Origin of the sequence: Succinispira mobilis DSM 6222 (genome assembly GCF_000384135.1) — a bacterium.
Taxonomy (GTDB): Bacteria; Bacillota; Negativicutes; order Acidaminococcales; family Succinispiraceae; genus Succinispira; species Succinispira mobilis.
On the sequence record NZ_KB913028.1, the window covers coordinates 115,343 to 230,685 of the forward strand.

Below are 115,343 nucleotides of genomic sequence, written 5' to 3' on the forward strand. Positions count from 1 at the left end.
TTTTACTTTTAGGAGTTCCCAAATCCCTTCAAATAGTAGCCGCTCCTAAAGTCCAATTACAAGTTCAAGAAGATAATATTGTGCTAAAATTACCAGAAAATAAACTTGCGACTCACCCGCAATTTTTAGCTCGTGAACTACGCAAATTTGCCTATCAAACCTTTCAACAACTTTTAGATGAATTTGAACCACTGCTTAGGGAGCATCAACTTCCTTATCCTAATTTAAAAATTCGCAAAATGCGAGCTCGTTGGGGTTCTTGTCATCTATTTAGCCAAACGATAACACTCAATACTAGTTTAATTCATGCTCCCAGTGAATGTATCCGCTATGTGCTTTGCCACGAATTTGCGCACTTAAAACATTTTCATCATCGCCAACCTTTTTATAATTTTTTAAGCCAACTTTATCCAAATTGGCGCGAACAACGTAATATTTTAAATCGCCACTACAAATTTATCTTAAACTAGCTCCACCGCTCAGCATCGGACTACACAAGAAATACTCGCCAGCTGTAGTTATAGTTTTTGCGCAATTCTGCGCTAAGGAATAGCCCCTACTTGTTATGCTAAATGTTGTATTGGCCTAACAAGTAGGGGCTATTCCTTAGCGATATAAAAATTGCTCTTTCTTTTTTGCTATTTTTCAAGCTAGATATAAGGAAATTTAAAGCGAAAATGGCGTCGCCCTAATTTTTTAGGCGGCGCCACTTAACTTATTGTTCAATTTTAGAAGAAAAATCTTAGATAAGAGTAAACCATTTTTACATCTTGATCTGTACCTGCTTGTTTGTCTTTACCATCAGCGTAAGCTACATGTAATTGAATATTTTTTTGCACAGCATAATCAGTACCAATTTCAAATGCTTTAATGCCTACATTATCATACATTGGTAAATCTAAAGTAGTAGATAATGTTGTTCCAGCTGGTAAACTATAGTAGCGCGCATAAGCACCCCAACTACCTTTTTTGCTTAAATCCATGCCTTTATAATCTACATTAGCAATCCAACCTGTTTTACCAGTGTTTTGCAAATCTTTTTCAGTTTTCAAATATTCTGCCCACATACCTACATTTTTATCAAAGGTATAATTTGCAGCTAACTCATATACTTGGTTATCATATACATTAGCACCTACTTGATTTACGCCCAAAGTCGCACTTTTAGAATCTAAATCAAAATAAGCAGCTTTTAAAGCTAATTTATCAGTAGCTTGGTAGCCAAATTCCACACCCATAGTTGTTACATCACGACCAGTTGTAAAGTCCGTATAGCCAGCTTCACCACTGCTCATCCGTCCATATACTAGTGTTGTTTTTAATACATTGCCAAAGCTAGCAGTAATACCATCCATATCATCATCGTAGAAAATACCATTTACTGGAGTATAGCAGAAACGACCAACATTAACAGCCACATCGTCAATATTACCAGCTACATAGGCCCGTTCTACAGTTGTATTGCTTTCGGTACCTCCACGACCATTCGTCGTCAAATCTTGCGTGTTTTGCAACATTGCTACCGCTTTAAAATTTTCATTTACTTGGCCGTTAAAATAAAGTCTACTCCGCATTTGAGTTGCGTCAGTTTTTGTAGTTACACCATTAACTTTGGTTTTAGTATTTTTATAGCTAAGACGCATATCACCATTAAGCGTTACATTGTCCGCATTTTTTTCTAATTTAGCCACACGCACACCTAAATTGTTCAATTCTGCAGAAAATTCTGCGGCTAATTTTGCCAACATTGCTTGTTGAGCAGCATCAGCCTTATCAGCTTTCACCATAGCCTTCGCTACCATTTGTGCCATTTCATAACGGGTAATACTTTTACCGCCCCGGAAAGTATCATCACCATAACCATCAATTACCCCTGCTTGAGCAAGTTTGCTTACAGATGCATAGGCCCAATGATTAGCTGGTACATCAGAAAATGGATTAGCAGCAAACGCTGTACCTGCAATCCCTAAAGATAAAGCCATTGCCAAAACTAAAGATTTTTTCATGTAAATAACCTCCACAAATATCTTATTCATCTTTTCCCGAGCTTGTAATCAGGGCTATTTACAATTATAAGTTTCCACGTTTCCTTATATTCGTCAAATTCGCAAACACTAGAGTTACAGACACCACAGAAAAGATGTTGTTATCTTAACATATTTGTAAGCGTTAGGCAATATTAATCGTTTCAAAAATACATTTGTTCCTGTTTTGCATAAAAAAATACTGTATTTAGAAAACTTCTAAATACAGTATTTATAAATTTCAATTCAAATTAGAAGAAGAATTGTACATTTGAGTAAATCATTTTGGAATCAGTATTATTAACATCTTTTATGTTAGTTTTGCCATCAGCATACGCTAAGTGCATAGTAATGTTTTTTGCTAACGCGTAGTCAGTACCGATTTCAAAGCCTTTAATACCACTCATTGTATTACCATTTGGATAATCAAAAGTAGTAGCTAGCATTGTACCTGCTGGTAAATCATAGTAAGTTACATAAGCGCCCCAGCTACCTTTTTGCGCTGCATTTACACCTTTATAGCTTAAGCTAGTTGCCCAGCCATCTTTACCAGTGTTCGCAAAATCTTCTTTAGAATTAATATACTCTGCCCACATACTTACATTTTTGTCGAAAGCATAGCTAGCTGAAAATTCCGCTACTTTGTTATCATTGATTGCTAAACCATTATTATAACCAAGCGCTTCATTCTTTTTAGCATCTATACTAAAATAAGCCGCTTTAACTCCTAATTTATCAGTTACATCATAAGCCATTTCTACGCCAGCTGTATTTACTGCTGCAGCATCCATGTTTTGATAACCTTCACCAGAAGTCATCCGACCATAGGTTAAAGTAGTTTTTAGTTTGTTACCAAAGCTAACAGCTACCCCATCCATATCATCATCGAAGAAAATACCATTTACTGGTAAATAATCAAAACGACCTGCTTTAACTTCTACGCCATTAATATCGCCAGTTACATAAGCACGTGCAAATTCGGTGTTACTTTCATCGCCACCACGACCATTAGTTTTTAGGTTTTGTGTGTTTTCTAACATCGCTGTCGCTGTAAAGCTGTCATTGATTTCGCCATTAACAAACAAACGACTTCTTAATTCTGCATTATGGCTTCTTTCTTTGTTAGCGCCAGTTTTATGTTCGTAGTTCATATAACGGAAACGCATTTCACCGCCGATAGTTACGTTATCAGCATTTTTTTCTAATTTAGTTACGCGTACGCCTAGATTGTCTAATTCAGCAGAAAATTCCGCTGCTAATTTTTCAATCATAGCTTTTTGGCTAGCATCAGCTTTATCAGTTTTAGCCATTGCTTTCGCTACCATTTGCGCCATTTCATAACGAGTAATACTTTTACCACCACGGAAAGTATCGTCACCATAACCATCTACAATACCTGCTTGTGCAAGTTTACTTACAGATGCATAGGCCCAGTGGTTAGCTGGTACATCAGAAAATGGATTAGCAGCAAACGCTGTGCCTGCAATCCCTAAAGATAAAGCCATTGCTAATACTAAAGATTTTTTCATGTACAATAACCCCCAAATAATGTTTTTTAGTCAGGCTTAGTTATTGCTTGTTTAATTATGCTCTTAGTTGCCTCTTAGAGTGTCCTTGTTTCCTCCAAAAATAAAACCATAATTGCAAAATCAACAAACTTTAATTAACCTAGACAAGCGTTATTGTAACACATTTCGCAATATCAATCAAGTTATTTTACACTAACTATTTTCTCAAACCAGTGTTTTTCACAATTTCTTCTGCCAAATGCGGTTTATTCATTGTGTAAATATGGATACCTTGTATTTTCTGAGCACACAAGTCGCTAATTTGCTGTTGAGCATATTCTAAGCCTGCCTGTTCTAAATCTTGCGGTTTATCAGCATATTTATCCAAAAGCACTTGTAATTTCGCAGGGATAGTCGCCCCACATAAACTAGTAATTCTTTGGATTTGCGGCAAAGAAAATACCGGCATAATTCCAGCGCTTAAAGCTACATTAATATTTGCTTGTTGCAATTTATCCATGAACGCATACAACAACTGATTTTCAAAAAATATTTGACTAATCAGCAACTCTGCCCCCGCTGCTACTTTTTCTTTTAAGTATAGTATATCTTGCTCTAGACTACTACATTCAATATGCCCTTCAGGATAAGCCGCCGCCGCGATAAAAAATTGTTGCCGCTTTTTAATTTGGGCAATAAGCTGTTTAGCATATACCGGTGTCGTCAAAGGGGGCGCTTCCGCTGGCAGATCACCCCGCATTGCCAAAATATTTTTCACCCCTCGACTTTGCAAATCATCTAAAATCGCTTCAATTTCTTGGGTAGTATTACTAATGCAGGTTAAATGTGCTAGGGTTTCAATTGCATATGTTTTTTTAATATACTCTGCTATCTCCAAAGTGTTCCGCTGAGTAGAACCTCCGGCACCATAGGTGATACTAATAAAATCTGGCTTTAACAAACTTAGCTGTTTTGTAGTAGTAACAATACTCTCAAAACTCGAGGTTTGTTTTGGGGGAAAAATCTCAAAAGATACTACTGGCTGTCGTTTTTTAAAAAAATCACCTATATACATAAAATCCTCACTTTCTGTGCTAAACTTAACTGTTCCTAATGACTAAAAACGTTCTTGATAAATTGCATATTGATTTTTCGCCAAAGATTTGGCTTTATACATCGCCCGATCCGCTTTTTCATATAAGCTTAGATAATCTTGTCCATGCTCGGGATATAAACTAATTCCCAAACTGCCCGAAACTTCAATTACTTCATTTTGATAACTAAATTTCTTATGGCAAATCCGTAAAATACTCTGCAAATTTTCCACCAATAGTGTCTGGTCAGAAAAATCTTTAATAAATATTAGAAATTCATCGCCGCCAAAGCGACCTAAAATATGCTTTTCACCAAAAAGATCGTGTAATTCTCTAGAAATATCTACTAATAATCTATCTCCGACTAAATGACCCAAACAATCATTTACGCGCTTAAAATTATCTAAATCCAAGAGGACTAACGCACCATTTTGTAAAAATTTATCATTATCTAAATAATCTTCAATTAATAACCGCGTAACAACTTTATTATATAACCCTGTTAACTGGTCTTTCTGAGCTTTATCAATAATTTCTAGCTCTTCCATTTTTTTATCATGAATATTTTTTATACAAGCAATAATCATTAAATGCTTAGTCGCAGTATCTAATACCGGGATAAGGTTACAAGCTAACCATTCGTAATCAGGTTTTCTTATTTTCGAACGATATTCCACATACATATCCGTATTCCCAGCTGCATAAGCTTTAATAATATTCTCTGGCAACATCACTGCTAAATAAGCTTGTCGATCTTCGGGATGCACATATTTATCGGCTATAATTCTAATGTTATCACTATGTTTAGTGCCCATCATTAGCTCAGATTCGCGTTGCCAATATTCATGTCCAGAAATCAACAAATCCGCGGTAACATCAGCTTCAAAAATCCGCCCATTTACACTCTCTAGAGCAAAGCGATATTTTGCTTCATTTTTACGGGCTTGAATAGTCACACTGGCTATTTCTTTAATCAAACGATTAAAAGCCCGTGCAACCAAGCCAATCTCATTATAACGCCGATAATCAATATGGGCTGAATAATCTCCGGCTTGCACTTTATTAATGGCCTTTAAAAAATCATCGCGAATAATATTTAGGCGTTGCCAATAAAAATAATAACTCCCAGTTATCAACGCAAATAATATTAAAATTGACCAAAATAAAAATTGCCGCACTTTATTGATCGGGGCATTGACTTCCGCCTTATCTAGCGATGTCAATACCAACCAACGTGACTGGGGAATTTTTTTGTAATAAGCAAGGTGCGCAATCTTACCAATATTGTAGTTTATAAAGCCATTTTGTTCTTCATTAAGCGCAACTTCATTCCAAATATCGGTAAAAGAATTGGTGTGCATAGCCTCTTGCACGTTATTTTGACTGTTACTGCGCATAGCTACCACACTGCCTTGAGAATCAATTAAATCAATTCGGCCGGTATTAAAAAACTTCCCCCTAGAAATATAAGCTTCTAACATATCCGTATCTAAAACTTGCACAATATAATAAGCTAATTGGCGCGCCTGATAAACGGGATAAGTATATGTAAAAGAATTTAGCTCAGCTTGGCTTTGCGCTACATCACTTACAAAAACACCGATCTGCACATCGCTTTTCAAATCTTGAAAATCATCTAGCCTTTTGCCTACCAAATCCAGCTTATCTGAGAGAATAATTTGTCCATTTAAATCCACAATTTTAATTGTCCCTAAATATTTTTTCTCTCGTAGCTTCTCGCTTAATCTTGTAGCTTGCCCTGGAGCAACCTGCTTATTTTTAAAATTAAGAACATAAGCCTCGACTTCTTCATTGGCAGCAATCGCTAAAGCGTCTATTCGTCGCTTTTCAAAAAAATCGCCGATACTAGAAACTTCGCGCGTAGACATATTAACAATATATTCATTTATTAATTTATTTTGACTATCCGTGAAAATATGCGAAAAAATTATAGCTAAACAGGCTAAGGGAAGAATAGAAAACACAATTAACACGATCATTATATGTTTTTTCAAAGACATTTGTTTATCTCCTTACTTACAATACAAAATAATACCAATTACCTATATATTATAAGGCAACAAGATAAGAATTGTCTATAAAATATTTGTTGATAATAAGTCTTATTTTGCAATTATTTTTTGCTACCACAATAACCTTTGGCAAGTTCCACGGCCTTAATTGCATCAGCGGCATACATTTGCGCTTCAATACTGTTTGCATATTCTTCAGTAACCACGGCCCCGCCAACCATTACCGCACCACTAAAGCTAATGCGCCGCAATGCCTTGATTGTAGCTTGCATGGCTGGTAAAGTTGTGGTCATCAACGCACATAACCCGACGATATCAGGCTTTTCTCGTTCTACGCAAGCAATAACTTCCTCCGGAGAAACATCTTTGCCTAAATCTAGCACTTTAAACCCATTATTACTCAATAGCGCCGCCACAATATTTTTGCCTAAATCATGAATATCGCCCTGAACAGTCGCCAGTAGTACCGTTCCTTGGCTAGGTAAATCTTCTTGTTTAAGATTAGCCTGTAACACATTAAATGCGGCCCGCATGCTTTCTGCTGACAATAGCACCTGAGGTAAAAAGGCTTTTCCCGTAGAAAATTTCTCGCCGATTAGTTGCATCCCCAAACTTAAACTTTCATTAGCTATTTTCAACAGCGGTTGCCCTTGTTCAATTGCTTGCTTGGTTAGCTGCACCGCCCGCTCTTTTTCACCCGTCATAATTGCTTGCGTTAAAACTTGTAAAATATTCTCAGCTGTAACTACCTCGGTTTTAACTACGGGTTGTTCTTGGGCATTAGCCACCATTTGGCTATACTCAAGCCCCTGCTGATCTTTGCCTAACAGTACGGCCAAAGCTGCCGTAGCCTCGGTAATTTGCGGTAAAAGTGGATTAATGATCGGTGAAGTCAACCCCTGTAGTACCGCTAAATTATAAAATGCCAAATTTAAACATTCGCGTTTCGGCAAACCAAAAGAAATATTGCTTAAACCCATTGTGGTTGGATAGCCGAACTTTTGCTTATATAACTGCAAGGTCTCTAGTACTGCTTGAGCAGCTTGGGCATCCGTCGCTACCGTTAACACCAAAGCATCCAGCATTAAGTCCCGCTCGGTTAAACCAGCTTGCTTAGCTTCTCGAACTAACCGCTCAATAATTTCTATACGCTCTGCGGCTGTCTGCGGCAGCTGATTTTCAGTGAGTGGCAATAAAATCACCGCGGCCCCATATTTTTTAGCCAAAGCAAAAATTTTACCTTTTAATTGCTCATTATCACTTACAGAATTTATCAACGCCCGCCCTGGATAATAACGTAACCCTGCTTCAATAACTTCAGGATCGGTACTGTCAATTGCCAGCGGCACGTCTACCAACATCGCTAATTGAGTTACGACCTCACGCATCACCAGTTTCTGATCAATCCCTGGCACACCCATATTTACATCAAGCACGCCTGCACCTGCTGCTACTTGATTTAAAGCTTCACGCTTAACCATACTAAAATCGCCTTGCTTAATTTCCGCGGCCATTAATTTGCGCCCTGTGGGATTAATCCGCTCGCCGATTAGCACTACTGATTCTTGCTGACCAATATTAACAAATTTACTGCGTGAAGCCAAACACATACTCGTAGATTTAATTTCTCTTGTAGGCGCTGTACAAGTTGTCAAAGCTAACTTCATTTGCCGAATATGCTCAGGTGTTGTCCCACAGCAACCACCAATATAAGTAGCCCCGGCTTGCACTAGGCGCTCTACATAAGCCGCCATCTCTGTTGGACTTAGGGGAAATACGGTTTTGCCCTCAACTAGTTTGGGCATTCCCGCATTGGCTTGAACACTAATCGGCAAGCTAGTATGTTGACCTAATTGTTCAATTAAAGGTAGTAATTGGGCTGGCCCTAAAGAGCAATTCACACCTAAAACACTCGCGCCCAGTGGCTCCAAAATTTTGGCCATAGTCACAATATCCGTACCAGTTACGGTGCGTCCATCTTCTTCAAAAGTCATCTGACAAATTACCGGTAAGTCACAAACACTTTTAGCGGCCAATAAGCCCGCCCGCATTTCTTGAATATCAATAATTGTCTCTAATAAAATATAATCCACACCCGCTGCTGCTAAAGCCTTAATCTGGCGAGCATAAGCTTCGACCACTACATCAAAATCTATTTCCCCTAAAGGATGTATTAACTGACCTACTGAACCAATCGAGCCAGCAACCTGTGCTTTGCCAGCGGCTTCAGCTTTGGCTATTTTTACCGCTTGTAAGTTAATTTCTTCCGTCTGTGCTTCTAAACCATATTCTTGCAATTTAAGTGGATTTGCCCCAAAAGTATTCGTTTCAATAATATCGGCACCCGCTTCAATATAAGCTCGATGAATACTAGCTACCACTTCTGGATTAGTTATACACGCATACTCTGGACAAGGCTTGTCGGCCACACCTGCCTGTTGTAACATTGTGCCCATCGCACCATCAAACATTTTTAACTGCATATTTTTTACTCCTTTTAACTTTTCTTAAGTTTTTTCAATAATTTCTTATAAATCTTCCTAATTCTTGAATATATTACTAACAAAGTCCCTATAAATAGTACTGGATATCGTAGTAGAAATCTGCACAGATTATTGGTCCTGCCATATTTTCTGTCCATTTTAGCACCTACCAAGCCTCGAAAAAATATCTTAGCCCAAGTATCAGCATAATAATTTGTCTTATGCGCACGCAACTCCAACCTAGCGTCTGTTCATCCGCTATTTTTTTCTTAAATTCAGCCTAACTAAGTTTGCGATAGGCACAATTTTGCTGTACGCAAGTTTTACACCCCGCTAAACTAGCTTTACCAGCTGTAAAAATCGGGATAACCGCTGTAATGCTTTTTTTCGGTTGCAAAAAACAACTTTCGGTTAAATTCAAGCCAATTTCACTTAAATCAATTAGTTGTGCCAAGTCTCGTTGCGCAGTCAGTTGCCAATCACCATAACCTGGACTAAATCTTTTGCCCAAATATCGCCCTTGCTTAAAGTAAGCCGTTTTTTCTAACAACCGTCCCGCATAATCTGCAACCTGCTCAATCAAAGCCGTGGCCGCGGCATTGGCGCATAAGCCCCTTGCATAATTATCTTGTTTAAATAGGCTTTCAATGTATTCATCGACTTTCCCACCTACAGTAGCTGCTAAAACCACTAGACTTTGGGCATCTTGCAGGTGACGCTTTAGCCCAGCACTATTAGGCTGATAGCACTTTGGAGCTATAATCATTCCACTAGTTGAGCAATATTCATAAATTTGATAAGTTGCTTGCGGTTTGGCCAAAATCAATAATTCTTGGCAAACTTGTGTCCACAACGAACTTTGCCAGTCGGCAGCCTGTTGTAAACCCGCATAGCGTTGTGCTTCACTTAAATCAATGTTTCTAATTTGCGGATAAATAACTGGCATCGCTACCCCTCCTATTTTTTATTAAATCTATTCATAACTAGATCTATATCTTCTTTTAAAAACAACTCTAACGCCTCCGCTGTAACTGTAATTGCAGTTTGAATTAATTGTTGTTCTTCTTTGTTAAAAGGCTCTAATACGTAATTCACTACTTTTTTGCGATCTTTATCAGGATGGCCAATGCCAATCCGAAAGCGCGCAAAATCCTCACTGCCTAAGTTTTGAATCAAAGAGCGAATTCCATTATGCCCCCCCGCTGAACCTTTACTTCTAATCCGAATTTTTCCACAAGGCAAATCTAAATCATCTTGAATTACCGCAATCTCATTTGGGCTAATATTATAAAATTTCGCAATTTCTCGCACCGCATTCCCACTTAAATTCATATAGGTAGTTGGCTTTACCAGCAACACTTTTTGCGGCAGAAAACAGGTGGCAATTTCGGCTTGCCATTTATTTTGCCAACTGGTTACCTGCCAGCGTTTTGCCAACTCATCAACCACCATAAAGCCGATATTATGGCGCGTTTTTTCATATTCTTTCCCGATATTTCCTAAACCAACAATTACTTTCATCTTTATCTCCCTAACCATTTATATATAGTCTTTCACTAACACAAATTTATACCCCTGGGCCTTAAGCTCACGAATAATTATTTGTACCGCTAAAATTGTATTAGCGCGTGGTAATTTATTATAAGGACTATCACCATCATGCAATAAAATGATGCTACCATTTTGCACTTGCTTTAAAGTCCGTGCCGCAATTATCTCCGGCGCAGGATTTAACCAGTCCTTACTAGCCACATCCCAATTAACAATTTGCAACTTATTTGCTGCAAAAATTGACAGAACTAAGGGATCTTTAAACCCATGCGGCGGTCTAATTAGCTTAACTTCACGCCCTGCTAAAGTCTCTAAAACTTTTTTTCCCTGTTGTACTTGATAAGTAGCCTGCTGCCTATCTAGTTTTAATAAATCTATATGGTCATAGGTGTGGACGCCCAGATCATGCCCCCCAGCCAGAACTTGCTGTACTAATTTGGGATGTTGCAAAGCGTTTTTCCCGACCATAAAAAAGGTAGCTGGCACTTGTTCTTTATTTAATACTGCCAACAACTGTTCAGTATAAGGCGGATAAGGTCCATCATCAAAGGTCAAAGCCACAATTTTATCTGAACTACCTAAACGACTCACTACAGGCCCATAAAAACTATTTCGCGGCAAAACCGCCGCCAAAATACTAGCCAAGAGCAATATTAACCAGAGCCCCAAAAGTGTTTTTGTATATTTATACTGTTTGTGAAATAAAGCATAAGCAGTGTAAATTATTATCCCAACTAAATTAATTGCGAGCCAAACTTTCAAACTAATTTCCATTTTTTCCCCTTTCCTGTAAAGGTTAGTATTCCTATTATACTAAAAGCACTGCTTTGTGTAAATCTAGTTTTCTGCTTTATCTCGCAATATTACCAAATGACTTTGTAATATCTGGTGCAATAAGTGTAACAACCCCGCAAACTGTTAGACGTATTTCTCTAAGTCTTAAAAATTCCAATTCTTTCGCTAATTGCTTACTATACCCTTACTTATTTCAAAAGTTAAAACTAGCTTAAGAACTTTTACCTTTATAATCTACCCCAAGCTTATTCTTTATTAGGCACACCACAACCTTTGAGCTAAAACCCCGCTCTATGTTTTCATGTTGTTAGAAAAAACAGTTTTTATTTTTAGCCGCGATGTACAATAGCCAAAAAACCTAGGCGCAACTGTGAGTATTGCTCCTAGGTTTTTCAGATAAAAAGGTCGCCACAATAACTTCTTATTGTGGCGACCTCTTGTAGATAGTTTATAGAATTATTTTTCGCTACTATATTTAATAGTATTAAGCCTTGCCAAAGCACGGTGTAAAGCAGCTTCTGCCCGTTGCACATCAACTTCTTTTTTCTGTGCCAAACGTTTTTCTGCCCGCTCTTTTGCCGCCATCGCCCGATCATAATCTATTTCTTCAGGTACCTCTGCCGCTGGAGTAAGGATCGTGATTTTATTATGTTTTACCTCAATAAAACCAGCTGCAATACTTATAAAGCGAGAAGTACCATCTAGCATATTTAATTTTGCCGGCCATTCTTTTAATGTAGCAATTAAAGGTGCATGATTGTATAAAATACCAATATCACCATCAACCGCACGCACTACTAATGAGCTGATATCATCAGAATACACTATTCTATCAGGAGTTACAATTTCCAGACGGAGCTTTTTACTCATCTACTAGCCCTCCTTCATGGTCTTTGCCTTTTCCACCGCTTCATCTATGGTACCAACCATATAGAATGCACCTTCTGGTAATTCATCATGTTTCCCACTCAAAATTTCCGCGAAACCACGAATAGTTTCTTTCAATGATACAAATTTTCCTGACAAACCAGTAAATTGTTCTGCAACAAAGAATGGTTGACTAAGGAATCTTTGGATTTTTCTTGCGCGTGATACAGTCAATTTATCATCTTCTGATAACTCTTCCATACCTAAAATCGCAATTATATCTTGAAGTTCTTTATATCTTTGAAGTATTTTTTGTACGCCACGCGCTACTTCATAATGTTCTTGCCCAATAACTAGTGGATCCATAATCCGGCTAGTAGAATCTAGTGGATCTACCGCTGGATAAATACCCAACTCAGCGATTTGACGAGATAATACAGTAGTCGCATCCAAATGCGCAAAAGTCGCAGCTGGAGCTGGGTCAGTCAAGTCATCCGCTGGTACATATACCGCTTGTACAGAAGTAATAGAACCAGTTTTAGTTGAAGTGATCCGTTCTTGTAAAGCACCTACGTCAGTACCCAAAGTTGGTTGGTAACCTACGGCAGATGGCATACGACCAAGTAATGCTGATACTTCAGAACCCGCTTGGATAAAACGGAAAATGTTGTCGATAAACAACAATACGTCTTGGCCTTCACGGTCACGGAAATATTCAGCCATAGTCAAACCAGTTAAACCTACGCGCATTCTCGCACCAGGTGGCTCATTCATTTGTCCGTATACAAGCGCTGTTTTGCTGATAACGCCAGACTCCTTCATTTCGCACCACAAGTCATTACCTTCACGAGTACGCTCACCAACACCTGCAAACACAGAGAAACCACCATGTGCAGTTGCGATGTTATTAATTAATTCCATGATAATAACGGTTTTACCTACACCAGCACCACCAAATAGACCGATTTTACCCCCTAATGCATAAGGTGCAATCAAATCTACCACTTTGATACCAGTTTCTAAAATACGTGTGGTAGTTGCTTGTTGATCAAAAGCAGGTGCTGGACGATGTATTGGCCAATACTCATCTGCTACAACCTTTGTATCATCATTATCAACAGTTTCCCCTAACACGTTAAAAATACGTCCTAAAACGCCTTTACCTACCGGAACTTGAATTGGCAAGCCAGAATCAACCGCTTGCATCCCCCGTACTAATCCGTCTGTAGAAGACATTGCTACCGCACGCACTGTATTGTCACCAATATGTTGCATAACTTCAGCAGTTACATTAACTTTAATGTCACCATTTTGTCCTTCTATTTTTACCGCATTATATATCGCAGGTAATTGTTCCGGAGGAAATTCAATATCAACAACTGGACCGATAACTTGTACTATTTTACCAGTATTCACTCTTTCCCCTCCTTGTTATTTTAAAGCTTCCGCCCCGCCAACAATTTCACTGATTTCTCTAGTAATACCAGCTTGACGAAGTTTATTATAGTTAAGAGTAAGTTTTGCAATTAAATCACGTGCATTGTCTGTCGCTGAACCCATTGCGGCCATACGTGCGCCCAACTCACTTGCTGCTGATTGCATTAATGCTGCATAGACAGTTATTTCTAAATATCTTGGCACTAAAGCTTCTAAGGCAACTTCTGGAGATGGTTCAAAGATATATTCGCGAATATCGCTATTATCTTCTGCAGTTTGCATTACTGCCGCTTTCGGTGTTTCTACAGGCAATACTTTAATTGAAGTTGGTTCATGGTGTAATGGCGAATAAAACTTCGTATAAATTACATGTATTTCGTCATACTCACCACTCACAAACTTTTGAGTCATCTCGTTAGCAATAGTAACCGCATGTTGGTATGTCGGTCTTTCCGAAAAACCAGTATACTGATTATCAATTGTATAATTACGACGACGGAAATAATCAAAAGCTTTACGCCCAAGCGTAACGATAGCGATATCTTCTTGTGGTGCAGTACCTACACGTTGTACTGCCGCTTTAATTAAGTTAGAGTTATAGGAACCTGCTAAACCTTTATCCGCGCTAACAATAAAATACGCGATTTTTTTAACTTCACGCTCTTCCAATAAAGGATGTGATAAATCTTTAGTATTCGCAACTACATTAGATAAAACTTCTTTTATTTTTGTAGCATAAGGTTTACTAGCATTAGCTTTTTCTTGAGCTCTTCTTAATCTTGCCGCCGCAACCATTTTCATGGCTTTAGTAATTTGTTGAATGTTTTTTACACTTTTTATACGACGACGTATCTCTCTTGAACTAGCCATGGCTCATCACCTCACTTCGCCGTGATTGCCATTTTTATCGCTTCCAAAGATATCTTTGAATTCATTAATCGCTTTTTTAAGGGCTGCTTCTGTATCTTTATCCATAGCTTTTTTCTCACGAATGGTTTTGCCAATTTCTGGATAACTTACTTTCATAAATTTCAAGAAATCTTGCTCAAATTTAGTGATATCTTTAATTTCAACATCATCTAAATAACCATTAACTGCTGTAAATAAAGCCATTACTTGCTCTTCAATACACATTGGTACATATTGACCTTGTTTTAACATCTCAGTCATACGCGCACCACGGTCTAATTGAGCTTTAGTTGCTTTATCTAAATCAGAACCAAATTGTGCGAAAGCTGCAAGCTCACGATATTGTGCTAAATCCAAACGCAAAGGACCAGCAACTTGTTTCATTGCTTTTACTTGCGCCGAACCACCAACCCGTGATACTGACAAACCTACGTTGATCGCTGGACGAATCCCTGAGTAGAATAATTCACTTTCAAGGAAAATTTGTCCGTCTGTAATAGAAATTACATTTGTTGGAATATAAGCAGAAACGTCCCCAGCTAGAGTTTCAATAATTGGCAATGCCGTAATTGAACCACCACCACACTCTTTAGTGATTCGAGCTGCACGCTCTAACAATCTTGAATGTAGATAGAAAACATCCCCTGGATAAGCTTCTCGACCTGGTGGACGACGAAGCAACAAACTCATAGAACGGTAAGCTACCGCATGTTTTGTTAAATCATCATATACACAAAGTACGTCACGGCCTTCATACATAAAGTGCTCAGCCATAGCTACACCTGCATAAGGAGCAAGGTATTGTAGTGGTGCACTATCAGAAGCACTAGCAACTACAACAATGGTATATTCCATTGCGCCATGCTCTTCTAAAGTACGCACAACCCGTGCTACAGTAGAAGCTTTTTGACCAATAGCAACATATACGCAAATAACTCCCAAACCTTTTTGGTTGATAATTGTGTCAATCGCTACGGCAGTTTTCCCAGTACCACGGTCACCGATAATAAGTTCCCGTTGTCCACGACCAATAGGAACCATTGCATCAATAGCTTTGATACCTGTTTGAAGTGGTACATTTACAGATAAACGATCTGCAATCCCTGGTGCTGGATATTCAACTTTACGAGTAAGTTTTGTATTTATTGGACCTTTACCATCAATCGGTTGTCCTAGCGCATTAACTACCCGACCAACCATTTCTTCGCCAACTGGCACTTCCATGATTTTACCGGTACGTTTTACTTGGTCGCCTTCTTTGATATCTTTTTCCCCACCAAGAAGTACAACCCCCACGCTATCTGTCTCTAAGTTTAGAACCATTCCATATACATTGTTTGGTAACTCAAGCAATTCGCCCGCCATCGCATGCTCTAGTCCGTGAACTCGAGCAATACCGTCGCCGACTTCGATAACCGTGCCAACGTCATCTATATTAACATCAACTTGGTAACGTTCAATCTGTTGCTTGATGATAGCCGTAATTTCTTCTGGCCTCATTTTCATACTTAGTTCGTCACCCCAATCTCTCTCATATCAATGCTCTTTAAACTTTTCTCCATATTCTTTAATTGGCGAGCAATACTACCATCAATAAGCTTATCGCCCATTTGAATAATGATCCCGCCCATTATTTCTGGATTAACATGTTTTATAAGTATGATATTTTTATTTAAAATTTTACCGACTTTTTCAGTAACTTCTGCGTATTCCGTCTCACTCAAGTTTCTTGCTGTTGTAACTTTAATTTCCACAATATTGTTCTTTTCATTCATCAAATTTGTATAAGCCCGATGAATATTATTAAACAAAGAAATGCGGTTTTTTCCCACCAAAACCAAGAGAAAACTCAATAGAATTGGATCAACTTCTGTTGCCAAAACTTGTTTGAGGATTTCCATTTTTGGTTCTTTAGGGATTAATAAATTCGTAACAACTGAATTTAATTCAGGATTCACTTGTAGTAAGTCCTGAGTTGCATCTAGTTGTTTTTGAATTTCGTCCAACATATTTTTTTCTTGAGCAATTTCAAAAATAGCTAAAGCATATTTCGCAGCTAATTGTTCTGCTACGCTTAACATGGTAAACCACCCTGCTTATCATCTAATTTTGATAAAACATCAGCGATAATTTGCTTGTCTTTTTGTTCATCTATGCTTTTGCCAACTATTTGAGTAGCAACAAGCATTGATAAACTAGCAACTTCATTACGTAATTCCATCATAGCTTTTTGTTGTTCACGAGCTATTTGATCTCTAGCTGCTGCGATTAGACGTTCTTGCTCGGCGCGAGCTTGTGTTATAATTTCTTCACGAGTTTCAGTAGCTAATTTATTAGCTTTATCTAGAATTACTTGTGCTTCATGTTTAACTTCAGCCAGTTGTTTTTCATACGTAGCCTTAAGTTCTTCACTAGCAATTTTATTTTTCTCCGCATTTTCTAAGTCAGAAATAACGCGTTGACGACGTGCTTCCATTAAATCCAATAATGGTTTATATGCAAACTTTTTCAGAATAACTAACAAAACGAAAAAGTTTAAAACTTGTGCAATTAGTGTCATATTAAGATCGAACACTGAGGGTACCTCCCCTTTCTAGCTTTAATTAAAGGGATTGACAATGATCATCAATCCCTTTAACTTTTGCAAAATTACTTAATGAATGGGTTAGCCATAACAAGTACAATTGCTATAACTGATGCGATAATTGGAATAGACTCAACAAGACCGATAGCAATAAGCATGTTGATTTGAAGATTGCTTACTTGCTCTGGTTGTCTAGACATTGATTCTAAAGCTTTAACTGCAACAGCAGCATCCCCTTTAGTTGCGCCCATTACAGCAGCAACCATGATAACAGCAGCAGCTAATACTGAAGAAGCAATAATAATAGCGTTTTCCACAGAAATAGTCCCCTTTCAAATTTGTTTTTCTTTTTTATATTTTGATCAAACAGTTGTTGTTTGAAGCAAAAACTAAATTAATGATGTTCTCTAAACGCCGAAGCAAAATGCGACATTGTTAAAATCGAGAAAATAATGGCTTGTAAGAAACCTACAGCTAAACTAAATAGTATCCAAATATTAGGCACAAGCCAAGGTGCCAACATATTCAACACTATCAACAGAATTTCTCCTGCTAGAATGTTACCAAAGAGACGGAAACCCATAGTAATCGGTTTTGCCGATTCATCAATCAAAGTGATTGGCAAAAACAACGGGTGCGGACTAATAAAATGTTTTAAATATCCTAAACCATGTTGCATACAACCAACTATTTGTACCGATAAAATAACCATAATTGCTAAACCTAAAGTCGTGTTAATATCATTGGTTGGTGATGTAAAGTGGAATGGAAATACCTGTGGCAACAGACCTATTTCATTACCTATGAAAATATACATAAATAAAGTAATAACGAAAGGTGCCATATACTTTCTGCCCTTATCTCCTAAGTTCGCTTGCATCAAACTATTTAGCATATCAATCAAAGTTTCTACAACATTTTGAGCGCCACTTGGCAAATATTGCAACTTTCTCGTTGCCAAATACATAACTAAAATCACAATCGCCATAGTAAACCAAGACATGTATAAAGTCTGCATATTTACCACATGCCCAAATATTTCCTTAGGATAATAATGAATCATATTCTTTCCCTCCTTTCTCTAAGTTATAACTAATCTAGCTTGTTTTTAGCACGCAAGCTGCCTGCTATGCCTTCTATTAGCAAAATTACATGGCCAATTAATATTCCTAGCAAAATTGCCCAAGGCATAAAATTTATCTTAATTGCTACTAAAGTAGCTATTAATGCAAACAAAAAGCGACGTAACATCCCTTTTCGCATCAACACCAGACTTTTTTGAGGTTGCGCTCTTAGTGCCCCTAACATACTAACGTATAATAAACTAAAATCCACTACTCCAGCAATAAAAGCCACCATAGCCAACTTTATACTACTTAACCAGTCTAGTTTTAGTAAACAGAGCCCTGCTAATAATACACAGGCAAAAAAATTTCCCAAAACTATTCGCTTATAATTCAGTGGTAAAGACTTTTGGTTTTGCATTTACTTATCCTCTTTACCCTTTATTTTTAAAAAATCGTTTTTCAAGGTTCTAATAACACTCCACACCGCAGTTCCCATGCCTAAAACGATGCCGATAATTCGTCCCCAAGGAAAATTTAACAAATAATCATCCAATAATTTGCCGATGTAGTAGCCCAAAGTTAAGTTGGCAATAAGAATACTGCTTACAGTGCTTACAAAAACTACAGCTCGAATCAGTTGCTCCCTTTTACTGTGCATCTTCTTCCCACCTAACAGCCCATCCTTATGCTCACTTTGTATTCTATTCGACATAAATTGCAAAAGTCCTGCTTTTTATTGTTAATTATTTTACATCTTACAAGTATATTCTTGGCATTTTTCTGTTGTTAAACCATACTTATTCAGAATACAATTAACAATTCTTTGGCAAGCTAAACCATCACCATAAGGATTACAAGCTGTAGACATAACTCTATAACAACCTTCATCAGACAATAACAAGCTTGTTTTCTGATAAACTTCTTGCTGTTCTGTCCCGATCAATAGTACAGTCCCGGCTTGTATCGCCTCAGGTCGTTCAGTAGTATCGCGCAACACCAAAACTGGTTTTCCTAGAGCTGGCGCTTCCTCTTGAATACCACCTGAATCTGTCAAAATCAAGTATGAATGTGCCATCAACTGAGCAAAATCTTCATATTCTAGCGGATCACACATAATAATTCTAGCTTCGCCGGCCAACTCTTCTGCGGCTACACTGCGAACTTTAGGATTAAAATGTACCGGGAACACTGCGACCACATCGGGATTTTCTTGTACAATCTGTTTAATCGCCTTGTAAACATTACGCATTGGTTCGCCAAGATTTTCTCGGCGATGAGTTGTTACCAAGATAATTTTCTTATTCGGATATTTATCTAAAATAGTTGCTTGCAAATGCGAAGAAATTCGACCCTTGCTCGTAACTTGTTTTAAAGCATCAATTACTGTATTGCCTGTTACCACTATGTTTTCCAATTTCACATTTTCCCTCAGCAAATTAGCCTTAGCTTCAGCGGTTGGGGCAAAATGCAACTCCGCAATACTCCCAGTCAATTTACGGTTCATCTCTTCTGGATAAGGTGAATAAATATCGCCAGTACGTAACCCAGCCTCTACATGCCCTACAGCTATTTGTTGATAGTAGGCGGCCAAAGCACCCGCAAAAGTTGTAGTTGTATCACCATGCACTAAAACCATATCTGGTTTAGTCTGTTCTAACACTGCTCCTAAGCCAACTAAAGCCCTAGTTGTTATATCATACAAGGTTTGTCCTTGACTCATAATATCCAGATCATAATCAGGTACTACCCCAAACAGCTCTAAAACTTGATCGAGCATTTGACGATGCTGCGCAGTAACTGCTACCACTACCTCAATTTGTTCTGGATGTTTTTGCAACTCTAAAACTAACGGCGCCATTTTTATCGCCTCTGGTCGAGTGCCAAACACAGTCATTACCTTGATTTTTCCCATCCTAATTTTCTCCCCCATCGTTTAGCTATTTTTGATAGCAAAAAACGAGTGAGAAGCATTAGGATACAATTATCCTAGCTCTACTCACTCGTCATCTATCAGTGCGTGTTTTAATGCGTCTTTGCGCTCTCTGTATCATTTAATATACCAATTTTTTTGGCACCAATGAATACCACCGCAATAATAACACCGATAATGACCATCGCCACAGAAAAACTCGCTTCTGTAAGCAATATGGCACTAATTCCCAGTACTGCACTAATGCAATACATTAATAATACTGCTTGTTTTTGTGTAAAACCCATCGCTAATAAACGATGGTGAAAATGCCCTTTATCAGGTTGGAAAATCGGTTTTCCATTGCTATATCGTCGCATAATCGCAAAAGCCGTATCCATGATTGGCAGACCTAAAGCAATTGCTGGGACCACTAAGGCAATCGTCGTTGCAGTTTTCACCGCACCCAAAATTGAAATACTCGCTAAAATATAACCGAGAAACATACTCCCAGTATCACCCATAAAAATTACAGCGGGATTAAAGTTATACTTAATAAATCCTAGCGCTGAACCAGCTACGGCCGCTGTTAAAACTGCGGCTGGATAAAAGCCTTGCTTTAAAGCCACTAAAATTACCGTAACGGAAGCAATAATGGAAACCCCAGCAGCTAATCCGTCTAGCCCATCTATTAGATTAACTACATTTGTCAAACTAACTACCCATATAATTGTAAATGGTATTGCAAAATACTCTAAGTAAACATAATCACCTATTGGATTTGCAATCCAACCAATTTTTACATCAAACAAAACTAACACGGCGGCTGCGGCAATCTGCCCCGCCAACTTTACTTTTGCATCTAATTGATAGATATCATCCGCTATACCTAAAGCCACAATCATCGTTGCGCCTATTAGCATACCAATAATTTCTTTTGTCAGGTGCATACTAGCTACTACTGCTATAATAAAACCAATATATATTGCCAAACCACCCATACGCGGTATGGGGTTCTTGTGAACTTTACGCACATCTGGCTTATCTAAAGCCCCTAACTTTATTGCTAATTTCCTTACATAAGGAACTAAAAACCAACTTGCAATCAAACCTATAAAGAACGCCACTGCATATGCTTGCATGACAATCTGCACCTCTTTTGTTTTTTCTTAACTGTTCTTCCAGTAGTATATAGTGTATAACATATCTATAATTTTTGTCAATAATGAAACACTGTTAAAGACAACTATTCTTAGGAAAATACGCAAAAAAACAAAAAGATTATACTTAAAGGCAATTACCTCTAAATATAATCTTTTTTATTTTTTATTTTTCCCAGCGAACAATTTTCACCTTGGCCGCACATAGCATTTCTTCCGCCAATTTATCTGGATAGTTGTTGGCAATAATCACTTTTTCAATACCTGCATTAATAATCATTTTCGTACAAACCACACAAGGTTGATGGGTACAATACAAAGTCCCACCCGCAATTTTTGTGCCATGCACTGCAGCTTGAATAATCGCATTTTGCTCAGCATGTAAGCCACGGCATAATTCGTGTCGTTCTCCCGAGGGAACGCCTAATTGCGCTCTTATACAACCAACCTGAGCACAATGCTCTAGCCCCTTCGGAACTCCATTATAGCCAGTGGCCAAAATATTATTGTCTTTAACAATTAAAGCCCCTACCTGCCGACGGATACAAGTCGAACGAGTAGCTACAACTTGAGCAATTTGCATAAAATAACTATCCCAATCGGGACGCGTATTATTTTGTTCCAAAAATCCGATCTCCTGCATCACCCAAGCCTGGTACTATATAACCATGATCATCGAGATAATCATCTACAGCTGCCGTATAGATATCTACATCAGGATGACGTTCTTGCATTACCGCTACGCCCTCAGGGGCAGCTACCAAACACATCAATTTGATATTTTTCGCACCTTTGCGCTTTAAAATGTCTACTGCCGCTACAGAAGAATAGCCTGTTGCCAACATCGGATCCACCAAAATAAATTCTCTTTCTGTCGCATCAGCTGGCAATTTACAATAATATTCTACCGGTTTTAAAGTTTCTGGATCGCGATATAAACCAATATGACCTACTTTCGCATTAGGAATTAAGTTTAAAACCCCACCTAACATGCCTAAGCCAGCTCTTAGAATTGGCACTACCCCAACTTTGCGACCCACTAAAATTTTACCAGTACATTCTGCTACTGGAGTTTTAACCTTGAAATCTTCTAAGGGCAGATTACGAGTAATTTCGTAAGCCATCAAAGTAGCAATTTCTTCGAGCATTTCCCGAAAATCTTTCGTGCCCGTTTTTTCATCACGAATTAAAGTTAACTTATGTTGGATTAATGGATGGTCGACAATATGTACTCCCATTTAGCAATCCCTCCTCTTATTTTTCTTCAGTTAAACCCACATACATAGGATATTTCGCACACAAAGCCGCAACTCTAGCAATCGCTTCTTGCTTAGCCGCCGCATCTTCCGGGTTTTTTAGCACCAAGCCAATAATTTTAGCAATTTCTTGCATATCAACTTCCACTAGGCCACGCGTAGTTACCGCTGGCGTACCAATTCTTACCCCGCTAGTTACAAAAGGACTTGCTGGGTCAAAAGGAATTGTGTTTTTATTGGTAGTTACGCCAACTTCATCTAATAAATGTTCCGCTACTTTACCAGTGAGATTTTGCCCGCGCACATCTACTAATAACAAGTGGTTATCTGTTCCACCCGAAACCAAAGTAAACCCTTCAGCGATTAAAGCTTGCGCTAAAGCTTGGGCATTTTTTATAATTTGTTGTTGATATTGCTTAAACTCTGGTTGCAAAGCTTCTTTAAAAGCTACTGCCTTAGCCGCAATGGCATGCATCAATGGCCCGCCTTGAATACCAGGGAAAATCGCCTTATCTATTTTTTGCGCATACTCTTGCTTACACAAAATCATCCCGCCGCGTGGACCGCGCAAAGTTTTATGCGTAGTGGTCGTAACAATATCAGCATATTCAACTGGATTAGGATGCAAACCTGCCGCAACTAAACCAGCAATATGCGCCATATCTACCATAAACATCGCGCCAACTTCTTTAGCAATTGCTGCTATTTGTGCAAAATCAATGATGCGCGCATAAGCACTAGCGCCAGCTACAATCATCTTCGGTTTATTAGCAATTGCCAACTCCCGCAACTCTGCATAATTTATTCTATGCGTAGTTTCATCTACACCATAAGGCACAATATTAAAATAACTACCCGAGATATTTACTGGACTACCATGGGTTAAGTGACCACCATGAGCCAAATTCATCCCTAAAATTGTATCTCCAGGTTTTAAAAAAGCAAAATACACCGCGGTATTAGCTTGTGCACCCGAATGAGGTTGCACATTAGCGTGTTCGGCACCAAATAATTCTTTGGCTCTAGCAATAGCTAAACTCTCCACCACATCTACATGCTCACAACCACCATAGTATCTTTTACCTGGATAACCCTCGGCATATTTATTAGTAAGCACACTGCCTAAAGCTTCGAGGACTGGCACACTTACAAAGTTTTCCGAAGCAATTAGCTCAATTTTATCTCTTTGTCTGCCTAATTCAGCTTGTATTGCTTGAGCAATTTCAGGATCAAATTTTTTTAATGTCATGTGTCTTCCCTCCATAAATTATCGCTTAAATTATTGTGGTGAATATACTGCTCTTGGCCCGCCGATCAATTTCGGACGCGTATAAGCACACGTTAACTGCGCTTGACCAATTTTAGTAATTTCTAATCGGATTGGCACTGCAACTTTTTGCAAATGCATCCCAATTAAAGTCTGCCCAATATCAATCCCCGCCTGTGCCTGAATACTTTCTACCAGCACTGGCTGTTTATAAAGTTGCATTGCACAAGCCGCCATGCTTCCACCAGCTGTTGCTATTGGATAAGCACTAACCTGTTCTAGATTATACCGCATTTGACAGTTCTTTTCTACAACTAAAGCTCTATTTAAATGTTCACAACATTGAATAGCCAAAAAAATATTGCGCTCTTGAACGCTAGTAAGTAGCGAACTTAAAATAACCTGCGCAACTTGGATTGTTCCACCCTGTCCAATATGCTGCCCGAGTACTTCACTAGTACTACAGCCAACAACCAAAATACTCTCTTGAGGCATACACACCTTAGCAAAAAACTCTTTAAGCAATTGTTCCGTTTGTAGTTTTAATTGCTCTAATAAATCCCGGCTAGCCAATTTTATCACAACCTGCTTCTAAAGCCATTATTTTTTCAATTCTTTGACTATGTCTACCTTGTTGAAATTCGCCAGTCAACCAAGTTTGGACAATCAAACCAGCATGCCCAACACCAGTAACCCGTTCCCCAAGCACTAAAATATTAGCATCATTATGTTCGCGACTCATTAAAGCCGAAAATACATCGGTACATAAAGCAGCTCGAATTCCATCAATTTTATTGGCGGCAATACTCATGCCAATCCCTGTGCCACAAATTAAAATTCCCCGTTCCGCTACCCCACTAGTAACCGCCGTAGCTACTTGCTGCGCAATATCAGGATAATCTACCGAAACTATGGTATGCGTGCCACAATCCAGCACTTCCACACCTGCTGCTACTAAAACTTCCTTCATAGCTGTTTTTAAATTCAAACCGCCATGGTCAGAACCTATAGCTATTTTCATTACTATCATCTCCAAGCTTGTGTTTTTTACCGTCTATATTTTAACACATAATTTTTCTTAGTTCGAGTTCTACTTATATTTTCTTAATAATATTGAAAGCCGCCGACTTACGCATCCGATTCATAATCGCCAAACCAAGTCCTGTTACTGGCACCCCTTGCGCATAAATTTCACTCACTTGCGCGCGATCAAATTGGCGTAACACTGCATACAACTTTGCCGCTAATTTTTCAGTCTCGCTAAGTTTACCCCAGACCTGCACCTGACAGGCTACTGCCCCTAGTTTTTCAGCTACTTCGGCACTTAACAATAAGCCAACTTCTGGTTTATGCGCTAAATTTGCGCGGATAAATTCAATAATTTCCGCATTTGTCAATTCTTCCCAAATAGACATTTTAGCTTGTGGTGCATAATGCTTGTATTTCATCCCAGGGGATTTAGGCGTAGCTACTGGCACAAAAGTTTGAATGCTAGCATCTACCGCCACCGCTCCCACAATTTCTTCGAGCATTGCCAGAGTTATCCCCCCTGGGCGCAATAACTTAGGCTGTGCGGTCGTGCAATCTACCACCGTAGACTCTAAACCAATGGCGCTACTATCGGCCATAATAATAGCCGCAATTTTGTTTTGTAAATCTTCTAGCACATCCGTCCCACAAGTTGGACTAGGGCGCCCCGAAGTATTCGCCGATGGTGCCGCAATCGGCACTCCAGCCAGTTCGATTAACTGCTGGGCCAGCTTTAAACTAGGCATCCGAATCGCCACACTATCTAGCCCTGCGGTAACATTATCGGGCAAACCTGCCGCCTTAGGTAAAACCAAAGTCAAGGGACCAGGACAAAAATTATCAATCAAAGCTTGAGCCTTGGGATTAATTTCCCTAGCAAAACTTGCATAATCAGCGACTTGGGCGATATGAATAATTAATGGATTGTCCGCAGGCCGACCTTTAGCCGCAAATATTTTTTGAACTGCCGTAGCATCTAAAGCATTCGCACCTAAACCATAAACTGTTTCCGTCGGAAAAGCTACTAACTCCCCCTGTCTAATCAACTGCGCGGCGCATGCTAAATCCGCACTACTATTTGTTAAAATTTGCGTTTTAATAAAAATCATCTACCTTTGTATAAACAACATTCTTTCAATTCCCGCATAATCGGCGCGAATTTCAAATTTATGATAACCAGCCGCTTTAAACAAATCCACAATTGCGGCCGCTTGACCTTGCCCATACTCCAAAGCTATCCAGCCCTGAGGCGCCAAATATCTGGCCGCTTCCTGCGCTAATCTAGCATACAGCGCTAGTCCCTCTTGCGGAGCAAACAAAGCCTGCTCTGGCTCTTGTAGAACTTCCCGACTTAAACTAGCTTTATCTTTTAGGGCAATATACGGCGGATTCGCCACAATTATTTGATAGTCTGCTTGCGGAATAGACTGAAATAAATCCGACTCAATAAAGTTCATGCGCTCGTTTAATTGATAAGTAGTCGCATTTTCCTTAGCTACCTGTAAAGCGGCCACCGAAATATCCGAACTGGTAATTTGCCAAGTGGGGCGATACATGGCCAAAGCGATGCCAATTGCACCACTACCCGTGCATAAATCTAAAACCTGCACTGCGTCAGGGGTCGCCAGCGGTAACTGTAACACGCCTTCAACCAGCAGCTCCGTCTCCGGACGCGGGATTAAAACTGCCTCATTAACTTTTAGTTCAAAATGCATAAACTGTTTTGTCCCTAAAATATAGGCCACCGGGCAACCTTTTGCTCTTTTGACAACCATTTCCCGATACTGACTCAGCTCTGCTTTGGTCAAAGGCTGTTCATAGCGCACATAGAGTTGAATGCGTTCATAGCCCAACACCTTCGCTAGCAAAATTTCGGCATCTAAGCGTGCACTAGGAATATTTTTTTGTTGAAAAAATTCTTCCGTCCACTTTAAAATTTTAATTATCGTCCAAATTTCTTTTTCACTATTCATTTTATTGCATTTGTTGTAATCTTTCACTTTGGTCAACAGTAATCAAAGCATCGATTAACTCCTGTAAATCTCCATTTACCACCGCTTCTAACTTATGTAAAGTTAGGCCAATACGATGATCCGTTACTCGTCCTTGCGGGTAATTATAAGTACGAATTCGTTCACTTCTATCGCCAGTACCTACTTGACTTTTCCGATCTTGAGCGGTGTTTTTGCGTTGCTCTTCTTCTGCTAGTTCTAAAAGTTTCGCCCGCAACATCACCATACATTTTTCCCGATTTTGTAGTTGTGATTTTTCATCTTGGCATTGTACTACTACGCCAGTTGGAATATGCGTAATCCGCACCGCCGACTCGGTTTTATTAACGTGCTGCCCGCCAGCGCCTGAGGCACAATATGTATCAATCCGTAAATCATTAGGATTAATATATACATCTACTTCTTCGGCTTCTGGGAGTACGGCCACCGTTACCGTCGAGGTGTGAATGCGTCCGCTAGACTCCGTCTCAGGTACCCGTTGTACACGGTGTACGCCACTTTCATATTTAAATACACTGTATGCGCCAAAACCTTTAATCATAAAAACTACTTCTTTAAAACCGCCTAAGCCAGTAGGATTAGAATCTAACATTTCTACTTTCCAACCTCGATCTTCGGCAAAGCGCGTATACATTCTAAATAGTACCCCGGCAAATAAAGCAGCCTCATCGCCACCTGCACCACCACGAATTTCGACAATAATATTTTTATCATCATTAGGGTCTTTAGGGAGCAATAAAATTTTCAACTTATGCTCTAATGGTTCTACCTGCGGTTGCAATTCTTCTAATTCCGCTTTAATCATCTCTAACATTTCATGATCATTAGTTGCCGCTTGCATTTCTTTAGCATCATCAATATGATGGCGTACTTGCTTATATTCACGAAAAACTTCTACTATTTCACTTAACTTAGCATGGGTCCGCGTTAACTTTTGCCACTCGGTTTGATTAGCAATAATACTCGGATCACTGATTTTACTTTCTAAATCTAAAAATTTATCTTCAATAGCCTGTAATTTTCCTAACATCTCTTACTTCCCCTCTATAATTTCAATTTCTTGTTCTTGTTCAACACTTACTGCTGCTGGCAACACTGCTTGCAAAGCTTTAATCGCAACTTCAATTTGTTCGCCATCTGGTTCTCTAGTCGTAAGTTTTTGCAATAGCAGACCTGGCACAATCAACACACTTACCAAGCTACTTTGAGCATTACGCCCCGCATAACGAATTATTTCATAACTAATCCCTGCGATAAGCGGCATTAATAAAATTCTCGAACCAATCCGTTGCCAAATATCTGGCCAACCCATAAAACTAAATACTACCATGCTCACTAACATCACGATTAATAAAAAACTCGTTCCACAACGCGGATGCAAAGTACTAAAGGGACGCACATATTCAACCTCCAAAGGCACGCCCGCCTCATAAGCATGAATAGTTTTGTGCTCCGCGCCGTGATATTCAAATACTCGCTGAATATCACGCACTCGCGAGATTACCGCTACATAAATTACAAAAAATGTCAGTCGAATCAAACCTTCCAATAAATTTAATAACATTAAATTCTCGGTATAACTCTTTAAAAATTTTGCAATAAAAGTTGGCAACACAATAAATAGCCCAATCGCCAATAAAATCGACGTAAACATTGTTACTAGCATTTCACGATCACTCAGTTCTTCCTCTTCTTCACCTGCTAATTGTGCAGAGTTAGACAAAGCCTTCATCCCATAAACTAGTGCCTCACCCAAAGCCACCATACCCCTTAATAGTGGTTGTTTTAATATGGGGTATTTATCTGTCAAACTATTTAAAGGTTGTTGTTCAATAGCGATTTCCCCATTGGGTTGCCGTACAGCCATGGCCATATTACCAAAGCCACGCATCATTACCCCTTCAATTACTGCCTGTCCACCTACAACTGGTTTATCTTGCACGCTATTTCACCTCCAAGGTTTCCCTTTTTCTTCCTTATATATACAAACAAAGCAGAGCCCATATTAAGCTCTGCTGTCTGTTTTGCTATTAATCATTCGGTTTTATTATTTACCATAACGCTTGTTGAATTGTTCTATACGACCACGCGCTGCTGCAGTACGTTGTTGACCAGTATAAAATGGATGGCATGCAGAGCATACATCTACCTTCAATTCCTTTTGCACCGAACCACTTTCGAAAGTATTACCGCATGCGCAAGAAACTTTACAAGCTTCATACTTTGGATGAATTTTTTCTTTCATTGACTTTTTGCACCTCACTTTACATATAGACTAAAATATTATGCCTAGTAAGATGTGTTCATCTATTCTAGGTATTAATCATGTGTCTGAAAAACCATGTTAATTATAGCATAGGAAAATTCGCTACGCAAGTGTATACAGCTTTTTATTGTATATTAAATTTGACAATATTGCAAGGTTTTTTACATAAAGCTCCAACCCAGCAAAAAAATTGTCACTACCAGCGTCTGCATCACAAATACCGGGCGCAAGGCCTTGAAAAAATCCGCCTTAAAATAATCTAAAGTCACAATAAAACATAAATGCGTCGGGGTAATCATTTGCCCAGCAACACCCAGCACTAAGGCTAGACTTGCCAATTTAATATCTTGTGGGGCAATCGCCGCCACCAGTGGCATTACCATCGCCACATGCCCTTGAGAAATCCCCGTTAATACTCCAATCAAGAGCGAAATAATTCCCACCACCATCGCAATCGGCAACGGCGAATTACTTAACACCCGTACAACTTCTTCAAGAGTTTTAGTATAAGTTAAAATTTGAATAAAAAAGATAATACTCATCACATTTAAAATTAATTTTTTGTCAAACGCTTCTGTTAACACCTGAAAAACATTTACCGGCCGCCCGACAAAACGCAATACCAAAAACATGCCTAAGGTTATCACACCCATAGCGATTGCAGGATTAACATAAAAAAACACAATCAAAATAAAATTTAAGACTACCGGCGCTAACGCCAAGCTCACTTCTTTTACATCTTGCTTATTTTCTTGGGGCGTTAAAACCTCTGCCTGCACAGTTGGGATGGACTTTTGGCGTGGAATACAACAAACCCAACCTACGGCAATTGCCGCTAAAGAAACCCAGTACATACTGCCAATTAATTTACTTAAGGGAATCATGCTAATGGCACTAGCCAAAATCAAGCCCGGATTAATCGGATTAATATATTCTACCACATGCCGAAACCAAAAATTTATTACCGTTTTTCCTTGAGCATCTAAGGCAATTTTATTGCCCACATTTTCCACCATCGGCGCCGAAAAACGTGCCCCACCCAAAGATGGTAACAAGCCTAAAAAAGCGGGCATTAATACCAAAGTTAACCGCTCACTTTTAAACCAATGTTGCAAAGCACTCATTAACCCATCTAAGGTGCCACTCAACCTTAACTGTAGTTCTAGACACATGACAAAATACAAAGCAAAAATCAATTCGTAAGTGCGGGGCATAGTCGCAACCGTACTTAGCGATTTAGTCAAAATTTCAACTTGACCACCAGTAAGTAGCCAGACACTTAGGCCACCCGCTAACATCGCCAGCCCAATTGGTTGGCGTTTGCGCAAAACAAACAAAATTAAAAACATCGCCACAAAAATATTAAAAAAAACGTTAATTGTCCTTCACCCCTTGTAATCTCTCTCGTAACATTTAATTATAAACATTATTTTTATAATTACAAGGGAAAAAACAGCTTTTTTAGCAACTGTACAATTGACGCACACAAGCGTCTGCCAAAGCCCCCAGACTAGAAACTTCTCGGTTTTTATCTAAATTACTGGCTGCATAAGCTAACGGTAATTCCGTACAGGCTGTCATAATTAACAAATCCTGCTTCTGCCAAAGTTCTTGCACTAGGTTCTCCATGCGCTCAGCCGCTTGACGAAATTCATTTGCTTTAATTAAGTGAATACAGCTTTGCGCCTGCTCTGCCTGTACGGCATTCGGCAAAAACAATTTAAGATTATGTTTATCGGCATATTTTTGATATAAACCGCTTTGCAAAGTTCCCAAAGTTGATAACATCCATGCGCCTGCCGGACTAGCCTTTTTAGTAGCTAATACCGTTTCTTCTACAATATGAACTAGTTTTTTCGACAAGGGCTGCTGAAAACGATCAATAAAATAATGTGCACTATTGCATGGCACTGCCAATATGTCAGCCCCCAACGAAACCAATAGTTCTAAGTCCGCTCTAATTTGCGCTTGTGGACAAACACCTTTACCCAAAATAGCGGTACTACGGTCGGGAATTTGCGTATCTCCAACCATATATACTACTGGGTGTTCACTGTCATTACTCGCTGGCGCCTTAACCGCTAGCAAGCGTAAAAATTCTGCTGCTGCCGCTGGCCCCATTCCCCCTAACACCCCTAATTTATTCCCATTTAAATGATAGCCCATATTTACAATACTCCTTTTATCCTCTGCGTATACATTATAATGAATAAAGCCACAAGCGAGTTTTTAGTAATTAACTAAAAACTGCTTGTGGCTGAACTTGAAAACTATGTAATTGTAGTCTACTAGACCTTAACTTATCCTCAAAAAACAACTATTTAATTTTAGACAAACCCAGATCTAACGCTGGCAACTAGCTAGCTTTCAAATTTAATTTCTGTCAACTACTAACTAAGTAAAAACATAATCACGGTAGCCGTTACCACCATTGGTAACGCAGTCCGTTTGGACATTTCCATTGGATTAACTTTAGCAATTTGTGCACACACAATTGCCGCGCCTGCAACTGGAGACATCGTTCTGCCCAGTGCCCCACTTAATTGTGCCAAAGAACCCATTTGGGCTACACCCATCCCAAAAGATTTAGCATGTGGCGTAATTGCACCATTAAAGGCCAAAGTTGCCGCATCACCAGAACCACCTAAGATCGCAATAATAAATGGACCATAGCTTGCTGCTACTTTAGCAATACTTTGCGAATTTTTCATGGCAACAATCAAAGCATCAGTTAAGCCAATAGCTTTCATCCCCGCAGTAAACACACCCGCAGCAATAATAATCCCGATAATGCTACCAAAAGCTTCACCCATACCCCCGAAAAATTGTTTAGTAATCTCACCTGGGTTTTGGCGTGTCACAGCCATCGCAATTATTACCCCTAAAAGCATGGCTTGTGGTACACTAATTGCTGGTAAAACCCCAACTTGTTTACTACCTAAAACTAATAAAATCAATGGCAATATTGGAATAATCGCCCACAGATAATTAACTTTAAAACCATCATCATCTTTAATTTCATTTTCTGAATGAAAACCCATATGTTCTTTACGGTAAATAGCCAAAGCTGTAAATACCACAATTGACACTAGCGCGCCAATAATTGCTGGCACCGTATGCACCGCAATGATGCTCATTACATCAGTATTTACCATTTTGGCCATAAAAGCATTATGTGAACCACCAGGGCTAAGCACTCCACCCCAAGTACCTAACATAACTGAACCGGCCGCTATAGCTGGATGCACACCAGCCGACATAAGTGCGGGAATTAAAATCGAACCAACCGCCGCAGCACAACCCGCAGCACTTGGAAGCGCAATGCAAATCAACCAAGTAATTACAATTGTCCCTGGAATCATAATTGCCTTGACGCTATTTAAAGGTTTTACAATTAGATGCACCATATGCGCATCACATTTAGTCCACTTCATAACCACGGAAAATCCATAAACTATACAAATTACTGTTACCAAACCAGGATTCACCATGCTAGTCGTAAACGAGGTTACGGCAGCACCTATTTTGCCAGAAACAATACACATTAGTAAACCACCAGCAATTAGCACCATCCGCGTTTCATACTTTTTAACAATTCCTGCGAACGTCAACAAAACAATTAACCCACCTAGCCAAACCATTAAATACACCTCCTAATAATTTTTTATTATTTATAATAATATTAAGACAATTTAATAAGTTCGACACAGTTTAGGAAAATTCCTGTTTACAATTATGTTTTTTTAATGTTTATTTCTGCTTATTCTCACAAACCTTTTTGCTGGATATCACTATATAACATGCCCATATGCGCCGTATAGTTCAAAAGTACTATTTTCCAAAGTTGTTCGCTTTCGTTATATTCCAGTACATTTATGCAAGTATTATCCTGCTTAATTTGCCAAAAAGCATCTAATGGAGCACCCAGAATTTGCGCAACCAAGACCTTATTAATCGCATCATGCGCCGCAACGAGTACTGTTTTATCCAAATTAGCCTGCGCAATCTCATTTAGCGCCTGCCAACTCCGCTTGGCAATCAACTCGAGACTTTCACCCCCAGGCATCAACACTTGCGCTGGTTTAGTTTGCCAAAGCTTTAACAGCTCACCATATTTGCCCTGCACTTCTTCTGCAAGCAACCCTTCCCACTCACCGTGAGCAATTTCTTGCAAACGCTCATCTATTTGCACGGTTTTGCCTTGCAATTGCGCGCAAAAATCAGCGGTCATATAGGCCCGTTTCAATTGACTAGCATAAACTGCATCCAAAGGTACAACTTGCAAAGCTTGTGCTAATAGTCGACCTTGGGCTAAGCCCCGTTCACTCAAATCCGTATCTACTTGCCCTTGATAACGACCCTCACGATTCCAGTCAGTTTCGCCGTGCCGCACCAAAATTATTCTACATTTAGCCATTTTAACCCCCTAAACTTCTTATTGAGCCTGCAAAAACACCTCTTGCGCCGCCTTTACGCCCGCCCCTAAATTCACTGCTACACCTAAAGTCTGCAAAGTCATCTCGAGCATACTAATTACTACAAAGACATCGGCCATACTTGCATAACCTAAATGACCAATCCGGAAAATTTTACCCTCTAAAGTTTTTTGCCCCCCCGCAACGGTAATTCCGTAAACTTCACGCAAATGTTTTTGAATATCTTTCGCCGAAACATTGGCAGGAGCTTTAATCGCCGTAACTACACTAGAGGAAACACTTTCATCAGCTAACAACTCCAAGCCCAAAGCTTTAACTGCCGCCCGTACCGCTTTAGCCAATAGTTCATGGCGTTTAGCAATATTCTCTAGCCCTTCTTCAAAAATCATATTTAACGACTCGCGCAACCCAAAAATCAAGCTCACTGGTGGCGTATAGGGATTTTGCCATTTTTCTAAAGATTTTTTCACCTTTTGCGCATCCCAGTAGTATTTCGGTAACGTACTTTGAGCATATGCCGCCCAAGCTCTTGCCCCAAAAGCGACTAAACCAATACCTGGGGGAATCATCAAGGCTTTTTGCGAACCCGTAAACACCACATCAATGCCCCATTTATCCATCTGCATCGGAATTGCCCCTAAAGCACTAACTGCATCAACCACTTTCAAAGCTGGATGTTGCCCACACACTTTAATTACATTTTCAATATCATTAGTAACCCCTGTACTAGTTTCATTATGAGTTAGCAGAATTCCTTTGATTTCCTTATTAATATCTGCTTGCAAACGCATCGCTAGTTTTTCAGCGGCAATAGCTTGACCAGGTTCAAAAGATAGTTTTTCAACATCCAAACCATAACTAGTGGCAATTTCTGCCAAACGATCCCCAAATACCCCAATACTCACAACTAAAACTTTATCGCCAGCACTAAATAAATTAACAATACTAGCTTCCATCGCGCCCGTACCTGCTGCGGGATACAATAATATATCTGCTTGCGTATTAAAAACTTTTTTCAAATCTTGAACTACACTTTTAAACAACCCTTCATAAGCCACACCCCGATGATTAATCATCGGTACATTCATCGCATTTAAGACCCGCTCTGGAACTGGCGTAGGCCCTGGAACCATCAAATATTTTTTGTTTAACATTTTTAAAAATCCCCCTCTGAAATAATTCACTTTTTAGGTAGCACCATAATAAACAAATAGACCGCATACTTGCGGCCCGCAATAATTACGTTTATGGATAAAGCAGCTCTCCAATTTGTCAAAGTGTTAACTTTTAGAGAAAATTATATCCTAGAAACAAACCAAAGTCAATAATTTTGTTAAATAATTAGGCAATCGAAAAGTATATTATCCCGATTATATAGCCCCAGCGAAATATTTTTGAGTGTTGCCTATACCTTTCCCCATCTCTCGACCAATTTTTAACCATATGATAACTCAAACCGCAAATTATTCCTATTGCTGGTACTATAAAGCTTTTTTTCATGTTTTTTACCTATTCCCCTTTACTAGCCCCCATGTTAAAACCTGCCCTCAAATTCTATTAATTAAAATACATACAAAAGTAAATACAGCGCTATCGTAGCACAGGGAATTAAAAATGATCCTATTAAATTTGACGATAATTTTTTATATGATGCTATTAGTTCTTCATTTGTTTTATCTTCTTCTAACTTTAAAAAAGCTAATCTTTTTCTTCCGTAACTCATCAATGGTGCACCAATAGAAAATATAACTAGGTGATATAACTTAAATTCTACATAATTTATACATACAAATCCCATTATTACATAAAATGTTAAAAGTAGACTTGTGCCTAAAACCAAACTCCATAAATATTTTTTTTCATGATAATATTTTTTTCAAGTTCTGACCTAAGCACCATAATCATTAGCGCACTCATTGAAATCGCTCCCCAAACCCCAGCTTCATCTTTGGTTATAGTTTCTTTTGCCAGTAACACCAACATTACTACCGCTCCTATACAGATAAAATATCCAAACATTAAATGTCCCTCTAATCTTTCTAAAATAAAAAGCTTGATTTTATAGTTTTTCTTTCAAAGTCTAATTCCAGCTTTTTATTTTCTAGAATTAGCACTAATATTTTCTCTCACAAAACTATTCAGCCACCTATCACGTCTATAAAAATGGCCCTAACAAAAATCTGTTAGGGCTATTTTTATATTTGACAAGTAATTTGAAATCCTAATGCTGTTTTTGCGGTTTTAAAACCTTTAGGTTTGTGCAAGGGCGCACCGATAAAGGCATCATAACTGATGTTTTTTCCAACTGTGCCTCTTATCCCTACTACTGTGCCCATCAAACTGTTGCCTAGCAAATACTCTGAGGCCGCCCCCCATACTCTACCACAATCTAAACCAATATATGGCTCTAGACTACTATTTGCTAGAGGTATGCTTATTTCATTTCTTATTATTATTCCATTTTCAGCCAGCAAACTTTGTTCACCATCAAATCCTCTTACGCTATATCTACCACCAATACTAATTTGTTCACTGCTATACAGCGCATCTTTGGTGTATTGCCCCTTGATATTTAAATTATAGCGACCTTTTACTTTCCCTAATTTCAAAGGCTTAGCTAGATTTAGACTTGCTGACCACAAACTATAACGCGTTGTCAGTTTCCCAGCTTCAGTATCCGTCAAACCTGGTGCCGCACCAAACCAAGGCACACCTTTTTGATAATAAATTATCGTATCTAGCGTGCTTTCGCCAATATATTGCCGATGTTGCACCCCTAATTGATATGCTGTAGTTTCTTGTCTTTGTACCCCTATTTCTGTATCATTTATATAACTATGGCGATCTTTTTGAATAATTTTAACAAACCCTTGGTATTTACGCACTTGATCGCGATATAACAACCGTTTTAATTCAATTTCTAAGGTATCTGATTTACCACTAGAAATAAAGGGCGTTAAATTATTTACCCGTTGATGATACCGATTTTGATATTTATTGATGCTCAAACTATAATTGCCATAAGGTATGCTGTAATACAAGCTATAGCCTTTATTGCTAGCCGTAGGTATTTGTTCTTTGAAGTAATAATCATTTAGGCTATAACTTAACACATCATTTAGTCCGCTTGGATTATATAAGTTAAAGCTACTAGTTGCCTGCATTCTTCCCATATGTTCTAAACCTGCATCATCTAGCGAAACCGCTATACTCCAAGGCTTACTGCGTGTTACCTGTATTACTACCTCAGTGTCACCTAACTTTGCTGCGGGTACTAGTTGCATTTTTACATCTTGATTGGGTACCCGCTTCATTTGTTCTAAACCTTGTTCTAAATCTCGCACATTTAAAATTTTGCCTGCTTTAGTTGGAAACGCATTTCTCCAAGTTCCCGCTTGTTGTTCCTGGTCAAAACGAATTTTGCTTATTTTCCCAGCAATTAACTGTAGCTCTAGCCTGCCTGTACTTAAATCTTGCTCTGGCACTACGATTTTACTTGTAACAAAACCTCTGCCCATTATTTTATCTTGAGCATATTTAGCTAAAATATTTATGCCCTGTACCCCTAATTTCCTATTTACATACTTTTGCAAATCTTTTTCTAACCAAGCGAATTTCCTAGCTTGTTCGCCAGTTATTACTATTTTGTTGACTGGAAACATGATCTTTTCTTCAGGAAATTGCAAACTTTCAATATCTGCCTTTGACTTTTGTAAATTCACTTGTGGCTCTTGTAATCGCTTTTGCTCTTCTTCTTGTTGCCTTTTTAATTCTTGTTGCCGCTCAATTTTATTGCGTAATATTTCTTGAGTAGCCACGTCGTTCGTACTAGGCGCGGCTATACAACTACTAGCTCCCGCAATTAGTAGCCCCAAAACTATTAATACTGTTTTTATTCCCACAGTTTTTCTCCATTTATTTTTTTATCTAACACGCTTATCTTGCCTTAGTTATATCGCATTTTCATCTAAGCCAAATTTCTAAAAAACCAATATTGCAACTGAAACAATGTTTTTTCACCTATTTCCCTTTACTAGCCCCCATGTTAAAATCTGCCAAAAAACTTCATCAACAAGGTTACGCCAATTAGCAATGTAATTATTCCCTTTGTCTCAGTTTTTATTTTCTTAAGCGCTTCTTGATTATCTTCGACTATGGCTAACTTATATTGTCCATACAAAGTGCTACCTATTGCTAACACAAATACTATTGTTCTTATAACTTCTATTGCCCACATGCTATCTGTAGGAATAACCAGCCCTAACGTTCTTGCATACTCCAACTTTAACAATACCTCTACTGCCAAGAACAATCCTGACAAACTCCATAAAAAAGTCCCTATCTTTACGATTACACCGATTTCTTTATTTTTATATTCTTTAAATATCCAAAAGTTATTAACCAAAAAACTAGCGATTCCTAATAATACAAGGCCTTCATATATTTTCATTTATCCACCTATTCCTTTTTTATTTTCTAGAATTGTCATAAATTACTTTTACATTCATTATCGTTTTACCTCTAAGATGTTTTACTTTTTCATATTGAGCATTATCGACAAATTTATAGCTTAATATCAGTTTACCTTTTACATAAACATTTTCACTATTGTTATCTTGTTGCCAACCGTGCGCTTCTAGGACATATTTATATGTTTTTTTAAATTCAGCTTCAGTTTTATCCGCATAATATATAGCCTCTAGTTCTCTACCCCCGCCATAGTAGGAATGTATCTTAAATCGTTGACATTCTATGCCAAAATCTCGCCCATCTACCAAGTTCTTTTGCGCTTCAATTTTGGCTGAGTTATCCACACCCTCAAGTTGCAAACTATATATTTGTTTAAACTCAACTAAATCTGCTTCCTTTATTATTAATTTCTCTTTTTCTATTGCCCCATTCATATTTTTTAGTTCTGTCTTTAATGTCGACACTAACATTATCGTGAAAACTACTGCCAAAACGTAACAAGTTATTTTCCACGATCCTCTGGTAGCGAATGTATATCCGCCGATAACAAGTTTTCCCATTATTTTCTCCCCCTATAGTTCTTTACCTTCAACATTTCTCACATATGAGGTTATTGTTATTAATAGGGAGTTTCAACATTATCTATTCGAACATTTAATGCTATGGCGTATCTCCCCTCCAAAAAAGCTCAAATCCTAAAACTTTAACAAAAAAAACACCTACCATTATTAGGAAAATTATTTCGATTATGTCTTTTTTTATCTCCTTAAGGGATTCTTGGTCATCTTCAGCCGTTGCTACTATATATTGTCCATATAAAGTCATGCCTATTGATAGAGCAAACACTATTACTCTTACAATTTCCAAATACAATCTTTTATCATTAGAAATAAAAATCCCTATAGTTTTAGCAATTTCCGATTTGGGAAATACTGATATTGCTATTAACAATCCTGATAAACCCCAAAATATGGCAGCCCATTTCAGGACTCCTACTATTTCTTTGTTTTTATATTCTTTAAAGAGCCAATAAATTTTACTTAAAAAGCTTAGTATCCCTAATATAAAAAACCATTGCACTATTATTTCCATTTATCAACCTCTCGACCTTTTTTATTTTCTAGAATTATCATAAATTACTTTTACATTCATTATAGTTTTGCCTCTAAGATGTTTTACTTTTTCATATTGAGCATTATCGACAAATTTATAGCTTAATATCAGTTTACCTTTTACATAAACATTTTCACTATTGCTATCTTGTTGCCAACCGTGCGTTTCTAGGACATATTTATATGCTTTTTTAAATTCAGCTTCAGTTTTATCCGCATAATATCTTGCCTCTAGTTCTCTACCGCCGCCATAGTAGGAATGCATCTTGAACAGTTGACATATTATGCCAAAATCTTGACCATCTACTAAGTGCGTTTGCGCTTCAATTTTAGCTGAATTATCCACACCCTTAATTTGCCGACTATATATTTGTTTAAATCCAACTACATTAGCTTCCTTTAATATTAATTCCTCTTTTTCTATTGCCCCATTCATATTTTTTAGTTCAGCCTTTAATATCGTAATTGACAGAGCCATTAAAAATATCATAATAACACACCAAGCACCTTTCCTTGAACCAGTGCCTGGTATTGGATATCTCTCCCTAACACTTTTTTTCATTATTTGTCTCTCCCTACAGCTCTTTGCCTGTACGATTTCCTATATATGATGTTATTGTTATTCCGCCATTAGCCCCAACACTGCCAGTTATATTATTTGCTGAAGCTGTATAACCTCGAGTAATTATTACATTGCCATTTCCTGCTAAACTTACACCTCCATCAAGAACTGTAATATTTGCTGAGCCGCTAACTCCTACACCAATTAATGTGTTTATCTGTTCAAGCCGATCTTCTACATTTTCTTCATCAAAATTTTTTTTGGGATTTTTTATAAACATTTTTCCCTCTCCATATGATAAATCCCTTCCATTTATAATTTTTTCAATTCCGGAAAATTCAATAAATTTTTTATCTTTCCCATAGGATAGTTTGACTTCTTGAAACGTATCCCCGTCGGAATTTATTGATAAAGTTATGGTTGCACCAAATCCAGCTATATTCACGCCCGTACTTACATAATAAAGTTCGCCTTTGGGCAGACTTTCATAATTATAATTATTTAATGCTTTTTGCAAAAATTGCGGTGCAATAACTTTCTGATCAACTACTATTTTGCCACCATCTGCGCTAAGATATACTTTGCTACCATTGATATCTACGCCTACAAGTTGCGGAATATAAACTTTTTCCCCATTAACTTCTATTGGATTCTCATCTTTATGAGCTGCAAACCAAGCGGCCTCTTGAGCTGCATCTATTTTTTGGTTTTCATAATAAGTTTCTAATGCATTGCCTCTATTAGCTACCGCTTGGCAATCCTCTAGGAGTTTTTCATACTGATCCAGGGTTAGATAATTATTCTTCGTGCCACTAGCTGCGGTACTTGCTCCTGTTTGGGCATTACCACCTACTACTTTGGCGGCGGTTGCACCAATTATCGCACTTGCCCATTGGTGTAAATCTGGCTTGTTTTTAAATGTTTTGCTTAATTTGTCTTGGACAGCTTCATTTAAGCCTGCACCTACTGCACCAGCAAAACCATTGCCCCCACCCAAGTCTGCCATCACCCCACCAACAATGCTATGTAGGGCTATTTTATTGCTACCACCTTCCGACCATGCCGCAACTTGGGCTTGAAGTTCTTTTATTTTTTTATCATCTTGTGGCTTCTTATCTTGCGCAATTGCTAAAGCAACTTGGGCTTTCGTTAATTCTTTTACCGAAAGTTTATGTACTTGTTCATAGGCTAGTTCACCAAACATCTTGGCTAATTCTTGCCGTTCTTGGATAGTTTTTTTGTCGAAAATTTTCCCTAGTTGATTTAAGCTTCCTTTTGTATCGCGACTTAAATTACTTAAATCTTGGTTAGGGTTATCTCGAACTTCTATTGTCCCTGGGGCAATTGCTGCTTTAGTAGTAGATTGGGCTTTACCTTCTGCCCCAATTCCAATTGCTGGCGTTATCCCTTTTTCGTTATATTTGGCATCACCACTGGTATTAACATTTATGCCCATACTGCTAGCCTGATATTCCGCTTTATTGTCAATATCGCTATAACTTAATGTGCCTGTTGACAATTTGTTTTTCTCAGCTGTAGCTTCACTGGCAATTACTGCACCTTTTAGATCAGTATTCTTGCCAACTTGGATATCAAACCCTGCTTGGCCAGCATAAATACCTGCTTGTTCGGTTACACTTTGATAATCTGAGTTGATTTTTCCTTTGTTAACCCCACCTGTGATCGCGCCTTTGCCTAAGTTGCCCGTAGGTTTTACTTTAGCGCTTACCCCTATTGAAGCCCCTTGGTTTTCTTCTTTATAGCTTTCTTTGGTTTGTAGACTAGCTATCTCTAAGTTACCACCGACTTTAGCTTGTACTTGCTCTGCTGTGGCTTGAGAGCCAATTACTTGTAGGTCTTTGCCAGTTTCTAGTGCTAATTTGTCGGTTGCAGTTATTTGACTTGCGGTATAGCTCGTACCATTTTCTTTGATTTTGCCTTGTTGTTTGGCTGCGGCTAAATTTACGCCACTAATACCGCCCACACCTACTTCTACCCCAATACTTGCCGAACTAGTTTGGCTGTTACTGCTACTAGTATTGCTATTGGTGCCTGCTAAGATTTGGATATTTTCTTGGGCTTTTAAACTAATATTTTTACCGCTTAACTCTGAGCCTTGGACTTTGCTATCTGAACCAAAACACAATATCTGAAATTTTATAGCGTTGAAAATTTATCTTTGCTTATTTCTTGCTCATGAAAAAATTCCATTTTCCTTCTAAATATGTGAGATTTATTTGATATTGCTGCTTTTCATAAATCCAATTGTTTTTTTGCTCCGAAACCAATTTCCAACCGTTTTTTGTAAAACTCTTCTGATAATATTTCAACACCTCATCTTTCGCCAAAGTATAGTCAAATATTATATGTAACTTACTATATGAACCTCTTTTCCCCTTATCCATCTCATAGCTAATTAGTTTTTCCATTTCTGGAGTACCAATCATTTTCAACTCTACAAGATACTTTGAAGTGGTATCGTTGTATTCCAATTGATTATGCAAGACATTTCTGTCAACAAATTTAATAACTTCACAAAAAACAATTGAAGATAAAAATACTACTACTAAAATACTTATTGATATATTGTCCCAATATTTCTTTGTCTCATCGTTTTTTTGCAATATATTCGCCCCATTCACCGTTTTCATAAGAAATTAATTGATATATATATTCCCCTTTTTCAAAATGTAAATAAAAACTTTTTTTATTTTTATCTATAATTTCTTTTTTCTTAAAAACCCAGCCTTGGTTTATTAATTGTTTTTCCAATTGTCCTAAATTAACATTATCTCCCTTAAATACAGCTGCAATAATCGGTATTCCACTCTTTGTTCCAATTTTATTATACGAAACACCCTCACATTGATTTGGAAGTTTTACAGATAAATAAAAATTTTTTTCATCTAAATCAATTTTTTTCCATTCTTTGTTTTCTTGAAAACTATTTACTACCACTAAAATAAATATACAAAAACTAAGGATTGTTGTTATTATAATTTTATTACTCATTTTCACTCCCTACTTAGCTTAAATACGATCTCGACTTGGACTTGCGTTGCTCGCTCTAGCGGTTGTGCTACTTATTGTACTTTACTTACTAAGCCTCCACCTAGGCCGATACTTATGCCACTTTGTTTGTTTTCTTGCTGTTCTTTACTGCTATATTCTGCCTGCGCATCTATAATGTATATATTTTTGACTTTAGTCCCATTGCCATATTTATATAATTATGTTTCTTCAAATACAGTGATAAACATTTCTCCATCATTTTCCTCAAACACTTCTACTTTAATTAAGCGTTCAGGAAATCTATTCTTAAAGCTCATACCCCAAAACAGTACTAAAACATCTCCAAGCGCCTTAATTTGAGATTCCAGGTTTCCATCATCTTGAGTTTTAAGATGAAAAAAATCTCTCAATTGATATAAATTCATCATTTTTTCTATGCAACTTTTTTCTCCTTTACATTCATCTCTCCAAAGTTCATATAATTCTTCTGAAAACTTATCTTTTAATAAAATACAACCATCTACTTCAACAATTTCAGGATAATATAATTTTGCAAATCCTAGTGCAGTCTGCAAATCCGACTTTAGATTTACATAATTCCACCAACTAAAATTTTTTGGATTGGCATTTCTCCATTTAATAAATTCCGAAATTAAATTATCTTTAAACATTTCTATTCACTATGCTCCCCTCTTGCCTATTCTTCCACTTTCTATCCGCTTAACTCTGAGCCTTGGACTGTTAGATCACCTGCTGTCGCGGTAATTTCTAGATTTTCTTGGCTTTGAAGGCTACTACCTTGACTTACTTGGCTATAGCTTTCGCTGTTACTGCTACTTTTGCTTGTTCCTAAACTAATATTTAGCTTTAAATCCCGACCTGTTGTATCTGCTAGTTTATTGAACGAGCATGAAAATTCTTACATTTGAATATTTCAAAAATTAGCCCCATCACCAGCATAATATAACCCAACACTAGCTTCGTTATTTTTAGCTATTAATACAACGATAAGATTGCCTTTTTTAAATTCTAGGCTACCATCCTTAAATGTTTTATCATAACTCCAGCCTTTTAGCGATAATTCATTTCTATAATACTTTTCTATTTCTTCCTTGCTCATCTCAACCTGGTAGTCAGCTGATATCCAAATTTGCGTAACTTTAGAATATGTTTTTTTATCAATTTCCTTAGCTCCACTTGGTGGTATTATATTTTCATATTCGATTTTCATATTCGCCTTTCTGTCTTTATAGATATTCGGATTAGGAATATATTCGCCTAAAAATGTAAGTATGGGTATGCTAAAACCTATTATTAGAAAAATTGAAAATAAAATTTGAAACTTGCGAAATTTATTTTTCATTTATTCATCCTCCGTAAGCTGTCTAGATAAATAATTCGTCTTGTACTTGCTATACTTTAATTTACGCTATGCGCAATCTCTTTTTCTAGTCACTTTTCAACTTTGCCGTATTTATTAATATACCCAGTTTATGCGTTTACTGAACCTCTTATAGTCTATACTAAGCGAAAATATACTAAATATATCAACGATAGTTCCCTCTATAGCCAGCCAAAATATTATCCCAATTTATTATTACTCTTAAAATTGAAATCGGCTTCATACTCCCTCTCTTTTCGCCTATAGCTTGTACTAATTTTTATTTTCTAGAATTATCATAAATTACTTTTACATTCATTATCGTTTTACCTCTAAGATGTTTTACTTTTTCATATTGAGCATTATCGACAAATTTATAGCTTAATATCAGTTTACCTTTTACATAAACATTTTCACTATTGCTATCTTGTTGCCAACCGTGGGCTTCTAGGACATATTTATATGTTTTTTTAAATTCATCTTCAGTTTTATCCGCATAGTATATGGCCTCTAATTCTCTACCGCCGCCATAGTAGGAATGTATCTTGAAAAGTTGACGTCTTATGCCAAAATCTCGCCCATCTACCAAATTTTTTTGCGCTTCAATTTTGGCTGAATTATCCACACCCTCAAGTTGCAAACTATATATTTCTTTAAACCCAACCAAACGTGCTTCCTTTCTTATTAATTCCTCTTTTTCTATTGCCCCATTCATATTTTTTAGTTCTGTCTTTAATGTCGACACTAACATTATCGTGAAAACTACTGCCAAAACGTAACAAGTTATTTTCCACGATCCTCTGGTAGCGAATGTATATCCGCCGATAACAAGTTTTCCCATTATTTTCTCCCCCTATAGTTCTTTACCTTCAACATTTCTCACATATGAGGTTATTGTTATTCCCCCTCCAATGCCTGCACCGTCTATTGAAGCTGTACTGCCTTCAGTAAGTATTACATTGCCATTTCCAGCGAAACTAATACTTAAATCCGCACTCATCATATTTCCTGAAAAATTCACCCCTACACCTGTCATTGTATTTATCTGCTCATGCCTATTTTCTACATTGGGTTGCTCTTCCATATTTTTCAATGATTTTTTTATAACCATCGTACCATCACCATATGAAAAACCAAACTCCTTAATCGCTTTTGAAATTTTAGAAAACTCAATTGCGCTAACTCCTTTACTATAGGAGAGTTTAACTTCTTGAAACGTATCCCCATCGGAATTTATTGATAAGGTTATGGCTACACCACATCCAGCTATATTACCACTCGTACTTACATAATAAAGTTTGTCTTTGGGCAGACCTTTGTAATTATAATTATTTAATGCCTGTTGCAAAAATTGCGGTGCAATAACTTTCTGATCAACTACTATTTTGCCACCATCTGCGCTAAGATATACTTTGCTACCATTGATATCTACGCCTACAAGTTGCGGAATATAAACATCTCTACCATTAACTGATACTGGCTCCTCATTTTTATGTTCTGCAAACCAAGCAGCCTCTTGAGCTGCATCTATTTCTCTATTCTTATAATAAACTGCTAATGCATTGCCTCTATTAGCTACCGCTTGGCAATCCTCTAGGAGTTTTTCATACTGATCCAGGGTTAGATAATTATTCTTCGTGCCACTAGCTGCGGTACTTGCTCCTGTTTGGGCATTACCACCTACTACTTTGGCGGCGGTTGCACCAATTATCGCACTTGCCCATTGGTGTAAATCTGGCTTGTTTTTAAAGGTTTTGCTTAATTTGTCTTGGACAGCTTCATTTAAGCCTGCACCTACTGCGCCAGCAAAACCATTGCCCCCACCTAAGTCTGCCATCACCCCACCAACAATGCTGTGTAGGGCAATTTTATTGCTGCCACCTTCCGACCATGCCGCAACTTGGGCTTGAAGTTCTTTTATTTTTTTATCATCTTGTGGCTTCTTATCTTGCGCAATTGCTAAAGCAACTTGGGCTTTCTTTAATTCTTTTACCGAAAGTTTGTGTACTTGTTCATAGGCTAGTTCACCAAACATCTTGGCTAATTCTTGCCGTTCTTGGATAGTTTTTTTGTCGAAAATTTTCCCTAGTTGATTTAAGCTTCCTTTTGTATCGCGACTTAAATTACTTAAATCTTGGTTAGGATTATCTCGAACTTCTATTGTCCCTGGGGCAATTGCTGCTTTAGTAGTAGATTGGGCTTTACCTTCTGCCCCAATTCCAATTGCTGGCGTTATCCCTTTTTCGTTATATTTGGCATCACCACTGGTATTAACATTTATGCCCATACTGCTAGCCTGATATTCCGCTTTATTGTCAATATCGCTATAACTTAGCGTGCCTGTTGACAATTTGTTTTTCTCAGCTGTAGCTTCACTGGCAATTACTGCACCTTTTAGATCAGTATTCTTGCCAACTTGGATATCAAACCCTGCTTGTCCAGCATAAATACCTGCTTGTTCGGTTACACTTTGATAGTCTGAGTTGATTTTTCCTTGGTTAACCCCACCTGTGATCGCGCCTTTGCCTAAGTTACCCGTAGGTTTTACTTTAGCGCTTAGCCCTATTGAAGCCCCTTGATTTTCTTCTTTATAGCTTTCTTTGGTTTGTAGACTAGCTATCTCTAAGTTCCCACCGACTTGGGCTTGTACTTGCTCTGCTGTGGCTTGAGAGGCAATTACTTGTAGGTCTTTGCCACTTTCTAGTGCTAATCTGTCGGTTGCAGTTATTTGACTTGCGGTATAGCTCGTACCATTTTCTTTGATTTTGCCTTGTTGTTTGGCTGCGGCTAAATTTACGCCACTAATACCGCCCACACCTACTTCTACCCCAATACTTGCCGAACTACTTTGGCTGTTACTGCTACTTTTGCTTGTTCCTAAACTAATATTTAGCTTTAAATCCCGACCTGTTGTATCTGCGGTTTTTAAATCTTGTAGCTTATCTACCGCTTTATAGGCATAGAGTGCTTGCAAGCGTTTATCTTGGACTTGCGTTGCTCGCTCTAGCGGTTGCGCTACTTCTTGTACTTTACTTACTAAGCCTCCACCTAGGCCAATACTTAGGCCACTTTGTTTGCTTTCTTGCTGTTCTTTACTGCTATATTCTGCCTGCGCATCGGTAATATTTACTTGGCTACCACTAATTTTTAGGTCTTTGCCTGCTTTTATATTACTAGCTTGCACTGTTACTGCCGCTTGGCTTTCAATGTCTACGGTTCCTTGGACACTACCAACTACACTTCCTAAATTGGTCGTTTCTCCCTGTTGGTAGGCATTTTTATTACTTTGTTTCCCTAGCGTGATGTTTAGTCCACTCGTAAATAGGCCGGATTTTTTCTCTTGCGTATGGCTACTACTTACCAGTTTTTCTTGTCCAGCCTCAATTACTATACCTTTATCTGCTTTTAATTGTACATCTTGCTCCCCAACTACATTACTCGCCTGAATTTGAATGGTCTCTTGGGCTTGTAGTTGAACTGTTCCGCCTGACAAAGTACTAGCACTTAAACTTTGTTGGCTACTAGTTTGCTGTACGTCTTTGCTAGATTTAGAAAACATTCCCGCTTTGCGACTGCTTTCTTGACTACTACTGCTAGTGCTATTTTGACCAGCTTTTATTTTTATCTGCTCCGTTGCTTGGACTTTCAGCTCTTGTTCAGCCGTTATTTGGCCTTGTTCAACCGCAACATTTTGTCCTGTTATGCTGATATTTTTTCCTGCTAAATTGCTGGCAATACTTTCGCTGGCTTGTAAACTTTGATTAGTGCGTGTCGTTATTTTACTACCGCCACCGCTTTTACCTGTATTTAAGTGATTTTCTTGTACTTGTACTTGTGTTTTGCCAGCTTGAATAGTCACGTTTTTTTCTGCTTGCAATGTTAGTTGTTCAGAACTGCCGACATTACTCGCACGAATTTCTAAATTCTCGCCCGCTTTTATTTTTAAATTGCCAGCTGCCACTACCTGACTGCCTATTTCTTGACTAGTATAGTCTTGGCGTTTATTATTTGCATCCCATTCCAGATTATGCCCTTCGGCTACAGTCACTGTGCTAATTTTTACTTGGCCTTGGGCGGTTAAATCTGCACTACCTGCACTTTGCACATTACTAGCTTTTAAGTTCAAATCACGTCCTGCTTTAAGCAAATTTGAACTAATCTAAGTCGCCAAACAATAATTTGTTTTATCTGCAAATTAACACTGTATTACATAATCATCTACGCCAAATTTCTAAAAAAACCAATATTGCAACTAAAACAATGTTTTTTCACCTATTTCCCTTTACTAGCCCCCACAGTTAAAACCTGCCCTCTCTAATGCTTAAGACAAATACAAAAAAATTATATATACACATATTGCTAAAAATAAAGTCAATGTAAAATATGCTTTTTTTAAAGACGATGATAACCTTTTGTACTCTTCTATTAGATCTTTACTGGACTTATCATCTTGCATTTTTAGATACACTAACTTTCTTCTACCATAAATGGTTAGCGTTGCCCCAAAAATTAACATTGCTATATGATACAACTCAAATTCAATATAATTAAAATAAGATAGTGCAAATGCTATGATGCTAATTATTAGCATCAGCATGCCTAAAATAAAATTCCACATATATTTTTTTTCATGATAATATTTTTTGTCTAAATTATCAAAAAACACCTTGAAAAATTCATGAAAAACTACAATAAATGACCAAATTATTAACCACCTCTTCGGTATTACTTGTATCAGCACCAAAAATAGCATTACCAGTGTTCCAAAACCAATTAAATATCGTAGCACTATTTATCACCATTCCTTCTATCAAAATCCTTTATAATTTCACGAAATTTTTTGCCTGTTGCATCACCTAACATTCCGCATCCAATATTAATACCTACTCTTGTTCCATATATAATGACCATCGCAGTTCCAACTGTATTTTCTATTTTCAATGCATTAGAAAATACTTCCCCTGCTCCATATCCTGCTACATCAGATATCACGGCAATACCAAAATCTTTTCCGCTATGTTTCTTGGAATCTTCATTTATAACAATCATCAAATTTAATCTCCCAACAGGACCATCTATACCAGTAGCTTTTGATAAAACACTATCTGGTATTGTCGTCGCTGTATTTATAATAAGGGATTCTTTATCAATAAGATCTCCAAGTTTCATATTCTCCTTATATTCATAGGTAATTGTTCCATCAGGTTGCGTGACAATTATTGTATTTTTATCTAGTCTGGCCTCAGCCAATGCATCTATATAGTACCTGTTACTCTCTGTCAAAATTTCATAATCAGATGCACCGTTTTGAGCTAAAATTTCCTCATCCAAGTTATTATTCTTCGTGCCACTAGCTGCGGTACTTGCTCCTGTTTGGGCATTACCACCTACTACTTTGGCGGCGGTTGCACCAATTATCGCACTTGCCCATTGATGTAAATCTGGCTTGTTTTTAAAGGTTTTGCTTAATTTGTCTTGGACAGCTTCATTTAAGCCTGCACCTACTGCGCCAGCAAAACCATTGCCCCCACCCAAGTCTGCCATCACCCCACCAACAATGCTATGTAGGGCTATTTTATTGCTGCCACCTTCCGACCATGCCGCAACTTGGGCTTGAAGTTCTTTTATTCTTTTATCATCTTGTGGCTTCTTATCTTGCGCAACCGCTAAAGCAAATTTCGCTTTCGTTAATTCTTTTACCGAAAGTTTATGTACTTGTTCATAGGCTAGTTCACCAAACATCTTGGCTAATTCTTGCCGTTCTTGGATAGTTTTTTTGTCGAAAATTTTCCCTAGTTGATTTAAGCTTCCTTTTGTATCGCGACTTAAATTACTTAAATCTTGGTTAGGGTTATCTCGAACTTCTATTGTCCCTGGGGCAATTGCTGCTTTAGTAGTAGATTGGGCTTTACCTTCTGCCCCAATTCCAATTGCTGGCGTTATCCCTTTTTCGTTATATTTGGCATCACCACTGGTATTAACATTTATGCCCATACTGCTAGCCTGATATTCCGCTTTATTGTCAATATCGCTATAACTTAACGTGCCTGTCGACAGTTTATTTTTCTCCGCTGTAGCTTCACTGGCAATTACCGCGCCTTTTAGATCAGTATTCTTGCCAACTTGAATATCAAACCCTACTTGGCCAGCATAAATACCTGCTTGTTCGGTTACACTTTGATAGTCTGAGTTGATTTTTCCTTGGTTAACCCCACCTGTGATCGCGCCTTTGCCTAAGTTGCCCGTAGGTTTTACTTTAGCGCTTAGCCCTATTGAAGCCCCTTGATTTTCTTCTTTATAGCTTTCTTTGGTTTGTAGACTAGCTATCTCTAAGTTACCACCGACTTTAGCTTGTACTTGCTCTGCTGTGGCTTGAGAGCCAATTACTTGTAGGTCTTTGCCACTTTCTAGTGCTAATTTGTCGGTTGCAGTTATTTGACTTGCGGTATAGCTCGTACCATTTTCTTTGATTTTGCCTTGTTGTTTGACTGCAGCTAGATTTACGCCACTAATGCCGCCCACACCTACTTCTACCCCAATACTTGCCGAACTACTTTGGCTGTTACTGCTACTAGTATTGCTATTGGTGCCTGCTAGGATTTGGATATTTTCTTGGGCTTTTAAGCTAATATTTTTACCGCTTAACTCTGAGCCTTGAACTGTTAGATCACCTGCTGTCGCGGTAATTTCTAGATTTTCTTGGCTTTGAAGGCTACTGCCTTGGCTTACTTGGCTATAGCTTTCGCTGTTACTGCTACTTTTGCTTGTTCCTAAACTAATATTTAGCTTTAAATCCCGACCTGTTGTATCTGCGGTTTTTAAATCTTGTAGCTTATCTACCGCTTTATAGGCATAGAGTGCTTGCAAGCGTTTATCTTGGACTTGCGTTGCGCGCTCTAGCGGTTGCGCTACTTCTTGTACTTTACTTACTAAGCCTCCACCTAGACCGATACTTAGGCCACTTTGTTTGCTTTCTTGTTGTTCTTTACTGCTATATTCTGCCTGGGCATCGGTAATATTTACTTGGCTACCGCTAATTTTTAGGTCTTTGCCTGCTTTTATATTACTAGCTTGCACTGTTACTGCCGCTTGGCTTTCAATGTCTACTGTTCCTTGGACACTACCAACTACACTTCCTAAATTGGTCGTTTCTCCCTGTTGGTAGGCATTTTTATTACTTTGTTTCCCTAGCGTGATGTTTAGTCCACTCGTAAATAGGCCGGATTTTTTCTCTTGCGTATGGCTACTACTTACCAGTTTTTCTTGTCCAGCCTCAATTACTATGCCTTTATCTGCTTTTAATTGTACATCTTGCTCCCCAACTACATTACTCGCCTGAATTTGAATGGTCTCTTGGGCTTGTAGTTGAACTGTTCCGCCTGACAAAGTACTAGCACTTAAACTTTGTTGGCTACTAGTTTGTTGTACGTCTTTGCTAGATTTAGAAAACATTCCTGCTTTGCGACTGCTTTCTTGACTACTACTGCTAGTGCTATTTTGACCAGCTTTTATTTTTATCTGCTCCGTTGCTTGGACTTTCAGCTCTTGTTCAGCCGTTATTTGGCCTTGTTCAACCGCAACATTTTGTCCTGTTATGCTGATATTTTTTCCTGCTAAATTGCTGGCAATACTTTCGCTGGCTTGTAAACTTTGATTAGTGCGTGTCGTTATTTTACTACCGCCACCGCTTTTACCTGTATTTAAGTGATTTTCTTGTACTTGTACTTGTGTTTTGCCAGCTTGAATAGTCACGTTTTTTTCTGCTTGCAATGTTAGTTGTTCAGAACTGCCGACGTTACTCGCACGAATTTCTAAATTCTCGCCCGCTTTTATTTTTAAATTGCCGGCTGCCACTACCTGACTGCCTATTTCTTGACTAGTATAGTCTTGGCGTTTATTATTTGCATCCCATTCCAGATTATGTCCTTCGGCTACAGTTACTGTGCTAATTTTTACTTGGCCTTGGGCGGTTAAATCTGCACTACCTGCACTTTGCACATTACTAGCTTTTAAGTTCAAATCACGTCCTGCTTTAATTTGCAGCTTGCCGTTATTTGCCGCTACTTCTACGCTACTTACACTAGCAATATTGCGTACTTGACCTTGGGCATTGCGTTGCTCATTTACCGTACTTTCTAAATTTACATCGCCTCCCGCCTCAAGTGTAATTTGTTGCGTTGCTAAGATTTTGCCCCCACGATTATTAAAATCTTCTACCGCTTTAATTGCGATTTCCGAGCCTTGTATTTTGCCACCGTTATTATTAATATTAGTGGCCGCCAACTGCAACTTGTCTTTAGCGACAATTGTTCCTTGGTTTAAAATTTCATTAACTACTTTAAAATCTATTTCTTGAGCGCCAATTACAGCATTGCCTTGCGCCCCTTTGCTACTATCAGCTTGCAAGTATACCTGTGGTACTAAGGCTTTCACTATTTTGCCATCTGGCAAGAGCACTTCTTTTTCTACTAACCACACAATATCTTGTTTTAAGTTTTGTAATTGCGTTGCCGTCAGTGCTACGCCTAGTTGTGCACCGCTACTTTGCCCAAATTTCACAGCATTTTCCATTAGTCCTTGGTATTGTGCTTGGGCATCTTGGTAAGTCCCTAGATATTTTTGCCCAGTTATCGCCATAACTTGTTCATTTACTAATTTTTGCTCATAAAACCCATCCCCTAATTTTTTGTGCGTTACGTCAGGGTCATATTTTAGTTGCTCTTGAAAATAGTCGGAAGATAACCAAGTTTTATAATTAAATAACCGGCGCAACTGCTCCTTCGGCGTAGTTATTTATTTCCCCGCCCGCTAAAGCAATTTCGTCGGCATATATTTTACCCGTATTTTTATCCACTTCGACTTGGGATTGTTCTGCTAACACTGTACTTGAAAAAATTGGCTGTAGTACTAAATTTGCTACTAAGCCCCAAAGGGTTAACTTGGTCTGCCAGTTTTTTGAGTTGCTTTTTAAAAACATGCCGAGCTCCTTAGTTTCAGTATTTGGTTTTTATGGACAATTTCCACAATATCAAGGGGTATAGATATACATTTTTTTGTTTTCCGCACACGGCTCCTTTTAATTTCTATCAGTTACGCAATAAATGCATATATTTTACTATGTTCGTTATTTTTTGTAAACATTATGCAAAATTTCGCGACTTTAGTCCTGGTTTTTGTAGGTTTTAAGTCCTATTTTGTAGGACTATTTTTAATTTTTCTTTAATAATTTAACGCTTTAACTAATTAAAATGCAGTATTCCGCTTGTCACTAATGTATTTCTGATACATACAAACAAAAAAACAACTGATGACTTTTTGTCTATCAGTTGTTTTTTATATTTATTTAAAACCAGAGGAGATTTTACCTGCTAAAGCTAAGTTGTTCAATTGTTGTACTTAGTTGTTAGGGCATTCCTCACGGTGCATCCCATGTCCTCCAGGACCTTTGTGCATTCCTTCTGGGCCATGGCCTTTATGTTGATTGCCTTTAGGGCCTGCTTGCATAGTTGCCATACGCTCTAACATTTTATCAGCTTGCTCTTGAGTCATACTTTTATTAGCTACCATATTTTTAATATGTTCTTTATTTAGAGCAAACATTTTATCACGAAATTCTTGGTGTTGCGCTCGATCTTGCTCGGACATTGCCCCCGCCATTCTGTTTTGGAAATTGCCAGACTGCATTGCTTTAAAACGCTCTTGCATTAAAGTTATTTTAGCATCTGCTTCTGCTTGAGTCATTTTACCTGCGGCAACTTGACTTTGCAAAAACTCTTGGTGTAAATTGATTTTTCTTTGATGGTAGTTTTGCATTTCTGCTTTACCCTCTTGACTTAAATCTGCATAGTTGCAATGTACCCCATCCCGAAAGCCTTTACCGAGTTTTTCAGCTGCAAAAGCTGGTGAAGTTGCCATTACGGCTCCCCCTAATACCACTGCTCCTAAAGTTAACCCTGCCAAAATCTTTTTCATATTCATAATTCAACACTCCTTATTTTTTATTTTTATTATGTTTTAGCTATTTAAGCTCTATCTGCTTAACTTGTGTTTATTATAGCAAAAGATTTTGTCAAACCAAGGTCCATTTTGTGACTTAATTGTGAACTGTTAATTATCTTTGATTTTAATTTTAAAATTTTTCCAGTAAAATAGTTGACAAGTTTTTTAAAATATAATATAATAAACAAGTAATCTTTTTGGGGGCGTAGCTCAGCTGGGAGAGCACCTGCCTTGCAAGCAGGGGGTCAGCGGTTCGATCCCGCTCGTCTCCACCAAATTTGATAGTAAAACACACTAGTATTAACTAGTGTGTTTTTTGTTTTACCCAAATTTTTCAGTTTAAATTTTTTAATTTTTTTATATTTTTTTGCTTAATACTGTATATTTTCTTGTTAATCCTAGTGTTTTGCGATAAAATTTAACATATGAGATAAAACGTAAGCAGAAACGTTATGAGCCAGCACTTTATTTGTAAAGCGAGGTGAACGTCTGCTATTTGTCCTGCAAAGCGAGTACTAGTTGTCATTCGCTTGCAAATAGCAAACAATACTATGGCTAAACATCAAGAAGGAATTGTAATCGAGCTCCAAGAGTATACCGCCTCTGTTAAAACTAGTCGTCACAATGATTGTGATAACTGTGGTGCCTGTCCAGGGAATAATGCCGCAGTTATTCAAGCTTTAAATCCCATTAACGCACAAATCGGGCAACTAGTGTTAGTGGCAATTCCGCAAAAAAACTTATTGCTCGCCGCCTTTGTTGTCTATTTGCTACCAATAATTTTAACCACCAGCGGTATTATTTTTTTTGTAAGTATTTCCCGCTATTTACATATTTCTTTTTCCGCCTTTGAGCAAACACTCGTAGGGGGGATATTTTTTGCCCTTTCACTCTTTATCATTTTAACGTATGAAAAATATACGCGTGGCAAGCAAGCCCAATTACCAATTATTACGGCTATTCTCCGCTAAAAATTTATTAACTGAGGTGACCTATGTTTAAAAAATTTTTTCAAGGTATTCATCCGCCTACCAATAAGCACTTTACAGCTGGCAAACCTATTAAAGATTTGCCTTTGCCAGAAAAACTGTATATCTCTACCCATCAAAACATTGGTGCCGCCAGTCAACCTGTAGTCGCTGTAGGCGAGAAGGTTCGCAAAGGACAAGTAATTGCGCAAGCTGATGCTTTTGTAAGTGCTCCCATTCATGCGCCGACATCTGGAGAAATTGTGGATTTAATTAGTAAAAGTTACTCGCCTTGTGGCGAATGTGAATATATTGTTTTGCAACCCGATTTTCAAGATAATTGGCTAACTGGTTTAAATCAACCCCAAGCTTGGGAAAGTTTTAGTAGCGATGAACTAAAAGCACGAATCCAAGCGCACGGCTTAGTAGGTATGGGCGGTGCGGCTTTTCCTACACATGTCAAACTTCAACCCCCTAGTAGTAAGCAATTAGAAATTTTAGTAGTTAATGGGGCTGAATGTGAACCTTATTTGACGGCCGATCATCGTACAATGCTCGAGTCCGCGACCGAACTATTTACTGGTATTGCTATTATTTTAAAAATTTTATCCTTAAAACAAGCCTATATCGGCATTGAAAGTAACAAAGCTGATGCTATTGCCCTTTTACGTCAACTAAATCCTCCCGAAAATATCCAAATCGTGGAGTTACCTTGCCAATATCCGCAAGGTGCTGAAAAAATGCTCATTAAAACTATTTTACAGCGTGAAATCCCTAGCGGCGGCTTGCCCATGGATGTTGGTGTCATTGTGCAAAATGTCAGCACTTTAGTTGCAGTGGCGCGAGCGGTTTGCCAAAACATTCCACTTATTGAGCGTACCGTTACTATTGCGGGCGATTGTATTGCCGAACCGCAGAATGTGCGCGCTCGAATAGGCACCACGCTCCAATTTGCGATTGAAGCCTGCGGGGGCTTTACCCAACAGCCCGCGAAAATTCTCTTGGGTGGCCCGATGATGGGCATTGCCCAAAATAGTTTAAGCGTGCCGATTATTAAAAGCACTTGCGGTATTTTGGCGCTGAGTCCTAAACTAGCAGAAATTCCTGCTGAGCATGCTTGTATTCGTTGTGGTAGTTGCGTAACTGCCTGTCCTATGCAACTGCTCCCCAATATGCTTAGCATTCTAGGCGAACGCCGCTTATTTAATGTTGCTAAAGAAGAATATCATCTGTTAGATTGCATTGAGTGTGGCTGTTGCACCTTTGTCTGTCCAGCCAAACGCAATATTGTCCAATATATCCGCTTATTAAAATTGTTAAATGCTCAGAATAATAAATAAGGAGGCCTCTTGATGAAGAACGCAACTACTGATTATCCGCTTTTGACTGTGTCCTCTTCACCACATATTCGCAATCAAGAAACTATTGCGCGGATTATGTGGTCAGTTGTTTTTGCTTTATTACCAGCTACGCTCTTTAGCATTTATTTATTTGGCTTACCAGCCCTAAAAACAATTGCTTGGTGTATTGGCGCTTGTGTCGGCAGCGAATTTCTTATTCAAAAATGGCAAAATAAATGCCCCAGCATAACCGATGGTAGTGCGGTTATTACGGGTTTACTTTTGGCTATGAATTTACCCGCCAATTTACCTTGGTATATGTGTATCAGTGGCGCAGTTGTCGCGATCGGCCTCGCCAAACATACGATGGGTGGCTTAGGCTATAATATTTTTAATCCCGCACTAATTGGCCGCGCTTTTTTAATGGCCTCTTGGCCTTTAGCCATGACCACTTGGCCTAAAGTTGATTTTTACCAACAGCTAGATAGTCTCGCCTATGCTACTAATAAAGTTGATGCCCTCACCGCTGCTACGCCTTTAGGCATTTTAAAAGGCCAAGGTTATGAGGCGTTGGTACAAAGTTTTGGCAGTAGCCAAGATTTATATACTGCCTTATTTTTAGGTCTACGCGGTGGTTGTTTGGGTGAAACATCCTGTTTATTGTTGCTCTTAGGCGGCATTTTCTTAATTTATCGCGGCTATATCAATTGGCAAGTACCTGTAACCATGATTGCCACTGTTGGCGTGTTAAGCTGGATTTTTGGCGGCTCGACTTTATTTAGCGGCGATCCTCTTTTGCATATGCTCTCTGGCGGTCTGTTCTTAGGCGCTTTTTTCATGGCTACCGATATGGTTACTATTCCGATTACTAAAAAAGGTCAGTTCGTTTTTGCGCTCGGCGCGGGTATTATCGCCACACTAATTCGCCTTAAAGGCGGTTATCCCGAAGGTGTAAGTTATTCAATTTTACTTATGAATGCAGTGACACCTTTAATTGACAAGTTAATCAAGCCCACACCATTTGGGCATCGGAGGTAATTATGTCAGCAAATAATAGTATTTTTAAAATCGGCACTAATTTGGCCCTCGCTTGTATTTTATCTGGCGCAATTATTGCGGCTACTTATGCCGTTACAGCTCCTATCGCAGCTCAAGAAGCTGTCAAAATGAAAGAAGCGGCCTTGCAAGAACTAGTACCGCAAGCTAATAAATTTAAGCCGATTCCCGAAAAAGCTGGTTGGTATTTAGCGCAAAAAGATGGACAGTTATTAGCTGTAATTGCGCCCGCGCACGGCCAAGGTTATGGCGGCGAAATCAAAATGTTAGTGGCAATTTCCCCCACTTTTCAGGCTCTAGATTATCGGATTCTTAAACACAATGAAACGCCAGGTCTGGGCGATAAAGCAACTAAACCAGTTTTTCGCGAACAATTCGCGGGCAAAACGCTCGAGGAGCTAGTCGTAGTCAAAACACCTAGCAAAAATAATATTCAAGCGCTCACGGGAGCTACCATTACCTCTCGCGCCGTAACTAACTCTTTTAAAACCGCTTTGCAGGAAGCTAAAGAATATTTTGCCCAACATCCCGAACAAATATCTAAAAAATAACGGAGGTTCACTATGAAGTTGTGGTCTGTTTTTTATAAAGGTTTGTTTGAACAAAATCCCATTTTTCGTCTCGCGCTTAGTCTCTGTCCTGCTTTAGCTGTTACATCTAATGTGCAAGATGGGCTAGGCATGGGCTTGGCTGTACTATTTGTTATTACAGCTAACAACACGGTTGTTTCTATTTTTCGTAATCATATTTTACCAGAAGTTCGAGTGCCGGTATTTATTACCATTATTGCCACGCTCGTAACGCTAGTTCAATTGTTTTTATCCGCCTACTTCCCATTAATTTATGCTTCTTTAGGTATTTACCTATCTTTAATTGTGGTGTTTGCGATTATTTTAGCCCGCGCTGAAGTTTTCGCTACCAAAAATACCGTAGTGCCTTCTTTTTTTGACGGTCTCGGCATGGGGACAGGCTTTTTGCTAGCGATGGTGTTAATCGGCTGTATCCGTGAACTTTTTGGTAGTGGTAGTATTTTAGGCTATCAAATTTTAGGTAGCTGGTATAATCCCGCGCTAATTTTTATCCTCCCGCCAGGTGGGTTTTTGGTAATTGGCCTGTTAATCGGTGGCTTTAACCTCCTCCAAGCCCATCAAGAAAAAAAAGTCGCCCTGGCTAAAGGAGGCAACTAATTATGGATTTAACTGCATATTTTTTATTATTTATGAGTGCCGCGATTGTTAATAATTTTGTCTTAACTAGATTTTTAGGCTTATGTATTTTCTTTGGCGTATCGAAAAGCTTAGATGCTTCGATCGGCATGGGCATGGCTGTAACCGCAGTTATGACGGCTAGCTCCGCCTTAGCTTGGCTAATTTATAACTTTTTGTTAGTGCCGCTTGATTTAACCTTTTTAACTACAATTGTTTTTGTCCTGTTAATTGCTAGTTTTGTGCAATTATTGGAGATGGTTATCAAAAAATATGCCCCGACTCTCTATAATATGTGGGGTATTTATTTGGTTTTAATTGCTACAAATTGTATTGTCTTAGGGGTACCTTTAATTAGCTCCGAACTCGGCTATGGGTTTTTACAAACGGTAGTTTTCGCGCTTGGCTCTGGTGTGGGTTTTGCCCTGGCAATAATTCTTATGGCCAGTTTACGCGAAAAGTTACAATATGCCGCAGTCCCAAAATCCTTGCAAGGTCTAGGCATTGCCTTTATTTTGGCTGGCCTTTTGGCTCTAGCTTTTTTTGGTTTTGCCGGGATGATTCCGCTAACCTAAAGTAATTGTTAAGGGAGATAGAAACTATGAATACAGCCCTAATAATTTTATTAATTATGACGATCTTAGGCATTGCTTTTGGCTTTTTATTAGCCTATGCCAATAAAAAATTTAAAACTGAAGTCAATCCGCTCATTCATATTGTCGAAGATATTTTACCCAAAGGGCAGTGTGGTGCCTGTGGTTACCCTGGCTGTTTAGCCTATGCTGAAGCGGTAGTTTTAGATCCTAAAGTGCCCGCTAATTTATGTATTCCTGGTAAAGATATGGTCGCTAAAGAAGTTGCTAAGTTAACTGGCAAACAAGCTGCCGCCATTGAGCCCAAAATTGCTAAAATTCATTGTGCTGGCACGCCTGCTGTGGCCCAAAACAAATATTTGTATCAAGGCATCAAGGATTGCGCCGCTGCCAATAGTTTATTTAATGGTGCTAAAGCTTGTCAATTTGGCTGTTTAGGTTTGGGCAGTTGTATCCAAGCCTGTCCGTTTGAAGCCTTATCCTTAGGTGCAAACCATTTACCGGTAGTGGACGCCCATAAATGTACGGCCTGCGGTAAATGTCAAGAAGCCTGTCCCAAGCAACTAATTTCCCTAGTACCTTTAACCGCCAAAGTGCACGTTGCCTGTCATAGCCTGGGCAAAGGTGCTAGCGCAAAAAAAGATTGCAGTGCTGCTTGTATTGGTTGCACTATTTGCGCTAAAACCTGCCCCTTGCAAGCAATTACCATGCACAATAACTTACCTGAAGTGCAGCACGAAATTTGTCAAACTTGCACAAACGCTGTTTGTTTAACTAAGTGCCCGACCAAAGCTTTGCAAGCATTTTTAGTTTAGCAAATTAAATGGTGTTGGTGTCTAGCGTTAACTATCTTGTTTTCTAGCTACAAACCTAGCGTGAAAATTACTTTCAGATTTTGGGTGTCTGGCATTAGCTATATTACTTTAGCTATTTTTCATAACTATCGTGCATTAGTTCTTTGCATTAGTTCTTTGCATTAGTTCTTTGCATTAGTTGCTATTTATCTTGAGTGCACTAACGACCTGGCAGTAATTTCCTGGCATTAGCTCCGTGCATTAGTTATCTTATATTTTTAAGTTTTTGTTTTTATATTTTAAGCAAACGCTTATTTTTTCTGCAATATCTCTATAAATAGTTAACAATTCTTTCCTATTATATAGCTTTATCCAATGCTTTCTTTTATATAGTGTTCTTAGTGTTCTTAGTGTTCTTAGTGTTCTTAGTGTTCTTAGTGTTCTTAGTGTTCTTAGTGTTCTTAGTGTTCTTAGTGTTTTTAGTGTTCTTAGTGTTTTTATATTTGGTATATATGGAGTATCTATAATGTATATAAATCGTAAAATTCATTGGCGGCACAAACTAGTTATTGTCCTTAGTTTGCTAATTTTCTTATCGATAACTGGTTGTAGTCCTAACAAACAAGCTCATAAAACCACCCTGTTTGCTCTAGATACAGTTATCGAAATTACAGCCTATGGCGAGCAAGCGCCGCGCGCTCTCGAACAAGCAAGCGCTGAAATCAAACGCTTAGAAGCTTTATTCGATGCGCACCAAAAAACTAGTGAAATTAGTCAGCTAAACCAACAAGCTGGCCTAGCTCCTGTAAAACTTAGCCCCGAAACTTTTGCAGTCTTAGCACAAGCGCAACTTTATGCCCAACAAAGCAACGGAGCTTTTGACCCTACTATTAAACCACTAGTAGACTTATGGGCAATTGGCAAGGGGCAAGAAACTGTACCTAGCGCAGCGGCTATTCGCCAAAGTTTAAGCTTAGTCAATTTCAAGCGCCTCCAATTAGATGCAACCACCCAAACTGCCTTTCTCTTGGATAAAAATATGGGGGTAGATTTAGGTGGTATCGCTAAAAACTATATTTTATTACAGGTGCGTTCCCTCCTTGCCCAACAGCAAGTTAAACACGCTTTAATAAATGGTGGTGGTGATATCTACACTCTCGGTCAAAACCCGCAAGGCCAGCCCTGGACAATCGGTGTGCAACATCCACGAAACTCCCAAGCCATAATCGCTAAAGTCCGCCTAGAATCTTGGGATCAAGTAGCTACCTCTGGCGACTACCAACGCTATTTTCTCGTCGATAACCAGCGTTATCATCATATTTTTGATCTCAAAACAGGTTATCCAACTAACAGTCTGAGTTCGGCCACCCTATTTGCTAAATTTCCCGCGCCAACTTTTCCCTCGAGTCTCTGTCTAATTTTAGGCAAATCTGCCACTTTAGAATTTATCGCTCAACATTATCCGCATGTACAGGCTTTACTGGTTGATTCTCAACAACAAGTCACCAGCACTGCGGCTTTAACTGCTCAAATGACTATCTCGAAGCCGAACTAACACCCTACTAACTAAACTAAAAAATACTGGATATTGTCGAATATGAAACCTAGTTTCTTTCTACTCAGCAAATACCCCTTAAAATTAAGAAACAATTAGCTAGCTAATAGCTAGATTAACTCCCCTACGCCTACAGAGGTGGGGACTTCTTGAGACGTATCATAATGTAATATACTTACCAAGTACTTACTAAGCTATCTCCTTTTGCCCAACGACTCTTATTACAGCTTAGGATTTAAAAAGCAATTCGCTAGCTAAGGGCTAGTTCAAATAACCAGCAACCACAAAATCGAGGTGAAGAGATGCTAAAACCTGCCGACAAATTTTTAATTGTCAGCCTACTAAGCCTAGCTTTACTACTGTTTCTGCAACAATCACCCACTAACCAGACGGCTACCCAAGTATTTGTAAGTGTCGATGGTTTGATAAAATATAAACTACCACGTAGTTCCGAACCCAGTAGTTTGATTATTCAAGGCGTGCACGGCCAGCTAACCCTCGTCGCTGATGCCCAAGGTTTTTATGTGCAAAATGCAGACTGCCCCGACCATGACTGCGAACGCCTGGGCGCCATTAATCATTACCCGCAACAGATAGTTTGCCTACCAAACAAGGTTGTCATTTTCTTTCCTGAACCTCAGGAGAGCGAATTTGATGCAATCATAAAGTGAGGCCCTTATGTCTACTAAACAACTTTTACAATTGGCGCTGTTAACGGCGCTAGCTTTGTGCTTACAATTGCTAGAACGCAGCTTAGAGTTGCCACTACTATTTCCTGGCTTCAAACTAGGACTGTCCAATATTGTTTCTCTATATCTACTAATAGTAATGGGTTTACTCCCTGCTCTTGGCGTTACTCTATTACGTGTCTGCCTAAGTAGTCTACTCAGTGGTACTTTATTTGCCCCTGGTTTTTTTCTCGCTATAGCTGGAGGTATAAGCGCTTGTTTGCTTATGTATGTTGCTCAAAGTCAAAATTATTTTCGCTTTTCTTATTATGGACTCAGCATTATTGGGGCCACTAGCCACAACCTAGCTCAATTAAGCGTAGCTAGTTATCTATTGTCAACTAATTTTGTTTACTACTATCTACCTTATATGTTAGTTATATCAGTTCCCACGGGCCTATTAACTGGCTTATTATTAAGTCGGCTGCTACGCCAACTCCCGCTAGCTTATCAACATCAAAGTTCCAACTAGCGCTACAATGCTGGCCGAGAATAAAGTTAATTCAAAATAAAAAAGCACATACTTTCTTAGCTAAGCCTTGTCATTAACAAGGATGCAAAAAGTATGTGCTTATATTTTTTATTGTAACTGCCATCAGCTAACTTCGCTTTAGCTAAGCCTAAACTTAACTAATTTAAAAATCTGGTTAATTTTCACTCTTAATACGGCAACTAACTTCAAACTTCGCCTGACAACACCACAAGCTTAGCCTAGAATTAATGCCCTCCACAACAGCCATGACAATCATGATCGCAAATTTGCAAGTCGCTTACATCTTCACCTTGATTTTTTTTGTAATCAATAATAGCTGCTTTTAGCGCATCTGCGGCCAAATTAGAACAGTGCATTTTTACAGGTGGCAAGCCATCTAAAGCTTCTGCTACAGCTTTATTAGTTAATTCCAACGCCTGTTCAATAGTTTTACCTTTAGCTAATTCGGTAGCCATACTACTAGTAGCAATCGCCGCCCCACACCCAAAAGTTTTAAACCGAATATCTGTAATAATATTATCTTCAACCACAATATAAAACCGCATAATATCGCCACATGTAGGATTACCTACTTGGCCTACACCACTTGCATTTTCTATTTCCCCTACATTGCGAGGATTAGAAAAATGATCCATTACTTTTTCGCTGTACATACTTACCTCCTGTTATTTACACGCCCTAAGGCAATCATTTCCACGTTGTTCTGCACGAGCACATTGCAAAACTTTAGCATCATACAATGGTGACATCGCTCTTAACCGTTCTACGATTGGGGGCAATTTTTCTAATACATATTCAATATCTGCCAAAGTTGTTTCATGTGACAAACTTAAGCGTAAAGAACCATGTGCTGTCGCATGGTCTAAGCCAGTCGCCAAAAGCACATGCGATGGGTCTAAAGAGCCACTGGTACATGCCGAACCGCTAGATGCCGCAATACCCACCATATCTAAGCTCAATAACATCCCTTCACCTTCAATATATTCGATGCTCACATTCGCATTATTAGCTAGTCTTTGCGTTGGATGTCCATTTAAGCGTAAAAACGGAATTTTTTCAAACAAGCCACTTATTAACTTGTCGCGTAAATCGGCCACATAAGCGGAATTCTTTCCTAAATTCTCTCTAGCAAGTTCTGCCGCCAAACCTAAGCCTGCAATGCCTGGCACAGCTTCTGTCCCTGGACGCACTTGACGCTCTTGGGCACCGCCACGTAACATTGGTTGTAACCGCACGCCACGGCGAATATAAATTGCGCCCGAACCTTTAGGCCCGTGAATTTTATGGGCTGTCATACTTAATAGGTCCACATTATCGCGCACTACATCTAATTCTAGTTGGCCTGCGGCTTGCACCGCATCCGTGTGAAACAAAATTCCTTTAGCCCGAGCCAAAGCACCAATTTCTTTAATCGGCATAATTGTGCCAATTTCATTATTAGCATACATTACACTAATTAAAATAGTCTCTGGCGTAATTGCCGCCTCTACCGCAGCTACACTTACCATCCCATATTCATCTACAGGTAAATAGGTTACACTAAAACCTTCTTTTTCTAATTGCTCACAAGCATGCAAAATCGCATGATGCTCCACCTGTGTTGTAATAATATGTTTGCCTTTAGCACGTTTTGCGTAAGCCACGCCGCGCAAGGCCATATTATCGGACTCAGTCCCACCACTAGTAAAAAATATTTCATCTTTTTGGGCATTTAACAAAGCTGCTACTTGTTCCCGAGCCTTATCTAAATACACCTTAGCTTTACGACCTACTCTATGTACACTAGATGGATTGCCATAGGCATCCAACATTACTTCTGTCATTAATTTAACTATGCGCTCATCTACTCGCGTAGTAGCGGCATTATCCAAATAAACCTCTCTCACAACCGAATCCTCCCTCGCGTATTTTTCAACTTAGAAATCATAGAGTTTTTATATCCGACTATTTTACTCCACTTTCTTTGTTTATAGTAACAGAAAAACTATAATTTGTAAATACTTTTCCCGTTATTTTCTTAGTACTTCGCTAATTTTTCCACACTTTTTATTATTTTCCTCTCCAGTTCCCATCTGTAGCTATTGGACTCCCCCTAGCTGAATAAAAATTATTTGGGAATATTGGGGGACAAGTCCCCCAGCTAAGTCTCTGCCCTTAGTTCGACTAAAACTAGCGCAAGCTGTTTAGGTTGCCAAACGGTTACAAACTTTCTGCAAGTGGAGTTAAGCTAGCAAGACCTTAAAACTTTGCTAGCTTAGTTTTTAAATGCCCCATTTCCGCTCTTGAGACTATTTTCGCAGTTTACTTGCTCACCCAATAAAATTTCTTTATTTGTCTGCATCTCTGTTAACCCGGAGCCTTGCCGTAACAAGTGTTCAAAATAGCAATCATGCTTTTTATAACATTCTTCGCAAAATGCTAAGCCACATTCACTACAAATTATACAGTCCACCATATAAAAAAAATTTTTACATTTTTCGCAATTAGGCATATGGTTTCATCTCCCGTTATTCTTCTTATTTCTTATATTATATTATTTTTAATATTTAAACAAGTTAATTTACTGGAAAGCCGCCAAGTTAGCCAAAACTAACATTTTTGTCTAGCTAATTTTTTACTGGAGCTTACCTGTCTAAACACCGAATTTAGCCTAACTCAAGTCATATCTTTAGCTAAAAAACTAATTTGGCAAACTATTAATTCGCCGCTACTTGCGTTTTTAGGCAAATCTAGGGCTTGACAAAAATCTATAAAAGTTACATAATATTTATCGTTGGTAATGGTTTTCATTTTCATTAATTTGTTTTAACTGATTCTGATATTTTTTATTTTAAGCTCTTATCTTCCGAAATTTTATTTTCTTACGAAATCTTATTTAAAACAGAAGCCTGAAACAGCCCCGCCAACAATTTAACTCAAATTTTTTAGCCTTCCTAAAAGTGCTAACTTTGAGTGAGGTGAAAATATGCAAGAAGTCCGTTGTCAAAAGTGTAATCGTTTATTGTTTCGCGGTAGCGTGAAAGCTATTGAAATTAAGTGTCCGAAGTGTAACCATGTGCAAATAATTACAGCTAAGGATCACAGCGTAACTAAACCTAAAGGCACCCCTTCTCTAGAGAGCCGTTAGAGCTCCGTGACATAATACATCATGTCCGGGGCTTTTTTATTTTAAGATAAGATTAGCCTAGGCTAACTGTTTTGAGTGTCTATTTCTGCCTGTCTATTTGTAACTGCACAATTATTGTAAAAACACAAGGTATTTAATATGAAGTTTTTTAATTTTCTTATTGTCTCATATATTAGTGTTTTGTATTCCTTGGACTGATATTCCCTATAGATGAGTCTATGAAATTCTTAGCAATTAATAAGTTTTATAAAAGGAAGGTAATAGCATGAGTAGTTTTTTCTTAAAAGGCGGCCCGTTAATGTATCCGCTTTTACTGTGTTCTATTTTAGTTGTAGCTTTAATTTTAGAAAGAAGCTATCATTTTTGTCGTGCCAATCGCAACAAAAATTTTTATTCCCAGTTTAAACAATTAGTAAAAGAGCAAAATTTTTCTCAAGCTGAGCAATTAGCCAAAGAAACTCCTGGTCCTGTTGCCGCTTTAAGTTTTGTAGCTCTTACCGCTCCTGATAAAAGCCTTACGGCTTTAGAAGAATTATTGTCTACCTCTGGCTCGTTAGAATTACAACGTTTAAACGAACGCTTGCATATCTTAGAGTTAATTGGGCGCATCGCCCCCTTAATTGGTCTTTTAGGTACAGTTTTGGGGATGGTTGAAGCCTTTAGAAGTCTAGCCGAAATCAAAGGCATAGTCGATCCTTCTTTACTAGCAGGCGGAATTTGGGAAGCCTTAATTACTACTGTCGCGGGTTTATTTGTGGCAATTCCGACAATGATTGCGCATCATTTTTTAGAAGACAAAGTGAAATCTTGGGCTTTTAAAATGCAACATTGTGCCAATGACCTGGTACATTTGCTAGGGAGTGAGAAAGTTGATTAGGTTTAATGAACATGAACCCAAACGCAGTCAGCTAGATTTAACACCGCTAATTGACGTAGTGTTTCTGCTACTTATTTTTTTCATGTTAACTTCCTGTTATGCCAAACCACAATTACCTGTAGCTTTACCCGAGGCCGAAAGTGGTCAAGTTCAAGGGCAAACTACCGTAATTTTAACTATTAAAGCCGATGGCAGTATTTATCTAGCCGAAAACCAGGTAGCTCCAGAGCAAGTTTATGCGGCACTTGCGGCTATTTACCAAAACAAGCCAGGAGCTAAAACTTTAGAAATTCAATCGGATAAAGTTATTCCCTTTGGCTCAGTTGTAAAAATTCTCGATGAAGCTAAAAAAGCTGGCGCCGAAAACATTTCGATTGCTACTGAACCCAAATAACAGGCTCAGTTAGTATATAACTACCCTCTCAAAAAGTTTCAGGGAAATATCTAACATATTTTCCTGAAACTTTTCTCTCAATTTTAGATTTTTTGGAGGTATTATGTCTACGTTTGAACTACCACCACTTACAGAAGTTGTGGATTCTTGGGAACACCCTGACCTGTGCCAGAGTTTAACCAAGCTATCCCCGTAATTCCTACGGTTCTTTGGCCACTAAGCCAAAAGTCGAAGTCCTTTATAGTTAATCATCGCATCGTATTCTTCATATGCTTCTTTGCGTTTCGCAAGAAAGTGGTTATACACAAAACGATTACAACCGATTGACTTAGTTATTACTGTTTCTTGTTCTTTTGTCGGGTACAAACGAAATTTATAAGCTTTATGCATTTACTTTCACCCCCTTCACCCATATCATATGCATATACACTTACTGAGTCAATATAAGCAATTCGTTATGCGAGTTAAATTTATGAGCGCAAAAGTAAAACAACACTAACTGTAGTTTTTAAACCTAGCCGGCGATTAACATCTATGATTTCCTAGACAACTTGTATTTTGCTAAAATTAAATGCTTTGTCGTCAGTTTAATTAACTAAAAAAGCTACCACATTAGTGCGGTAAACTTATCTCTGGATATGCTCCCTTCTAGATAAACAAGTGCCATAACAAAACACTTGAATATTTGATGGGAGTTTTTTCTGTATTTTAACCATACTCTGTTCTTTATTATTTTTATTAGTTTTTTTATTTTAGATATATTTTGTTTTTTTGTATATTACTAGAAAAATTACGCTTTACCCAACTTAATTATAATAAACACTCCGCAACAATTTAGTAACTGGTTCACTTGTATTTAATTTGTGAATTTAATTTTTTAACCTAGTTGCACGCACTAGCAACGGTTTTTTCGTGCAACAAAATAAAAAAACCTGCACATTAGCTGTACAGGCTGAATTTTCGTGGTGCGCCTAGGGGGAATCGAACCTCCGACACACGGTTTAGGAAACCGCCGCTCTATCCTACTGAGCTATAGACGCATGATACATGTGGTATTATAGCAAAATTCTTGCAATCTGTAAACCAGACTTTTTTTTCAATATCAAAACTTACAAAAGTTTATCCTAATTGTATTGTTAGTGTAAATATGCTAAAATTATTAAGCGATTAGTGACTTTTTAAGTAGAATTTGCGTGAAAATTAAGTTCTTGGATTTTTTTTAGGCTGTGTATGCTATTTTTTAAATTAGCGAGGGTGAAGATATGCGTTTAGCCAAAAAATTTTTTCTTGTTTTTTTCTTGCTGGTTACCTTATTTCCCCACCTAACTTTTGCCCAAACTCCAGACTTTAAGTTAGGTGACAAAAATTGGAAAATCACTTTAGTACAACGGGCCTTATCTGATTTGAAATTTCCCGTGGATCGAACTGATGGAATTTTCACCAAAAAAACTATCAGCGCCTTGAAAAGCTTTCAAACCAAAAACAAACTGCCTAGCACTGGAAAAATTGATGATCCTACTTATAAATTGCTGATGCAATTACATAAGCAAACTACACCAACGACTAATCTCGCCGACAAACTGCTCCTTACGGCAGCAAAATATAAAGGCGTACCGTATAGATTTGGTGGTACTACGCCCAAGGGCTTTGACTGTTCTGGTTATACCAGTTTTGTCTTCCGCGAACATCGACTGATTTTAAAACGTGCCGCCGATGAACAATATACCCAAGGTCGACCTATCGCCAAACGCGATTTGCGCAAAGGAGATTTAGTATTTTTTGCTATCAACGAAAAAAGCGCTTCCCATGTCGGCATTTACGCTGGCAACAATTCTTTTTGGCATGCCTCTTCTAGTAAAGGCGTCATGCTAAGTAAGCTAGATAATGTCTATTGGAAAAAATATTATCTAGGTGCAAGACGAATTCCCGAATTTTTTAGCAAATAATTTTTTAATTTTTAGGAGGCAGCATTATGATTAGAGAACGTCGCAATAAAGAAAAACTTAAATTATATTATGAAAAATTTATCAACGAAGGTATTATTGACCCTAATGTTCATCCTTGGGTAGCCGCATCTTGGCAAAAATGTCGGGAACTAAATATCCCTAACAAAAAAATGCCGAAACTCCACCAACTCAGCAAACAAGATCTAGCGCTTCGTCGCGCCAAACACGAACCCGCTATAGAGTTTATGGACGGCTTATATGAGCAAAGTAAACAACATTTTAATATTTATAATCTCAGTATGTTATTAGTCGACGAGAATGATTTCGTCTTAAAAAACTATGCACTTCCCTTTTTCCAACGCATTTTAGATGATGTTCAAGGCGGACGTGTGGCTTTTGAAGATATCGGGACTACTAGTATCGAAATTGCCAAAGAACATGGTGTGCCCTTTTTACTATTTGGACCTGAAATGTGGATTGAAGAATGTCATTCTGGCGATGCTTGTGCTGCGCCAATTATTGTTGACGGCAAAATCCGCTATGTAATCTCACTCTTTTCTTTAGACCAAAAAGACTTGCCTTATGATATTGTTATTTCTTTACTCTTAAGTATGAAGTATTCTTTAGAAAAATATTTGGCAACTTATGATCAATTAGCGGCTACTAATATTTTGTTAGATGAACTACCACATGCTATTTATTATTTGAAAAACGGCGGTAAAATTTCTTTCGCTAATAAAGCGGCTAAATTGCGTGTCGGTAGTCATAAATATCTTAGCGATGTCTTCCTCAATTATGAACATCTTCCAATTAACAAGGGCTTTAATAACATTGCCAGCCATAATCGTGAAGTTACTTGGTTAACCCCCGAAAAAACTTACGAAGATATTACTTCCGTACTGCCGATAAAAAATGCCAATGATGTAACTAATGTTATGGTCGTAACTACTTCTATTGAAGATTTAAAAACTACCATTGCCCATGCTACTGGCTACTCAACACGGTACAGCTTATTTAGCATGGTTGGTAATAGTGAAGAATTTTTGGCTCTACAAGCGAAAGCAAGTCGTCTAGCGCGAGGCACTGGTAATATTTTATTACAAGGTGAACCAGGTACAGGTAAACAACGCCTGGCATATGGAATCCATCAGTCTAGCCCACGAGCAGCCGCACCCATGATTATTGTTAAATGCAGCAATGATGAACAAGCCCTCTCGTTAGAGTTATTTGGTAATGATTTAGATATCACTAACAAAATCCACTTAGCTAGCGAAGGAACCTTATTTATCGATGAAATAGAAAAAATGCCCGTAACCATTGGCGATAAATTGGCCTCAATCCTTAAAGAAGATGGCGATAAGCTCAATGTACGCTTAATTGCGGCCTGTGATTCTAACTTGAAAAAACTTACTGATAAAGGTCTCTTCTCTAAAGATCTTTATGAACTACTTATGAAAACAGTACTTCGTATTCCACCATTGCGGGAGCGCGTAGAAGATATCGAAGTTATTGCTAAACATATCCTTATGGAAATGTCCAATCAACATCATTTACCTTTAAAAACCCTATCCCGGGAATCTATAGGGATGTTAAAACGCTGTGTTTGGTTAGGCAATATCAAACAATTACAAGGTGTAATCGAAATGGCCTTTTTCCACACTGCGGGTACAACCATTTATCCCGAAAATATTAAGCTTCCGGCGGATAAAACCTTAGAAAAATCTTGGAAATATGACAAGCAATCTTTTATTGAGGTTTGGAAAGCTGCGGGCGGAAACATTAGTAAATTATCCGATATGCTTGATGTTAGTCGCGTTACGCTTTATCGTTATTTGAAAAAATACGGTCTAACTAAACCAGAATAATCATAAGATATACCTATTATATTGCTTAATATAATAGGTATATCTTCAACTATAAATCTTTTATTGTAGGAGTTAATATATTTATGCGTCTTAGAAAAAAACCGTGGATCGAGCAAGCGATCTTAGAACATTCAGATTTGGTTATCTTAGATGACCTAACAACACATAAAGGTAATTGGCAAAAGCTTTTTCCTACATCGCAACCTTTGTGTTTAGAAATTGGTACGGGTCGTGGCTCTTTTATCGTGGGCATGGCGCAAAAATATCCCGAAAGAAACTTTATTGGTATTGAAGCTAACTTAGACGTACTTTATGATGTAGTCAAAAAAGTACGCGCTTTACAGCTACCTAATATCCGTTTAATTCGCGATAACGCGATTAGTCTCACGGAATGGTTTGCCCCCGCAGAAATTGAAACTTTATACTTGAACTTTTCCGACCCTTGGCCCAAAAATCGTCATGCCAAACGTCGCTTAACCCATAATAATTTTTTAAAAATGTACCAGCAGATTTTAAAATCAGGTAATAGTGTGCATTTTAAAACTGATAACGATCAGCTTTTTGCTTTTACCCTCGAAGAATTAGCTACTCACAACTACCAAATAAAGCAATATACCACCGATTTGTATAATTCTTCTATCCCTAATTCTGTAGCTACAGAATACGAACAAAAATTTGTCGCCCTCGGCAAAAACATTAATTATTGTGAGTTTACCCTTAGTATTTAGGAGGCCATTATGAGCATTTTGCAAAGCATTCGCGGTAGAATTTTTTTAAATATTCTCGCTATCATGGTTATTGGTAGTATTAATATCCTAAGCTCAAGCTTTGCAATTGCAAGTATTGAGCAAGGTAATAGCACCTTTTTCTTATTTAAATATGCTTTGTTTGCTTTTATTGGCTTTATTGCTTGGGCTATCTTAGCAAAGATACCTTATAAAATTTGGCTTAACCGCTATACAACCTATGGAATTTTATTGTTTATTTTTTCTTTATTAGTTTTAGTTCATTTTTTTGGTACTACCGAAAATGGGGCTAAACGTTGGTTGCTAATTGGCAGTTTTAGTTTACAGCCTTCAGAATTAGTAAAGGTCGGCGCAATTTTATTGATGTCTTCTTATATTGGCGATAATTTAAATAAAAATCGTCGAGTTACCTTGTTAACCGGAGAGTTTTTCGCTATTTTAGTTTGCGCCGCTTTCGTATATAAACAACCAGATTTAGGTACCGCAGCAATTATTGTGGCTTTACCCTTGGTAATGCTCTTAATCTGTAAATTGCCGCCGCGCGATTATTTATTAATTTTCGGCGGCGCAACCCTGGGGATTTTATATTTAAGCACCGCCGCCGCTTATCGCGCCGACCGTATTAAAGCTTGGCTAAATCCTTGGGCTTACCAAGCTAACGAAGGTTTTCAGGCCGTGCAATCTTTTTTAGCTATTGGTAGTGGCGGTCTTACTGGTACTGGAATTGGGCAAGGTATTAGCAAACTTTTTTTCTTACCCGAAGCTCATACCGATTTTGCTTTTGCGATTTTTTGTCAAGAATGGGGATTTATCGGGGCAATTTTATTAATTGCGCTGTTTGCACTCCTCTCTATCCAACTTACCATTTTAGCCAAGCAAACTAAAGATGCCGGTGGCTTCATGCTAGTAGTCGGGGCAAATTTATTAATCACCGGCCAAGCAATAAGTAATATCTGCATGGTTACGGGCTTATTGCCAGTAATTGGTGTTCCTCTGCCCTTTATTAGTTATGGGGGGACTTCATTGTTGAGCATTATGTGCTTTTTAGGAATTGTCTTTAATGTCAGCAAAAATGGTAATCCGCGGAAACAACCTAAACCGTTACTACCAACGACACCTAATTCTCGTATTAGGGCGGTGAGATCCTAACGATGCAGCAAAAAAAGATTTTAAAATTAAATATCGCCAAAAAATGGTTGGTTCTGTTAACTTGCCTATTTTTGAGCCTTTTTCTAATTGCTCTCAGTCGCCTATTTTATCTACAAATTATTAAGGGCGATTCGCTAGAAAACGAATTGCGCTTGCGTAGCTCCGATGTACGTAAACTAACTAGTCCCCGTGGCAGTATTCTTGATCGTAACGGGCAAGAATTAGCCGTAAGTTTACTAACTAAATCATTATATGTCGATCCCCATGAAATGTCCCTTCTAGACAATAAAAAAGTTGAAGGCACAGAACATCAGCGCTTAGCGGCTAATTTATTGGCCCCCATTCTTAAAATCAAGGCAGATGAATTATATAAAACCTTTTGCAGTGATGCTTATTTCGTTTGGCTAAAACGTAAGCTGGAAAATTCCGAATATCTCCAACTAGAAGCAATTATCAAAGAACATAAATTACGCGGTCTTCATTTTCAACAAGAAAGCAAGCGCTATTATCCTCAAGGAACCTTAGCTGCCCATATTCTGGGGTTTGTCGGTAGTGAAGATAATGGTCTTGATGGTTTAGAACTGTATTTTAACAATCTCTTGTCTGGAGCCCAAGAAGAAATCCACCTGCAAATGGATGCGCATGGTCGACCTATTGAAGATTCTGTATTTAGGAAGTTTAATCCGAGTAAATTAAATCGCTTAGTGCTGACAATTGACCACAATATCCAATATGTGGTTGAACGCGCTTTAGATAGCGCCCTGCAAAAGACGAAAGTGCAAGGGGCTTCAGTTATCGTCATGAATCCAAAAACAGGCGAAATTCTAGCCTTATCTAATCGCCCCACCTATGATCCGAATTTTTTTGGCAAATTTTCGCAAAAAGAATTTTCCAATCGAGCCGTAAGTTATATTTACGAACCAGGTTCAACTTATAAACCTTTGGTTATGGCCGCGGCCCTTGAAGAAAATATCTTAAGTCCTACAGATATGTATGATGACAAAGGTAAAATCACCATTTTAGACCGCACCATTAATAACTGGGATATGGAAGCGCACGGACCCGTAACCTACGCCTATATTCTCACTAACTCACTTAACACGGGGATGGTTGATATGGGCATGCGTTTAGGCGGAGAACGCCTTACAAGTTACGCCAAAAAATTTGGTTTAGGTAAAGCTACTGGTATTGAGCTGCCTGGTGAAGAAGTGGGAATTCTCTTCGATCCTAAAAATATGTATCCTTCTAATGTGGCGACCATGTCCATTGGTCAAGGTGTTGCCTTAACTTCTGTACAACTAATCAGTGCAATTGCCACTATTGCTAACGATGGTAAACTGGTACAACCGCATATTGTCAAACGCATTGAACGCGGCGACGGTCGGGTTCTCAAAGAAGAGCCGCTGGCAACCCAACCCCAAATTATCAAACCGGAAACAGCTCATACCTTAAGGGATATTATGGAGCAGGTTATTTTAAATGGTGGTGGCAAAAATGCCAAAATTGAAGGCTATAGCATTGCCGGTAAAACCGGTACCGCCCAAAAACTTAGTAGCGATGGCACTGGTTATGATGGGGGTTATATTGCTTCTTTTGTAGGTTTTGCACCGAGTAAAAATCCAGACTTTATTGTTTTAGTAATGTTAGACAATCCTCAAGGGGCAACTTACTATGGTGGGCAGATTGCGGCGCCCGTGTTTAAAGAGATTATGGAACAACTTTTGGCGTTAGCAGAAGTACCCACGGAAAATAATGCCTTTAATCTTTCTTTTAATAAATTACCCAGTTATACACCGCCCACCAAGCTTCTCCAACCAATTTTCCCCGATGATAACAGTGTAATAATGCCTAATCTCCAAGGTTTAATGTATCGTGATGTTATTGTAACACTCCGCCGTCATCGTCTGTTTTTAAATCCTAGTGGCAGTGGTTTAGCGCATAGTCAATCTATAGCTGCCGGAGAAAAAATTCCTGTAAATACTACAATAAGTGTACAATTTAAGTGATTATACTTGCAATAATGCAGTCTATGTTGCATAATATTAAAAAGTAGAAAATGGAGGCATATAAATGTTAAGTGATATTCAAATAGCTCAACAAGCAAAAATGTTACCAATAGTGCAGGTCGCAGCCAAGTTAGGAATTGCGGAAGAAAATATTGACCAATATGGTCGCTATAAGGCTAAACTCTCTCTTGGTCTTATTGATAGCTTGGCGAACAATGCCGATGGCAATCTTATTTTAGTTACAGCAATTACGCCTACTCCAGCAGGTGAAGGTAAATCCACCACTACTGTTGGTTTAGCTCAAGGAATTGCGCAACTTGATAAAAAAGTTATTGTTGCCCTCCGCGAACCATCCTTAGGCCCTTGTATGGGGGTAAAAGGCGGCGCAGCTGGTGGTGGCTATTCACAAGTTGTGCCTATGGAAGATATTAACTTGCATTTTACTGGTGATATCCATGCGGTAACTACAGCACATAATTTACTCTCCGCCATGTTAGATAATCATTTGCAACAAGGCAATGGCCTAAATATCGACCCACGGAAAATAACCTGGAAACGGGTTTTAGATATGAATGATCGGGCTTTGAGAAATATTATTATCGGCCTAGGTGGTAAGGCGCATGGCATTCCTCGCGAAGACGGCTTTGATATCTCCGTAGCTTCTGAAGTTATGGCGATTTTATGCCTAGCTACCAGCATTAGTGATTTAAAAGCGCGCTTAGCGAAAATTATTGTCGCTTATGATCACCAAGACAATCCGGTAACTGCAGGAATGTTAAATGCGCAAGGCGCAATGGCCGCCCTGCTAAAAGAAGCGATTAAACCTAATTTAGTGCAAACTTTAGAAAATGTGCCTGCTTTAATTCACGGCGGTCCCTTTGCGAATATTGCCCATGGTTGTAATAGTGTAATGGCTACCCAAACTGCCCTAAAATTAGCGGACTACGTAATTACCGAGGCTGGTTTTGGTGCGGATCTAGGCGCGGAAAAATTCTTTGATATTAAATGTCGTTACGCCAATCTAAAACCTAAGGCGGTAGTGTTGGTAGCTACGGTACGCGCTTTAAAAATGCATGGCGGGGTGCCAAAAACCAATCTAACTAGCGAAAACGTGGCCGCGGTTAATGCTGGCCTAGTAAATTTAGAAAAACATATCGAGAATATTAAAAAATATAATCTCCCCCTTGTAGTTGCGATCAATATTTTCAGCCAAGATACCGAGGCAGAATTACAAGCTATTTACCAAGCATGCGAACGTTTAGGCGTGGAAGTTGCCTTATCTGATGTGTTTGCGCAAGGTGGCGCTGGTGGTTTGGATTTAGCGCGCAAAGTAATTAAACTAGTTGACAGTAATGCTGCCAATTTCCAGCCACTTTATCCTAACGAATTAGCCCTAAAAGATAAAGCTACTAAAATAGCCCAAGAAATTTATGGGGCAAAAGCTGTTACTTTCGCCAAAGAAGCTAGTACCGCTTTAGCTAAATTTGAAGCTTTAGGCTATGGCCATTTGCCGATTTGCATGGCTAAAACACAATATTCCTTCTCAGATGATGCTAGTTTAATCGGTCGTCCTGAAGGTTTTACTCTAAATGTCCGCAATGCCAAAATTTCTGCTGGTGCTGGCTTTATTGTGCTCCTAACTGGCGATATTATGACGATGCCAGGCTTACCAAAATTGCCTGCGGCTGAGAAAATTGATATCGACGAATCTGGGGTAATTAGCGGTTTATTTTAAATTTTTAAAAGAAAGGCGAACTTACAATGCTGTTAATGAAAGGTAAAGATGTTGCTGACCAAGTGAAAGCCAACATTAGCGATAAATTAAGTCAATTAAAAAACCAAAATATCACCCTCACTTTAGCTATTTTATTAGTCGGGGATGATCCAGCTTCGCATGTTTATACTAATCGTTTAGAAAAACTCGCGCAAAGCTTAGGCCTACAAACCAAAGTCCTAAGACTAGCCGCAACTAGTGATAATAAGGCGGTCTTAGACTGCCTAGAGACCTTAAATCAAGATCCAACAATTACTGGCATTTTACCAATGATGCCGCTACCTAAGCATTTAGATAGTCAGCTAATTGCCAATAGCATTGCCCCTGCCAAAGATCTTGATTGTTTAAACAATGAAAATATCGGCAAACTTTATGGTAGTAATTATCCTTGGGCCCCTTGTACGCCGCGGGCCGTGATGGAAACTTTAAAGTTCTATAATATTGCCTTAGAAGGTAAGCATGTCGTAGTTATCGGTCGTAGCAACGTGGTCGGCAAACCCGTAGCTAATTTACTGCTAAACCAAAATGCTACCGTAACTATCTGCCATTCTCGCACGCAAAATTTGGCCGCGCTAACGCGCCAAGCTGATATTATTGTGGCCGCAGTCGGCATTGCTGAGTTTGTTAAACCTGATATGGTTAAAGCTGGCGTAGTAATTGTCGATGTCGGTATTAATCAAGTTGCAGATAAATTACTCGGTGACGTTCAAGCCGATGTTCAAGCTCTAGCTAGTGCCTTTACACCAGTTCCAGGTGGTATTGGCACGGTAAGTACGAGCATGGTTATTCAAGCTTTACTGAAAAACTATCTATAAAATTAATTGGAGGTATTAAATAATGCTTGCATTAACAGGTGCTACTATTTATAGTATGCACTACCCGCCAATCGAGGATGCTACCATCTTAATCGAAGGTAAAAAAATCAAAGCAATTGGCGATAAAATAACCTTACCCCATAATTGTAAAATGATTGATGTTTCGGGCAAAGTAATTACCCCTGGTCTAATTGATGCACATACCCATTTGGGTATTTTCTCAGAAGGCACTGGCTATTTCGATGATGATCTTAATGAAGCCAGTCAACCCCTTACTCCTGGTCTATCTGTACTAGATGCAATTAATCCTCGCGATATAGGTTTAACGCTTGCTTATCAAGCTGGCGTTACTACCGTAATGGTGGCACCTGGTAGTGCTAACCCGATTGGCGGGCAATGTTGTATTATTAAAACTAAAGCCCAATCCGAAGTAGATAGTATGCTTGTTAAACAACATGCTGGTCTAAAAGTTTCTTTTGGGGAAAATCCTAAACATGTATATCGCAAAGCGAGTAAAATGCCTTATACGCGCATGGCTACCGCTAATTTAATTCGCGAGACCTTTTTAAAAGCCCGTGAATATCTAGCTAAACAAAATGATGAAGATTTTGAATTTAAAATCGGTTATGAAGCAATCGCCAAAGTAATGCGGAAAGAAATGCCGCTACGGGCCCACGCACATCGGGCAGACGATATCGTTACCGCTATTCGGATTGCCAAAGAATTTGATTTACAACTCATAATTGAACATGCTACTGAAGCGCATTTAATTCCTGACGTTTTAGCACGAGAAGAAATTCCTGTAGTTTTGGGGCCGCTAATGCATTGTCGTACCAAACCAGAACTCACTAATGTTAATATGCGCACCCCTTATATTTTAGCTAAATATGGGATTCCCTTCGCGGTTATGAGCGATCACCCCGTAACCCCAAGCGAATTTTTACCAATCTATGCCGCCTTAAGTACTAAATATGGCTTAGACAGTGAGCAGGCTTTACGAGCAATTACTATTGATGCCGCTAAAATTCTCGGGATTGATAAAAAAGTTGGCAGCTTACAAGAAGGCTTAGATGCCGATTTAGTAGTGTGGAGTGATTTCCCGCTTCATATCGATGCCCATGTAGAAATGGTCATGGTCAACGGAGAACTAGAAGATTTAACAGAATAATGAACTATAGGAGGTGTCTATTTATGAGTGAACTTACCAAAGATTGGGATCAGTTTAAAGATTTACTCCATAAAAAATCCGGCATCGATTTAAACCTTTATAAAGAAAACCAAATGCAACGCCGCATCTCCAACTTTATGCAAAGAAATAATGCTAAAAATTTTGTCGAGCTTTTTAAAATTGTTACTGCCGATGAAAAGTTATACCGTACTTTCATTGAGTTTCTAACTATCAACGTTACTGAGTTTTTCCGGACGCCCGAAAAATTCGTGGAACTCGAAAATATCGTAATTCCCGACTTATTAAAAACTAGCAGCCGCCTAAAAATCTGGAGTGCGGGGTGCTCAATCGGGGCTGAACCTTATTCGATAGCAATGGCCTTAAATGAGCTTACGCCTAAAGTTAAACATACTATTATTGCTAGTGATTTAGATGTTGAAATCCTCAATAAAGCCAAAGCCGCTCGTTATACAGCGAATGAAATTAAAAACATCTCTGCTGACCGTGTAAAAAAATACTTTGTGCAAACAGGCACACATTATCAGCTTTCTGAAGATATAAAAAAACTTGTTGAGTTTCGCCACCAAAATCTGTTGCGCGATAAATTCGACACTGGCTTTGATCTAATTCTGTGCCGCAATGTGGTAATTTATTTTACCGAAGAGGCGAAAAATGAATTATACAGTAATTTCTTGAAAGCGCTTAAGCCCGGCGGCATTTTATTTGTGGGTGGCACCGAGGCCATTTTAAACTTTGCCCAAATTGGGTATAAACAATATCGTCCATTTTTCTATCAAAAACCTTTGTAATTGTAATCTTAGAGTTGACAAGCTATAGGCTTTATTGTTATAATTACCGCATAATTTAATTATTCTTAAAATCTATGACTAGAGAGAGTACGTATTCGCCAGCACTGCCCAGCGAGTCAAGAAAGGTGTAAGCTTGACCAGTTGCCCGATACCGAATGGGTCTAGGAGATGCAATTTGAGCCGCACTGCGGGGTAGACGTTGTCGGGATTCTTTGCCCGTTATCAAGAAAGCTGGTATCAGAGCTTATACCTCTCGTACTAGAACTTAAGATGAAATAGTTTTCTACTATTTCAAGCAGGGTGGTACCGTGAGTAGCTGATTTTTCAACTCTCGCCCCTACATTTATGTAGGCGCGAGAGTTTTTTATTTTGTTCAATTAATCTTATGTTGATAAAGGAGTATTGCTATGCAAGCTATTGTTTCTTGTAATAATTTTTCTTATGCCTATCCCAGTGCTTCTCGCTTAGCCCTGTTAGATTTAAATTTTGAAATTCTGCCAGGAAGTTTTAATGTAATTTGTGGCCCTAGTGGCGCGGGTAAATCTACTTTATGTAAGGCCTTAGCGGGCATTGTACCTAACTATTACGGCGGGGGCTACAAGGGGAGTATTGAAATTCTCAATAACAACACACTAAACCGCAATATCGCTGATCTAGCTTTAGAGGTGGGCATTGTTCTCGATGACTATGAAAGTCAACTAGTGTCCTTGACCGTAGAAGAAGAACTGTCTTTCGCTCTTTTAAATCGTCAATTACCCGCGGCGCAAATTGCCGCCACGATTCCCGAAGTTTTAGCGGCGGTAGGACTCGCTGGTCGGGAAAATTATCAGCTAGACGAACTGTCTGGCGGGCAACGTCAACGTTTGGTAATTGCCTCAGTAATTGCCACCAAGCCTAAAATTCTAGTGCTCGATGAGCCCGTTTCTGCCCTCGATCCCGAAGGTGCTGTCGCGTTATATCAAGTAATTAATAGTTTGCGGGCTAAATATAATATTACCGTAATTGTAGTAGAGCATAATCTTAATTATGTGCTGCCGTATATGGAAAATCTGTTGATTATGCAAGATGCTCAACTAGTGCATTGTGGCGATTTAAACAGTTCCTTGCAGTTTATGTTTAACACCCCTTCTTTAAATCTCCTTTTACCGGAATTGTCCAAAGTGCAATTGCTGTTAAACCAACAAGCGCCGCTTAATTTTAGTCAATGGCGTACTGCTCCCCAAGCAATCCAAGAGCTAAGCAATTGTTTAGCTACCTCTACTATTCAAGGCAACTACCTCGCACCTAGCTATCAAGCCGCTCAAACTCCCCCCTTATTAGATTTGCAAGCTGTAAACTTTGCGTATCGCACTGGTGAACCGATTTTGAAAGATATTAATTTGACCGTCCATCAAGGTGAATTTATCGCCTTATTAGGCCAAAACGGTAGTGGCAAAACCACTTTAAGCCGCCTGTTAATGGCTTTAAATAAAGCTCGCTCTGGTAAAATCACTTTCCAAAACCAAGATACAGCGAACTTTGAACCAGCTGATTTAGCTGATAAAATCGGTTATGTGTTTCAAAATCCCGACTTGCAAATTTTAGCTGATACGGTTTTTGAAGAAGTTGCTTATGGAGCACGCCTCAAGGGCTATTCCGAAACTGAATTAACCGAGTTAGTAAATCAAGCCCTGATTGCTACCGGCTTAAAACATTTAGCCCAAGCCTATCCCCGCACCCTCTCTTTTGGACAAAAACGCCGTCTAGGCATTGCTGCCGCTTTGGTACTCAAACCGCAAATTTTAATTTTAGATGAAATTACCAGCGGGCAAGATAATCTAGAAAAAGCCCTAATTATGAATTATTTAGCCAAATTAAATCGTGCAGAAAATTTAACCATAATTTTAATTACCCATGATATGCCGACTGTTTTACAATATGCTAGTCGGGTGCTAACTTTAAAACAAGGCGAAGTCGTCTTCGATGGCGGAGTTGCCGAATTATTTTCCGGGGCTCAACCCCTAGGCGAATGGGGGCTACGCTTGCCCAGTATCGTTCAACTAGGCAACTATTTTAAACTACCCAATAATAGCGCTAACAATTTTGCGCCCGCTTTTGTCAATTTATTAACTGGAGGTGAGCTGGATGCTAAGTAAGATTTCAACTTTTACCAAATTACTTTTTACCATGGCGATCACGCTCTGGGCCTTTATTTTGCCAATTGAATTAGTGGCGCTGCTCTTAATTATTCAGTTAGCTATTTTTCTGGTAGCCAAACCAACTAAAAGTGGTTTTGCGGCGATTGGTGCTTTAGTAATTTTCACTGGGATTATGGTGTTATTACAAGTTTTATTTAACTCTGATTTAACTACGGCTTTAATTAGTGGCTTAAAAATGTTGGTTATGACTACTAGCTTTTTCTGCTTACTAGCTACTACATATATTCAAGATATATCTATTGTTTTGGTGGAAAGATTTTTCCTGCCGCGCGAGTATGCGTTTATGCTCACTACCGCCTTACGTTTCGTACCTGATTTTCTCGCTGATAGTCAAATGACTTTAGATGCCCAATCTTGTCGGGGCTACTCTAACCGCGGTAATATTTTTAAACGGGCCCTAGCTTATTTAGCCATTGTTAAACCTTTAGTAATGCGGGCAATTAGCAAATCCGAAACTCTCGCTCTAAGTATGCAACTCAAAGGATTTGGCGCTAGCAATCAACAACGACGTTTATCTAAAAAGTTAAATCTAATTGATTATGCTTGTATCGGCTTAATGCTCGCTTTAACTGGTCGCGCTTTATATTTAAAATATTTGAAAATAAGCTATGATGCGCTTATTTTCTTAGGAATAGGCGGTGCTAACTAATGCTCCATCAACAACGCTTACAAGAACTAACCTATATGGAACCAGCCAAAGAAAGTCAATACCGCTGGGTAGCACTAACTTCATTGCTTTTGGCAATTGGTGTAATTTTACATACTATCTCCCCGAATATTGGCGGAATTACCCCAAACTGGACAATCGCGATGTATACTATCGCCATTAATCTGACAAATCCTAGTCTGTCACAATGTGTAGGCATTGGTTTTGTAGCTGGAGCGGTAAATATTCCCTCTTCCAAATCCGCTTTCCCCTATGGCAATATTGCCAGTGAATTAGTCGGAGCAATTGTCTGCGCCTTAGTCGTAAAAGCTTTTATTAGTATGAACTTAGCCAACAACAAAATTAAACCCGCTATTTCCGCCTTTTTAGCTACCTTAGGCAGTGGCTTAACTTTTACTTTTATTTTAAAATTAGTTTTAGGCTTAACTTTACAAGTCTATATCTATATGATGTTACCAGTAGTATTTGCCGTAGCTATTGCCAATACCGTAGTTACACAACTGTTATATTTTCCCGCTGAAAAGCTTTTTAAAGTCCAAAGTGGTAACAAATAACTATTTTTTGCTAAATATTCCTAACTTTTATGTTATAATGGAGATAATTTCTAGCATAAGGAGGGGTATTTTTGAAAAAATCTTTTACTTACAAATATGGTCGCGCTAAAATGACTTTTGAGTTACCTAGCGAACAAATTCTAACAGAGGTACATATTCAAGACTTTCCCAAAATTGAAAATCTCGAAACTGCGGTTTTAGAGGCAATTCGGCAACCAATTGGGAGTAAACCCTTACGCGAAATCGTTCAACCAGGGCAAACTGTAGCCTTTATCTGTAATGACCCCACGCGGGTTGCGAACACTCATTTATTTTTACCAATTTTGGTCAAAGAATTAAATGACAACGGCATTCCTGATCAAGCAATGCGCATTGTATTTGCGCTAGGCACCCATCGCTTAATGAGCCATGACGAAATGGTTGAGGCCGTAGGTGCTGATCTTGCCAGTCGTCTAACTATGTATAATAGTGATTGCCAAGATAGTGCGCAATTTGATTATTTTGGCGAAACATCTTTTGGGACACCTGTATATTTAAATAAATATATCACGGAAGTCGATCATGTAATTTGCACGGGCAGTATCGTCCATCATTTCTTCAGTGGTTTTGGTGGCGGCCGTAAAGCCGTTTTACCTGGCGTTGCGGCTTATGAAACTATTCGCAAAAATCATTCGCTAATGCTCGACCCCAATGCTATTTTAGGCAAATTAGACGGCAATCCAGTCTATGAAGATCAAGTAGAAGGCGCAAAGCTCTATCCGCCAAGTTTTCTGATCAATGTCGTGTTAGATGAGCAAAAGAATTTCTTGAAGATTTTTGCGGGTGATTTTATTGCCGCCCATCTAGAAGCGTGTAAATTTGTCGATCAAGTATATGGAGTACCTGTGCCTGAATTAGCCGATATTGTTATTGCCTCTTGTGGGGGTTATCCGAAAGATATTAATATCTACCAACTGCAAAAAACCATGGATAATGCTTGGTGTGCGGTAAAACCTGGCGGCGTAGTAATTATTCTGGGCGAATGTGAAGAAGGTAGTGGTTCTAAAACTTATGAAGATACCATGTTAAAATTCCCCAGTCCCGAAGCCGTCGAAGCTAATCTGCGCCAAAACTTCCAAATTGGTGCTCACAAAGCTTACGCCGTTACGCGCTTAATGAAACGTGCTGACTTTATTTTAGTCTCTGCGCTAGATAAACAACTTGCCAAACAACTACTGTTTACAGCGGTAGATAGTGTCGACGAGGCGCTAGAGCTAGCTAAAGCTAAGGTTGGCAACCAGCCTAAAATTACTTTAATGCCGCAAGGCAGTTTAACTGTTCCTTTAGTAAAATAAACCAGTCCGTGATACTAAAATTAATTTAGTATCACTTTCTTATGGAAGGAGTTTTAGCTATGGATATGAAAAAATTAACCGCCTTAGCCCGCGAGAAATTCGGTACTTTTTGTAGAGTCTGTCCGGTTTGCGATGGTCGCGCCTGCAAAGGTGAAATCCCCGGTGCGGGCGGTGTAGGTACAGGTCGTTCCTTTCAAAATAATTTACTCGCCTTACAAGCCGTACAGCTTAAACAACGGGTTATCCATAATGTAACTAATCCCGATACTAGCTGTAAAATCTTCGGTCTTAATTTAAAAATGCCCATTTTAGGTGCTCCCATTGGTGGTATTGCTTTTAATTGGAATAATTTTTTACCAGAAAATGAATATGCGGCAACTATTGTCACTGGCTGTAAACAAGCTGGCTGTATAGGTATGACCGGCGATGGCAAAGATCCTAATATTTATAAGTTTGGTTTAGAAGCAATTGCCAAAGAGCAAGGCTATGGAATTGCAACTATTAAACCTCGACCCAATGAGCAAATTATTCAGTTAGCCCAACAAGCAATTGACTGTGGCACCAGCGCTATCGCAATTGATATTGATGCGGCAGCTTTAATTAATATGACTGTTTCGGGACAACCGGTAAGCGGTAAAACCATTGACCAATTGCGTGAGCTAAAAGCTAACATTAGTGTCCCACTAATTATCAAAGGCATTATGACACCTGAAGATGCCCTAGCCTGTGTGCAAGCTGGCGTTGATGGCATTGTAGTCTCGAATCACGGTGGCCGAGTTCTCGATGATACGCCAGGTACTGCCGCTGTTTTACCAGCAATCAAGCAAGCTGTCGGTGATAAATTAACAATTTTAGTAGATGGTGGCATCCGCAATGGTACAGACGTTTTAAAAATGCTCGCCTTAGGTGCCGATGCGGTGATGCTCGGTCGCCCAATTTTATTTTCCGCCGCAGGTGGCCTAGCTGGTGTGAACTTCTTGCTGAATAAATTCCAGAATGAATTAGTTGCCAGCATGATTATGACTGGTTGCCAAAACTTAGACGCTGTACAAGCCGATATAATTTATCGCCCTTAGTTTGCCCGATTTTCTAGCTAAATTCTTGCTAGACTCTAACTACTAAAATGGGCACCTTAAATTAAACTAGTTTTGTTTATATTTCCTAAACCGCTAATTAAGTTATATAGCTTAATTAGCGGTTTTAGTTCGTTTTTAACCAATTTAACTAATTTTTGACCACTTTTGCAAAATAATCTTGCCTTTCTCTACTTTATTAATATACTATTACATATATTAATATTTTAGTAAGATAATTATATTTAGAAACAATATGTAACAAGGCACAAAAACAACCACCAAAACTATTTATTTCTTTGTTTATATTTAAGCCCATCTACTTTTAAGTAATATATACAACTTAAGTTGCAGTTCCAAAAAACAACTTAGTTAATACTCCTTATCACTTATCACTTATCACTTATCACTAAATATTATCTTTTAACATCTTCATAAAGACTTAAAAATTTTCTTACATAACAAACATCTCCTAATAACCAAATTAATTTGTAAATTTTTTAAATAAGGTGGGTTTATAATGCGCACGAATTTATTAAAAATCTTTGCCAAATATAAAAAATCACTTGTCCAGACACTAACACTTTCTTTAATCCTCGGCTCACCCTGTATAGTTAACGCAACTTTGCCTGCACAAAGCTTTAGCGGCGGACAAGTACTTACAATCACAGAGGATATCTATAATATTTCTCCTGGCTATGCCTTATATGTCACAGACCTCGGAACTAAAATTACCGTAAACAATGCTAGTATTACCTCTACTAGCCCTGTTCACACTATCATGGCAGATAAATTCGGGCAAATAATTTTAAATAATGTTAATGTTCTCACCACTAGTAGTCACTCAGTTGTCGCCAATCGCAATGGCAGCATTACCATAAATGGCGGAAGTATCGTAAATAAAGAGACTAGGTCTTTTTCCCCCGGTCTTCCTTTCTATATTGCCGCTGGTTCTGAAAGCAATGGTACTCTGACTCTTAATAATGTATCTATCCAGGCTGCTGGTACCGCTCTGTTTGCCAATACTACTTCTATACTAAATGCTAATGTTAATGGGCAAAACATCTCAGGCAAAATACTAATGAATCTCGCTGAGGGCGGTGAAATTAACCTTAATGCTAGCAATGGTAGTCAACTCTATGGCTACAATTATATTTATGTCATTGGAACTGTTGGTAAGGCGAATCTTACGCTTAATAGCGGTGCAACTTGGACACTGCCCGCCAATTCCCCTGTTACCAACTTAACGCTTAATAACGGTAATGTCGTATTTACCGCGCCAACTGCGAGCTATAAAACCCTTACCCTTAACAATAACTTAGCTGGGGTGGGTGGCACTTTTCGCCTCCATTCTAATTTAGCTAATAACCAAAGTGACAAACTCGTAATTACTGGTAATAGTAGCGGTAATCACAAACTCTATCTTAATAACGCTGGTGACTTGCCCAATAATACCACTCAAGCGATTAAAGTCGTAGATCTTAATACAGCAAGTACCAATACTGCAACTTTTAGCGGTGGTGCTGATGTTGGTATTTACCGTTATGGAATTGCCCAAGGCACAACGCTAAGCAATTATAGCGGTTTATCAGGTGCTGAGGATTACTACGCCTATAATACTTTTAGCGCCTCCACACCTGTACAAGTGGGTATGAATAGTAATTTAGGGGCACAAGTTTTGGGCTATGCCGAACAAAACGAAATTAAAAAGCGCTTAGGCGAAGTTCGTTTTGGGCAACAAAGCAGTGATGATATTTGGTTGCGCACTTATGCCGAAAGATTTAGCGTAAAGCCTGCTAATAGCAGTAGCTTGAAACAAAATGTCCGCGGTATCGAAGTTGGTAAAGATAATCCCGTTAGTTATCAAGGTGGCAAACGCTTCCTCGGTTTTGTTGTGGGTGCTGGTAAAGCTAGTAATAGCTTTGAAACTACCGAAAGCAGCAGTGGTTCTTCTAATAGCTTCTATCTCGGTGCTTATAGTAGCTGGGTGCAAGATGATGGCGCCTATCTAGATCTCATCAGCAAATATAACTGGTTTAGACATAGCTTTGACGCTCAGTTAGTTGGTGGGGGCACTGATCATGCGGCTTTTAAAAATCGTGGTTTAAGTCTGTCGGCTGAAGTCGGAAAACGCTTTAAACAACAAGACGGGGTCTTTATCGAGCCTCAAGCTGAGTTAGCTGCTTTTTGGGCTACAGAAGCTGATTATCAAACTTCTAATGGTTTAAATATTAAAAATCCTGAGGCACAATCCCTAATGTTGCGCCTTGGCTGTGCTGTAGGTAAATCTTGGCAAACAACTGATGGCAAAACCCAACAAATTTATGCTAAAGCTTCTTGGTTACATGAGTTTAAAGGCGAAAGCCAAACTATCGCCAACAATGTCGTTTTCGACTCTAATCTCAAAGGTAGTCAAGCAGTAACAGGTATTGGCTTTATCGAAGATAGCGCCCATAAACAAGTTTATTTAGATTTAGAAAAATCTTGGGGTAGTAAAGTTAGCAAAGACTGGGGCCTTAATGTTGGTGTCCGTTGGAAGTTTTAGGCTTTAATTTAAGTTGCTAGTAGATTTTTTAATGTCTATGGCGCAGGGGATTTTTCCCCTGCGCCTTTATTAAAAACCATCTCTCTATTAGCTTTATAATTGTTCTGCTAAGCTATTTTGCTAGAAAGTCAGCCTTATTATTGAGCAGTTTTCAGCAGTTCTTTACTAATTACTGCATAAATAAATAACAGCGCGGCATCTATATAAAGTGCCGCGCTGTTTATTTATTTATATTGGACTTCCGCTTAATTTATTTGTAATTGTTTAATTAGACCTAGCTTCACAAACACGTCCTACCTTTTAAAGCTATCCCTTATTAATTTTTTTTAAAGTTAACCTTAAGCTAATTTATGCTTGTTTATTGGCTTGTAAGAGTTTTTTAGGAATTAATAAGCCTAAGTTTAAAGCTAAAATAATAACCAACAACAAGGCACCTATCCCGCTGGCAATTTCCGTTTTATCCGCCACTAAACCCGTAGTTGATACATACCACATATGTACAGCTAAAGTACCGCCACCCGCAAGCGGATCTAAATCACCAATATGTCTAGAAACACTTGTGCCCGCTGTAAAAATCAAAATCGCCGTTTCGCCAAGGGCCCGTCCGGCTGTCAAAGTTACCCCGGTTAAAATATTAGACAATGCCGCTGGTAACACAACTTGCCAAATACTTTGCCATTTAGTTGCCCCTAAGGCAATACTCGCCTCAAAATAAGTTTTAGGGACAGTATTAATCGCTTCTTCTGTAACTCGCACGAGCATCGGCAAATTTAGCAGCAATAAAGTTAAGCCCCCCGATAAAATACTAAAGCCAAAGCCAAAGAAATTCACAAAAATTATCATCCCAAACAACCCCAAAACAATCGAGGGAATGCTGGCTAAACATTCAATACTTAATCTAAGTAGATAAGTTGCTTGATTTTTCGGTGCATATAAGGCTAAATATATGCCTGCACCCACCGCTAGCGGCAGAGCCAAACCCATAGAAATTAACAAAATATAAAAGGAATTGAAAAACTGTCCGGCTACCCCACCACCTGCCTGTAATTCTTGGGCTTTTCTGCTAATAAAGTGCCAAGATAACACGGGTAACCCCTTATATAAAATATCGCCAATAAAGCCTAGCAATACCAAAAACACTATTGCCCCAGCTAACCAAAACAAACCTGTAAATATTTTTTCCCAATTTTTAGCGTGCATGATTCACCGTCCCTTTGGCCGCTACATAGCGAATTGCCAAAATAATCACTAACGATATTATTAGTAAGAGTAAGGCCATTAAAAACAAGGCATTATTCCAAGCCGAATTAAACGGGGCATTGCCCATTTCTAAAACGATATTACTGGTTAAAGTACTAGTCGGCGTAAATAGACTACGGGCAATAACTGGCGTATTACCTATTACCATTTGCACCGCCATAGTTTCGCCAATAGCACGCGCCATGGCCAAGACTATCGCACTTACAATCCCCGTTATCGCCGAGGGCAAAATAACTTTATAAATTGTCTGCAACCGTGTTGCCCCCAAGGCAATACTCGCTTCTTCCAAACTTTGTGGAACAGAATTAATCGCATCTTCGGACAAGGTAATTATCGTGGGCAAAATCATTACCACCAATACTAGTACCGCGGGCATCAAACCAAAGCCCCCACTAACATCAAAAGTTTCCCGTAAAAACGGAATCAGCACTGTCAAACCTAAGTACCCATATACAATTGAGGGAATGGCTACATATAAGTCAATTGCGGGACGCAGGATATTTTTAATTCCTTTCGGAGCAATTTTAGCTAAAAAAATACTACATGATAAGGCTAAGGGCGTTGCTAACAATATCGATAACAATGTAACTTGTAAAGAACCGATAATAAAGCTCAAACCGCCAAACTTACCAGAATCAGGATCCCATTTGCTTGCCAAAAAAAATTCGCTTACGCTGATACTGTCGAAAGTTTGCAAACCTTTTTGCGATACAAAAATAATTATTGCCAAGACAATTACCGTCATTAAAATAGCACAGGCCCATAATAAATATTTAATACTCGCATCAATTAATAAGGCCTTTTTTTGTCTATTAAAAGTAGGCGTAATTGTTGTTAACTCCTCTGTTTTTTCCACTAGCTTTTACCTCCAGCATCTATTTCTAGCTTGATTATATCGAGCTTTGGCTCAAGCTGTGTTATTAGATTGTTAAGTTTTTGTAAAAAAACCAGATACTCCCATAAGTTAGACTAATTTAGGTCCAACTTATCGGAGCATCTGGTTTTTCTGACTTTTTAATCTATATTCTAAGATACGTTTTTCTTATTTTACTTCTTCTTGCTTTTTATTCAAAGCTTTCAGAGCTTGCACCGAATCTAAGGCGTAATTATATAGTTTATTATTCTTCTTAAAATCCCGATCATACAATAACTTACCATAAATTTTGCTAGCAGCATCCAAGCGTGATACTCTGCGACTTAATTCGGCTACAAGGTATTCTACTGTAATTTTATCCATATTCCCCGAATCATACTGAGATTTATATAAAACATCTTCGTATTTTTCCAAGGCCTTTTCTAAAGCATATAGCTCTTGTACCCGATCTTTGCACTCTCGATACAGCCAAGCTAATAATAGATATAAGTTAGCTAAGCTAACCTTGCTTAAACCTAGACTTTCTTCCAAAAAAATTGCTATCTTAATACTATCTACGGCTTGCTCGAAAGAACGTTCCCCGCTTAAACTAATTAACATTCGATATTGCGTCACAAAATTTTTAATTTTTTCTATTTCTTTAGCGTTCACCGCAAAAAATCTACTTTCAGGCGCCGCATAACTACAATTTGAACAAACAAACACCGAATAATAGTAAGGATTTATATCTTTATAATGCATACATAAATCACTATCTTGTTTAATTAGCGCAATTTTACTTTTTACTTTGGTAATCTGGATTAAGCTTTCACAGATTGGACATTTTTTTTCTACGGTGTATATAAAATCATTTTGCCACAAAAACAACACCTCCTAAAATTTTAAATAAGCTTCTACTAATATTAAACTTTACTATTATTGTGTACTTCTGCCCAATCTCTAAACATTAAAATATAAGCATTCGTTAAACTATGGATATCAGTAAAGTTCTGATCTAAATCTTGTTCAAAAACTCGGTACAATAAAATATCATCATAGTATATTTCATTATAACTACCATAATTAGCTACAATAAATTTGTTTTTATCAACAACTGCATCCTTAAGCGTCACTAAATACAAGGCACCGGCCAATAAACTAGCCCGATATACTGTCTTATCCGCAGCGACTTTTTTGCTCACATTAAAGCGCCAATTACCATCAACTACACTATAAGTACTCTTATCTGTGGTTTGGATAGTTTGCTTGATATTCAATTTTTGAATATATTTTTCGATGGCTTTAACTCTAGCTTCTGGCTCCGGATGGCTAGAAAACAAGCCATAATTTCCTTTAGACTCACCCGCTAAATCATTTAGTTTCCCCATGGTAACAAACATTCCATAAGGATTATAGCCAGCTTTGCGAGCATAGATAAAGCCAAATTCATCCGCTTGTCGCTCATCACTACGGCTATAGCCCGACATTAATGCTTGTTGCGTTAAGTTTTGTAAAAGCATCGCCTTATCGCCAAAAGCTACCGCAAATACCAAGGTCATCGCCAATTGTTTTTCTATTTGATTAACAGAATGACGCTTAACCACATGCGTTACTTCATGGGCTAAAACCGCAGCTAATTCATCATCCGTCTGCATTAAATCAACTAAGCCTTTAAATAAATATATATAACCACCAGGTACCGCTAAAGCATTTATTTCTTTAGTGTTTAATACTTTAAAAGAATATTTAATATTTTTTCGATCACACACCGCTACAATACTCTGTCCAATTCGATCTACCCGTGCTTGCAGATAAGCATCCTCTACTAACCCATATTGCTTCTCTAATTTCTTCGCAACATCAGCGCCCATTGATACTTCTTGTGAAGTACTAATTAAAGAAGCCTCTACCGGTTGTAGCGAGCTTGAAAATAAGTTAGCTATTAACAGTAATATGCCTAAAAAAAGTGTTCTTACGTACATCTTTGCACCTCGCAATAAAGTCTTAACTACATATAAAGGGTAAAGCACAATGTGCCCTACCCTCGATTTCACTTGCCATCTGGCTTAGTTGGTTTAGCGCCCAAATCCGCTTTATTACCTGCATTAGGATTAATATTTACCGGCACCGTCATATTATTATTGTTCGAACCTTCCATGTACTTTCTTTGAACTAGAACTTCTACCCGTCTATTTTTCGCGCGATTTTGTTCATTGTCATTAGGCGCTAAGGGTCGATATTCACTATGTCCAATCGCACTAAAGCGTTCTGGTTTTAATTTGGAGTTGGTTGCTAAAATAAATTTCATAACATTTAAGGCCCGTTGGGAACTTAAATCCCAATTTGATGGAAAACGCGCCGTATTAATCGGAACATTATCAGTATGCCCCGAAATTAAGATACTTTGCTCCACACTACCTAATAAATCAGCTATTTTAGCCGATATTTTTTGCGCATCACTGCGTAAATCCGCACTACCTGAATCAAACAAGGCCGAATCTCTAATTCTTATTAATAAGCCTTGATCAGTCATCTTGGCATCTAATTCCGTATTTAAATTGTTTTCTAAAATATATAGATCTAATTTTCTTTTCAAAGCTGCCAATTGTCCCGCTTCTGAAGTTGCCGCGTCATGTCCTGACTCACCGCCTGTACTCGGCATAATCGCAAAAGTACCTGGTGGTGCACCACTTAACGGACTATTAAAGGCATAGCCCATCGAAGCAGCCATCGCCGACAGCTTTTTTTGGTCTACCTGACTAGAAGCAAACAAAACGATAAATAGGGCTAAAAGTAAGGTTAATAAATCCGCATAAGGAATCAGCCAAGTTTCATCAGCGTGTTCTTCATGAGGCGGATGTTTTTTATGTCTTGACATGCAACCTGCTCCTCTCTAGGCTTATTCTCCCTTGCTAGAAGCTAAAGCTCCTCGATCTTCTTGTGGCATAAATGCTTTTAATTTCGCTTCTACAGCCATCGGTGGATCACCCGCTTGCAAAGATAAGATACCCTCAATCATTAGCTTTTTAATAGCCATTTCCTTTTGGCTTAATACCTTGAGCTTATTCGCAAAAGGATGACAAATTACATACCCAAAGAAAATCCCCAACATCGTTGCTACGAAAGCCGCAGCAATGGAATGACCTAATTGCTCAATATCATTTAAGTTCCCCAAAGCGGCAATCAGACCGATAACCGCACCCAGAACCCCTAGAGTCGGTGCATACATCCCCGCTTGTGAGAAAATCAAAGCGCCTTGACGATGACGTTCTTCACGATTAGAAATATCCGCTTCTAAAACATCACGAATAAATTCTCCGTCTAGACCATCAATCATCATCTGCATACCACCTTTTAAAAACGGATCATCAATTGATTCAATTTTCCCCTCTAAAGCTAGTAAGCCCTCGCGTCGAGCTATTTGAGAAAACTCGACAAAAATCCCCACCAATTCAGCAATTGGCAATAAATTTTGCTTGTTAAGAATTTTCTTCAAAAGTATCGGTGCTCGCTTTACTACATCCATGGGCAAGGCGTTCATAACTGCGCCGATAGTGCCGCCAATAATAATTAAAAATGCGGCCGGATTAATAAGTGCTGTTATCGGTGCCCCTTTAATTACCATTCCGACAAAAACAGCTATTGTCCCGAGTGAAATACCTATGACTGTTGATAATTCCAAATTCACCAGCTCCTTCTATTTATGAATCGCCTCTGCAATTTTATTAAAAACGAAATCTTTTTATAATTTTACCATTTTCAACTAGGATAGTCTAGGTATAAACAACAAAGATAGGATTTTTATAGTATATAATTTTTTTAACATTTACTTAACATGAGGATAACACAAGAAAATTTTTTTAATGTTATATTTAGTGCATACAGAAACTAAATTTTTTAGGAGGCATACATACATGAAGTTATCAAAAAAACTCGGGGCATTATTAGGAATTGGGGCTTTAAGTTTGGGTTTGTTAGTTGCAGGTTGCGGGGGCGATAGCGCCAAAAAAGAAGCACCTAAAGCAACTACTATTGAAGGTAAGGTAACCGCTCAAGGTTCTACCGCGCTTCTGCCACTACTTAAAATTGCTCAAGAACAGTTTGAAGGTAAAAATCCTAAAGTGACCATTAATATTACAGGCGGTGGTTCCTTTACTGGCATGAATCAAGTAGCTAATAAAGCTGTTGATATCGGCAACTCAGATGTCGAGTTACCGAAAGAGCTCGCTGATAAAGGCTTGGTTGATCACAAAGTGACTGTAATGCCTTTTGTGTTTATCACAAATCCTGATGTGAAAACTACCAATCTTACTCAACAACAAGCCATTGATATTTTAACCGGGAAAATTACCAACTGGAAAGACGTTGGTGGTGCTGACCAAAAAATTACAATTATTCATCGGGCTAAATCCTCTGGTTCACGGGCAACTATCGCTAAAATAGTCCTAAACAACCAAAACTTTACGGATAACGCTGTTATCTTAGATTCTAACGGTGCTGTTAAAGCTGCAATTGCAACAACTGCTGGTGCTATCGGTTATGTGGATGTGCCTTATGTTGATAAAAGTGTGAATATGCTTAATTACAACGGGGTAGCTTACTCCGAACAAGCTGTTACTAGCGGTAAATACCCAGTCTATGCTTATGGCCATATGTATACTAATGGCGCACCAACTGGGGCAACTAAAGCCTTTATCGACTTTATTCTTAGCAAAGATTTCCAAGAATCTGCTAGCCCTAAAGGCTTCATCCCTGTAACTAAAATGAGTAAATAGTCCAGTAAACAAACGCCTAATTCTCTCCTTAAGATAAATTCCCCTATACATATGAAAAGACTCAAACAGTGTAAGCTGCTTGAGTCTTTTCGCTTTATTAATATTCTACATTATTATATACGTCATATTCTTTAAGTTGTTTTAATTCTTGCGCCGCCAACTTAATATCTGCTAATAAGCGCTGTTTATCTGCCGGTAAGTTGCCCGCTAATTGCACATAATTAGAAATATGATTGCTACGAAAAATGCAGTGACTACCACTAGGTAAATCAATTCCCTGCACTAACTCATCTAACTCTAACATAATCTGATACGGATTTAGTGGGGTAAATCGTCCCGCTTCAAATTCCTCTAGCAGTTCACTGCCCCGATAGAGCATCAAGGTTAAGGCACTGAGCATATTAGGCTGAATTAAATTAATGGCCTGCGCCGTAGCTTGAGCATGTTCTCTAGAGCCAGGGACTCCGCCTAAGCCAATGATTACCATTAAAGATAATTTCATGCCCGCTTGCACGATTTTTTGTCCCGCGGCAATTGATTCTGCGGCATTAACCCCTTTATTTACCGCTGTCAAAACTTGATCCGAACCACTTTCCATGCCATAATACACTAATTTCAAGCCCGCATTTTTTAAGGCTTGTAATTCTTCTGGCGTTTTGCGCAAAATGGACTTTGGCGAAGCATAACAAGATACCCGTTGCAAGCGTGGAAAGGTCGCTTTAAGCTCGGCTAAAATACTTAAAAGCCGTGGTGTTGCTAAAATAAGCGCATCGCCATCAGCTAAAAAAATCCGCCGAATAAATTCTTTATAAGCACTAGCTAGCTGGATTTGCCGACTTACTTCTGCTTCTGTACGCACTTGAAATTGTACATCGCGATACATATTACAATAAGTACATTTATTATGTGAACAACCGAGCGTAACTCGCAAAATAAAACTTTGAGCCTCACTGGGTGGTCGAAATACATTGCCTGGGGCATTATCAAAATACATAAAATTTATCCTCCTAAATTGGGTTTCCCGAGTACGCTACTTAATAAACCCATTAATACTATTTGATGGACTAAGTATATGATCAAACTTTGACGGCTAGTCTGAGTTACCACCGCTGGTACTTTATCGAAATATCGCACCTTAAGTTGCGGATAACTTTTACCTAGCGCACAGCCCAGTAAAAATAGGCTTAGCCACGGCCAAAGTGGGTAATGGTCTACAGCTTGATAACTAGCACTAGTCAAATCTAGCCATAACCAAGTATTATCGGCTAACAATAACTGCTGCGGTTGTACCAGCCAATAGGCCAAATAACTTAGCGCCGCTAAACTCAATAATTGTCGAGCGTTAAAACGCTGTAGGCCTATATAATATACTAAGTTAGCGCTAACAAGCAAGTGTAAAATCCCAAAGCGTACATAATTAGTTGGTAAAATAATATAGGTTGCCAGTGAAATCAACGCACTAGCACCAAGTAGCTTTAAGATCCGCCACCAGCTAAAATTCACTAAAGTCGCCGTCCAACCACTAGCAATTAAAAATAAACTAACACAAGCACGCCGCCAAAAATCCCAAAAGCCCTGCTGGTATTCTAAGTTATAATCATAAAAATAGGCTAAGTCAAAAACCAAGTGAAAAACCACCATTAAACCAATCGCCAAACAACGTAATACATCTATCAAGTTATTGCGTGCCATTTGCTCACCACCTAAATTCCTTGAACTTATCTTAAGCTTTTCGCTGTTATTTGTCTAGATAGTAAGGTGAAAAGTAAAGTATAAAAAGATCTTTTAAGCCCATAATTTTAAAGGGAAATAATATTTAACTCAATATTTCTGAAATGTAAATCTAAATTATAGCTTTCAAAGTTATAAAAAACATCTCAAAATTACTTATTTAATTTACCAAATAATCTTACACATACCGCATTTTATATGCTAGTATATTAATAATAAAGTAATATAGGGGTGGTAATGATAGTATACTCTCAACTATAAAAAATCTACTAACAAAGAATATTTATAATATGGATAATTGGAAACCTGATGGAACAGAGCTAATACAAATCATTGAAAAAGTCTGTAAAGGTGATGAAGAAGCTATCCGTTTTCTAAATAATATATTCGTCGAACTGCTTTTCCAACGAGGATACAGCATAAACAATCATTATCATGTCTCTTTTATGCAAAGTGCTTTTCTGGGACTAATATCCACGGCTCCAAGTTCAACAAATGCATTCTTATTGTCCTGCCTTGACATTACTATAGGAATGAGCCTTTGCGATACTGCTACACCTGACTTTAAAACAATTATTCTACCTGCTTTTCTAAATACCATAAAAGATTTTTATCTTAGCCAGAAAAATGCCACCTTAAAAAATTCCGAAGAAAATTCCGAGTTTTGGAGCAACATTTCTGAGATGTGGGTCAACATTATTGAGAGTAGAGCATATTTAGATCCAATTTATGGCGGGGATAATGCTTTAGAAATTGCCCTAAAGATTGAAGCTCATTTAATTATGCTAAATCTTTTAAACAAAAAATAGAAGCCAGAGTTAAAGACAATAAAAAACTTAATATAATCATCTGAAAATAATATTACTATAATAAAATAAGGTCGTGAAAATATGAAAGAAATAAATTTTTCACTTATAAATAACCCCTTGAAAAACATTATATTATTTCTTAACGCATTAGTTGTTATTATCGTTCTTACAAACACTCGTGGAAACATAACCACTATACACGCACTAATTGTAGCTTTGTCTATTGCTAATTCTTTTTTTGTAATGAAGCCTATTTCAGAGAAAGAAACCTGGTTTTCCTATACCTTCAATACTACATTTATACTTTTTTTAACAGATATAAATCGCTGGCTCAAATTGTCCTATGATTTAATCTTATTAATCACAATTTTATTTTTTCTGGTTTCCATAATTAATATTCTATATATTTATTTTAGAAGTAAAAACACACTAATTATTATTGGTAAAAAAAGACCCAAACATAGATTTCTTTTTATTGCTATAGTTATATTTTTTATTGCTATTATTTGTTCATGGTTCATTGATTTGCAAGAATCTAATTTTAAAAATAAAATTAGCCCTGAAGTAGAAACTATCTTTTCTGAAGTAACACAAGAAAGAAACAAAAAAGTTGCAGCTATTAAAGAAAAACAAAAAAAACTTACTCAAGAAAAACTAAATAGAACTTCTTTCTATGGTCATTTGGGTGCAAAAGGTCTCTTTGACGATAAACTTAATGATGACCCTGAAGGTCTTGGTACATATTCTAACCAAGGCAAATCCCTAGAGGAAAAAGTACCCTATAGTGTATCTACTCAACGATTAATTAGATCTATCGAAACGCTTACTGGCGAAAAATTCAGAGTAAAAAATTCAGCACTATCATCTGACTACAGCGCAAACTACAAAACATATGACTCTTTGAATCCAGAATATATCAAATACTCAATTAGAGAAGGTATTTTAAAAGGTTATCGTGAAATGATGATGTGGAAAACTTCAGCTATAAATTACCTTTTTTTAGCATCTCTTTTTGCTGGCAGCTTATTCTTATTTGAAAATTTTATTAGTATTATTCCAAACAAAATAAATCCATGAGAAAATTTCGAGCATTATACGGTACAAACTAATTCAAATTACGACTTATTTACTATATCATAGCACTTGGGGTACTGGAATTTAGTCGTAGATTTTTGCGAGCCTACTGTTATTAGCATTAATACAGAATACCCCCCCTTAAAATTTGGCAAGAAAACAATTTAATATAACTCTAGAGTATTTAAAAAAATTATTCTACTATATTTGGGGTCAATAAAATTTTACTCGCATTAAAATCATAAACAAAGTTATTCAGATTACAAAACAGTTTTAAAATAATAAAATGCTAAAAGAGGGATTATCTTGAAAAAACTTTTTATTTTATTTTTCATTGTGCTTCATTTAATCTTGTCACCATCAATAACTACTGCGAACGATTTTTCTTTTAAGGCAACTCAAAGTTACGAACTTAAAGATTTAATCTTATATTTCACAAAAGATACTAAGAATATCTCTTGGATAGTTGCATCAAAAACAGACAATAATATCTTATGGAAAAAAGTCGAGTCTAATAAAAATTCAGATTTGTATCAAATGAGATTAGATGGTGCCGCTGGAGTCTTAATCAACGGATTAGGTAGAACCAAACTTTTTCAAAACATTACTCCTGATGGTGAACTAGTTAAAACAACTAGTAATTATGGAATTAACGCAGATTTAACAATTTTCGCTTGTCCATATTGGAATCCTAGAATGCTTTCTATTAATTTAGTCAGTAATTTGCCAAATCTTTCCAAAATGTTCAATAACAAAGATTTAAAGAATATGTTTTGGGGATACTTAGAAACTCAAGGTTTTACAATTATAAAACTTTGGGAAAAAGGTGATATCTCTTTTGGTGAAACTGCTGCCATTGTAAAACATCCTAAAACTAACGATGTATATATGATTTGCAGAACAAATAGTGGTGCGAGCGGCCTAATAAGTAATGCTAATATTCGTATCTTTAAAACTCTTGATGATACAAAAGCCGATACAATTTTTTACATGAAAAAATAGTTTTAATTTGCTAAATAAACTTTTTCAACCTCTAAACTTAAAGAGTAGCGTAATTCTTTAATCTAATACAAAAAGATGAAAGAAACTGGTGCACATGCTTCAGTTTCCTTCATCTTTTTGTTTATATGCCCCAAATAGGCACTATTAAATTCTGGCTGTCAAAAGCCGCTAATCTATCAGTCGTACACAGCACTGCTCCCGTGCCTCGCTCTAAAGTCGCCTTTTCAATCACCTGAAACACTCGCGTTAATTGCTTTTGTGGGGTGGTAGTTTTTTTAATTTCCATCGGATAAAGTTTGCCGCTATCTTCTAGCAAAATATCTATTTCTTTGGTATCCTTGTCGCGATAATAATAGATAAATGGCGTCCAACCAGAATTTTGATAGCTCTTGACAATCTCTGCTACCACAAAATTTTCCAAAATCGCCCCACTCATAGCGCCATTCATCAAAGTCTCGCTATTACTCCACTTTGTCAAGTAGGCTACTAAACCGCAATCATAGAAATAAAGCTTGGGCTTCGTGACCATACGTTTCAGCATATTATTAGAGTAGGGATGTAAGTAAAATATTATCCCGAGTCGCTCTAATATTCCTAACCATTTTTGAGCGGTAACTTGGTCAATATTGGCCGCATCAGCAATCGTTTTATAGTTGAGCATCTGCCCACATAAAGCCGCAGCTGCCGTTATAAAGTCCATAAATTTAAGCGAATCTATTGCCCCCGAAAGCTCTTTCACATCACGGTCTATATAGGTGCTAATATAACTAGAATACACCGCACGATAGTCGCTGTATTGTCCGCTGATTAGCGCAGGCATACCACCTTTGAAAATTCGCTCATAAAGGGCTGGGGTATCGAGTGGCGTGCGCCCTTTTATTCGTTGAGTCAATTGTTCTAACTCCAAAATAAATGGCGTACTTGCCGTATTACAAATCTCAGCCTGTGACATCGGTGCCATGTGTAGTAGACAAACGCGCCCGGCCATGGACTCTTGTATTCCGTCCATTAATTTAAACACCTGTGAACCAGTTAACCAAAAATCGCCCGCTCGCCTATTTTGATCAATATGTATTTTAATATAAGTAAATAGTTCGGGGGCATACTGCACCTCATCGATAAATACTGGTGGTTTATGAATTTGCAGAAACATTTTCGGATCATTTTTAGCCATTTGGCGCTCTGTCAAATCATCCAAAGTTACGTATTCTCGCCCTATATTCTCCACCGCAGCTAGTTTTTGAAGCATAGTTGTTTTGCCAACCTGTCTAGGGCCTGTAAGCAGTAAGGCAGGGAACTCTTTGCTCAGACGACTAAAAGTATCCTCCATTGCGCGATGTATATAATTCATAAAAATCACCTCTTCGTCTAAAAATATCTTTTATTACATTATAGCCGAAATTTCTTTTATCAACAAGAAATTTCCGGCTGTAATGTGCCTTTATAATATTTTAGCCGAAAATTAATGTTTTTAGGCCAACCTAAAGCCTATAAGGCTATCTTAAGTAAGTAGAAACTTTTTGCTGTTATTGACCTTTTAGACGATTGTTCCTGCTCTTTACCCTAACAACTAAACTAACTCTGCGCATTGCCGACATTATGTTGCCCCCACCGTAATTAAACATCACCAAGTAAACCTCGTGTCATAACCTAAATATCATGGTCACAACCTGAGAAAAATCCACTCCTACCTAGCAGCTAAGCTAGTCAGAGTGGATTTTTCTTTTATATGTTTTTAAGGGGAATCAATTAGCGTTGTACCCGTCCTGAACCGTCGCCACCCATTAAGGTTTTAACTTCAGCTACAGTTACATGGTTAGCATCACCTTCAATGGTATGTTTTAAGCAAGAGCTAGCTACTGCAAATTCTAATGCTTCTTGTTCGGGCATACCTGTAATCAAACCATAAATTAAACCTGCGGCAAAAGAATCGCCACCACCTACCCGATCCACAATATGAATCAAATAGTTTTTTGAGAATAAGGCTTGACCCTTGCTATAGAGCATTGCCGCCCAGTTATTATCATTAGCAGAAATACTGCCCCGCAAAGTTATCGCTACTTTTTTAAAGCCAAACATTTCAGTAAGTTGCTCAGCTACATCAATATAACCTTCATGATTTAGTTTGCCAGAAGTTACGTCCGTTGCTTTTGCTTTAATGCCAAAAACTTTTTCCGCATCTTCTTCATTACCAATACATACATCTACATATTCAACCAATTCGCTCATTACTTCTTTAGCTTTTTGTACTGACCAAAGATTTTTGCGGTAATTCAAATCGCAGCTAACTGTCAACCCTAAAGCTTTAGCGGCGCGTACTGATTGTAAGGCTAATTGTGAAGCTTGGTCACTAATTGCAGGTGTAATACCGGTAATATGGAACCAAGTTGCCCCAGCAAAAATTTCTGGCCAATTAAAATCTGTTTCCACAGCTGTAGAAATCGAAGAATGCGCCCGATCATAAATAACTTTCGAAGGTCGTTGTGAAGCGCCTTTTTCGGCATAATAAATTCCTAAACGTTCGCCACCTAAAGCCACATGGCTAGTATCTACCCCATAACGACGCAAAGAGTTAATCGCCGCTTGTCCAATCGCATTATCTGGTACTTTACTAACAAAAGCCGCTGGTACCCCAAAGTTAGCCAAGCTAAGCGCTACATTGGCTTCACCGCCACCATATACTGCCGTAAATTTATCAGCTTGCACAAAGCGTCCATAACCTTCTGGAGCTAAGCGCAACATTATTTCACCAAAAGTTATTACTTTCATCTTACTTTCCTCCTCGAGCTGCTTTAACAGCTTGCACAAATTCTGCGGCTACTTTCGTAACACTGTCATAATCCCCAGTTTTAGCCCCTTTAGTTAAGTTGCCACCCACACCGACAGCTACACAGCCATTTTTTATCCATTCGGCTACATTGTCTAAGGCTACGCCACCTGTAGGCATCAATGGTGCCTGTGGTAGTGGTCCTTTTACGGCCTTAATAAAGTTTGGTCCGACAATTTCCCCCGGGAAAACTTTTACAATATCCGCACCGGCCCGCATTGCTTGTACCACTTCTTTAATGGTCATCGCTCCTGGCAAGCAAGGAATTTGATAGGTATTACATAATCGAATTGTTTCTTCATCAATACAAGGACTAACTACATACTGTGCGCCCGCTAAAATCGCAATCCGAGCTGTCGCAGCATCTAAAACCGTGCCCGCACCTATGGCCATTTCGCCGTTTTTATAGCGCTCTGCTAAACTTTTGATGACTTCCGCCGCTCCTGGTACCGTAAAAGTTATTTCAATCGCTTTAATTCCACCAGCTAAGCAGGCATCGGCAATTTTTATCGCTTGTGCAGCACTTTCAGCTCGCACTACTGCAACTACACCACATTCTGTAATTTGTTGTAGAGTTTGTATTTTCTTCATAAAACAACACTTCCCATTAATTTTTTTAAGTTAACGCCCTAATTTTTGAATATGTTCGCCAATATGTGCCACCACAAGTTCATAATGCAATTGCTCGTTGGCTGCCCAGATTGCATAAAGTTTTTCCTGCAAAGTAGCATCTGATAAAATCAAGCCATAAGTAATATGCAACATTTGTCGGCCGTCATTAATATTTAGCAATGTTTCTAGTTCTGCATCTGCTAAATCAGCCGTTTGCGGCACTTTATTTAAGTCCGTACTTACATGATAGTAAGCTCGTGCTTCTTGAAAATGTGCCCGCGCAAAATCTACAACTTCACGGAATAATTTTTTATCTACACGACAAATTAAGCGTAAGCCTTCGAGCCAGTTGGTACCCGCAGTTTTTACATGTACCCGCCCTTGGGTATATTTAGCAATAATTGGATAAACACTAAGCTTATCGCTACCAGAATGAATACTTAAGCGGTAACCTAATTTATCAGCAATCGCCGCATGTACTTTAAACTCGGCTTCAAATTGAGCTAAGTCGCCGATATAGTCCACCCCTTTTTGGAATTCACCACAAAAGCGCGGGGCTACACTGGTAAGTTTTACCTCTTGGCGTTCTAATTCATTAGCCACTAAGAAATGATCTTGTGGGCTAGTTACTGTAATTGTTTCATCAATCGATAATTCAAAATCAATTGGCCAAGGTGTTCTTTTTAAATAGGTGCGATAAATATAACTCGCAAACACAATGGCTTCTGCATAGGTAAGCACAATTCTTTGGAGTTGCTCTAAAGTATAGCTAATGGTAAACTCACCCACAGTAAATTCTTGCTCTAGATAGTATTTCTCAACTTTTTCCCGAAAATCTTCTGGTAAAGCTTGGTATTTGGCGACAACCTGCTCAGCGGACAATTCGGCAATACTATTGTCAATTTTTTCCGAGCAATCCAAGGTAATCATGCTATAACCGAGCATCAAGACCCCTGCAATTTCTTCTTCTGTTTTTAAGTGATCGCCATCGGCGCCGTAACCATCCCGATAACCAGCTTGCAACACACCCCATGTCGCAGCATCTAATACCCCGCGAAAATTTCGTTTAGTTAATGTACACTCCCGTACGGATTGTTGCGCCAATACGGGTTTGATGTTTTTGCCAGCTACTGCTTGCAAATGTCCTGGAGTTATCAGTCCTAAGCGGTCACCTAGGCCTAAGCTTAAAGCTTGACGACCACAAGCGCTAGGTGCTGCCCAATCAATAGTCCGGCGCACGATTTCTGCATTCGCTCCACTTAAAGGTGCTACTTTACACTGGATTCCCGCTTGAGTTTGTTCGCGTTCTGCTTGCAAAGCATTAAATAGGGCTGATTTTTTTTCTGTCACACAAACCAATCTTTTATAGTCGGCTCTATTGGTGATAGCCAAAAAACAATCCTGCGCTTCCGTAAATGAAGCGGGATAAATTTCGCAGCCAGTAAATTTCTTCATAATTTCTAATGCACGTTCTTTTTTTATTGCCATAATTTCCTCCATAAGATCACAATTTTTGTTAGAATACTTTCTTGCTACTTACAGTTTGCTTACAGAGTCACGCCTGTTTTAAAAATAGAGATTTCTCGATAACCCATTTTCTCCGCTTTACATTGTTTGCCACTAGCAACAGCCAAAATATCTTGATACAGCTCTTGGCTGAGACTTTCCATACTTGCGGTTTCTAGCAGTTTACCCGCATTAAAATCCAACCAGTTTTGTTTTTTCTGGAAAATATTGCTATTAGTGGCAATTTTTAAGGTGGGCACTACCGTGCCTAAAGGCGTACCGCGTCCCGTAGTAAAGAGAATTATTTGGCAACCCGCACTCGCTAACACTGTACAAGCCACAATATCATTACCTGGGCCATTTAGCAGACTAAGTCCCGTAGTACGCACCCGTTCAACATAATCTAAGACATCCACCAGCGCACTCCGACCGCCTTTTTGCACACAACCTAGAGATTTTTCCTCTAAAGTACTAATTCCCCCCGCTTTATTACCAGGCGAAGGATTTTCATAAATTGGTTGCTGGTGTTGCTCATAGTAGGCCTTAAAGTTATTAATTAAGTCCACTGTTTTAGCAAATGTCACCTCATCTTTAGCGCGCGCCATCAACAGTTGTTCCGCGCCAAACATTTCGGGAACTTCTGTTAAAATTGTCGCCCCACCGCGGGCAATATGTTGATCAGAAACTGCGCCTACTAAGGGATTGGCTGTAATACCTGAGAACGCATCGGAGCCGCCACATTTTAAGCCAATAGTTAACTTACTTATCGGGCAGGCTGTCCGCTGTTGTCCGAGCATTTTAGCCACTAATTGTCGCGCTAATTCTAAGCCACTACTAATTTCATCTTCCACTTCTTGTGCCACTAGAAAACTAAGATTTTCTGGTTGATCAGCTTGCAACTCTTGCTTAAATTCCGCAATCGTGTTATTTTCACAGCCCAAGCCCAAAATTAATACACCGCCAGCATTGGGATGCTTAGCTAAGTTCGCTAAGATTTTGCGGGTGCGCAGATGATCTTCCCCTAATTGCGAACAACCATAGGGATGAATTAACGGCACTGCCCCATCAAAATTGGCTAAATGAGCATATTCTTGATTAATTTGTTCCGCAATTAAGCGGGCACTTTGATTTACACAACCCACTGTCGGAATAATCCACAGTTCATTGCGTACACCTACTTGCCCATTGGCGCGTGGGTAACCCATAAAACTAACCATATCTAAGGTTTTGTTCTCTAGCTGCTGCGGTTGATAAGTATAGGCCAACTGTTTGTCTAAATTCGTGGCCAAGTTATGGGTATGCACCCAACTGCCCGCCGTAATCGGCGCTGTCGCGTGTCCAATCGGATAACCATATTTTAAAACATTCGTATTCTGTGCAATATCTTGCAGGGCAAACTTATGACCAGTAGCAATTGCCTCTTTTATTATAACATTTTCTACCAATTCGCCTACTGCTAAATCACGCAACGCCACCGCAACATTATCAGCCGCTTGAATTTTTAAACTATCCGCCATGAGTTACACCTCACTTTTGCATATTATCTAACACGGCTTTAACCCCTAAAGCTTTAATTTCAATTAAAAATTTACTTACAGCCTCAGTTAAGTGTGGCACTTTATTTAAATCTTGTCCCCAAACTTGGACAGCACCTAACAATTTGGCAGTAACTTGCTCAAGTGGTAATCCCTGTTGATATTCTTGCCATATAGCTGTAAATAGCTCTAAAGTGGCTAAGTCATCTTGCATGGCAAATTCTGTTTTATCTCGCTTACACGTCAATTTACCTGCGACAATTTCGCCTAAACTATACACATTTAGTAAACAGCTCAGCGCAAACACTAAGCGTCGCGGCAATTTTTGATATTTTTGCTGATAATCTAACAGGGACGGTAACACCCGCGCCCGATATTTGGAGCTAGAGTTTAGCAAAATACTTAGCAAATAGTGTTTTATATAGGGATTATTAAAACGGTTTATTACTTCTGCCGCCAAATTATCTAACGCTTCACGATCTGAATCCGCTAAAGCTGGTAAAATTTCTTGATAAATTGCCTGCCGCACAAAATTTCCTGTAACAGGATTATCCATCATTTCTTTTACAGTATCTAAGCCATATTGATAACTAACTGGAATACCCGTGGTATGTGCGCCATTTAAAATTCGCACTTTCCGCTCCCGATATTTTCTTTGATCAGCCGTCCAAATTATATTTAGGCCAATTTCCCGAAATGGTAACCGAGCCGCTAAAGTTTCTGGGCCTTCAATTACCCATAAGTGATATAATTCGGCCGCCACTAATAAATCATCTTGATAACCTAGTCTCTCGCAAATTGTGGCCGCTTCTTCACGCGGATAACCAGTAACCACGCGGTCTACTAGAGTACTTACAAAGGTATTTGCCTCTTTAAGCCAAGTTATAAATTCCGCGGGTAATTGCCAGTTTGTCGCTAATTGTAAAACTATCTGCCTGAGCGTTTTACCATTGTTTTCAATTAACTCACACGGAATAATCACTAAGCCCTTATCGGCAGCGCCTTGGAATTTTTGATAACGCGCATATAACAGCGCCGTTAATTTAGCTGGATAAGATTGGGGCGGTTGCATAGCTAATTGATCTTGCTCATCTAGGACAATTCCCGCTTCCGTGGTGTTCGAGACAATATATTGCAACTGCTCGCTCTCGGCGACCGCAACAACTTCTGCCCATTGGCTATAGGCGTTTAAAGCCCGACTAATATTCGTAACAATTTCCCGTTTTTCTACCAATTGCCCTTGCTCTAAACCACGCAACAATAAAGTGTATAGCCCTTGTTGGTCATTTATAGCCGCACTCATCCCTTGGGCAATGGGCTGTACTACGACAATACTGCCCGAGAATTTTCCTGCCAAACTTAATTGTTGAAATAACCAACCGACAAAAGCCCGCAAAAAATTGCCTTCGCCAAATTGTAGCACTTGCTCTGGGCCTAGGTTTAAGGGGCCAACCGTAACATTAGCCGGAACTTGTATTTGCCTTAATAAACTTCTACTGAGCTTTTCCATTTTTTTCACCTTCAAGCTTTCGTATTCTTTTACCAAAACCTGCTTATTTAGCCTTTAACATTGGCGCAATATTATTAATCCAAGTTAAATTAGGATCATCATGCGGCGTTAGCTTACGGCCATAATCACCAGCCATTACCCACAAATAGTAAACTTGGAAACCAGGTGCTGCAACCACTGGGTGGTAACCTTCACGAATGGCAATACTATCACCATTTTTAAGCATATAGCACTCCCGTAAACTTAAATCATCATTATACAATACTTGGACGCCAAACCCAGCATCAGGCTTTACTTGAAAGAAATAAATTTCATCTAACTTGCTTTCAATAGGCGGGTTATAGACATCATGTTTATGCGAAGGGTAACTTGACCAATGCCCTGGATAAGTAAAAGTTTCCCCTAAGATAATTTTATCCACGCGGCCTTCTACCTTAGCTTCTAAAATATTATGTACATCGCGTTGCCAATTTAGCAAACCACGATGATTAACTTCGACTTCTTCTGGACTAACCACAAAGGCTGGGAATTTCTTTTCAGCTTTAACTAAAGGAATAGCAATCGCTAAGGCACTTTGCGCCTTCACTGTATATTTTGCCCCAATTGGTAAATATACGCTGGCGGCACAACCACTAAACACATCTTTCCGACCGCCTAGCACGCCAAAGTTTTGTCCATCTACGGAAATTTCTGCCGTACCTGATAAAATAACTAACGCACCTTCATTATCTAAGGCTAGTTCGCCTTGATAGCTTTCTTGCGCTTGTAAATTCAGTAAGGCTAAACCAGTCAATTTTGTGGCTTCGCCGACTGGAGTAACCAATTGATAACCATTTATTTGTTTTGCTGGGAAAAATTTTTCCATGCTCCTCGCCTCCATTTTTTGCACTAATTCTCCAATTAGTGCTTATATCTTAGCTTATTTCTTTTTAATTTTTGCTGATTACTTGTTTAACGTTAACTGCTATTTAAGGCTCTAGGCCTGATTTATTGCATTTTTAGTCATAATTATTGCCTTCACCTAACTGCTCTTTAGCAAGCGTAATTATAACCCTTATCTGATTAAAATATCCGCCCGCGCAATACTTTTATCGCCAAACTCAACAATCCGACTTGGATAAAAACTGGATTTCGTTAAAATTTCTGGCCCTTGCTCGGTAATTAAAATAGTATCTTCCGATTTAGCGCCTGCGATAGTTGGATTCCAAGCAAAAACCTGTTGCGCTTGAATAATTTCGGGACAATTTGCCGTACCGCGAAATTCGCGGGATTGATAACCAGCCAAGCCCCCTTGGTGATGATATTGCCACTGCTCGGCATAGCCATTAGCGGCATAAGCCGTAATTCCCGCTTGAAAAGCTTGAGCGACACTTGCTCCCACTTGGGTGCTTAAAATAAAGGCTGCATCCACGGCCTGCACCGCTTGATGTTTTTGTATTATCTCGAGGCTGGGTTGTCCAAAATGTACCATCCGCGTAATTGAGGCATATAAACCATGCTTTCGCCCACTTACCGCTAATAAGGCATAGCGCTCTAGTTTTTTTTCAGTGGGCAAAGGATGGCGATATTTAAAAATCCGCTCATCCGTCCCAACTAAGGTAACAAAAGCACTGACCCCATAACGATTGCAGTTTTGCCGAATTAAGTTGGCTATTTCTTGTTCACTTTGCCCAATTTCAATTTGCAAAGCAGCTTGTTCTACAGCTTTAGCCACACTTAAGCTGGTATCGCGATAACGCTCAACTTCTGGCGTGCATAAGGTATAGCGCAAACTACTAAAACCTGCTAAACCTGCCTCCGTCACAATTACCGCCGCGGGTTTCACTTGTTCGACTAAGCGGCTAATGTCTCCATCCCACCAGTTATATTGCAAGCTCTCTAAGTTTAATTGTTGCAGTTCTTCTTGTTGCAAACGTGCTAGTTCGATATTGTTGCTAACTAAATAAGCATTTTCATGGGTTACTAAAATATCAAAGCAACCTTTGTCACCAAACATATTTACATAAGGACGTGCTCCTGTTAGCCAAAATAAATTAACTTGCTGTCCTACTAGCACCCCGTCTACATTTTGCTGTTGCATTAAGTGACGAATTTTAGCTAGCTTTTCACTAAACTCCTCTACTGACCAAGCCAAAACAATCCCTCCTTTTTAACCTAAAATCATCCGTGGAATAAACATTACGATCGACGGGAAGTAGGTTATTGCTAATAATACTAAAATCATTACCCCATAAAACGGTAACATCGTTTTTGATAGTTTTTCAATTGTAACTTTCCCAATTGCACAGCCTACAAAGAGCGTACTACCTACGGGTGGAGTTAACAAACCAATGGATAAATTCAACATCATTACAATGCCAAAATGTACTGGATCCACACCGATACTGTGAATAACTGGCATTAAAATCGGCGTCGTTATCAAAATAAGTGGTGCCATATCCATAATACAACCTAAAAACAGTAATAATAAATTGATAACTAACAGAACCACATTGGGATTGCTAGAAACACCTAATAAGGCTTGTGTCGCTAAGGCTGGCACTTTTAAATAAGCTAACATCCAGCCAAAGGCATTAGATGTCGCAATTAGAGCCATAACAATTGCCAAAGTTCGCAAACTTTTTCGTAAAATTATCCCCATATGACTAAGCGGTACATCGCGATAAATAAAGAAAGTTACCACAAAAGCATATAAGGCCGCAATGGCCGCCGCTTCAGTCGCGGTATAAAAACCGGTAATAACCCCACCGACAACAATAAATACCGTAAACAAGCCTAAAAATGCTTCCTTAAGTGAAGCTAATTTTTCTTTCCAAGAAGTTTCTTCGCCCACAGGGTATTTGCGTTTTATCGCAATTACATAGGCTGCTACCATCAAGGACAATCCTAAAAATACACCAGGGACAATCCCCGCCAAAAATAGTGCCCCGACCGAAACACCACTGCCTGCTACTAAGGAATAGATAATCATATTATGACTAGGAGGAATTAATACCCCTTGAGTTGAGCCTGTAATTGTAACGGCTACAGAATAATCATCATCATAGCCTTTCTTTTTCATCATCGGAATTAAAATGGAACCAATCGAGGACGTATCCGCTACTGATGAACCAGAAATGCCGCCAAAAAACATACTGGCCAGTACATTTACATGGGCCAAGCCGCCGCGCACTTTACCAACAAGGGCATTAGAAAATCTAATTAGACGTTGGCTCATACCGCCTTCGCCCATGATTTCTCCCGCTAAAATAAAAAACGGAATTGCCAGTAACGAAAAAGAGTTAATGCCACGTACCATCCCTTGAGCTAAAATGGCCAAAGGAATATTTGTATACAAAGCAGTTAAAACTGCTGAAATTCCAAGTCCAAAAGCAATTGGTATCCGTAATACTAACGTTGCCAAAAAACTTCCGAGTAATAACATAATTGCATCCGTTTGCATCGCTATACCTCCTGTCCATTTTTAATTAGCATAATAATGTGAATAATGCTATAGGCTAAAATTGCCACACCAGACAAAGGTACTACCGCGTATAAAAAAGCGGAACTAAGCTGAATCCCTGGTAATAAGTTGCCTAACCCAATTTCCGTCATAGTCAAGCCCTCGCTAATCATAAACAGGGAAAAAGCTCCTACAGCTGCATATTTAAAAATATCTAAATACAACATCATTTTTTTAGAAAGTGCATGATCTAAAATCGTAATGCCAATATGCAAGTTTTCCGATACCCCAATTGCCATACTTAAAAATCCAAACCAGACCATACTTATTAAAGCTAATTCTTCGCCCCACCCAGGCGTAAAATCTAAAAAGTAACGGGTAAATACCGTCAAACATACCGTAGCTGTCATTAATAACAATAGGGCCATGCCTAGATATTCCATGATATTAGTAACAAAATGCTCTATTTTTTTTAACACTTATTTCCACTCCTCCCTGCACTTAATAATGCAACCGGTAACTAGCATTTGCTAGAAATTTATTCCTAATATGTAAGTCTGGCACCTTAGGCTTCCCCAAATTACTGCACAATAAAATAATACACAATTTTCTCTTGCCTAATTAAAAGCAACTATAATAACAAAAATATCTTGTGATTTTTATGCTTTTTTTCCTACTGGTTTAAGAAAACTTTCCTCAACTTGACCATTTGGGGAAAATATAGCACTGGTCAACTTAACCAGTGCTATATTTTGCTTTTTAATTATTTAATATTATTGATTTTCTCAATTAACTCTTTAAAATCTTTACCATGTTTTTCTAGCATTGGTTTAACGGCATCTTGCCATGCTTTATAATCTGTTACCTCAGTAACTTTGTTGCCTTTAGCTTTTACGGCTTCAATTGATTTATTTTCATAAGCTTTCCAAGATTTCTTTTGTACTTCTTGCGAAGCTTTTGCTGCTTCTTTTAAGATTTTTTGATCTTCTGCACTTAATTTATCCCAAACCGTTTTAGAAGCAATTACTACTTCTGGAGTACGAGTATGATAGTCTAAAGTATAGTTTTTGGCAACTTCATAATGAGAAGTCGAGAAATAACTTGGCCAGTTATTTTCCGCCCCATCAATTACGCCCGTTTGTAAGCCACTATATACTTCACCATAAGCCATTGGCGTTGGTGATGCGCCTAGTGATTTTACTAAGTCCATCATTAATTCTGATTGTTGTACGCGAATTTTTAAGCCTTTCATATCATCAGGAACTTTTACTTCTCGTTTGGAGTTATAGAAACTGCGCGCACCCGAATCATAATAAGCTAAACCAATCATTTTACTATCTTTCAAAGAAGTTAATAATTCTTCCCCTACTTGTCCGTCTAAAGTTTTCCATAAATGTGCTTCATCTCTAAACAAATATGGTAATGATAACACTCTAAGTTTTTTGGAAAAATCTGATAGCGGTTGGGCATTTACCCGCGCTAAATCTATCCCACCCATTTGAATTGCTTCAATAACGCTTTTTTCATCGCCTAATTGGCCACCAGCATAAACTTCAATTTTAATTCTGCCTTTAGTTTTTTCACTTACGATTTTCGCAAACTCTTTGTCACCGATAGTTGTTGGATAATCATCCGGTTGATTTTCTGCTAATTTTAAAACAATTGGCTTTGCATCTTTTTTCTCATCTTTTTTGTCACCACCACAGCCAGAAACTACCGCTGTAAGCATTAGACCACTAAGTAGGATTGCAACATTCTTTTTACTTAATAATGACATTTTAAAATTCCCCCTATTGTTTTCTTAAGATTAACCTTTTGCCAACTAAATATATCCTTAAACAACACCTCCATCAGATTTTAAACTAGCTTTTATCAAATAAATTATTATTGGAAAAACTAAGAATTTCTTGTAAGGCCAAAGCGCAAGCGCCACTAACACTAGCTTCTTCCCGCATATTCGAAATCACAATCTGTGTATCTTCAAATAGCTCTGGAAAAGTATAACCTTTAGTGCGCTTAATAAGCTCAGGCAAGAAATTTTCTAATAGCATCGCCATTTTGCCACCAATAATAACTATTTCAGGGTTAAACATATTTATAACGGTCGAAATTGCAATAGCTAGGCTATCGGCAAATTGTAAAAATATTTTATTTAAATATTTGCTATTGCGCGGTAATAATTCCTGTAATTCGCGCACCCCAATACACTGTCGTTGCAAATAGAACTGTTTTGCCGGATCTTGCTCATCTACAAAAGGCATTTCTACTTCAATTTTTCTCAGTAAAGCCGTTAGCGAACAAACCGTCTCTAAACAACCCCGATTACCACAGTTACAGAGGGTCGCCCCCCGCATATGCAAGGTAATATGTCCAATTTCACCACTAAAACCTTTATTGCCTTTAACTAAATTATCGCCTAAAATAACACCGGCACTTAAACCATCACCAATATTTACATAAGCGATGTCACTATAATTAATCCCTAAATCAAAGATTTTTTCTGCTAGTACAGCCACGTTAGAGTTGTTATCCAAAAAAATCGGCACACTTAATTGACTTTGTAATTTATCTAATAAGGCGTAATTCTTCCAAGCTGGACCTAAATTAACCGAACGAGCTACCGTGCCCGTATCTGCAAGCACCAAACCCGGCACTGCTATTCCTACCCCTAAAAAATTCTTATCTACATTTTCTTGCAAAACCGTTTTAATTAACTCAATTAAATAAGTGCTGGCTTTATCAGGGTCAGACATATCAGCCGCAAAATGTTTAACATTATTAGGCGGATTTTTCATGTCCGTAAAACCCCAAGAAATTGTGTTTTTACTAATTTCAATGCCTAAAATATAAACAAAGTCAGCCTTAAACACTAAGGATACCGGCTTGCGCCCGCCATGTGAGTTACCTAAACCAACTTCTTCAATAAATCCCCGTTCAATAAGTTCTTTAACAATCCCCGTTATCGCTGGCGGTGTTAAACCGGTCATTACCGCTAATTGTTTACGCGAAATGCAATCATTGCGTCTGATAATATCCAGAACTTTTATGCGATTTACTTTTTTAACCTGCTTATTATTTGAAATTATATGTGTCATTGCTTAATTTACATCCTAACCTTTTCTTAAAATTCCCTTACTTAATTAAACGCGTTAAATAACTGATTAATTAGTAATTCTCTGTAAAATTGAAAAATCCTGCTTTATTTTTAAAATTTTATAAAATTATTAATCTTTTTTCCCGACTCGACTGATAAATTGCCGCAACTAGTTCTATCGGTTGTAGTAGTTCTCGCTTGTAACTAGGCGTATAGCCACTAAAAGCGCTTATTTGCTCTTTAAATTGCTGATATAGTTGACGGTGTTGGCTACAAGAAACTTGAGGCGTATTTTTTGCAGATTGCGCTTTGTCTACACTAAACGCTGGTGTTACCAAAACTTGACTAGTTGACTGTGCCGCCCTTAACTTATGTACCGCAATTAATTGCTCATTTTCTAATATTGCCGTACCAGCACTGGCAAAAATCTCCAAGCGACTAGGAAATCCTGGATAAGCTGCTGTTGTTGCTTGAAAATTAACTTTAACCCCACTTTTAAAGGTTATTTGAGCCAAGGCAAAATCTTCCCCTTCTATTGCCTGCACATAGGTGCCAACATCAGCATAAACAGTAGATACGGAGCCAAAGAGCTGTATTAATAAATCTAAGTAATGAATAGCCTGATTAATCACAACCCCACCACCATCAAGAGCTAAAGTCCCTCTCCAGTTAGCCATTGTGTAATAGTCAGGCGAACGATACCAATTAATTTGACAGCTGGCGGCAAATACTTTTCCAAGAGTTTCACTTTGTAATAAACTTTGTAATTGCTGAACCCCTGTTTCTAAACGGCGTTGAAAAAACACCCCTAAAAATACCTGTTGAGCCTCACAGCTACTAAGTGCTTGCTGGGCTTGCTCGAGATTTATTGCCAAAGGTTTTTCTGCTAAAACGTGTTTACCAGCCTGAGCAATTTGCTGGATCTGGCTAGCGTGCAAACCACTGGGCGTGCAAATACTAACTACTTCTATTTCCTTATCCCGTAAAAGCTCTTCAAAGCTAGCGTAGGCTGTTATCTGATATTTGTTAGCAAACTTTGCCGTATTCACACCTGAAGGCGAGTATACTCCCCTTAATTGATAACCAGAACTTTCTGTAAGCGCTTGGGCGTGAGTTTCCGCAATATTTCCTGAACCTAAAATAGCTATTTTCATATTTTCGCCTCCTATTGATAACTGCTTAAAATAATAACAAACAAAAGCATTGGTTAAACTTAACACTAGCTCAAAACAAAAATTTTGGCTAGTAATTTTTTTACTAACCAAAATTTTTTTATTCTTTTTAAGCAAAGACTTGACAATTATTGTTTTT

Annotated in this window: 110 protein-coding genes, 2 tRNA genes and 1 pseudogene (1 of these 113 cut by a window edge); 34 read left to right on the forward strand and 79 right to left on the reverse strand. The window is 38.5% G+C overall.

Annotated elements, in window-relative coordinates; genetic code table 11:
• Nucleotides 1-470: the 3' portion of a M48 family metallopeptidase gene (locus SUCMO_RS10850; protein ID WP_169336610.1), read on the forward strand. The gene continues 202 nt to the left of window position 1, outside the view; the window shows 470 of its 672 coding nt (coding positions 203-672); the start codon falls outside the window, past its left edge; its stop codon occupies nt 468-470.
• 258 nt (nt 471-728) lie between these two features.
• Here SUCMO_RS10850 and SUCMO_RS0100550 read toward each other — a convergent pair whose 3' ends face one another.
• From SUCMO_RS0100550 to SUCMO_RS0100810, 53 genes are all read right to left on the reverse strand, one after another.
• On the reverse strand, nt 729-2,006 hold the full coding sequence (locus tag SUCMO_RS0100550) for an S-layer homology domain-containing protein (RefSeq protein ID WP_019878412.1): 1,278 nt from the start codon (nt 2,004-2,006) through the stop codon (nt 729-731).
• 269 nt (nt 2,007-2,275) lie between these two features.
• Entirely contained in the window at nt 2,276-3,553 is a 1,278-nt protein-coding gene (locus SUCMO_RS0100555; RefSeq protein ID WP_019878413.1) for an S-layer homology domain-containing protein, read from the reverse strand.
• A 196-nt stretch (nt 3,554-3,749) separates the two neighbouring features.
• Complete coding sequence (gene metF, locus SUCMO_RS0100560) at nt 3,750-4,607, reverse strand: methylenetetrahydrofolate reductase [NAD(P)H] (RefSeq protein WP_019878414.1); 858 nt, start codon at nt 4,605-4,607, stop codon at nt 3,750-3,752.
• Between the two features lie 42 nt (nt 4,608-4,649).
• Nucleotides 4,650-6,647, reverse strand: a complete 1,998-nt coding sequence (locus SUCMO_RS0100565; RefSeq protein WP_019878415.1) for a sensor domain-containing diguanylate cyclase — start codon at nt 6,645-6,647, stop codon at nt 4,650-4,652.
• Between the two features lie 113 nt (nt 6,648-6,760).
• Nucleotides 6,761-9,142, reverse strand: coding sequence for a homocysteine S-methyltransferase family protein (locus tag SUCMO_RS0100570; protein ID WP_019878416.1), 2,382 nt, complete (start codon nt 9,140-9,142; stop codon nt 6,761-6,763).
• A gap of 280 nt (nt 9,143-9,422) precedes the next feature.
• Nucleotides 9,423-10,088 (reverse strand): vitamin B12 dependent-methionine synthase activation domain-containing protein, encoded by a 666-nt coding sequence (locus tag SUCMO_RS10055; protein ID WP_019878417.1) that lies wholly within the window; start codon nt 10,086-10,088, stop codon nt 9,423-9,425.
• A gap of 11 nt (nt 10,089-10,099) precedes the next feature.
• Nucleotides 10,100-10,663: an aminoacyl-tRNA hydrolase gene (gene pth, locus SUCMO_RS0100580; RefSeq protein ID WP_019878419.1), complete on the reverse strand. Its 564-nt coding sequence runs from the start codon at nt 10,661-10,663 to the stop codon at nt 10,100-10,102.
• 18 nt (nt 10,664-10,681) lie between these two features.
• Nucleotides 10,682-11,467 (reverse strand): polysaccharide deacetylase family protein, encoded by a 786-nt coding sequence (locus SUCMO_RS0100585; RefSeq protein WP_019878420.1) that lies wholly within the window; start codon nt 11,465-11,467, stop codon nt 10,682-10,684.
• Nucleotides 11,468-11,944: 477 nt separating this feature from the next.
• Nucleotides 11,945-12,358 (reverse strand): ATP synthase F1 subunit epsilon, encoded by a 414-nt coding sequence (gene atpC / locus SUCMO_RS0100590; protein WP_019878421.1) that lies wholly within the window; start codon nt 12,356-12,358, stop codon nt 11,945-11,947.
• 3 nt (nt 12,359-12,361) lie between these two features.
• On the reverse strand, nt 12,362-13,771 hold the full coding sequence (gene atpD, locus SUCMO_RS11335) for a F0F1 ATP synthase subunit beta (RefSeq protein ID WP_019878422.1): 1,410 nt from the start codon (nt 13,769-13,771) through the stop codon (nt 12,362-12,364).
• Nucleotides 13,772-13,786: 15 nt separating this feature from the next.
• The gene (gene atpG, locus SUCMO_RS11340) at nt 13,787-14,662 is read right to left on the reverse strand and encodes an ATP synthase F1 subunit gamma (RefSeq protein WP_019878426.1); all 876 of its coding nucleotides are present in this window, start codon (nt 14,660-14,662) and stop codon (nt 13,787-13,789) included.
• 6 nt (nt 14,663-14,668) lie between these two features.
• Nucleotides 14,669-16,207 carry a F0F1 ATP synthase subunit alpha gene (gene atpA, locus SUCMO_RS0100605; protein WP_019878428.1) on the reverse strand — a complete coding sequence of 513 codons (1,539 nt, stop codon included), beginning with the start codon at nt 16,205-16,207 and terminating at the stop codon, nt 14,669-14,671.
• A 2-nt stretch (nt 16,208-16,209) separates the two neighbouring features.
• On the reverse strand, nt 16,210-16,782 hold the full coding sequence (gene atpH, locus SUCMO_RS0100610; protein ID WP_019878429.1) for an ATP synthase F1 subunit delta: 573 nt from the start codon (nt 16,780-16,782) through the stop codon (nt 16,210-16,212).
• The gene (gene atpF, locus SUCMO_RS0100615; RefSeq protein WP_019878430.1) at nt 16,776-17,276 is read right to left on the reverse strand and encodes a F0F1 ATP synthase subunit B; all 501 of its coding nucleotides are present in this window, start codon (nt 17,274-17,276) and stop codon (nt 16,776-16,778) included. The genes atpH and atpF overlap by 7 nt, the downstream gene beginning before the upstream one ends.
• 74 nt (nt 17,277-17,350) lie before the next feature.
• Nucleotides 17,351-17,602: an ATP synthase F0 subunit C gene (gene atpE / locus SUCMO_RS0100620; protein WP_019878432.1), complete on the reverse strand. Its 252-nt coding sequence runs from the start codon at nt 17,600-17,602 to the stop codon at nt 17,351-17,353.
• 77 nt (nt 17,603-17,679) lie between these two features.
• On the reverse strand, nt 17,680-18,348 hold the full coding sequence (gene atpB / locus SUCMO_RS0100625; protein ID WP_019878434.1) for a F0F1 ATP synthase subunit A: 669 nt from the start codon (nt 18,346-18,348) through the stop codon (nt 17,680-17,682).
• A gap of 29 nt (nt 18,349-18,377) precedes the next feature.
• A complete protein-coding gene (locus SUCMO_RS0100630; protein ID WP_019878435.1) occupies nt 18,378-18,770 on the reverse strand; it encodes a hypothetical protein in 393 nt (130 codons plus the stop codon).
• Nucleotides 18,771-19,010: an AtpZ/AtpI family protein gene (locus tag SUCMO_RS0100635; protein WP_019878436.1), complete on the reverse strand. Its 240-nt coding sequence runs from the start codon at nt 19,008-19,010 to the stop codon at nt 18,771-18,773.
• Nucleotides 19,011-19,100: 90 nt separating this feature from the next.
• A complete protein-coding gene (wecB, locus tag SUCMO_RS0100640; protein ID WP_019878437.1) occupies nt 19,101-20,264 on the reverse strand; it encodes a non-hydrolyzing UDP-N-acetylglucosamine 2-epimerase in 1,164 nt (387 codons plus the stop codon).
• Nucleotides 20,265-20,374: 110 nt separating this feature from the next.
• Entirely contained in the window at nt 20,375-21,403 is a 1,029-nt protein-coding gene (locus tag SUCMO_RS0100645) for a glycosyltransferase family 4 protein (protein ID WP_019878438.1), read from the reverse strand.
• A gap of 184 nt (nt 21,404-21,587) precedes the next feature.
• Complete coding sequence (locus tag SUCMO_RS0100650; RefSeq protein ID WP_051084552.1) at nt 21,588-22,064, reverse strand: deaminase; 477 nt, start codon at nt 22,062-22,064, stop codon at nt 21,588-21,590.
• On the reverse strand, nt 22,033-22,659 hold the full coding sequence (gene upp / locus SUCMO_RS0100655) for a uracil phosphoribosyltransferase (protein WP_019878441.1): 627 nt from the start codon (nt 22,657-22,659) through the stop codon (nt 22,033-22,035). Before upp ends, SUCMO_RS0100650 begins: the two co-directional genes overlap by 32 nt.
• Before the next feature lie 16 nt (nt 22,660-22,675).
• Entirely contained in the window at nt 22,676-23,926 is a 1,251-nt protein-coding gene (locus tag SUCMO_RS0100660; protein WP_019878442.1) for a serine hydroxymethyltransferase, read from the reverse strand.
• Between the two features lie 30 nt (nt 23,927-23,956).
• Nucleotides 23,957-24,517 carry a TIGR01440 family protein gene (locus SUCMO_RS0100665; RefSeq protein ID WP_019878443.1) on the reverse strand — a complete coding sequence of 187 codons (561 nt, stop codon included), beginning with the start codon at nt 24,515-24,517 and terminating at the stop codon, nt 23,957-23,959.
• Nucleotides 24,510-24,965 carry a ribose 5-phosphate isomerase B gene (rpiB, locus tag SUCMO_RS0100670; protein WP_019878444.1) on the reverse strand — a complete coding sequence of 152 codons (456 nt, stop codon included), beginning with the start codon at nt 24,963-24,965 and terminating at the stop codon, nt 24,510-24,512. The genes SUCMO_RS0100665 and rpiB overlap by 8 nt, the downstream gene beginning before the upstream one ends.
• 73 nt (nt 24,966-25,038) lie before the next feature.
• Nucleotides 25,039-26,082, reverse strand: coding sequence for an L-threonylcarbamoyladenylate synthase (locus SUCMO_RS0100675; RefSeq protein ID WP_019878445.1), 1,044 nt, complete (start codon nt 26,080-26,082; stop codon nt 25,039-25,041).
• A complete protein-coding gene (gene prmC / locus SUCMO_RS0100680) occupies nt 26,083-26,946 on the reverse strand; it encodes a peptide chain release factor N(5)-glutamine methyltransferase (RefSeq protein ID WP_028953812.1) in 864 nt (287 codons plus the stop codon). It lies immediately after the preceding gene.
• 1 nt (nt 26,947) lies between these two features.
• Nucleotides 26,948-28,015 (reverse strand): peptide chain release factor 1, encoded by a 1,068-nt coding sequence (prfA, locus tag SUCMO_RS0100685; protein ID WP_019878449.1) that lies wholly within the window; start codon nt 28,013-28,015, stop codon nt 26,948-26,950.
• A gap of 3 nt (nt 28,016-28,018) precedes the next feature.
• Nucleotides 28,019-28,927, reverse strand: coding sequence for a DUF1385 domain-containing protein (locus tag SUCMO_RS0100690; protein WP_019878450.1), 909 nt, complete (start codon nt 28,925-28,927; stop codon nt 28,019-28,021).
• 105 nt (nt 28,928-29,032) lie between these two features.
• Nucleotides 29,033-29,230, reverse strand: coding sequence for a 50S ribosomal protein L31 (rpmE, locus tag SUCMO_RS0100695; protein ID WP_019878451.1), 198 nt, complete (start codon nt 29,228-29,230; stop codon nt 29,033-29,035).
• 182 nt (nt 29,231-29,412) lie between these two features.
• Nucleotides 29,413-30,600, reverse strand: a complete 1,188-nt coding sequence (locus SUCMO_RS0100700; protein WP_033297180.1) for a DUF401 family protein — start codon at nt 30,598-30,600, stop codon at nt 29,413-29,415.
• Nucleotides 30,601-30,712: 112 nt separating this feature from the next.
• Nucleotides 30,713-31,417: an aspartate/glutamate racemase family protein gene (locus SUCMO_RS0100705; RefSeq protein ID WP_019878453.1), complete on the reverse strand. Its 705-nt coding sequence runs from the start codon at nt 31,415-31,417 to the stop codon at nt 30,713-30,715.
• Nucleotides 31,418-31,641: 224 nt separating this feature from the next.
• Nucleotides 31,642-32,892 (reverse strand): C4-dicarboxylate transporter DcuC, encoded by a 1,251-nt coding sequence (gene dcuC, locus SUCMO_RS0100710; RefSeq protein ID WP_019878454.1) that lies wholly within the window; start codon nt 32,890-32,892, stop codon nt 31,642-31,644.
• Nucleotides 32,893-33,017: 125 nt separating this feature from the next.
• Nucleotides 33,018-33,668, reverse strand: coding sequence for a histidine phosphatase family protein (locus tag SUCMO_RS0100715; RefSeq protein ID WP_019878455.1), 651 nt, complete (start codon nt 33,666-33,668; stop codon nt 33,018-33,020).
• A gap of 18 nt (nt 33,669-33,686) precedes the next feature.
• The gene (locus SUCMO_RS0100720) at nt 33,687-34,841 is read right to left on the reverse strand and encodes a pyridoxal-phosphate-dependent aminotransferase family protein (protein WP_019878456.1); all 1,155 of its coding nucleotides are present in this window, start codon (nt 34,839-34,841) and stop codon (nt 33,687-33,689) included.
• Between the two features lie 676 nt (nt 34,842-35,517).
• On the reverse strand, nt 35,518-35,706 hold the full coding sequence (locus tag SUCMO_RS11345) for a hypothetical protein (RefSeq protein WP_156819217.1): 189 nt from the start codon (nt 35,704-35,706) through the stop codon (nt 35,518-35,520).
• Between the two features lie 176 nt (nt 35,707-35,882).
• On the reverse strand, nt 35,883-37,589 hold the full coding sequence (locus tag SUCMO_RS10060) for a ShlB/FhaC/HecB family hemolysin secretion/activation protein (RefSeq protein WP_019878459.1): 1,707 nt from the start codon (nt 37,587-37,589) through the stop codon (nt 35,883-35,885).
• 143 nt (nt 37,590-37,732) lie between these two features.
• On the reverse strand, nt 37,733-38,137 hold the full coding sequence (locus SUCMO_RS0100740; RefSeq protein WP_019878460.1) for a hypothetical protein: 405 nt from the start codon (nt 38,135-38,137) through the stop codon (nt 37,733-37,735).
• Between the two features lie 19 nt (nt 38,138-38,156).
• Nucleotides 38,157-38,717, reverse strand: a complete 561-nt coding sequence (locus SUCMO_RS0100745) for a hypothetical protein (RefSeq protein ID WP_019878463.1) — start codon at nt 38,715-38,717, stop codon at nt 38,157-38,159.
• A 100-nt stretch (nt 38,718-38,817) separates the two neighbouring features.
• On the reverse strand, nt 38,818-39,249 hold the full coding sequence (locus SUCMO_RS0100750; RefSeq protein WP_019878464.1) for a hypothetical protein: 432 nt from the start codon (nt 39,247-39,249) through the stop codon (nt 38,818-38,820).
• A 21-nt stretch (nt 39,250-39,270) separates the two neighbouring features.
• Nucleotides 39,271-39,831, reverse strand: coding sequence for a hypothetical protein (locus SUCMO_RS0100755; RefSeq protein WP_019878465.1), 561 nt, complete (start codon nt 39,829-39,831; stop codon nt 39,271-39,273).
• A gap of 13 nt (nt 39,832-39,844) precedes the next feature.
• On the reverse strand, nt 39,845-41,977 hold the full coding sequence (locus tag SUCMO_RS0100760; protein ID WP_019878466.1) for a hemagglutinin repeat-containing protein: 2,133 nt from the start codon (nt 41,975-41,977) through the stop codon (nt 39,845-39,847).
• Nucleotides 41,978-42,014: 37 nt separating this feature from the next.
• Nucleotides 42,015-42,455, reverse strand: coding sequence for a hypothetical protein (locus SUCMO_RS0100765; protein WP_019878467.1), 441 nt, complete (start codon nt 42,453-42,455; stop codon nt 42,015-42,017).
• Nucleotides 42,439-42,843, reverse strand: a complete 405-nt coding sequence (locus SUCMO_RS0100770; RefSeq protein ID WP_019878469.1) for a hypothetical protein — start codon at nt 42,841-42,843, stop codon at nt 42,439-42,441. Before SUCMO_RS0100770 ends, SUCMO_RS0100765 begins: the two co-directional genes overlap by 17 nt.
• A 218-nt stretch (nt 42,844-43,061) precedes the next feature.
• Nucleotides 43,062-43,514, reverse strand: a complete 453-nt coding sequence (locus SUCMO_RS0100775; protein WP_019878470.1) for a hypothetical protein — start codon at nt 43,512-43,514, stop codon at nt 43,062-43,064.
• 41 nt (nt 43,515-43,555) lie between these two features.
• Complete coding sequence (locus tag SUCMO_RS11735; RefSeq protein ID WP_083938761.1) at nt 43,556-43,702, reverse strand: hemagglutinin repeat-containing protein; 147 nt, start codon at nt 43,700-43,702, stop codon at nt 43,556-43,558.
• Between the two features lie 75 nt (nt 43,703-43,777).
• Nucleotides 43,778-44,206: a hypothetical protein gene (locus tag SUCMO_RS0100780; RefSeq protein ID WP_019878471.1), complete on the reverse strand. Its 429-nt coding sequence runs from the start codon at nt 44,204-44,206 to the stop codon at nt 43,778-43,780.
• 298 nt (nt 44,207-44,504) lie between these two features.
• Nucleotides 44,505-45,065 carry a hypothetical protein gene (locus tag SUCMO_RS0100785; RefSeq protein ID WP_019878473.1) on the reverse strand — a complete coding sequence of 187 codons (561 nt, stop codon included), beginning with the start codon at nt 45,063-45,065 and terminating at the stop codon, nt 44,505-44,507.
• Nucleotides 45,066-45,077: 12 nt separating this feature from the next.
• Nucleotides 45,078-48,350 (reverse strand): hemagglutinin repeat-containing protein, encoded by a 3,273-nt coding sequence (locus SUCMO_RS0100790; RefSeq protein WP_019878474.1) that lies wholly within the window; start codon nt 48,348-48,350, stop codon nt 45,078-45,080.
• Nucleotides 48,351-48,545: 195 nt separating this feature from the next.
• Nucleotides 48,546-49,013 carry a hypothetical protein gene (locus SUCMO_RS0100795; RefSeq protein WP_019878475.1) on the reverse strand — a complete coding sequence of 156 codons (468 nt, stop codon included), beginning with the start codon at nt 49,011-49,013 and terminating at the stop codon, nt 48,546-48,548.
• The gene (locus SUCMO_RS0100800; protein WP_019878476.1) at nt 49,013-52,996 is read right to left on the reverse strand and encodes a hemagglutinin repeat-containing protein; all 3,984 of its coding nucleotides are present in this window, start codon (nt 52,994-52,996) and stop codon (nt 49,013-49,015) included. The genes SUCMO_RS0100795 and SUCMO_RS0100800 overlap by 1 nt, the downstream gene beginning before the upstream one ends.
• Nucleotides 52,980-53,201, reverse strand: coding sequence for a hypothetical protein (locus SUCMO_RS0100805; RefSeq protein ID WP_019878477.1), 222 nt, complete (start codon nt 53,199-53,201; stop codon nt 52,980-52,982). Before SUCMO_RS0100805 ends, SUCMO_RS0100800 begins: the two co-directional genes overlap by 17 nt.
• A gap of 419 nt (nt 53,202-53,620) precedes the next feature.
• Nucleotides 53,621-54,202 (reverse strand): hypothetical protein, encoded by a 582-nt coding sequence (locus SUCMO_RS0100810; protein WP_019878478.1) that lies wholly within the window; start codon nt 54,200-54,202, stop codon nt 53,621-53,623.
• Between the two features lie 220 nt (nt 54,203-54,422).
• On the opposite strand from SUCMO_RS0100810, the gene SUCMO_RS0100815 reads away from it, so the two are divergent.
• From SUCMO_RS0100815 to SUCMO_RS0100865, 11 genes are all read left to right on the forward strand, one after another.
• Nucleotides 54,423-54,498: transfer RNA gene (locus SUCMO_RS0100815), tRNA-Ala, on the forward strand.
• A gap of 276 nt (nt 54,499-54,774) precedes the next feature.
• Entirely contained in the window at nt 54,775-55,194 is a 420-nt protein-coding gene (locus SUCMO_RS0100820; RefSeq protein WP_019878479.1) for a SoxR reducing system RseC family protein, read from the forward strand.
• Nucleotides 55,195-55,217: 23 nt separating this feature from the next.
• Nucleotides 55,218-56,531: an electron transport complex subunit RsxC gene (gene rsxC, locus SUCMO_RS0100825; RefSeq protein WP_019878480.1), complete on the forward strand. Its 1,314-nt coding sequence runs from the start codon at nt 55,218-55,220 to the stop codon at nt 56,529-56,531.
• A gap of 12 nt (nt 56,532-56,543) precedes the next feature.
• A complete protein-coding gene (locus SUCMO_RS0100830; protein ID WP_019878481.1) occupies nt 56,544-57,569 on the forward strand; it encodes an RnfABCDGE type electron transport complex subunit D in 1,026 nt (341 codons plus the stop codon).
• Between the two features lie 2 nt (nt 57,570-57,571).
• The gene (locus SUCMO_RS10065) at nt 57,572-58,138 is read left to right on the forward strand and encodes an RnfABCDGE type electron transport complex subunit G (RefSeq protein WP_019878482.1); all 567 of its coding nucleotides are present in this window, start codon (nt 57,572-57,574) and stop codon (nt 58,136-58,138) included.
• 12 nt (nt 58,139-58,150) lie between these two features.
• Nucleotides 58,151-58,774, forward strand: coding sequence for an electron transport complex subunit RsxE (gene rsxE, locus SUCMO_RS0100840; protein ID WP_019878483.1), 624 nt, complete (start codon nt 58,151-58,153; stop codon nt 58,772-58,774).
• Nucleotides 58,775-58,776: 2 nt separating this feature from the next.
• Nucleotides 58,777-59,367: an electron transport complex protein RnfA gene (locus tag SUCMO_RS0100845; RefSeq protein ID WP_019878484.1), complete on the forward strand. Its 591-nt coding sequence runs from the start codon at nt 58,777-58,779 to the stop codon at nt 59,365-59,367.
• Between the two features lie 26 nt (nt 59,368-59,393).
• Nucleotides 59,394-60,200, forward strand: a complete 807-nt coding sequence (rnfB, locus tag SUCMO_RS0100850; protein ID WP_019878486.1) for an RnfABCDGE type electron transport complex subunit B — start codon at nt 59,394-59,396, stop codon at nt 60,198-60,200.
• Between the two features lie 505 nt (nt 60,201-60,705).
• A complete protein-coding gene (locus SUCMO_RS0100855; RefSeq protein ID WP_019878487.1) occupies nt 60,706-61,734 on the forward strand; it encodes an FAD:protein FMN transferase in 1,029 nt (342 codons plus the stop codon).
• Nucleotides 61,735-62,036: 302 nt separating this feature from the next.
• Entirely contained in the window at nt 62,037-62,405 is a 369-nt protein-coding gene (locus tag SUCMO_RS0100860) for a NusG domain II-containing protein (RefSeq protein ID WP_019878488.1), read from the forward strand.
• A 7-nt stretch (nt 62,406-62,412) separates the two neighbouring features.
• Nucleotides 62,413-62,934 (forward strand): Gx transporter family protein, encoded by a 522-nt coding sequence (locus SUCMO_RS0100865; protein WP_019878489.1) that lies wholly within the window; start codon nt 62,413-62,415, stop codon nt 62,932-62,934.
• A 245-nt stretch (nt 62,935-63,179) separates the two neighbouring features.
• On the opposite strand, the gene nifU is transcribed toward SUCMO_RS0100865, so the two are convergent.
• The 3 genes from nifU to SUCMO_RS11350 all read right to left on the reverse strand — a co-directional run bounded on the left by nifU (nt 63,180) and on the right by SUCMO_RS11350 (nt 65,751).
• Nucleotides 63,180-63,608 (reverse strand): Fe-S cluster assembly scaffold protein NifU, encoded by a 429-nt coding sequence (nifU, locus tag SUCMO_RS0100870; protein ID WP_019878490.1) that lies wholly within the window; start codon nt 63,606-63,608, stop codon nt 63,180-63,182.
• A gap of 12 nt (nt 63,609-63,620) precedes the next feature.
• Complete coding sequence (gene nifS, locus SUCMO_RS0100875) at nt 63,621-64,841, reverse strand: cysteine desulfurase NifS (protein ID WP_019878491.1); 1,221 nt, start codon at nt 64,839-64,841, stop codon at nt 63,621-63,623.
• Between the two features lie 769 nt (nt 64,842-65,610).
• The gene (locus tag SUCMO_RS11350; RefSeq protein WP_019878493.1) at nt 65,611-65,751 is read right to left on the reverse strand and encodes a hypothetical protein; all 141 of its coding nucleotides are present in this window, start codon (nt 65,749-65,751) and stop codon (nt 65,611-65,613) included.
• 169 nt (nt 65,752-65,920) lie between these two features.
• Here SUCMO_RS11350 and SUCMO_RS11260 point away from each other — a divergent pair, with 169 nt between their 5' ends.
• The 3 genes from SUCMO_RS11260 (at nt 65,921) to SUCMO_RS0100895 (ending at nt 67,353) form a co-directional block, all read left to right on the forward strand.
• Nucleotides 65,921-66,082 carry a Com family DNA-binding transcriptional regulator gene (locus SUCMO_RS11260; protein ID WP_019878494.1) on the forward strand — a complete coding sequence of 54 codons (162 nt, stop codon included), beginning with the start codon at nt 65,921-65,923 and terminating at the stop codon, nt 66,080-66,082.
• 265 nt (nt 66,083-66,347) lie between these two features.
• Complete coding sequence (locus SUCMO_RS10070; protein ID WP_019878496.1) at nt 66,348-66,959, forward strand: MotA/TolQ/ExbB proton channel family protein; 612 nt, start codon at nt 66,348-66,350, stop codon at nt 66,957-66,959.
• On the forward strand, nt 66,952-67,353 hold the full coding sequence (locus tag SUCMO_RS0100895) for an ExbD/TolR family protein (protein ID WP_019878497.1): 402 nt from the start codon (nt 66,952-66,954) through the stop codon (nt 67,351-67,353). The genes SUCMO_RS10070 and SUCMO_RS0100895 overlap by 8 nt, the downstream gene beginning before the upstream one ends.
• Nucleotides 67,354-67,593: 240 nt before the next feature.
• Here the strand turns inward: SUCMO_RS0100895 and SUCMO_RS11115 are convergent.
• Nucleotides 67,594-67,743, reverse strand: a pseudogene (locus tag SUCMO_RS11115) (helix-turn-helix domain-containing protein); the annotation flags it as partial.
• Between the two features lie 573 nt (nt 67,744-68,316).
• Nucleotides 68,317-68,393, reverse strand: a tRNA-Arg gene (locus SUCMO_RS0100905).
• A gap of 222 nt (nt 68,394-68,615) precedes the next feature.
• On the opposite strand from SUCMO_RS0100905, the gene SUCMO_RS0100910 reads away from it, so the two are divergent.
• The 15 genes from SUCMO_RS0100910 to SUCMO_RS0100980 all read left to right on the forward strand — a co-directional run bounded on the left by SUCMO_RS0100910 (nt 68,616) and on the right by SUCMO_RS0100980 (nt 88,002).
• Nucleotides 68,616-69,299: a C40 family peptidase gene (locus SUCMO_RS0100910; protein ID WP_019878499.1), complete on the forward strand. Its 684-nt coding sequence runs from the start codon at nt 68,616-68,618 to the stop codon at nt 69,297-69,299.
• A gap of 26 nt (nt 69,300-69,325) precedes the next feature.
• Nucleotides 69,326-71,164, forward strand: a complete 1,839-nt coding sequence (locus tag SUCMO_RS0100915) for a sigma-54-dependent Fis family transcriptional regulator (RefSeq protein ID WP_019878500.1) — start codon at nt 69,326-69,328, stop codon at nt 71,162-71,164.
• 83 nt (nt 71,165-71,247) lie between these two features.
• Nucleotides 71,248-71,892 (forward strand): tRNA (guanosine(46)-N7)-methyltransferase TrmB, encoded by a 645-nt coding sequence (gene trmB / locus SUCMO_RS0100920; protein ID WP_019878503.1) that lies wholly within the window; start codon nt 71,248-71,250, stop codon nt 71,890-71,892.
• Between the two features lie 9 nt (nt 71,893-71,901).
• The gene (locus tag SUCMO_RS10075) at nt 71,902-73,059 is read left to right on the forward strand and encodes an FtsW/RodA/SpoVE family cell cycle protein (RefSeq protein WP_019878504.1); all 1,158 of its coding nucleotides are present in this window, start codon (nt 71,902-71,904) and stop codon (nt 73,057-73,059) included.
• A 2-nt stretch (nt 73,060-73,061) separates the two neighbouring features.
• A complete protein-coding gene (locus tag SUCMO_RS0100930; RefSeq protein WP_019878505.1) occupies nt 73,062-75,065 on the forward strand; it encodes a penicillin-binding protein in 2,004 nt (667 codons plus the stop codon).
• A 64-nt stretch (nt 75,066-75,129) separates the two neighbouring features.
• Nucleotides 75,130-76,800 (forward strand): formate--tetrahydrofolate ligase, encoded by a 1,671-nt coding sequence (locus SUCMO_RS0100935; RefSeq protein WP_019878506.1) that lies wholly within the window; start codon nt 75,130-75,132, stop codon nt 76,798-76,800.
• Nucleotides 76,801-76,826: 26 nt separating this feature from the next.
• Nucleotides 76,827-77,654 (forward strand): bifunctional methylenetetrahydrofolate dehydrogenase/methenyltetrahydrofolate cyclohydrolase, encoded by an 828-nt coding sequence (locus tag SUCMO_RS0100940; protein ID WP_019878507.1) that lies wholly within the window; start codon nt 76,827-76,829, stop codon nt 77,652-77,654.
• A gap of 22 nt (nt 77,655-77,676) precedes the next feature.
• A complete protein-coding gene (locus SUCMO_RS0100945) occupies nt 77,677-78,822 on the forward strand; it encodes an amidohydrolase (RefSeq protein WP_019878508.1) in 1,146 nt (381 codons plus the stop codon).
• Nucleotides 78,823-78,845: 23 nt separating this feature from the next.
• Nucleotides 78,846-79,631, forward strand: coding sequence for a CheR family methyltransferase (locus tag SUCMO_RS0100950; RefSeq protein ID WP_019878509.1), 786 nt, complete (start codon nt 78,846-78,848; stop codon nt 79,629-79,631).
• 407 nt (nt 79,632-80,038) lie between these two features.
• Nucleotides 80,039-81,766 carry an ABC transporter ATP-binding protein gene (locus tag SUCMO_RS0100955; RefSeq protein ID WP_019878510.1) on the forward strand — a complete coding sequence of 576 codons (1,728 nt, stop codon included), beginning with the start codon at nt 80,039-80,041 and terminating at the stop codon, nt 81,764-81,766.
• The gene (locus SUCMO_RS0100960; RefSeq protein ID WP_019878511.1) at nt 81,756-82,478 is read left to right on the forward strand and encodes an energy-coupling factor transporter transmembrane component T family protein; all 723 of its coding nucleotides are present in this window, start codon (nt 81,756-81,758) and stop codon (nt 82,476-82,478) included. The genes SUCMO_RS0100955 and SUCMO_RS0100960 overlap by 11 nt, the downstream gene beginning before the upstream one ends.
• Nucleotides 82,478-83,050 (forward strand): tryptophan transporter, encoded by a 573-nt coding sequence (locus tag SUCMO_RS0100965; RefSeq protein ID WP_019878512.1) that lies wholly within the window; start codon nt 82,478-82,480, stop codon nt 83,048-83,050. Before SUCMO_RS0100960 ends, SUCMO_RS0100965 begins: the two co-directional genes overlap by 1 nt.
• Before the next feature lie 71 nt (nt 83,051-83,121).
• The gene (locus SUCMO_RS0100970; protein WP_019878515.1) at nt 83,122-84,384 is read left to right on the forward strand and encodes a nickel-dependent lactate racemase family protein; all 1,263 of its coding nucleotides are present in this window, start codon (nt 83,122-83,124) and stop codon (nt 84,382-84,384) included.
• 59 nt (nt 84,385-84,443) lie between these two features.
• Complete coding sequence (locus tag SUCMO_RS0100975) at nt 84,444-85,460, forward strand: alpha-hydroxy-acid oxidizing protein (RefSeq protein WP_019878516.1); 1,017 nt, start codon at nt 84,444-84,446, stop codon at nt 85,458-85,460.
• Nucleotides 85,461-85,977: 517 nt separating this feature from the next.
• Complete coding sequence (locus tag SUCMO_RS0100980; RefSeq protein WP_019878517.1) at nt 85,978-88,002, forward strand: autotransporter outer membrane beta-barrel domain-containing protein; 2,025 nt, start codon at nt 85,978-85,980, stop codon at nt 88,000-88,002.
• 348 nt (nt 88,003-88,350) lie between these two features.
• Here SUCMO_RS0100980 and pstA read toward each other — a convergent pair whose 3' ends face one another.
• The 6 genes from pstA to motA form a co-directional block, all read right to left on the reverse strand.
• A complete protein-coding gene (gene pstA / locus SUCMO_RS0100985; protein ID WP_019878518.1) occupies nt 88,351-89,202 on the reverse strand; it encodes a phosphate ABC transporter permease PstA in 852 nt (283 codons plus the stop codon).
• Nucleotides 89,192-90,118 carry a phosphate ABC transporter permease subunit PstC gene (pstC, locus tag SUCMO_RS0100990; protein ID WP_019878519.1) on the reverse strand — a complete coding sequence of 309 codons (927 nt, stop codon included), beginning with the start codon at nt 90,116-90,118 and terminating at the stop codon, nt 89,192-89,194. The genes pstA and pstC overlap by 11 nt, the downstream gene beginning before the upstream one ends.
• A 186-nt stretch (nt 90,119-90,304) precedes the next feature.
• Complete coding sequence (locus SUCMO_RS10080) at nt 90,305-90,997, reverse strand: DUF2225 domain-containing protein (RefSeq protein WP_019878520.1); 693 nt, start codon at nt 90,995-90,997, stop codon at nt 90,305-90,307.
• 41 nt (nt 90,998-91,038) lie between these two features.
• Nucleotides 91,039-92,097 carry a M48 family metallopeptidase gene (locus tag SUCMO_RS0101000; protein ID WP_019878521.1) on the reverse strand — a complete coding sequence of 353 codons (1,059 nt, stop codon included), beginning with the start codon at nt 92,095-92,097 and terminating at the stop codon, nt 91,039-91,041.
• A gap of 68 nt (nt 92,098-92,165) precedes the next feature.
• Nucleotides 92,166-92,993, reverse strand: a complete 828-nt coding sequence (locus tag SUCMO_RS0101005; RefSeq protein ID WP_019878522.1) for a flagellar motor protein MotB — start codon at nt 92,991-92,993, stop codon at nt 92,166-92,168.
• A 21-nt stretch (nt 92,994-93,014) separates the two neighbouring features.
• Nucleotides 93,015-93,797 (reverse strand): flagellar motor stator protein MotA, encoded by a 783-nt coding sequence (motA, locus tag SUCMO_RS0101010; RefSeq protein WP_019878523.1) that lies wholly within the window; start codon nt 93,795-93,797, stop codon nt 93,015-93,017.
• A gap of 232 nt (nt 93,798-94,029) precedes the next feature.
• Between motA and SUCMO_RS0101015 the strand changes: the two genes are divergently transcribed.
• Entirely contained in the window at nt 94,030-94,890 is an 861-nt protein-coding gene (locus SUCMO_RS0101015) for a phosphate ABC transporter substrate-binding protein (RefSeq protein ID WP_019878524.1), read from the forward strand.
• A gap of 97 nt (nt 94,891-94,987) precedes the next feature.
• Here SUCMO_RS0101015 and SUCMO_RS0101020 read toward each other — a convergent pair whose 3' ends face one another.
• Together SUCMO_RS0101020 and SUCMO_RS0101025 are read right to left on the reverse strand one after the other, a co-directional pair.
• Complete coding sequence (locus SUCMO_RS0101020) at nt 94,988-95,884, reverse strand: radical SAM protein (RefSeq protein ID WP_019878525.1); 897 nt, start codon at nt 95,882-95,884, stop codon at nt 94,988-94,990.
• Between the two features lie 5 nt (nt 95,885-95,889).
• Complete coding sequence (locus tag SUCMO_RS0101025) at nt 95,890-96,582, reverse strand: heparan-alpha-glucosaminide N-acetyltransferase (protein WP_019878526.1); 693 nt, start codon at nt 96,580-96,582, stop codon at nt 95,890-95,892.
• A 329-nt stretch (nt 96,583-96,911) separates the two neighbouring features.
• On the opposite strand from SUCMO_RS0101025, the gene SUCMO_RS0101030 reads away from it, so the two are divergent.
• The 3 genes from SUCMO_RS0101030 (at nt 96,912) to SUCMO_RS0101040 (ending at nt 99,506) form a co-directional block, all read left to right on the forward strand.
• On the forward strand, nt 96,912-97,430 hold the full coding sequence (locus SUCMO_RS0101030; RefSeq protein WP_019878527.1) for a hypothetical protein: 519 nt from the start codon (nt 96,912-96,914) through the stop codon (nt 97,428-97,430).
• A gap of 81 nt (nt 97,431-97,511) precedes the next feature.
• Nucleotides 97,512-98,507 (forward strand): hypothetical protein, encoded by a 996-nt coding sequence (locus SUCMO_RS0101035; RefSeq protein ID WP_019878529.1) that lies wholly within the window; start codon nt 97,512-97,514, stop codon nt 98,505-98,507.
• A gap of 303 nt (nt 98,508-98,810) precedes the next feature.
• Nucleotides 98,811-99,506, forward strand: coding sequence for a hypothetical protein (locus tag SUCMO_RS0101040; RefSeq protein ID WP_019878530.1), 696 nt, complete (start codon nt 98,811-98,813; stop codon nt 99,504-99,506).
• A 121-nt stretch (nt 99,507-99,627) separates the two neighbouring features.
• Here the strand turns inward: SUCMO_RS0101040 and SUCMO_RS0101045 are convergent, their stop codons facing one another.
• The 13 genes from SUCMO_RS0101045 to SUCMO_RS10085 form a co-directional block, all read right to left on the reverse strand.
• Nucleotides 99,628-100,857 carry an ATP-binding protein gene (locus SUCMO_RS0101045; protein ID WP_019878532.1) on the reverse strand — a complete coding sequence of 410 codons (1,230 nt, stop codon included), beginning with the start codon at nt 100,855-100,857 and terminating at the stop codon, nt 99,628-99,630.
• Nucleotides 100,858-101,255: 398 nt separating this feature from the next.
• Complete coding sequence (locus tag SUCMO_RS0101050) at nt 101,256-102,275, reverse strand: sugar kinase (protein WP_019878533.1); 1,020 nt, start codon at nt 102,273-102,275, stop codon at nt 101,256-101,258.
• Between the two features lies 1 nt (nt 102,276).
• Nucleotides 102,277-102,924, reverse strand: a complete 648-nt coding sequence (locus tag SUCMO_RS0101055) for a bifunctional 2-keto-4-hydroxyglutarate aldolase/2-keto-3-deoxy-6-phosphogluconate aldolase (protein ID WP_019878534.1) — start codon at nt 102,922-102,924, stop codon at nt 102,277-102,279.
• Nucleotides 102,925-102,954: 30 nt separating this feature from the next.
• Complete coding sequence (locus SUCMO_RS0101060) at nt 102,955-104,433, reverse strand: tagaturonate epimerase family protein (protein WP_019878535.1); 1,479 nt, start codon at nt 104,431-104,433, stop codon at nt 102,955-102,957.
• 59 nt (nt 104,434-104,492) lie between these two features.
• A complete protein-coding gene (locus SUCMO_RS0101065) occupies nt 104,493-105,968 on the reverse strand; it encodes a UxaA family hydrolase (protein WP_019878536.1) in 1,476 nt (491 codons plus the stop codon).
• A 10-nt stretch (nt 105,969-105,978) separates the two neighbouring features.
• Nucleotides 105,979-107,496 carry a tagaturonate reductase gene (locus SUCMO_RS0101070; RefSeq protein ID WP_019878537.1) on the reverse strand — a complete coding sequence of 506 codons (1,518 nt, stop codon included), beginning with the start codon at nt 107,494-107,496 and terminating at the stop codon, nt 105,979-105,981.
• A 43-nt stretch (nt 107,497-107,539) separates the two neighbouring features.
• Nucleotides 107,540-108,361 carry a 5-deoxy-glucuronate isomerase gene (iolB, locus tag SUCMO_RS0101075; RefSeq protein ID WP_019878538.1) on the reverse strand — a complete coding sequence of 274 codons (822 nt, stop codon included), beginning with the start codon at nt 108,359-108,361 and terminating at the stop codon, nt 107,540-107,542.
• Between the two features lie 189 nt (nt 108,362-108,550).
• Entirely contained in the window at nt 108,551-109,630 is a 1,080-nt protein-coding gene (locus tag SUCMO_RS0101080; protein ID WP_019878539.1) for a M24 family metallopeptidase, read from the reverse strand.
• Nucleotides 109,631-109,645: 15 nt separating this feature from the next.
• The gene (locus tag SUCMO_RS0101085; RefSeq protein WP_019878540.1) at nt 109,646-110,938 is read right to left on the reverse strand and encodes a TRAP transporter large permease; all 1,293 of its coding nucleotides are present in this window, start codon (nt 110,936-110,938) and stop codon (nt 109,646-109,648) included.
• 2 nt (nt 110,939-110,940) lie between these two features.
• On the reverse strand, nt 110,941-111,417 hold the full coding sequence (locus tag SUCMO_RS0101090) for a TRAP transporter small permease (protein WP_019878541.1): 477 nt from the start codon (nt 111,415-111,417) through the stop codon (nt 110,941-110,943).
• Between the two features lie 284 nt (nt 111,418-111,701).
• Nucleotides 111,702-112,715 (reverse strand): TRAP transporter substrate-binding protein, encoded by a 1,014-nt coding sequence (locus SUCMO_RS0101095; protein ID WP_019878542.1) that lies wholly within the window; start codon nt 112,713-112,715, stop codon nt 111,702-111,704.
• 85 nt (nt 112,716-112,800) lie between these two features.
• Entirely contained in the window at nt 112,801-114,033 is a 1,233-nt protein-coding gene (locus SUCMO_RS0101100; protein WP_019878543.1) for an ROK family transcriptional regulator, read from the reverse strand.
• Between the two features lie 118 nt (nt 114,034-114,151).
• Nucleotides 114,152-115,186 (reverse strand): Gfo/Idh/MocA family protein, encoded by a 1,035-nt coding sequence (locus tag SUCMO_RS10085; protein WP_019878544.1) that lies wholly within the window; start codon nt 115,184-115,186, stop codon nt 114,152-114,154.
• Between the last annotated feature and the right edge of the window lie 157 nt (nt 115,187-115,343).

Excerpts from the sequence above, each read along its gene's own strand:
- atpA (WP_019878428.1), bottom strand. The coding sequence starts at position 16,207 with ATGAAAATGAGGCCAGAAGAAATTACGGCTATCATCAAGCAACAGATT.
- SUCMO_RS0100660 (WP_019878442.1), bottom strand. The coding sequence starts at position 23,926 with ATGACATTAAAAAAATTTGATCCTGAAATTGCTCAAGCAATACAAGCT.
- SUCMO_RS0100860 (WP_019878488.1), top strand. The coding sequence starts at position 62,037 with ATGCTAAAACCTGCCGACAAATTTTTAATTGTCAGCCTACTAAGCCTA.
- SUCMO_RS0100555 (WP_019878413.1), bottom strand. The coding sequence starts at position 3,553 with ATGAAAAAATCTTTAGTATTAGCAATGGCTTTATCTTTAGGGATTGCA.
- SUCMO_RS0100745 (WP_019878463.1), bottom strand. The coding sequence starts at position 38,717 with ATGGGAAAACTTGTTATCGGCGGATATACATTCGCTACCAGAGGATCG.
- SUCMO_RS0101060 (WP_019878535.1), bottom strand. The coding sequence starts at position 104,433 with ATGGCAATAAAAAAAGAACGTGCATTAGAAATTATGAAGAAATTTACT.
- SUCMO_RS0101055 (WP_019878534.1), bottom strand. The coding sequence starts at position 102,924 with ATGAAGAAAATACAAACTCTACAACAAATTACAGAATGTGGTGTAGTT.
- SUCMO_RS0100775 (WP_019878470.1), bottom strand. The coding sequence starts at position 43,514 with ATGTTTAAAGATAATTTAATTTCGGAATTTATTAAATGGAGAAATGCC.
- SUCMO_RS0100550 (WP_019878412.1), bottom strand. The coding sequence starts at position 2,006 with ATGAAAAAATCTTTAGTTTTGGCAATGGCTTTATCTTTAGGGATTGCA.
- metF (WP_019878414.1), bottom strand. The coding sequence starts at position 4,607 with ATGTATATAGGTGATTTTTTTAAAAAACGACAGCCAGTAGTATCTTTT.
- SUCMO_RS0100935 (WP_019878506.1), top strand. The coding sequence starts at position 75,130 with ATGTTAAGTGATATTCAAATAGCTCAACAAGCAAAAATGTTACCAATA.
- SUCMO_RS0100945 (WP_019878508.1), top strand. The coding sequence starts at position 77,677 with ATGCTTGCATTAACAGGTGCTACTATTTATAGTATGCACTACCCGCCA.
- SUCMO_RS0101050 (WP_019878533.1), bottom strand. The coding sequence starts at position 102,275 with ATGAAAGTAATAACTTTTGGTGAAATAATGTTGCGCTTAGCTCCAGAA.
- SUCMO_RS0100720 (WP_019878456.1), bottom strand. The coding sequence starts at position 34,841 with ATGTTAAACAAAAAATATTTGATGGTTCCAGGGCCTACGCCAGTTCCA.
- SUCMO_RS0101095 (WP_019878542.1), bottom strand. The coding sequence starts at position 112,715 with ATGTCATTATTAAGTAAAAAGAATGTTGCAATCCTACTTAGTGGTCTA.
- SUCMO_RS0100950 (WP_019878509.1), top strand. The coding sequence starts at position 78,846 with ATGAGTGAACTTACCAAAGATTGGGATCAGTTTAAAGATTTACTCCAT.
- SUCMO_RS0100565 (WP_019878415.1), bottom strand. The coding sequence starts at position 6,647 with ATGTCTTTGAAAAAACATATAATGATCGTGTTAATTGTGTTTTCTATT.
- SUCMO_RS0101065 (WP_019878536.1), bottom strand. The coding sequence starts at position 105,968 with ATGGCGGATAGTTTAAAAATTCAAGCGGCTGATAATGTTGCGGTGGCG.
- SUCMO_RS0100785 (WP_019878473.1), bottom strand. The coding sequence starts at position 45,065 with ATGGGAAAACTTGTTATCGGCGGATATACATTCGCTACCAGAGGATCG.
- SUCMO_RS0101005 (WP_019878522.1), bottom strand. The coding sequence starts at position 92,993 with ATGTCAAGACATAAAAAACATCCGCCTCATGAAGAACACGCTGATGAA.
- SUCMO_RS0101025 (WP_019878526.1), bottom strand. The coding sequence starts at position 96,582 with ATGGCACGCAATAACTTGATAGATGTATTACGTTGTTTGGCGATTGGT.
- trmB (WP_019878503.1), top strand. The coding sequence starts at position 71,248 with ATGCGTCTTAGAAAAAAACCGTGGATCGAGCAAGCGATCTTAGAACAT.
- SUCMO_RS0100630 (WP_019878435.1), bottom strand. The coding sequence starts at position 18,770 with ATGCAAAACCAAAAGTCTTTACCACTGAATTATAAGCGAATAGTTTTG.
- SUCMO_RS11260 (WP_019878494.1), top strand. The coding sequence starts at position 65,921 with ATGCAAGAAGTCCGTTGTCAAAAGTGTAATCGTTTATTGTTTCGCGGT.
- dcuC (WP_019878454.1), bottom strand. The coding sequence starts at position 32,892 with ATGGTTTGGCTAGGTGGGTTAATTGTTTTGTTGACGTTCGCAGGAATT.
- SUCMO_RS0100830 (WP_019878481.1), top strand. The coding sequence starts at position 56,544 with ATGAAGAACGCAACTACTGATTATCCGCTTTTGACTGTGTCCTCTTCA.
- atpB (WP_019878434.1), bottom strand. The coding sequence starts at position 18,348 with ATGATTCATTATTATCCTAAGGAAATATTTGGGCATGTGGTAAATATG.
- SUCMO_RS10075 (WP_019878504.1), top strand. The coding sequence starts at position 71,902 with ATGAGCATTTTGCAAAGCATTCGCGGTAGAATTTTTTTAAATATTCTC.
- atpG (WP_019878426.1), bottom strand. The coding sequence starts at position 14,662 with ATGGCTAGTTCAAGAGAGATACGTCGTCGTATAAAAAGTGTAAAAAAC.
- SUCMO_RS0100675 (WP_019878445.1), bottom strand. The coding sequence starts at position 26,082 with ATGATTTTTATTAAAACGCAAATTTTAACAAATAGTAGTGCGGATTTA.
- SUCMO_RS0100915 (WP_019878500.1), top strand. The coding sequence starts at position 69,326 with ATGATTAGAGAACGTCGCAATAAAGAAAAACTTAAATTATATTATGAA.
- nifU (WP_019878490.1), bottom strand. The coding sequence starts at position 63,608 with ATGTACAGCGAAAAAGTAATGGATCATTTTTCTAATCCTCGCAATGTA.
- SUCMO_RS0100805 (WP_019878477.1), bottom strand. The coding sequence starts at position 53,201 with ATGTTTTTAAAAAGCAACTCAAAAAACTGGCAGACCAAGTTAACCCTT.
- SUCMO_RS0101000 (WP_019878521.1), bottom strand. The coding sequence starts at position 92,097 with ATGTACGTAAGAACACTTTTTTTAGGCATATTACTGTTAATAGCTAAC.
- SUCMO_RS0101015 (WP_019878524.1), top strand. The coding sequence starts at position 94,030 with ATGAAGTTATCAAAAAAACTCGGGGCATTATTAGGAATTGGGGCTTTA.
- SUCMO_RS0101035 (WP_019878529.1), top strand. The coding sequence starts at position 97,512 with ATGAAAGAAATAAATTTTTCACTTATAAATAACCCCTTGAAAAACATT.
- SUCMO_RS0100740 (WP_019878460.1), bottom strand. The coding sequence starts at position 38,137 with ATGAAAATATATGAAGGCCTTGTATTATTAGGAATCGCTAGTTTTTTG.
- iolB (WP_019878538.1), bottom strand. The coding sequence starts at position 108,361 with ATGGAAAAATTTTTCCCAGCAAAACAAATAAATGGTTATCAATTGGTT.
- upp (WP_019878441.1), bottom strand. The coding sequence starts at position 22,659 with ATGGGAGTACATATTGTCGACCATCCATTAATCCAACATAAGTTAACT.
- SUCMO_RS0100975 (WP_019878516.1), top strand. The coding sequence starts at position 84,444 with ATGGATATGAAAAAATTAACCGCCTTAGCCCGCGAGAAATTCGGTACT.
- SUCMO_RS0100750 (WP_019878464.1), bottom strand. The coding sequence starts at position 39,249 with ATGGAAATAATAGTGCAATGGTTTTTTATATTAGGGATACTAAGCTTT.
- SUCMO_RS0100770 (WP_019878469.1), bottom strand. The coding sequence starts at position 42,843 with ATGAGTAATAAAATTATAATAACAACAATCCTTAGTTTTTGTATATTT.
- SUCMO_RS0100940 (WP_019878507.1), top strand. The coding sequence starts at position 76,827 with ATGCTGTTAATGAAAGGTAAAGATGTTGCTGACCAAGTGAAAGCCAAC.
- rpiB (WP_019878444.1), bottom strand. The coding sequence starts at position 24,965 with ATGAAAATAGCTATAGGTTCTGACCATGGCGGTTTGAATTTAAAAACA.
- prmC (WP_028953812.1), bottom strand. The coding sequence starts at position 26,946 with ATGAATAGTGAAAAAGAAATTTGGACGATAATTAAAATTTTAAAGTGG.
- SUCMO_RS0100820 (WP_019878479.1), top strand. The coding sequence starts at position 54,775 with ATGGCTAAACATCAAGAAGGAATTGTAATCGAGCTCCAAGAGTATACC.
- rsxC (WP_019878480.1), top strand. The coding sequence starts at position 55,218 with ATGTTTAAAAAATTTTTTCAAGGTATTCATCCGCCTACCAATAAGCAC.
- SUCMO_RS0100960 (WP_019878511.1), top strand. The coding sequence starts at position 81,756 with ATGCTAAGTAAGATTTCAACTTTTACCAAATTACTTTTTACCATGGCG.
- SUCMO_RS0101020 (WP_019878525.1), bottom strand. The coding sequence starts at position 95,884 with ATGTATTTTGATAATGCCCCAGGCAATGTATTTCGACCACCCAGTGAG.
- wecB (WP_019878437.1), bottom strand. The coding sequence starts at position 20,264 with ATGGGAAAAATCAAGGTAATGACTGTGTTTGGCACTCGACCAGAGGCG.
- SUCMO_RS0100635 (WP_019878436.1), bottom strand. The coding sequence starts at position 19,010 with ATGCACAGTAAAAGGGAGCAACTGATTCGAGCTGTAGTTTTTGTAAGC.
- SUCMO_RS0100780 (WP_019878471.1), bottom strand. The coding sequence starts at position 44,206 with ATGAAAAATAAATTTCGCAAGTTTCAAATTTTATTTTCAATTTTTCTA.
- SUCMO_RS0101085 (WP_019878540.1), bottom strand. The coding sequence starts at position 110,938 with ATGCAAACGGATGCAATTATGTTATTACTCGGAAGTTTTTTGGCAACG.
- pstA (WP_019878518.1), bottom strand. The coding sequence starts at position 89,202 with ATGCACGCTAAAAATTGGGAAAAAATATTTACAGGTTTGTTTTGGTTA.
- SUCMO_RS0100570 (WP_019878416.1), bottom strand. The coding sequence starts at position 9,142 with ATGCAGTTAAAAATGTTTGATGGTGCGATGGGCACAATGTTACAACAG.
- SUCMO_RS0101030 (WP_019878527.1), top strand. The coding sequence starts at position 96,912 with ATGGATAATTGGAAACCTGATGGAACAGAGCTAATACAAATCATTGAA.
- SUCMO_RS0100650 (WP_051084552.1), bottom strand. The coding sequence starts at position 22,064 with ATGCAGGAGATCGGATTTTTGGAACAAAATAATACGCGTCCCGATTGG.
- SUCMO_RS0101070 (WP_019878537.1), bottom strand. The coding sequence starts at position 107,496 with ATGGAAAAGCTCAGTAGAAGTTTATTAAGGCAAATACAAGTTCCGGCT.
- SUCMO_RS0100955 (WP_019878510.1), top strand. The coding sequence starts at position 80,039 with ATGCAAGCTATTGTTTCTTGTAATAATTTTTCTTATGCCTATCCCAGT.
- SUCMO_RS0101100 (WP_019878543.1), bottom strand. The coding sequence starts at position 114,033 with ATGACACATATAATTTCAAATAATAAGCAGGTTAAAAAAGTAAATCGC.
- SUCMO_RS11345 (WP_156819217.1), bottom strand. The coding sequence starts at position 35,706 with ATGTTTGGATATTTTATCTGTATAGGAGCGGTAGTAATGTTGGTGTTA.
- atpH (WP_019878429.1), bottom strand. The coding sequence starts at position 16,782 with ATGTTAAGCGTAGCAGAACAATTAGCTGCGAAATATGCTTTAGCTATT.
- SUCMO_RS10055 (WP_019878417.1), bottom strand. The coding sequence starts at position 10,088 with ATGCCAGTTATTTATCCGCAAATTAGAAACATTGATTTAAGTGAAGCA.
- SUCMO_RS0100910 (WP_019878499.1), top strand. The coding sequence starts at position 68,616 with ATGCGTTTAGCCAAAAAATTTTTTCTTGTTTTTTTCTTGCTGGTTACC.
- rpmE (WP_019878451.1), bottom strand. The coding sequence starts at position 29,230 with ATGAAAGAAAAAATTCATCCAAAGTATGAAGCTTGTAAAGTTTCTTGC.
- SUCMO_RS0100855 (WP_019878487.1), top strand. The coding sequence starts at position 60,706 with ATGTATATAAATCGTAAAATTCATTGGCGGCACAAACTAGTTATTGTC.
- SUCMO_RS0100845 (WP_019878484.1), top strand. The coding sequence starts at position 58,777 with ATGGATTTAACTGCATATTTTTTATTATTTATGAGTGCCGCGATTGTT.
- SUCMO_RS0100980 (WP_019878517.1), top strand. The coding sequence starts at position 85,978 with ATGCGCACGAATTTATTAAAAATCTTTGCCAAATATAAAAAATCACTT.
- SUCMO_RS11350 (WP_019878493.1), bottom strand. The coding sequence starts at position 65,751 with ATGAAAATGAAAACCATTACCAACGATAAATATTATGTAACTTTTATA.
- SUCMO_RS0101045 (WP_019878532.1), bottom strand. The coding sequence starts at position 100,857 with ATGAATTATATACATCGCGCAATGGAGGATACTTTTAGTCGTCTGAGC.
- rsxE (WP_019878483.1), top strand. The coding sequence starts at position 58,151 with ATGAAGTTGTGGTCTGTTTTTTATAAAGGTTTGTTTGAACAAAATCCC.
- SUCMO_RS0100755 (WP_019878465.1), bottom strand. The coding sequence starts at position 39,831 with ATGAAAAAAAGTGTTAGGGAGAGATATCCAATACCAGGCACTGGTTCA.
- SUCMO_RS0100585 (WP_019878420.1), bottom strand. The coding sequence starts at position 11,467 with ATGGAAATTAGTTTGAAAGTTTGGCTCGCAATTAATTTAGTTGGGATA.
- SUCMO_RS10065 (WP_019878482.1), top strand. The coding sequence starts at position 57,572 with ATGTCAGCAAATAATAGTATTTTTAAAATCGGCACTAATTTGGCCCTC.
- SUCMO_RS0100965 (WP_019878512.1), top strand. The coding sequence starts at position 82,478 with ATGCTCCATCAACAACGCTTACAAGAACTAACCTATATGGAACCAGCC.
- SUCMO_RS10070 (WP_019878496.1), top strand. The coding sequence starts at position 66,348 with ATGAGTAGTTTTTTCTTAAAAGGCGGCCCGTTAATGTATCCGCTTTTA.
- SUCMO_RS0100930 (WP_019878505.1), top strand. The coding sequence starts at position 73,062 with ATGCAGCAAAAAAAGATTTTAAAATTAAATATCGCCAAAAAATGGTTG.
- SUCMO_RS0100645 (WP_019878438.1), bottom strand. The coding sequence starts at position 21,403 with ATGCAAGCATATGCAGTGGCGTTCTTTATAGGTTTGATTGCAAGTTGG.
- pth (WP_019878419.1), bottom strand. The coding sequence starts at position 10,663 with ATGAAAGTAATTGTTGGTTTAGGAAATATCGGGAAAGAATATGAAAAA.
- SUCMO_RS0100715 (WP_019878455.1), bottom strand. The coding sequence starts at position 33,668 with ATGGCTAAATGTAGAATAATTTTGGTGCGGCACGGCGAAACTGACTGG.
- prfA (WP_019878449.1), bottom strand. The coding sequence starts at position 28,015 with ATGTTAGGAAAATTACAGGCTATTGAAGATAAATTTTTAGATTTAGAA.
- SUCMO_RS10085 (WP_019878544.1), bottom strand. The coding sequence starts at position 115,186 with ATGAAAATAGCTATTTTAGGTTCAGGAAATATTGCGGAAACTCACGCC.
- SUCMO_RS0100705 (WP_019878453.1), bottom strand. The coding sequence starts at position 31,417 with ATGGGCTATCATTTAAATGGGAATAAATTAGGGGTGTTAGGGGGAATG.
- SUCMO_RS0100700 (WP_033297180.1), bottom strand. The coding sequence starts at position 30,600 with ATGTTTTTAATTTTGTTTGTTTTGCGCAAACGCCAACCAATTGGGCTG.
- SUCMO_RS0100810 (WP_019878478.1), bottom strand. The coding sequence starts at position 54,202 with ATGAATATGAAAAAGATTTTGGCAGGGTTAACTTTAGGAGCAGTGGTA.
- SUCMO_RS0100865 (WP_019878489.1), top strand. The coding sequence starts at position 62,413 with ATGTCTACTAAACAACTTTTACAATTGGCGCTGTTAACGGCGCTAGCT.
- atpC (WP_019878421.1), bottom strand. The coding sequence starts at position 12,358 with ATGAGTAAAAAGCTCCGTCTGGAAATTGTAACTCCTGATAGAATAGTG.
- rnfB (WP_019878486.1), top strand. The coding sequence starts at position 59,394 with ATGAATACAGCCCTAATAATTTTATTAATTATGACGATCTTAGGCATT.